This window comes from Mesorhizobium sp. M4B.F.Ca.ET.143.01.1.1, assembly GCF_004792275.1.
Lineage (GTDB): Bacteria > Pseudomonadota > Alphaproteobacteria > Rhizobiales > Rhizobiaceae > Mesorhizobium > Mesorhizobium abyssinicae.
The window spans coordinates 191,672-303,673 of the sequence record NZ_SRSR01000006.1 but is presented as its reverse complement, the minus strand read 5'-3'; the positions used below and the strand labels follow the sequence as shown (position 1 = coordinate 303,673).

General features: G+C 65.1%; 106 protein-coding genes and 2 pseudogenes (2 of these 108 only partly in view). 67 read left to right on the top strand and 41 right to left on the bottom strand.

Annotated features, from left to right (window positions below):
• The 7 genes from EN786_RS17415 to lpdA all read left to right on the top strand — a co-directional run.
• A protein-coding gene (locus tag EN786_RS17415; RefSeq protein WP_127282095.1) for a DUF1579 family protein crosses the window boundary here: on the top strand, positions 1-175 show its 3' portion. 320 nt of this gene lie to the left of the window's left edge; 175 of the gene's 495 nt are visible here — the last part of the coding sequence; its start codon lies off the left edge, out of view; its stop codon occupies positions 173-175.
• Between the two features lie 12 nt (positions 176-187).
• Positions 188-1,090, top strand: coding sequence for a succinate--CoA ligase subunit alpha (sucD, locus tag EN786_RS17410; RefSeq protein ID WP_127282094.1), 903 nt, complete (start codon positions 188-190; stop codon positions 1,088-1,090).
• Between the two features lie 125 nt (positions 1,091-1,215).
• Positions 1,216-4,203, top strand: a complete 2,988-nt coding sequence (locus tag EN786_RS17405; protein ID WP_127282093.1) for a 2-oxoglutarate dehydrogenase E1 component — start codon at positions 1,216-1,218, stop codon at positions 4,201-4,203.
• 31 nt (positions 4,204-4,234) lie between these two features.
• On the top strand, positions 4,235-5,509 hold the full coding sequence (gene odhB, locus EN786_RS17400; protein ID WP_127309316.1) for a 2-oxoglutarate dehydrogenase complex dihydrolipoyllysine-residue succinyltransferase: 1,275 nt from the start codon (positions 4,235-4,237) through the stop codon (positions 5,507-5,509).
• A 41-nt stretch (positions 5,510-5,550) separates the two neighbouring features.
• The gene (locus EN786_RS17395; protein WP_189340302.1) at positions 5,551-6,066 is read left to right on the top strand and encodes a hypothetical protein; all 516 of its coding nucleotides are present in this window, start codon (positions 5,551-5,553) and stop codon (positions 6,064-6,066) included.
• The gene (locus tag EN786_RS17390) at positions 6,063-6,818 is read left to right on the top strand and encodes an SDR family oxidoreductase (protein ID WP_127282088.1); all 756 of its coding nucleotides are present in this window, start codon (positions 6,063-6,065) and stop codon (positions 6,816-6,818) included. Before EN786_RS17395 ends, EN786_RS17390 begins: the two co-directional genes overlap by 4 nt.
• A gap of 23 nt (positions 6,819-6,841) precedes the next feature.
• Positions 6,842-8,248 carry a dihydrolipoyl dehydrogenase gene (lpdA, locus tag EN786_RS17385; RefSeq protein WP_127282087.1) on the top strand — a complete coding sequence of 469 codons (1,407 nt, stop codon included), beginning with the start codon at positions 6,842-6,844 and terminating at the stop codon, positions 8,246-8,248.
• 778 nt (positions 8,249-9,026) lie between these two features.
• Here the strand turns inward: lpdA and EN786_RS17375 are convergent.
• Together EN786_RS17375 and EN786_RS17370 are read right to left on the bottom strand one after the other, a co-directional pair.
• A complete protein-coding gene (locus tag EN786_RS17375) occupies positions 9,027-10,091 on the bottom strand; it encodes a TraB/GumN family protein (RefSeq protein ID WP_135908688.1) in 1,065 nt (354 codons plus the stop codon).
• Between the two features lie 62 nt (positions 10,092-10,153).
• Positions 10,154-11,092, bottom strand: coding sequence for a tyrosine recombinase XerC (locus EN786_RS17370; RefSeq protein WP_127282108.1), 939 nt, complete (start codon positions 11,090-11,092; stop codon positions 10,154-10,156).
• A gap of 98 nt (positions 11,093-11,190) precedes the next feature.
• Here EN786_RS17370 and rimM point away from each other — a divergent pair, with 98 nt between their 5' ends.
• Positions 11,191-11,793, top strand: coding sequence for a ribosome maturation factor RimM (gene rimM, locus EN786_RS17365; protein WP_127309320.1), 603 nt, complete (start codon positions 11,191-11,193; stop codon positions 11,791-11,793).
• Positions 11,790-12,485, top strand: a complete 696-nt coding sequence (trmD, locus tag EN786_RS17360) for a tRNA (guanosine(37)-N1)-methyltransferase TrmD (protein WP_127282084.1) — start codon at positions 11,790-11,792, stop codon at positions 12,483-12,485. Before rimM ends, trmD begins: the two co-directional genes overlap by 4 nt.
• A gap of 100 nt (positions 12,486-12,585) precedes the next feature.
• On the opposite strand, the gene EN786_RS17355 is transcribed toward trmD, so the two are convergent.
• Complete coding sequence (locus tag EN786_RS17355) at positions 12,586-13,338, bottom strand: sulfite exporter TauE/SafE family protein (RefSeq protein ID WP_127309321.1); 753 nt, start codon at positions 13,336-13,338, stop codon at positions 12,586-12,588.
• 313 nt (positions 13,339-13,651) lie between these two features.
• Between EN786_RS17355 and rplS the strand changes: the two genes are divergently transcribed.
• From rplS to EN786_RS17305, 9 genes and pseudogenes are all read left to right on the top strand, one after another.
• Positions 13,652-14,188, top strand: coding sequence for a 50S ribosomal protein L19 (gene rplS, locus EN786_RS17350; RefSeq protein ID WP_127282082.1), 537 nt, complete (start codon positions 13,652-13,654; stop codon positions 14,186-14,188).
• Positions 14,189-14,361: 173 nt separating this feature from the next.
• On the top strand, positions 14,362-14,796 hold the full coding sequence (locus EN786_RS17345; protein WP_127309322.1) for an organic hydroperoxide resistance protein: 435 nt from the start codon (positions 14,362-14,364) through the stop codon (positions 14,794-14,796).
• On the top strand, positions 14,793-15,284 hold the full coding sequence (locus EN786_RS17340) for a MarR family transcriptional regulator (RefSeq protein ID WP_127309323.1): 492 nt from the start codon (positions 14,793-14,795) through the stop codon (positions 15,282-15,284). The genes EN786_RS17345 and EN786_RS17340 overlap by 4 nt, the downstream gene beginning before the upstream one ends.
• Before the next feature lie 169 nt (positions 15,285-15,453).
• A complete protein-coding gene (locus EN786_RS17335; RefSeq protein ID WP_127282079.1) occupies positions 15,454-16,251 on the top strand; it encodes a transporter substrate-binding domain-containing protein in 798 nt (265 codons plus the stop codon).
• Positions 16,252-16,512: 261 nt separating this feature from the next.
• Positions 16,513-17,322: an amino acid ABC transporter permease gene (locus tag EN786_RS17330; protein WP_127309324.1), complete on the top strand. Its 810-nt coding sequence runs from the start codon at positions 16,513-16,515 to the stop codon at positions 17,320-17,322.
• A gap of 59 nt (positions 17,323-17,381) precedes the next feature.
• Positions 17,382-18,017, top strand: coding sequence for a class I SAM-dependent methyltransferase (locus tag EN786_RS17325; RefSeq protein ID WP_127309325.1), 636 nt, complete (start codon positions 17,382-17,384; stop codon positions 18,015-18,017).
• Positions 18,018-18,488: 471 nt separating this feature from the next.
• Positions 18,489-19,898, top strand: coding sequence for a 3-isopropylmalate dehydratase large subunit (leuC, locus tag EN786_RS17315; protein ID WP_127309326.1), 1,410 nt, complete (start codon positions 18,489-18,491; stop codon positions 19,896-19,898).
• Positions 19,899-20,070: 172 nt separating this feature from the next.
• A complete protein-coding gene (locus EN786_RS17310) occupies positions 20,071-21,267 on the top strand; it encodes a GGDEF domain-containing protein (protein WP_127309327.1) in 1,197 nt (398 codons plus the stop codon).
• 81 nt (positions 21,268-21,348) lie between these two features.
• Positions 21,349-22,538, top strand: a pseudogene (locus EN786_RS17305) (GGDEF domain-containing protein).
• Here the strand turns inward: EN786_RS17305 and EN786_RS17300 are convergent.
• Entirely contained in the window at positions 22,522-22,881 is a 360-nt protein-coding gene (locus EN786_RS17300; RefSeq protein WP_127309329.1) for a hypothetical protein, read from the bottom strand. The pseudogene EN786_RS17305 and the gene EN786_RS17300 overlap by 17 nt on opposite strands.
• A gap of 258 nt (positions 22,882-23,139) precedes the next feature.
• On the opposite strand from EN786_RS17300, the gene EN786_RS17295 reads away from it, so the two are divergent.
• The 8 genes from EN786_RS17295 (at position 23,140) to EN786_RS17260 (ending at position 29,139) form a co-directional block, all read left to right on the top strand.
• On the top strand, positions 23,140-23,580 hold the full coding sequence (locus EN786_RS17295; protein WP_127309330.1) for a hypothetical protein: 441 nt from the start codon (positions 23,140-23,142) through the stop codon (positions 23,578-23,580).
• A 235-nt stretch (positions 23,581-23,815) separates the two neighbouring features.
• A complete protein-coding gene (sdhC, locus tag EN786_RS17290) occupies positions 23,816-24,235 on the top strand; it encodes a succinate dehydrogenase, cytochrome b556 subunit (protein WP_127282071.1) in 420 nt (139 codons plus the stop codon).
• 2 nt (positions 24,236-24,237) lie between these two features.
• Positions 24,238-24,633 carry a succinate dehydrogenase, hydrophobic membrane anchor protein gene (gene sdhD, locus EN786_RS17285; RefSeq protein ID WP_127282070.1) on the top strand — a complete coding sequence of 132 codons (396 nt, stop codon included), beginning with the start codon at positions 24,238-24,240 and terminating at the stop codon, positions 24,631-24,633.
• A 4-nt stretch (positions 24,634-24,637) separates the two neighbouring features.
• Positions 24,638-26,470 carry a succinate dehydrogenase flavoprotein subunit gene (gene sdhA / locus EN786_RS17280; protein ID WP_127282069.1) on the top strand — a complete coding sequence of 611 codons (1,833 nt, stop codon included), beginning with the start codon at positions 24,638-24,640 and terminating at the stop codon, positions 26,468-26,470.
• Between the two features lie 2 nt (positions 26,471-26,472).
• A complete protein-coding gene (locus tag EN786_RS17275; RefSeq protein ID WP_127282068.1) occupies positions 26,473-26,907 on the top strand; it encodes a DUF3052 family protein in 435 nt (144 codons plus the stop codon).
• The gene (locus EN786_RS17270; protein WP_127282067.1) at positions 26,908-27,687 is read left to right on the top strand and encodes a succinate dehydrogenase iron-sulfur subunit; all 780 of its coding nucleotides are present in this window, start codon (positions 26,908-26,910) and stop codon (positions 27,685-27,687) included. It abuts the gene before it with no gap.
• A 7-nt stretch (positions 27,688-27,694) separates the two neighbouring features.
• Positions 27,695-28,507 carry a nucleotidyltransferase domain-containing protein gene (locus EN786_RS17265; protein WP_127282066.1) on the top strand — a complete coding sequence of 271 codons (813 nt, stop codon included), beginning with the start codon at positions 27,695-27,697 and terminating at the stop codon, positions 28,505-28,507.
• A complete protein-coding gene (locus EN786_RS17260; protein ID WP_127282065.1) occupies positions 28,504-29,139 on the top strand; it encodes a DUF480 domain-containing protein in 636 nt (211 codons plus the stop codon). The genes EN786_RS17265 and EN786_RS17260 overlap by 4 nt, the downstream gene beginning before the upstream one ends.
• Before the next feature lie 92 nt (positions 29,140-29,231).
• On the opposite strand, the gene EN786_RS17255 is transcribed toward EN786_RS17260, so the two are convergent.
• Positions 29,232-29,657 carry an OsmC family protein gene (locus EN786_RS17255; protein ID WP_127282064.1) on the bottom strand — a complete coding sequence of 142 codons (426 nt, stop codon included), beginning with the start codon at positions 29,655-29,657 and terminating at the stop codon, positions 29,232-29,234.
• A 208-nt stretch (positions 29,658-29,865) separates the two neighbouring features.
• On the opposite strand from EN786_RS17255, the gene EN786_RS17250 reads away from it, so the two are divergent.
• Positions 29,866-30,093, top strand: a complete 228-nt coding sequence (locus EN786_RS17250; RefSeq protein ID WP_127282063.1) for a hypothetical protein — start codon at positions 29,866-29,868, stop codon at positions 30,091-30,093.
• Positions 30,090-30,446 (top strand): YciI family protein, encoded by a 357-nt coding sequence (locus EN786_RS17245; protein ID WP_127282062.1) that lies wholly within the window; start codon positions 30,090-30,092, stop codon positions 30,444-30,446. The genes EN786_RS17250 and EN786_RS17245 overlap by 4 nt, the downstream gene beginning before the upstream one ends.
• A gap of 15 nt (positions 30,447-30,461) precedes the next feature.
• On the opposite strand, the gene EN786_RS17240 is transcribed toward EN786_RS17245, so the two are convergent.
• The 9 genes and pseudogenes from EN786_RS17240 to EN786_RS17200 all read right to left on the bottom strand — a co-directional run bounded on the left by EN786_RS17240 (position 30,462) and on the right by EN786_RS17200 (position 41,756).
• Positions 30,462-32,069: a GMC family oxidoreductase N-terminal domain-containing protein gene (locus tag EN786_RS17240; protein ID WP_127282061.1), complete on the bottom strand. Its 1,608-nt coding sequence runs from the start codon at positions 32,067-32,069 to the stop codon at positions 30,462-30,464.
• A complete protein-coding gene (locus EN786_RS17235; protein ID WP_127282060.1) occupies positions 32,066-33,589 on the bottom strand; it encodes an FGGY-family carbohydrate kinase in 1,524 nt (507 codons plus the stop codon). The genes EN786_RS17240 and EN786_RS17235 overlap by 4 nt, the downstream gene beginning before the upstream one ends.
• Positions 33,582-34,424, bottom strand: a complete 843-nt coding sequence (locus EN786_RS17230) for a class I fructose-bisphosphate aldolase (RefSeq protein ID WP_127282059.1) — start codon at positions 34,422-34,424, stop codon at positions 33,582-33,584. The genes EN786_RS17235 and EN786_RS17230 overlap by 8 nt, the downstream gene beginning before the upstream one ends.
• Entirely contained in the window at positions 34,336-36,144 is a 1,809-nt protein-coding gene (locus EN786_RS17225) for a glycerol-3-phosphate dehydrogenase/oxidase (protein ID WP_127282058.1), read from the bottom strand. Before EN786_RS17225 ends, EN786_RS17230 begins: the two co-directional genes overlap by 89 nt.
• A 63-nt stretch (positions 36,145-36,207) precedes the next feature.
• Positions 36,208-37,203 carry an aldo/keto reductase gene (locus tag EN786_RS17220; RefSeq protein WP_127282057.1) on the bottom strand — a complete coding sequence of 332 codons (996 nt, stop codon included), beginning with the start codon at positions 37,201-37,203 and terminating at the stop codon, positions 36,208-36,210.
• Complete coding sequence (locus tag EN786_RS17215) at positions 37,193-38,173, bottom strand: sugar-binding transcriptional regulator (protein WP_127310224.1); 981 nt, start codon at positions 38,171-38,173, stop codon at positions 37,193-37,195. Before EN786_RS17215 ends, EN786_RS17220 begins: the two co-directional genes overlap by 11 nt.
• Position 38,174: 1 nt before the next feature.
• Positions 38,175-39,134, bottom strand: coding sequence for an ABC transporter permease (locus tag EN786_RS17210; protein WP_245478257.1), 960 nt, complete (start codon positions 39,132-39,134; stop codon positions 38,175-38,177).
• 44 nt (positions 39,135-39,178) lie between these two features.
• Positions 39,179-40,706 (bottom strand): annotated as a pseudogene (locus EN786_RS17205) (sugar ABC transporter ATP-binding protein).
• A gap of 69 nt (positions 40,707-40,775) precedes the next feature.
• Positions 40,776-41,756, bottom strand: coding sequence for a substrate-binding domain-containing protein (locus EN786_RS17200; RefSeq protein ID WP_245455752.1), 981 nt, complete (start codon positions 41,754-41,756; stop codon positions 40,776-40,778).
• A 62-nt stretch (positions 41,757-41,818) separates the two neighbouring features.
• On the opposite strand from EN786_RS17200, the gene EN786_RS38660 reads away from it, so the two are divergent.
• The gene (locus tag EN786_RS38660; RefSeq protein WP_245478256.1) at positions 41,819-42,685 is read left to right on the top strand and encodes a hypothetical protein; all 867 of its coding nucleotides are present in this window, start codon (positions 41,819-41,821) and stop codon (positions 42,683-42,685) included.
• Between the two features lie 27 nt (positions 42,686-42,712).
• On the opposite strand, the gene EN786_RS17190 is transcribed toward EN786_RS38660, so the two are convergent.
• Together EN786_RS17190 and EN786_RS17185 are read right to left on the bottom strand one after the other, a co-directional pair.
• On the bottom strand, positions 42,713-43,585 hold the full coding sequence (locus EN786_RS17190) for an MBL fold metallo-hydrolase (RefSeq protein ID WP_127310223.1): 873 nt from the start codon (positions 43,583-43,585) through the stop codon (positions 42,713-42,715).
• Between the two features lie 188 nt (positions 43,586-43,773).
• Positions 43,774-45,036, bottom strand: a complete 1,263-nt coding sequence (locus tag EN786_RS17185) for a ubiquinone biosynthesis hydroxylase (protein WP_128345964.1) — start codon at positions 45,034-45,036, stop codon at positions 43,774-43,776.
• Between the two features lie 98 nt (positions 45,037-45,134).
• Here EN786_RS17185 and tesB point away from each other — a divergent pair, with 98 nt between their 5' ends.
• From tesB to EN786_RS17150, 7 genes are all read left to right on the top strand, one after another.
• Positions 45,135-45,998 carry an acyl-CoA thioesterase II gene (gene tesB / locus EN786_RS17180; protein WP_127309649.1) on the top strand — a complete coding sequence of 288 codons (864 nt, stop codon included), beginning with the start codon at positions 45,135-45,137 and terminating at the stop codon, positions 45,996-45,998.
• Positions 45,999-46,253: 255 nt separating this feature from the next.
• Complete coding sequence (locus EN786_RS17175; protein ID WP_127283490.1) at positions 46,254-46,592, top strand: P-II family nitrogen regulator; 339 nt, start codon at positions 46,254-46,256, stop codon at positions 46,590-46,592.
• 31 nt (positions 46,593-46,623) lie between these two features.
• A complete protein-coding gene (locus EN786_RS17170; protein WP_127283491.1) occupies positions 46,624-47,979 on the top strand; it encodes an ammonium transporter in 1,356 nt (451 codons plus the stop codon).
• 279 nt (positions 47,980-48,258) lie between these two features.
• Positions 48,259-48,534, top strand: coding sequence for a hypothetical protein (locus EN786_RS17165; protein WP_127309647.1), 276 nt, complete (start codon positions 48,259-48,261; stop codon positions 48,532-48,534).
• Between the two features lie 494 nt (positions 48,535-49,028).
• Complete coding sequence (locus tag EN786_RS17160; protein ID WP_127309646.1) at positions 49,029-51,689, top strand: DNA translocase FtsK; 2,661 nt, start codon at positions 49,029-49,031, stop codon at positions 51,687-51,689.
• 142 nt (positions 51,690-51,831) lie between these two features.
• Positions 51,832-52,497 carry an outer membrane lipoprotein carrier protein LolA gene (locus tag EN786_RS17155; RefSeq protein WP_127283494.1) on the top strand — a complete coding sequence of 222 codons (666 nt, stop codon included), beginning with the start codon at positions 51,832-51,834 and terminating at the stop codon, positions 52,495-52,497.
• 116 nt (positions 52,498-52,613) lie between these two features.
• On the top strand, positions 52,614-53,420 hold the full coding sequence (locus EN786_RS17150) for an exodeoxyribonuclease III (protein ID WP_127309645.1): 807 nt from the start codon (positions 52,614-52,616) through the stop codon (positions 53,418-53,420).
• Here EN786_RS17150 and EN786_RS17145 read toward each other — a convergent pair.
• The 3 genes from EN786_RS17145 to EN786_RS17135 all read right to left on the bottom strand — a co-directional run bounded on the left by EN786_RS17145 (position 53,417) and on the right by EN786_RS17135 (position 56,005).
• Positions 53,417-54,508 (bottom strand): glycosyltransferase family 9 protein, encoded by a 1,092-nt coding sequence (locus EN786_RS17145; RefSeq protein WP_127309644.1) that lies wholly within the window; start codon positions 54,506-54,508, stop codon positions 53,417-53,419. The two genes, EN786_RS17150 and EN786_RS17145, sit on opposite strands and share 4 nt — an antisense overlap.
• A gap of 135 nt (positions 54,509-54,643) precedes the next feature.
• The gene (locus EN786_RS17140) at positions 54,644-55,099 is read right to left on the bottom strand and encodes a Crp/Fnr family transcriptional regulator (protein ID WP_127283497.1); all 456 of its coding nucleotides are present in this window, start codon (positions 55,097-55,099) and stop codon (positions 54,644-54,646) included.
• Between the two features lie 222 nt (positions 55,100-55,321).
• Complete coding sequence (locus EN786_RS17135) at positions 55,322-56,005, bottom strand: response regulator transcription factor (protein ID WP_126057506.1); 684 nt, start codon at positions 56,003-56,005, stop codon at positions 55,322-55,324.
• A 144-nt stretch (positions 56,006-56,149) separates the two neighbouring features.
• Between EN786_RS17135 and EN786_RS17130 the strand changes: the two genes are divergently transcribed.
• Complete coding sequence (locus EN786_RS17130; protein ID WP_189340367.1) at positions 56,150-56,686, top strand: L,D-transpeptidase; 537 nt, start codon at positions 56,150-56,152, stop codon at positions 56,684-56,686.
• Between the two features lie 119 nt (positions 56,687-56,805).
• Here the strand turns inward: EN786_RS17130 and EN786_RS17125 are convergent, their stop codons facing one another.
• On the bottom strand, positions 56,806-57,051 hold the full coding sequence (locus EN786_RS17125; protein ID WP_127283499.1) for a hypothetical protein: 246 nt from the start codon (positions 57,049-57,051) through the stop codon (positions 56,806-56,808).
• Between the two features lie 130 nt (positions 57,052-57,181).
• Between EN786_RS17125 and gcvA the strand changes: the two genes are divergently transcribed.
• The gene (gcvA, locus tag EN786_RS17120) at positions 57,182-58,102 is read left to right on the top strand and encodes a transcriptional regulator GcvA (RefSeq protein WP_127283500.1); all 921 of its coding nucleotides are present in this window, start codon (positions 57,182-57,184) and stop codon (positions 58,100-58,102) included.
• A gap of 7 nt (positions 58,103-58,109) precedes the next feature.
• Here gcvA and EN786_RS17115 read toward each other — a convergent pair whose 3' ends face one another.
• The 6 genes from EN786_RS17115 to tsaD all read right to left on the bottom strand — a co-directional run bounded on the left by EN786_RS17115 (position 58,110) and on the right by tsaD (position 62,215).
• A complete protein-coding gene (locus EN786_RS17115) occupies positions 58,110-58,523 on the bottom strand; it encodes a DUF1761 domain-containing protein (protein ID WP_135908686.1) in 414 nt (137 codons plus the stop codon).
• An 86-nt stretch (positions 58,524-58,609) separates the two neighbouring features.
• Positions 58,610-59,266, bottom strand: a complete 657-nt coding sequence (locus tag EN786_RS17110; RefSeq protein WP_127309651.1) for a methyltransferase — start codon at positions 59,264-59,266, stop codon at positions 58,610-58,612.
• Positions 59,263-59,688, bottom strand: coding sequence for an EVE domain-containing protein (locus tag EN786_RS17105; RefSeq protein WP_127309641.1), 426 nt, complete (start codon positions 59,686-59,688; stop codon positions 59,263-59,265). The genes EN786_RS17110 and EN786_RS17105 overlap by 4 nt, the downstream gene beginning before the upstream one ends.
• A gap of 109 nt (positions 59,689-59,797) precedes the next feature.
• A complete protein-coding gene (locus EN786_RS17100; RefSeq protein WP_127309640.1) occupies positions 59,798-60,094 on the bottom strand; it encodes a YciI-like protein in 297 nt (98 codons plus the stop codon).
• Between the two features lie 19 nt (positions 60,095-60,113).
• A complete protein-coding gene (locus tag EN786_RS17095; RefSeq protein ID WP_127309639.1) occupies positions 60,114-61,133 on the bottom strand; it encodes an NAD(P)H-dependent glycerol-3-phosphate dehydrogenase in 1,020 nt (339 codons plus the stop codon).
• Entirely contained in the window at positions 61,130-62,215 is a 1,086-nt protein-coding gene (gene tsaD, locus EN786_RS17090; RefSeq protein ID WP_189340365.1) for a tRNA (adenosine(37)-N6)-threonylcarbamoyltransferase complex transferase subunit TsaD, read from the bottom strand. The genes EN786_RS17095 and tsaD overlap by 4 nt, the downstream gene beginning before the upstream one ends.
• A 101-nt stretch (positions 62,216-62,316) precedes the next feature.
• On the opposite strand from tsaD, the gene hemC reads away from it, so the two are divergent.
• The 6 genes from hemC (at position 62,317) to EN786_RS17060 (ending at position 68,420) form a co-directional block, all read left to right on the top strand.
• Entirely contained in the window at positions 62,317-63,243 is a 927-nt protein-coding gene (gene hemC, locus EN786_RS17085; RefSeq protein WP_127283506.1) for a hydroxymethylbilane synthase, read from the top strand.
• Between the two features lies 1 nt (position 63,244).
• Positions 63,245-63,961, top strand: coding sequence for a uroporphyrinogen-III synthase (locus EN786_RS17080; RefSeq protein ID WP_127283507.1), 717 nt, complete (start codon positions 63,245-63,247; stop codon positions 63,959-63,961).
• 139 nt (positions 63,962-64,100) lie between these two features.
• Complete coding sequence (locus EN786_RS17075; RefSeq protein WP_127283508.1) at positions 64,101-65,558, top strand: COG4223 family protein; 1,458 nt, start codon at positions 64,101-64,103, stop codon at positions 65,556-65,558.
• A gap of 10 nt (positions 65,559-65,568) precedes the next feature.
• Complete coding sequence (locus EN786_RS17070) at positions 65,569-67,155, top strand: heme biosynthesis protein HemY (protein ID WP_127283509.1); 1,587 nt, start codon at positions 65,569-65,571, stop codon at positions 67,153-67,155.
• 36 nt (positions 67,156-67,191) lie between these two features.
• Complete coding sequence (locus EN786_RS17065; protein WP_127311882.1) at positions 67,192-67,668, top strand: TerB family tellurite resistance protein; 477 nt, start codon at positions 67,192-67,194, stop codon at positions 67,666-67,668.
• Between the two features lie 35 nt (positions 67,669-67,703).
• Positions 67,704-68,420 (top strand): glutamine amidotransferase, encoded by a 717-nt coding sequence (locus tag EN786_RS17060; protein ID WP_127287384.1) that lies wholly within the window; start codon positions 67,704-67,706, stop codon positions 68,418-68,420.
• A 32-nt stretch (positions 68,421-68,452) separates the two neighbouring features.
• On the opposite strand, the gene EN786_RS17055 is transcribed toward EN786_RS17060, so the two are convergent.
• A complete protein-coding gene (locus tag EN786_RS17055; protein ID WP_135908684.1) occupies positions 68,453-69,124 on the bottom strand; it encodes a peroxiredoxin-like family protein in 672 nt (223 codons plus the stop codon).
• Between the two features lie 264 nt (positions 69,125-69,388).
• On the opposite strand from EN786_RS17055, the gene EN786_RS17050 reads away from it, so the two are divergent.
• From EN786_RS17050 to EN786_RS17020, 6 genes are all read left to right on the top strand, one after another.
• Complete coding sequence (locus EN786_RS17050) at positions 69,389-69,619, top strand: hypothetical protein (RefSeq protein ID WP_127283060.1); 231 nt, start codon at positions 69,389-69,391, stop codon at positions 69,617-69,619.
• Positions 69,620-69,929: 310 nt separating this feature from the next.
• Entirely contained in the window at positions 69,930-70,592 is a 663-nt protein-coding gene (locus tag EN786_RS17045; RefSeq protein WP_127283061.1) for a hypothetical protein, read from the top strand.
• A 579-nt stretch (positions 70,593-71,171) separates the two neighbouring features.
• Positions 71,172-72,035 carry a hypothetical protein gene (locus tag EN786_RS17035; RefSeq protein WP_127283063.1) on the top strand — a complete coding sequence of 288 codons (864 nt, stop codon included), beginning with the start codon at positions 71,172-71,174 and terminating at the stop codon, positions 72,033-72,035.
• Positions 72,036-72,302: 267 nt separating this feature from the next.
• The gene (locus EN786_RS17030; protein ID WP_127311510.1) at positions 72,303-74,387 is read left to right on the top strand and encodes an adenylate/guanylate cyclase domain-containing protein; all 2,085 of its coding nucleotides are present in this window, start codon (positions 72,303-72,305) and stop codon (positions 74,385-74,387) included.
• Positions 74,388-74,641: 254 nt separating this feature from the next.
• Positions 74,642-75,301, top strand: coding sequence for a L,D-transpeptidase (locus tag EN786_RS17025; protein WP_135908682.1), 660 nt, complete (start codon positions 74,642-74,644; stop codon positions 75,299-75,301).
• A 9-nt stretch (positions 75,302-75,310) separates the two neighbouring features.
• Positions 75,311-75,823: an OmpA family protein gene (locus tag EN786_RS17020; protein ID WP_127309194.1), complete on the top strand. Its 513-nt coding sequence runs from the start codon at positions 75,311-75,313 to the stop codon at positions 75,821-75,823.
• A gap of 76 nt (positions 75,824-75,899) precedes the next feature.
• Here the strand turns inward: EN786_RS17020 and EN786_RS17015 are convergent, their stop codons facing one another.
• The 4 genes from EN786_RS17015 to EN786_RS17000 form a co-directional block, all read right to left on the bottom strand.
• Positions 75,900-76,646 carry a DUF4239 domain-containing protein gene (locus EN786_RS17015; RefSeq protein ID WP_245478147.1) on the bottom strand — a complete coding sequence of 249 codons (747 nt, stop codon included), beginning with the start codon at positions 76,644-76,646 and terminating at the stop codon, positions 75,900-75,902.
• Positions 76,647-77,013: 367 nt separating this feature from the next.
• The gene (locus tag EN786_RS17010; RefSeq protein WP_127309192.1) at positions 77,014-78,732 is read right to left on the bottom strand and encodes an adenylate/guanylate cyclase domain-containing protein; all 1,719 of its coding nucleotides are present in this window, start codon (positions 78,730-78,732) and stop codon (positions 77,014-77,016) included.
• Positions 78,733-79,236: 504 nt separating this feature from the next.
• Positions 79,237-80,424, bottom strand: coding sequence for an MFS transporter (locus tag EN786_RS17005; RefSeq protein WP_245478146.1), 1,188 nt, complete (start codon positions 80,422-80,424; stop codon positions 79,237-79,239).
• Positions 80,425-80,434: 10 nt separating this feature from the next.
• Positions 80,435-81,829 carry an FAD-binding oxidoreductase gene (locus EN786_RS17000; protein WP_127309191.1) on the bottom strand — a complete coding sequence of 465 codons (1,395 nt, stop codon included), beginning with the start codon at positions 81,827-81,829 and terminating at the stop codon, positions 80,435-80,437.
• Between the two features lie 134 nt (positions 81,830-81,963).
• Between EN786_RS17000 and EN786_RS16995 the strand changes: the two genes are divergently transcribed.
• Together EN786_RS16995 and EN786_RS16990 are read left to right on the top strand one after the other, a co-directional pair.
• Positions 81,964-82,842, top strand: a complete 879-nt coding sequence (locus EN786_RS16995; protein ID WP_245478145.1) for a LysR substrate-binding domain-containing protein — start codon at positions 81,964-81,966, stop codon at positions 82,840-82,842.
• A 483-nt stretch (positions 82,843-83,325) separates the two neighbouring features.
• Positions 83,326-83,949, top strand: a complete 624-nt coding sequence (locus EN786_RS16990; RefSeq protein ID WP_127309190.1) for an NAD(P)-dependent oxidoreductase — start codon at positions 83,326-83,328, stop codon at positions 83,947-83,949.
• Between the two features lie 227 nt (positions 83,950-84,176).
• Here the strand turns inward: EN786_RS16990 and EN786_RS16985 are convergent, their stop codons facing one another.
• The 7 genes from EN786_RS16985 to EN786_RS16955 all read right to left on the bottom strand — a co-directional run bounded on the left by EN786_RS16985 (position 84,177) and on the right by EN786_RS16955 (position 93,003).
• Positions 84,177-85,415, bottom strand: coding sequence for an MFS transporter (locus tag EN786_RS16985; RefSeq protein ID WP_127309189.1), 1,239 nt, complete (start codon positions 85,413-85,415; stop codon positions 84,177-84,179).
• 160 nt (positions 85,416-85,575) lie between these two features.
• Positions 85,576-86,676, bottom strand: coding sequence for an aminotransferase class I/II-fold pyridoxal phosphate-dependent enzyme (locus tag EN786_RS16980; RefSeq protein WP_127309188.1), 1,101 nt, complete (start codon positions 86,674-86,676; stop codon positions 85,576-85,578).
• Positions 86,677-86,795: 119 nt separating this feature from the next.
• Positions 86,796-87,251, bottom strand: coding sequence for a MucR family transcriptional regulator (locus tag EN786_RS16975; RefSeq protein WP_127283072.1), 456 nt, complete (start codon positions 87,249-87,251; stop codon positions 86,796-86,798).
• A 116-nt stretch (positions 87,252-87,367) separates the two neighbouring features.
• Entirely contained in the window at positions 87,368-88,072 is a 705-nt protein-coding gene (locus EN786_RS16970) for an ROK family protein (protein ID WP_127283073.1), read from the bottom strand.
• A 17-nt stretch (positions 88,073-88,089) separates the two neighbouring features.
• The gene (gene zwf / locus EN786_RS16965; protein ID WP_127309186.1) at positions 88,090-89,466 is read right to left on the bottom strand and encodes a glucose-6-phosphate dehydrogenase; all 1,377 of its coding nucleotides are present in this window, start codon (positions 89,464-89,466) and stop codon (positions 88,090-88,092) included.
• 20 nt (positions 89,467-89,486) lie between these two features.
• Positions 89,487-90,500, bottom strand: a complete 1,014-nt coding sequence (gene gnd, locus EN786_RS16960; RefSeq protein WP_127309185.1) for a phosphogluconate dehydrogenase (NAD(+)-dependent, decarboxylating) — start codon at positions 90,498-90,500, stop codon at positions 89,487-89,489.
• 97 nt (positions 90,501-90,597) lie between these two features.
• A complete protein-coding gene (locus EN786_RS16955) occupies positions 90,598-93,003 on the bottom strand; it encodes a glucan 1,4-alpha-glucosidase (RefSeq protein ID WP_127309184.1) in 2,406 nt (801 codons plus the stop codon).
• A 227-nt stretch (positions 93,004-93,230) separates the two neighbouring features.
• Between EN786_RS16955 and EN786_RS16950 the strand changes: the two genes are divergently transcribed.
• From EN786_RS16950 to EN786_RS16915, 8 genes are all read left to right on the top strand, one after another.
• The gene (locus tag EN786_RS16950; RefSeq protein WP_127283077.1) at positions 93,231-94,496 is read left to right on the top strand and encodes a histidine kinase; all 1,266 of its coding nucleotides are present in this window, start codon (positions 93,231-93,233) and stop codon (positions 94,494-94,496) included.
• Complete coding sequence (locus EN786_RS16945) at positions 94,496-95,236, top strand: response regulator transcription factor (protein WP_127283078.1); 741 nt, start codon at positions 94,496-94,498, stop codon at positions 95,234-95,236. The genes EN786_RS16950 and EN786_RS16945 overlap by 1 nt, the downstream gene beginning before the upstream one ends.
• A gap of 126 nt (positions 95,237-95,362) precedes the next feature.
• Positions 95,363-95,557 (top strand): 4-oxalocrotonate tautomerase family protein, encoded by a 195-nt coding sequence (locus tag EN786_RS16940; protein WP_127283079.1) that lies wholly within the window; start codon positions 95,363-95,365, stop codon positions 95,555-95,557.
• Positions 95,557-96,444 carry an SMP-30/gluconolactonase/LRE family protein gene (locus EN786_RS16935; protein ID WP_127309183.1) on the top strand — a complete coding sequence of 296 codons (888 nt, stop codon included), beginning with the start codon at positions 95,557-95,559 and terminating at the stop codon, positions 96,442-96,444. Before EN786_RS16940 ends, EN786_RS16935 begins: the two co-directional genes overlap by 1 nt.
• Positions 96,445-96,539: 95 nt before the next feature.
• The gene (locus EN786_RS16930) at positions 96,540-97,553 is read left to right on the top strand and encodes an ABC transporter substrate-binding protein (RefSeq protein ID WP_127309182.1); all 1,014 of its coding nucleotides are present in this window, start codon (positions 96,540-96,542) and stop codon (positions 97,551-97,553) included.
• Positions 97,554-97,597: 44 nt separating this feature from the next.
• On the top strand, positions 97,598-99,109 hold the full coding sequence (locus EN786_RS16925; protein WP_245478144.1) for a sugar ABC transporter ATP-binding protein: 1,512 nt from the start codon (positions 97,598-97,600) through the stop codon (positions 99,107-99,109).
• 1 nt (position 99,110) lies between these two features.
• Positions 99,111-100,094 carry an ABC transporter permease gene (locus EN786_RS16920; protein WP_127309181.1) on the top strand — a complete coding sequence of 328 codons (984 nt, stop codon included), beginning with the start codon at positions 99,111-99,113 and terminating at the stop codon, positions 100,092-100,094.
• A 2-nt stretch (positions 100,095-100,096) separates the two neighbouring features.
• Positions 100,097-101,044, top strand: a complete 948-nt coding sequence (locus tag EN786_RS16915; RefSeq protein WP_127309180.1) for an ABC transporter permease — start codon at positions 100,097-100,099, stop codon at positions 101,042-101,044.
• A gap of 15 nt (positions 101,045-101,059) precedes the next feature.
• Here EN786_RS16915 and EN786_RS16910 read toward each other — a convergent pair whose 3' ends face one another.
• Positions 101,060-101,659: a TetR/AcrR family transcriptional regulator gene (locus EN786_RS16910; protein ID WP_189340259.1), complete on the bottom strand. Its 600-nt coding sequence runs from the start codon at positions 101,657-101,659 to the stop codon at positions 101,060-101,062.
• Between the two features lie 242 nt (positions 101,660-101,901).
• On the opposite strand from EN786_RS16910, the gene EN786_RS16905 reads away from it, so the two are divergent.
• From EN786_RS16905 to EN786_RS16880, 5 genes are all read left to right on the top strand, one after another.
• The gene (locus EN786_RS16905; protein WP_135908680.1) at positions 101,902-103,971 is read left to right on the top strand and encodes a 3-hydroxyacyl-CoA dehydrogenase NAD-binding domain-containing protein; all 2,070 of its coding nucleotides are present in this window, start codon (positions 101,902-101,904) and stop codon (positions 103,969-103,971) included.
• A gap of 333 nt (positions 103,972-104,304) precedes the next feature.
• Positions 104,305-105,330: a BMP family protein gene (locus EN786_RS16900; protein ID WP_127286418.1), complete on the top strand. Its 1,026-nt coding sequence runs from the start codon at positions 104,305-104,307 to the stop codon at positions 105,328-105,330.
• Positions 105,331-105,501: 171 nt separating this feature from the next.
• Positions 105,502-107,013, top strand: a complete 1,512-nt coding sequence (locus EN786_RS16895) for an ABC transporter ATP-binding protein (RefSeq protein WP_127286419.1) — start codon at positions 105,502-105,504, stop codon at positions 107,011-107,013.
• 242 nt (positions 107,014-107,255) lie between these two features.
• Positions 107,256-108,305: an ABC transporter permease gene (locus EN786_RS16885; protein WP_127286420.1), complete on the top strand. Its 1,050-nt coding sequence runs from the start codon at positions 107,256-107,258 to the stop codon at positions 108,303-108,305.
• A complete protein-coding gene (locus tag EN786_RS16880; protein WP_127286421.1) occupies positions 108,302-109,246 on the top strand; it encodes an ABC transporter permease in 945 nt (314 codons plus the stop codon). Before EN786_RS16885 ends, EN786_RS16880 begins: the two co-directional genes overlap by 4 nt.
• 212 nt (positions 109,247-109,458) lie before the next feature.
• On the opposite strand, the gene EN786_RS16875 is transcribed toward EN786_RS16880, so the two are convergent.
• Positions 109,459-110,226, bottom strand: a complete 768-nt coding sequence (locus EN786_RS16875) for an SDR family oxidoreductase (RefSeq protein ID WP_127286892.1) — start codon at positions 110,224-110,226, stop codon at positions 109,459-109,461.
• Between the two features lie 291 nt (positions 110,227-110,517).
• Between EN786_RS16875 and EN786_RS16870 the strand changes: the two genes are divergently transcribed.
• Positions 110,518-110,667, top strand: coding sequence for a hypothetical protein (locus EN786_RS16870; protein ID WP_127311725.1), 150 nt, complete (start codon positions 110,518-110,520; stop codon positions 110,665-110,667).
• A 130-nt stretch (positions 110,668-110,797) separates the two neighbouring features.
• On the top strand, positions 110,798-111,739 hold the full coding sequence (locus tag EN786_RS16865; RefSeq protein WP_127311724.1) for an LLM class flavin-dependent oxidoreductase: 942 nt from the start codon (positions 110,798-110,800) through the stop codon (positions 111,737-111,739).
• Between the two features lie 8 nt (positions 111,740-111,747).
• Here EN786_RS16865 and EN786_RS16860 read toward each other — a convergent pair whose 3' ends face one another.
• A protein-coding gene (locus EN786_RS16860; protein ID WP_127311723.1) for an isochorismatase family cysteine hydrolase crosses the window boundary here: on the bottom strand, positions 111,748-112,002 show its 3' end. It continues 420 nt past the right edge of the window; 255 of the gene's 675 nt are visible here — the last part of the coding sequence; its start codon lies off the right edge, out of view — the gene reads right to left on this strand; the stop codon is at positions 111,748-111,750.

The window sequence follows — 112,002 nt, the reverse complement described above, 5'->3', positions numbered from 1 at the left end:
CGAGCTGGTGCTGGAGCGGTCGTCACCGCGCGGCGCTGCACGGGTGACCTACAGTTTCGACGGCGACGATGCCTACCGCATGCGACTGAACTTCAAACCTGCCGGCAGCGATGGCTGGCAAGACATGGTGAGCGGGCTCTACCGGCGCGTCTCGCCTTCCTCGATCAACGTTTAGAAAAGGGCTCCGATGTCCATTCTCATCGACAAGAACACCAAGGTGCTGGTTCAGGGCCTGACCGGCAAGACCGGCACGTTCCACACCGAGCAGGCGCTGGCCTATCACGGCACCAAGATGGTTGGCGGCATCCATCCCAAGAAGGGCGGCGAGACCTGGACCGGCGCCAAGGGCGAGAGCCTGCCGATCTTCGCTTCCGTCGCCGAGGGCAAGGCCAAGACCGGCGCCAACGCCTCCGTCGTCTACGTGCCGCCGGCGGGCGCCGCCGAAGCCATCATCGAGGCGATCGAGGCCGAGATCCCGCTGATCGTCTGCATCACCGAGGGCATCCCGGTGATGGACATGGTCAAGGTCAAGGCGCGGCTCGATCGCTCGACGTCACGGCTGATCGGACCGAACTGCCCGGGCGTGCTGACCCCCGACGAATGCAAGATCGGCATCATGCCCGGCAACATCTTCCGCAAGGGTTCGGTCGGCGTTGTTTCGCGCTCGGGAACGCTTACCTATGAGGCAGTGTTCCAGACCACCAATGTCGGCCTCGGCCAGACCACCGCCGTCGGCATTGGCGGCGATCCGGTCAAAGGCACCGAGTTCATCGACGTGCTGGAGATGTTCCTCGCCGACGACGAGACCAAGTCGATCATCATGATCGGCGAGATCGGCGGCTCGGCCGAGGAAGACGCCGCGCAGTTCCTCAAGGACGAAGCCAGGCGTGGCCGCAAGAAGCCGATGGCCGGCTTCATCGCCGGGCGCACGGCGCCGGCCGGCCGCACCATGGGCCATGCCGGCGCGGTCATCTCCGGCGGCAAGGGCGGCGCCGAGGACAAGATCGCGGCGATGGAATCGGCCGGGATAAAAGTTTCGCCGTCGCCGGCACGGCTGGGCACGACGCTGGTCGAGGCGATCAAGGGTTAAGAGCGTAGGGGAGTAAGGCAGAAGGGAATAGGGAAAGACAGGCGCTGGACAGCCCTATTCCCTTACTCCCCTATTCCCCTACTCCCTCCAAACTAAGGAGACGGAGCCAGGCTCCGACAAGTGACATGGCACGACAAGATCAGGCCAACGACCAATTTTCGCTCACCTCTTTCCTCTATGGCGGCAATGCCGACTATATCGACGCGCTCTACGCCGCCTATGAGGACGATCCCGGCTCGGTCGATCCGCAGTGGCAGGATTTCTTCGCGGCGCTGAAGGACGACGCCGCGGACGTCCGCAAGAACGCCAACGGCGCTTCCTGGGCCAGGCCCTCCTGGCCGCTCTCGGCCAATGGCGAACTGGTCTCGGCGCTCGACGGCAATTGGGGCCTGGTCGAAAAGACGATCGAGAAGAAGGTCAAAGAAAAGGCGGTCACCAACGGCGTCGTCCTGTCCGATGCCGACGTGCACCAGGCGACGCGCGATTCCGTGCGTGCCATCATGATGATCCGCGCCTACCGCATGCGCGGCCATCTGCATGCCAATCTCGACCCGCTCGGCATCGCCAAGCCGCTCGAGGACTACAACGAGCTGTCGCCGGAGAATTACGGCTTCACGTCAGCAGATTACGACCGGCCGATCTTCCTCGACAATGTGCTGGGGCTCGAGTTCGGCACGATCCGGCAGATGCTGGACATTCTGACCCGCACCTACTGCTCGACGCTCGGCGTCGAGTTCATGCACATCTCCGACCCCGAGGAGAAGGCCTGGATTCAGGCGCGCATCGAGGGCGCCGACAAGGAGATCACCTTCACCGCGACCGGCAAGAAGGCGATCCTGCAGAAGCTGATCGAATCGGAAGGCTTCGAGCAGTTCGCCGACGTCAAGTACAAGGGCACCAAGCGCTTCGGCCTCGACGGCGGCGAGGCGCTGATCCCGGCGCTGGAGCAGATCCTCAAGCGCGGCGGCCAGCTCGGCCTGAAAGAGGTCGTGCTCGGCATGGCGCATCGCGGCCGCCTCAACGTGCTCTCCCAGGTGATGGCCAAGCCGCACCGCGCCATCTTCCATGAGTTCAAGGGCGGCTCGGCGGCACCCGACGAGGTCGAGGGCTCGGGCGACGTTAAGTACCATCTCGGCGCCTCGTCGGACCGCGAGTTCGACGGCAACAAGGTGCACCTGTCGCTGACCGCCAATCCTTCGCATCTGGAAATCGTCGACCCGGTGGTGATGGGCAAGGCGCGCGCCAAGCAGGACCAGTTCGCCGGCCGCGAGCGCGGCGAGATCGTGCCGCTGTCGGAACGCGCCAAGGTGATGCCGCTGCTGTTGCACGGCGACGCCGCCTTTGCCGGCCAGGGCGTGATCGCCGAGATCCTCGGCCTATCCGGCCTGCGCGGCCATCGCGTCGCCGGCACGCTGCATGTCATCATCAACAACCAGATCGGCTTCACCACCAATCCGCGCTTCTCGCGCTCCTCGCCCTATCCGTCGGATGTCGCCAAGATGATCGAGGCGCCGATCTTCCACGTCAATGGCGACGACCCGGAAGCGGTGGTGCACGCCGCCAAGGTGGCGACCGAGTTCCGCATGAAGTTCCACAAGCCGGTGGTGGTGGACATGTTCTGCTACCGCCGCTTCGGCCACAATGAGGGCGACGAACCGGCCTTCACCCAGCCGATCATGTACCGCGCCATCCGCACCCACAAGACGACGGTGCAGATCTATGCCGACCGGCTGATGGCCGAGGGCCACATCACCCAGGCCGAGTTCGACAAGATGAAGGCCGACTGGCGGGCGCATCTGGAAGCCGAGTGGGAAGTCGGCCAGAGCTACAAGCCGAACAAGGCCGACTGGCTGGACGGCGCCTGGTCGGGCCTGCGCACGGCCGACAACCAGGACGAACAGCGGCGCGGCAAGACCGCCGTGCCGGTCAAGACGCTGAAGGAGATCGGCAAGAAGCTGACCGAGGTGCCGAAGGGCTTCGAGGCGCACAAGACGATCGTCCGCTTCCTCGAGAACCGCCGCCAGTCGATCGACTCCGGCGAAGGCATCGACTGGTCGACGGCCGAGGCGCTGGCCTTCGGCGCCATCCTGCTCGACGGCAACCCGATCCGGCTCTCCGGCCAGGATTCCGAGCGCGGCACCTTCTCGCAGCGCCATTCGGTGCTCTACGACCAGCGCGACGAGACGCGCTACATCCCGCTCAACAACCTGTCGGCGGCGCAGGCCGGCTATGAAGTCATCAACTCGATGCTTTCGGAAGAGGCGGTGCTCGGCTTCGAATATGGCTACAGCCTGGCCGAGCCGAAGGCGCTGACGCTGTGGGAAGCACAGTTCGGCGACTTCGCCAACGGCGCCCAGGTGGTGTTCGACCAGTTCATCTCGTCGGGCGAGCGCAAGTGGCTGAGAATGTCGGGCCTCGTCTGCCTGTTGCCGCATGGCTATGAGGGCCAGGGGCCGGAGCATTCCTCGGCCAGGCTCGAGCGCTTCCTGCAGCTCTGCGCCGAGGACAACATGCAGGTGGCCAACGTCACCACGCCGGCCAACTACTTCCACATATTGCGCCGGCAATTGAAGCGCGATTTCCGCAAGCCGCTGATCCTGATGACGCCGAAGTCGCTGCTGCGCCACAAGCGGGCGGTGTCGACGCTGTCGGAGATTTCGGGCGAAAGCTCGTTCCACCGGCTGCTGTGGGACGACGCGCAGCTGTTGCCGAACCAGGCGATCAAGCTGACCAAGGATTCCAAGATCCGTCGCGTCGTGCTGTGCTCGGGCAAGGTCTATTACGACCTCTACGAGGAGCGCGAGAAGCGCGGCATCAACGACATCTACCTGTTGCGCGTCGAGCAGCTCTATCCGTTCCCGGCCAAGGCGCTGATCACCGAGCTGTCACGCTTCCGCAATGCCGAGATGGTGTGGTGCCAGGAGGAGCCCAAGAACATGGGCGCCTGGTCGTTCATCGATCCCTATCTGGAATGGGTGCTGGCGCATATCGACGCCAAGCATCAGCGGGTCCGCTACACCGGCCGGCCGGCGTCCGCCTCGCCGGCGACCGGATTGATGTCGAAGCATCTCAGCCAGCTCGCCGCCTTGCTCGACGACGCGCTCGGCGAATAGAACTCAAGAAGAGACAGAACGGACAGGCACAATGGCTACCGAAATCCGCGTCCCCACCCTCGGCGAATCCGTCACCGAAGCGACCATCGGCAAATGGTTCAAGAAGGTCGGCGATGCGATCGCCGCCGACGAGCCGCTGGTGGAGCTCGAGACCGACAAGGTGACGGTGGAAGTGCCGTCGCCGAGCGCCGGAACGCTCGGCGAGATCGCCGCCAAGGAAGGCGAGACGGTCGGCGTCGGCGCGCTCCTCGGCTCGATCTCGGCCGGCGGCGAGGCCGCGGCTCCGGCGACCAAGCCTCAAGCCGTCTCGCAGGCCTCGAGCCCGGACGCGGCCTCCACCGTCAAGCAGGCGGCGGCCGAGACCGCCAAGATCGCCGGCGATGCCGGCGCGATCGAGCAGCGCACCATGCCGCCGGCGCCGGCGGCTGCGAAGCTCATCGCCGAGGCCAACCTCGCGGTCGACCAGATCACCGGCACCGGCAAGCGCGGCCAGGTGCTGAAGGGCGACGTGCTTGACGCCATCGCCAAGGGCGCGCCGTCGCAGCCGGCCGAGACGCCGAGATCGGCCCCGGTCGCCGTGCGCGCGCCGTCGCCGGCCGAAGACGCTCCGCGCGAGGAGCGCGTGCGCATGACCAAGCTGCGCCAGACCATCGCGCGCCGGCTCAAGGAAGCGCAGTCGACCGCCGCCATGCTGACCACCTTCAACGAGGTCGACATGAGCGCGGTGATGGCGCTGCGGGCCAAGTACAAGGACGTATTCGAGAAGAAGCACGGCGTGAAGCTCGGCTTCATGGGCTTCTTCACCAAGGCGGTGACGCATGCGCTGAAGGAGATCCCGGCGGTCAACGCCGAGATCGACGGCACCGACATCATCTACAAGAACTTCGCCCATGTCGGCGTCGCCGTCGGCACCGACAAGGGCCTGGTGGTGCCGGTGGTGCGCGACGCCGACCAGATGTCCATCGCCGAGATCGAGAAGGAGATCGGCCGGCTGGGTCTCGCCGCGCGCGACGGCAAGCTCTCCGTCGCCGACATGCAGGGCGGCACCTTCACCATCTCCAATGGCGGCGTCTACGGCTCGCTGATGTCGACGCCGATCCTGAATGCGCCGCAGTCCGGCATCCTCGGCATGCACAAGATCCAGGACCGGCCGGTCGTGGTCGGCGGCCAGATCGTGATTAGGCCGATGATGTACCTGGCGCTCAGCTACGACCACCGCATCGTCGACGGCAAGGAAGCGGTGACCTTCCTGGTGCGCGTCAAGGAAAGCCTGGAGGATCCGGAACGGCTGGTGCTCGATCTCTGAGGTCCGTCAAGGTGGGCCGGAGAGACGATCTGCGCCAGCGGATGACGACCGGTTCCTCTGGCTTTCGATCCGGAGCGGTCTTCGCGGTATTTTGTTCGGCGACGCTGACTGCGTCGCCGTCCCACGCCGCCTGCCCGCTGGAACTCGCCGTCTATGGCGATGCCGAAAGCGAGGCCGGCATCGATTTCAGGCCGACCATGGACTCGGCCACCGTCACAAACAGCTTCAAGATGGTGCTCGACAAGGGCCTGGTGCTGGACGGCATCGTCATGTGGACCGACGGCGTGGCGCGGCCTCACGGCTCGCTGATGTACAAATGCCCGACCGGCGACGTCACCGGCGATGAGCTCGCCGCCTGCACGGTGTGGGAGGGCGTCGTTTACAGCGCCGACGACAAGGGCAACATCGCGCTGCTGCCGGCCGAAGGCGCGGAGGCGCCGAAAAGCCTGATCTTTCCGGATCTAGGTGCCTCGCTGCAGATGTCGGCCGCTTATGGCCCAGACGGCTTTTCCAAGGTGCCGTGGGATGTCTTCCTGCTGAAAGGCTGCCAGGAATGAGCGCGGACAAGAAGACGCTGCTGGTCACCGGCGGCAGCCGCGGCATCGGCGCCGCCATCTGCCGGCAGGCCAGCCAGGCCGGCTATCGTGTCGCTGTCAATTTTGTCTCCAACCAGGCAGTCGCCGAGGCGCTGGTCGCCGAACTCAAGGCCGCGGGCGGCGAGGCCATTGCCGTCAAGGGCGATGTCGGCAACGAGGCCGATGTGCTGGCGATGTTCGAGGCGGTGGACAAGGGTTTCGGCCGGCTCGATGCTTTCGTCAACAATGCCGGCATCGTCGACGCCAAGACGCGCGTCGACGAGATGAGCGCCGCGCGGGTCGAGCGCATGATGCGCGTCAATGTCGTCGGCTCCTTCCTCTGCGCGCGCGAGGCGGTCAAGCGCATGTCGACCCGGCATGGCGGCAAGGGCGGCGGCATCGTCAACATCTCTTCCGCCGCGGCGAGGCTGGGTTCGCCCGGCGAATATGTCGACTACGCCGCCTCCAAGGGCGCGATCGACACGCTGACCATCGGCCTGGCACGCGAGGTGGTGCTCGAAGGCATCCGCGTCAACGCCGTCAGCCCCGGCATCACCGACACCGAGATCCATGCCTCCGGCGGCCAGCCGGACCGCGTGGCGCGAATGCGGGACATGCTGCCGATGAAAAGGCCGGGCACCGCGGATGAAGTCGCGAGCGCGGTTCTCTATCTTCTGTCGGACGCGGCCTCCTATATAACGGGCGCGATCCTGAATGTGAGCGGCGGCCGCTAGGCGCCAGAGCAAAGGACAAGACCATGGCCTATGACGTCGTAATCATCGGATCGGGACCGGGCGGCTATGTCTGCGCCATCAAGGCGGCGCAGCTCGGGCTGAAGACGGCGGTGGTCGAGAAGAACGCCACCTTCGGCGGCACCTGCCTCAACATCGGCTGCATTCCGTCGAAGGCGCTGCTCCACGCCTCCGAGATGTTCGCCGAGGCCGGCCATTCCTTCGACACGCTCGGCGTCGAAATCGGCGCGCCGCAGCTCAACCTGAAGAAGATGCTGGCGCACAAGGACGCGACGGTTTCGGCCAACGTCAACGGCGTCGCCTTCCTGTTCAAGAAGAACAAGATCGACAGCTTCCGCGGCACCGGCAAGGTGGTTGGTGCCGGCAAGGTGTCGGTCACCGGCGAGGACGGCAAGGTCGAGGAGATCGAGACCAGGAACATCGTGATTGCCACCGGCTCGGATGTCGCGGGCATTCCCGGCGTCAAGGTCGATTTCGACGAGAAGGTGATCGTGTCCTCGACCGGCGCGCTGTCGCTGGACAAGGTGCCGGGCCATCTGGTGGTGGTCGGCGGCGGCGTCATCGGGCTGGAGCTCGGCTCGGTGTGGGCCAGGCTCGGCGCCAAGGTGACGGTGGTCGAATTCCTCGACACCATCCTCGGCGGCATGGACGGCGAGGTTTCCAAGCAGTTCCAGCGGCTGCTCTCCAAGCAAGGCTTCGAGTTCAAGCTCGGCGCCAAGGTCACCGGGGTCGCCAAGGCCAAGAAGGGCGCCAGCGTCACCTTCGAGCCGGTGAAGGGGGGCGCCGCCGAAACGATCGCCGCCGATGTGGTGCTGGTCGCCACCGGCCGCCGCCCTTATGCCGACAGCCTCGGGCTGAAGGATGCGGGCGTCGAGATGGACGAGCGCGGCCGGGTCAAGACCGACGGGCATCTCAGGACCAACGTTCCCGGCATCTATGCCATCGGCGACGTCATCGCCGGCCCGATGCTGGCGCACAAGGCGGAGGACGAAGGCGTGGCGGTGGCCGAGATCATTGCCGGCCAGGCAGGCCATGTGAACTACGACGTGATCCCGAGCGTCGTCTACACCAGCCCGGAAATCGCCTCGGTCGGCAAGACCGAGGAAGAATTGAAGAAGGCCGGCGTCGACTACAAGGTAGGAAAATTCCCGTTCACGGCCAATGGCCGGGCGCGCGCCATGCTGCACACCGATGGCTTCGTCAAGATCCTGGCCGACAAGCAAAGCGACCGCGTGCTTGGCGTCCATATCGTTGGCTTCGGCGCCGGCGAGATGATCCACGAGGCGGCGGTGTTGATGGAATTCGGCGGCTCGTCGGAAGACCTCGCCCGCACCTGCCACGCGCACCCGACCATGTCGGAGGCGGTGAAGGAAGCGGCGCTGGCCACCTTCTTCAAGCCGATCCACATCTGAAAGGCTCGTATAAACTCTACTCCGGCGGCCATCTGGAGCGGTTCTCTGCGCTTCCGGTGCTCACATACTTTAGTACGCTCCGCTCCGGTTCTCGAAAACCACTCCAGCTGACTCACCGGAGCGAGTTTCTAAGGGCCTTTCTCGCGCCTGCCACCAAACAAAACGGCCCGCCTTTCGGCGGGCCGTTCGTCGTTGAGGTAAGCCCGATTACGGAGACGGCGCAGGTGCCGGAGCGGGCGCCGGGGCCGGTGCTGGCGCGGGAGCCGGCTCTGGTGCCGGAGCGGGCGCTGGCGCAGGTGCCGGGGCAGGTTCGGCAGGCTTCATCGGCTCCGGAGCGGGCGCCGGTGTGCTCGCGGCCGGCGGCTCGGCGGGCGCCGGAGCTTCGCCGCTTCTTCCGAAAACATAGTAGGCAACAATGGCCAGGATAATGACCACCAGGGCAATCAGCCAGCCACTGCCGCCGCCGCCCGATCTGGGAGTGTCGTTAGGGTTCGCCATAAAAGTGTCCTCCGTGGATGAAAAGTATCAAATAACACCCGTCAACGCGCGACCGTTGAACGGGTTTCATACTAGGCCCGGAAAATGCTGAAAGCAGGGCAATTCTGACCTGGAATCCCCTGCCGGCATGCATTTCCACCACAAAATGGGTCGGGATCGAGCCGAACCCGGTCTTTCGAGACCATCCGGCACGAAACCGGGGGAGGTTTGCGCCGCCAAGTCACGAATCAGCCCGGCGCCGGCGCTCCCGCCCTATCGAGGCGCAACCCGGCCGTGCGGATCAGTCGACGGCGGTCACCGTGTAGCCGGCCTTGCGCAAATCCTCGACCAGGCCCTGCGGGCCCGGAAGATGCATGGCGCCGACCGCCATGAAGGCATTGCCCCGGGCCAGGAGCGGTCCGGCATGATCGGCCATCACCTTGTTGCGGCTGGTGATCATGGTCTCCTCGAACGCGGCATAGCCGGCCGGATCATCCTCGTCGCCGGGCAGGACGACGCGAAACAGCGGCCAGAACATGCCGGTCTCGCCGCTCTGGTAGAGAACGATCATGGTTTCGTTGACGTCGTTCACCTTGTCGCCGAGCTTGAGCGCGTCGACCAGACCCTTCATATGGAAGGCCAGCGGCAGCGAGGCCATGGCATGAAGCTGATCGGCGACAGTCTCCAGCCCCTCGACGGATTTGCCTGAAGCCTTGGCGTCCTCGGCGAGCTTGACGTCAAGCACCGGCGCGCCGCCGGCCTTGCGCGCCAGCTCGCAGGCCGGCAGCGCAACCATGGCCGACCGCAGCCAGGGCTTCATCTTGGCGACGGTGGCCGGCGGTATGCCGCGCGCGTCGAGCGCCTTGTTCATGGCGGCAGCGTCGTCGGGCGACAAAAGCGAGGACAGCGTGGTGCTGTCGGTGAACATCATCAGGTCCGGCTCCTTGAGCAGGGCGGCCATCATCTTCTGCTGGTCGAGCACTTCCGTGGTCTCGATGACGACCGTATCGGCGGCGTCGAAAGCCTTCTGCGCAGCCGGCGGCAGCGTGGTGACGCGCGGATCGGTCATGTGCATGGTGCCGAACAGGAAGGAGGGCTTTTCGCCGGGCTTTTCCAGTTTCCACAGCAGGCCCTTGCCGTTGGGCGTGGCCGCTGCTTCGGCTTCTATCTTGCTGTAGACGGCCGGATTGTCCTTGCGCAGCGCGCTCAGCATGTCGGTGCCGCCGCAGGCCGGGGTCTCGGCATGCGCCCGACCGGCAAGCAGCGCGACGATCAGGAAAGACAGGAAAAACAGGACGTTGAGCGCGACAAGTAGCTTCAGCGACACGAGGGCCGCGCGGTCAGCGATGGCGATGACGCGTTTCATAAGTCGCTTCTTACGATCAAAAAGCGGCAAAACGGTTAATCGGCGCAGCCAATTTGAAGGGTTCACGCCCTTGGGTGAGCGGATTCGTAAATCTCGAGCAGCCTTGCGGTGTCGACGCCGGTATAGACCTGTGTGGTCGACAGGCTGGCGTGGCCGAGCAGTTCCTGGATGGTGCGCAGGTCGCCGCCGCGGCCGAGCAGATGCGTGGCGAAGGAGTGGCGCAAGGCGTGCGGAGTCGCGGTGTCGGGCAGGTTGAGCGCCGAGCGCAGCCTCGCCATGTCGCGCTGGACGATCGCCGGATTGAGCGGACCGCCGCGCGCGCCGCGAAACAGCAGGCCCTTCGGATCGATATGGAAGGGGCAGAGCCGGCGGTATTCGGCGACCGCGCGCAAGGCCACCGGCAGCACCGGCACCAGCCTGGTCTTGCCGCCCTTGCCGGTGACGCGCAGCACGGTGTCCGTTTCCGACGACAGCTCGGCGCCGGCGAGGCCGAGCGCCTCGGAAATGCGCAGGCCCGAGCCGTAGAGCAGCGTCAGCACGGCGGCGTTGCGGGCGGCGATCCAGGGTTCTTCCGCGAGCTGGCCCTGCACGGAAACGACCTCTTTTGCATCGCTCGCCGTCAGCGGCTTGGGCAGCGACTTCGGCTGGCGTGGCGCGCGCAGCGCCGCCGCACCCGCGGCATTGGCGAGGCCGCGCCGTTCGAGGAAGCGCAGCAGCGAGCGGATGCCCGCCAGCCCGCGCCCGAGCGTGCGGGCGCCGGCGCCGGCGTTGCGGCGGGCGGCGAGGAAGCCGCGCAAATCGGCCGGGCGCAGCTCGGCGATGTCGGAGATGCCGGGCGGACCACCGCAATGGCCGGTCAGGAAATGCAGGAACTGGCGGGTGTCGCGCTCATAGGCTTCCACCGTTTCCGGCGACAGCCGGCGCTCGCGCGCCAGCATCTTCAGCCAGTTCTCGCGCGCCGCCTGGAGGTCGGGCTTTGCCGGGATGAGGAATTCCTGCATGCGCTGCATTTTCGGCCAGCCAGGTTAGGAAGCGGTGAAGAGCGCGTCATTGAAATGACGGCTGGGGAGGGTTAGAGCAGGGCAAAGGATGTCGCGCCATGACCAAGCCCCAGTACCCCGTCCAGTTGGCCGTGATCGGCGCCGCGCATGGCATCAAGGGCGAGCTGCGGGTGAAGACCTTCACCGGTGATCCGCTGGCGCTGGCCGACTACGGGCCGCTCTACGCCAAGGATGGCCGCGCCTTCCAGATCATCGACATCCGGCCCGCCAATACCGTCGTGGTGGTGCGCTTCAAGGGTGTCAGCGACCGCAACGCCGCCGAGGCGCTTTCCGGCACCGAGCTGTTCGTCGACCGCTCGGTGCTGCCCGACGACGGTGAGGAAGACGAGTTCTACCACGCCGACCTGATCGGGCTGGAGGTCCGGGACGAGACAGGTGCTGCCATCGGCAAGGTGGTCGCCGTGCATAATTTCGGGGGCGGCGACATCCTCGACGTCACGCTCGCCGGCCGCAAGGGCGTGCTGATCCCGTTCACGCAGGCCGCCGTTCCGCAGGTTTCGGTCGTCGAAGGGTTCGTCCGCGTCGATCCGCTGGCCGCCGGCCTGGTCGAGGACGAGGACGGCGAGGCCGCGCCCGGCCGCGACGGCTTCGATCCGAAGGGCCGGCCGCGCGGGCCGAAGGATGCCGGGGGCAACCGGTGAGTTTTGCCGCCTCGGTGCTGACGCTCTATCCAGAGATGTTTCCCGGCCCCCTCGGCCTGTCGCTGGCCGGCCGGGCGCTGGAAGTCGGCACATGGTCGCTTGAGGCGATCCAGATCCGCGATTTCGCCACCGACAGGCATCGCACCGTCGACGACACGCCGGCCGGCGGCGGCGCCGGCATGGTGATGCGCGCCGACGTGCTGGCAAAAGCCATCGACCATGCTTCGCCTCCCGGCGATGCGCGGCCAAGGCTGCTGATGAGCCCGCGCGGCAAGCCGCTGACGCAGGCCCGGGTGCGCGAACTTGCCGCCGGACCGGGCGCGGTCATCCTGTGCGGCCGCTTCGAAGGCGTCGACCAGCGGCTGATCGACGCGCGGGGATTAGAGGAGGTTTCCGTCGGCGACTTCATCCTGTCGGGAGGTGAGCCGGCGGCCCTGGTCCTGCTCGACGCGGTGGTGCGGCTGTTGCCAGGCGTCATGGGCAATGCCGTCTCGGGCGAGGAGGAAAGCTTCGAGAATGGTCTGCTCGAGCATCCGCACTATACGCGGCCGCAGGAGTTCGAGGGCCGGCCGATCCCGGATGTGCTGATCTCGGGCAACCACAGGAAGATCGCCGAATGGCGGCGGGCCGAGGCCGAGAAGCTCACCAGGGAGCGGCGGCCGGATTTGCTGGCGGACGATCCGCCCCGATAGCTCGGGGCGGATCGTCCTTCTCTTTATCTGACCATGATCTTTTCCGAAAACCGGGTCCCGCTTTTCGCTTACGCGGTCCTGCGGTTCGGGATCATGGTTCTCAGCCCTTGGCGAAATAGTAGAAGGCCAGGAACAGGCCGACGGCGACGACGAAGCCGCGCACGACGTTCTGCGGCACGCGCTTGGCGATCCAGACGCCGGCATAGCCACCGAGGGCGCCGCCGGGGATCATGACGATCGCCTGCGGCCAGGCGACGACGCCGCCGGAGACGAAGACCAGGATGGCGATGGCGGCGATGACCACCGCCAGCATGTTCTTCATCGCGTTCAGCCGGTGGTAGTCGCCGGCCTGGGTGAGGCCCAGCGTGGCCAGCATCATGACGCCCATGCCGGCGCCGAAGAAGCCGCCATAGATCGAGGTCAGGAACTGGACGAGCGAACCGGCGAACGAGCCGACGGCCGGCTGGTGTCCGGGCTTCGGCGCCGGCTTCAGCCAGGGGCCGGCGGCGAAAAGGGCGGTCGCCGCCAGAAGCAGCCAGGGCACCAGCGCGCGAAAAGAGGGATTGTCGAGCGCCAGCAGGATAAGCGCGCCGGCCAGCGCGCCGAGGGCCGAGATCAAGCAGAGCAGCAATGCCTCGCGCCAGAAATGCCGGATGTCGGACGCGTAGGCGAGCGTCGAGGTTATGTAGCCCGGAAACTGCGTCACCGAGGAGGTGGCATTGGCGACGATCGGCGGCACGCCGACCAGCGTCATGGCGCCGAAGGTGATGAAGGTTCCGCCACCGGCCACCGCATTGGCGGCGCCGGAGACAAAACCCGCCAGAAAGAGCAGGATCGCGTCGAATGGAGACATCAGCACGTCGTCGGAGTAGGTTGTCCAGCCCGGATTAGGAAGCTTGACGGGCGCGCGCAACCCCGCGGCTGGCAATTGCGTGATGGCATGCGGCCAAAAAAGACAGGGCCAAGGCGTGACAAAGCGTCAAAATAGCTGTATGTGCCCGCCCGAACCGGAAGAACAATCTTTCGGAACCCGTCAACAATGACGGTGTAGCCGTCCCTGCCCGATGTCCTATGTTGGACAAAGGGCATAGCCGAGCGGTCATTGGAACTGCAAGGCGAGTCGAGGACGCTCTGACTGTCGGAAGAACAAGAAGTGGATATTTGAGATGGATCTCATCCGCCAGCTCGAGGCCGAACAGGCCGCCAAGATCGAAGCCAAGCGCAAGCTTCCCGAATTCCAGCCCGGCGACACCGTGCGCGTCCAGGTCCGCGTGACCGAAGGCAGCCGCACCCGCGTCCAGGCCTATGAGGGCGTCGTCATTGCCCGTTCCGGCTCGGGCTTCCAGGAGAATTTCACCGTCCGCAAGATTTCCTACGGCGAAGGCGTGGAGCGCGTGTTCCCGGTCTACTCGCCGATGGTCGAGGGCGTCGAGATCGTGCGCCGCGGCAAGGTGCGCCGCGCCAAGCTCTATTACCTTCGCGACCGTCGCGGCAAGTCGGCCCGCATCTCGGAGAACACCGGCGTGCGCGCCCGCAAGCTCAACGACGAGGAGCGTGATGCGCTGAACGCCGAGAAGGCGCGCATCGAGGCCGAGAAGGTCGCCGCCGCCGAGGCGCTGGCCGTCGAGAAGGCCGCGCAGGACGCCGCCGAGAAGAAGGCCGCCGCCGAGGCTGCCAAGGCCGCGGAAGCCGCCGCCGAATAAGCTTCTCGACAATTCGTTTATGGAAAAGGCGGCTTCGGCCGCCTTTTTTCGTTTGGTGGTGTCGAAAGCGTTTGGATTTGGCCGAGGCTCCGCCCGTGGATGACGACGTCGGGGTTGACATTCAAATATCTTGTACACTAGGTAATCGTGCACAAGATAACAGGAGACCACCTATGTCAGCACTCTACACCACCCAGGCCCGCGTCAGCGGCGGCCGCGCCGGCCACGCCGAGACCAGCGACGGGCTGCTCAAGGTCGATCTGGCAATGCCGAAGGAACTGGGCGGGCAGGGCGGCGCCACCAATCCCGAGCAGCTTTTCGCCGCCGGCTACGCGGCCTGCTTCGAAAGCGCGATCCGCTTCGTCGCGCGCAAGGAGAAGCTGCCGCTCGAAGACGCCGCGGTGACCGCCAGCGTCAGCCTCCACCCCAACGGCCAGGGCGGGTTCCGGCTCGGTGTGTCGCTGGCGGCGGAAACGAAAGGCCTTGATCACACGGCGGCGGAAGCGCTTGTATCGGCGGCGCACCAGATTTGCCCCTATTCCAACGCCATCAGGGGCAACATAGATGTTGCGCTTTCGACCGTGGCGCTTCCGGCAAAGGCAGCATGACAACAAGAACCACAGAGACCGTCAGCGACGTCCCGGCGGATAGCGCCGGGGCGATTGCCGTTCCGCGGCTGGACCAGCAGCTCTGCTTTGCGCTCTATTCGGCGAGCGGGCTGATGACCAAGCTCTACCGGCCGCTGCTCGATCCGCTGGGCCTCACCTATCCGCAATATCTGGCCATGCTGGTGTTGTGGGAGCGCGCGCCGAGCACGGTCGGCGCGCTTGGCGAAGCGCTGGGCCTGGATTCGGCGACGCTGACGCCGTTGATCAAGCGGATGGAAGCGGGTGGTCTCGTTACGCGCAGGCGCGACAGCGCCGACGAGCGCAGGGTGCTGGTCGAGCCGACGGCCAAGGGGCAGGCGCTGCGCGCCCGCGTGAAGGATGTGCAGGCGGGCCTCGACTGCGCCATGCCGATGGAGCGCGCCGAGCTCAAGGCCCTGCATGGAACGCTCACCCGTCTCGTCGCCGGCTTGCGCGAGGCAATGGAATAGACACCCGCCGAAGATGCTGCAAATCCGCTTCGTCGTGAGCATGGGATCAGCTTCAGCCCCGTGGCGTTGCGGATCGACTTGCAAGGCGCTTGCGGAAAGCTAAAGTCGGCGCCGGATTTTCCTGCAAGCCCCGCACTTTCGTGGGGCGTTTCAAGTTCTGGAGCGTGTCATGACAAAATCGAAACTGCTGCTGGCGGCCGTGCTGGCCTGCCTTCTCGCGCCTGTCGCCGCGTTGGCCGAGACGCTGCCCGACCTCGGCGGCAAGAAGGTGGTGGTGGTGACGGAGAACGCCTATCCGCCGCTGCAGTTCATCGATTCCAAAACCGGCAAGCAGATCGGCTGGGAATATGACGCGATGGACGAGATCGCCAAGCGGCTGAACTTCAAGGTCGAGTACCAGAACACCTCCTGGGACGCGATGATCCAGGCGGTTTCCGACAACCAGTACAACATCGGCATGACCGGCATCACCATCAAGGACGACCGCAAGGAGAAGGTCGACTTCTCCGACCCCTATATGCGTTCGGAGCAGTTCATGCTGGTGCGCGGCGATGAAAGCCGCTTCACCGACGCCAAGACCTTCGGCGCCTTCAAGGACGGGCTGATCGGCGCGCAGGCCGGCACCACGCCCTTCTACACCGCCGTCTACAGCGTGCTCGACGGCAACGAGCAGAACCCGCGCATAAAGCTGTTCGAGACGTTCGGCGCCACGGTGCAGGCGCTGAAGTCGGGCGACGTCGACGTGGTGCTGACCGACGGCACCGCCGGCAAGGGCTATGTCGACGCTTCGGAAGGTAAGCTGAAGCTGATCGGCGGGCCGCTCGGCACCGAGGATTTCGGCTTCATCTTCCCCAAGGGATCGGATTTGGTGAAACCAGTCAACGCCGCGATCGCCTCGCTCAAGGCCGACGGCACGCTCGATGCGCTGAACAAGAAGTGGTTCCTTGATTACAAGATGGGGCAGTGAGCTCGTCTTGGTGCGCGCAGTGGGTTTGCAGGAAATTGCGCTGACATTGCGCCCAGGCCCCCCTCTCTGCCCTGCCGGGCATCTCCCCCTCAAGGGGGGAGATTGGCAGCTCCGCCGACGGTGCTCTTCATTCAACGTTGGTGATTGGCGAAAGCAAACGCGAAGTTCGATCTCCCCCCTTGAGGGGGAGATGGCCGGCAGGCCAGAGAGGGGTTCCTTGGCGCAGTCCTCTCGGGACTACCTCTCAAGCGCCGCCGCCTGATGCCCGCATCGTCCTCCGCCAAAGCCGAATTCCCCTGGTGGCTGGCCGCCGCCCTGGCGCTGGCGCTGGCGGCGGCGCTGTTCATTGCGTCGAGCGACCTCTACGCCCAGGTCTTCGCCACCGTCGCCAAGGGCATCGGCATCACTGTCTTCGTCACCGTGGTCGCGTTCGCGCTGGCCTCGGCGATCGGGCTCGGCGTCGCGCTGATGGGGCTGTCGAGCTCGCGGGTGCTTCGCCAGATCGCCCGCTTCTATGTCGAGATCATCCGCGGCGTGCCGATCCTGGTGCTCTTGTTCTGGATCGCGTTCGCCGGCGCGCCGGCCGTCGTGGCTGCGTGGAACGCGCTGACCGCGCCGCTGCAAAGCGCCGGCTATCTCGGCGAACTGCTGGTGCGCGACGTCTCGCTTTTGTGGCGCGCCATCATGGCGCTGACCATCGGCTATTCCGCCTTCATCTCGGAAGTGTTCCGCGCCGGCATCCAGTCGGTCGAGAAGGGCCAGATCGAGGCGGCCAAGGCGCTCGGACTGACGCGCGCGCAGCGCTTCCGGCTGATCGTCTTCCCGCAGGCGATCCGCACCATCCTGCCGCCGCTCGGCAACGACTTCGTCGCCATGGTCAAGGATTCCTCGCTGGTCTCGGTGCTCGGCGTCGCCGACATCACCCAGATGGGCAAGGTCTATGCCGCCGGTTCGTTCCGCTTCTTCGAGACCTATTCGATCGTCGCCTATATCTATCTGATCCTCACCGTCGGCCTGTCGCTGGCGCTCAGGGCGCTGGAGCAGCGGCTGCGCCGCCAGCACCAGGAATAGAAGTCCAACAAAGACCGCGCTACGATCCGTCCCGCGCGCCAGCGGAGGAGGACAATTTGGTGGATTTCGACAAGGCCAATGCGGCGCTGGATTCCGTCTATACGGCCGACACGCCGGAGGCGCTCGCCAAGGCCTATGCCGAATGGGCCGCGACCTATGACAGCGAAACCGCCTCGCTCGGCTATCTGCTGCCGTTCCTGATCACCGCCTGGGTGGCGCGCCATGTGCCTGTCGGCGAAGGCCCGCTGCTCGACGCCGGCTGCGGCACCGGCCTCTCCGGCCAGTCGCTGAAGGCGCTTGGCTATGCCGACATTGCCGGGCTCGATCTCTCCGACGACATGCTGAAGATCGCCGGCAGCCGCAACGCCTACAGCGAGCTGAAGAAGGCGATGCTCGGCGGGCCGCTGCCTTGGCCGGACGGCCATTTCCGCGCCTTCTTCTCGACCGGCGTGTTCACCATCGGCCATGCGCCGGCATCTGGCCTGCATGAGCTGGTGCGCATCACCCGACGCGGCGGCCACGCCATCTTCACGGTGCGAGACCAAGTGTTCGAGAGCGGCGGATTTCAAGATGTCTTCGACAGCCTTGAGCGGGAGGAGAAATGGCGGCTGGTAGAGCAAAGTCCCTGGTTCCGCTGCTACGCGATCGGCGATCCGGAGGCGCTGGTGAAGACGTTCGTGTTTGAGGTGGTGTGAGCGCCAATCACCGATGTCGGCGCCGCCCCTCATCGCCCTGCCGGGCACTTCTCCCCGTATAGTGACGGGGAGAAGGGGCTGGCCGCAACGCCGGCTCTCTTCATCCAAACTTAGCAATTGGCGAAATCGCCGATGAGAGCGTTCCTCTCCCCGTCACTATACGGGGAGAGGGTGCCGGCAGGCAGGTGAGGGGCAGCGCTGACGTTCGGTGTCTAAGCCGCAAATGCCAGCCGATTGCCGAAATCGGCAAACATTGATATGAGCAGCGCCATGGAAGAGCTTTTCGGCGATCCGGCCTACAAGGGTTTCGTGCTGCAGGACAGAAAGCGCCTGCCGTCGCGATTTGCCGCGCGCGTTTGCGGCGCGCTCACCAGCCGACTTAGCTAGGCCGTCTTCGCCTCGTCGCCCTTGCCGGGCTTGCATGGCCCGGCACCGGCTTCTTCCCTTTTTCATATCGACGGATTTACGCACATGAGCGCACCGCGCACCCTCTACGACAAGATCTTCGACGACCATCTGGTCGACCGCCAGGACGACGGCACCTGCCTGCTCTACATCGACCGCCATCTCGTTCACGAGGTGACCAGCCCGCAGGCCTTCGAGGGCCTGCGCATGAGCGGCAGAAAAGTCCGGCATCCGGAAAAGACGCTGGCCGTGGTCGACCACAATGTGCCGACCTCGCCCGAGCGCAAGTTCGGCATCAAGAACGAGGAAAGCCGGATCCAGGTCGAGGCGCTGGCCAGGAACGCCAAGGATTTCGGCATCGACTATTATTCCGAGAACGACATCCGCCAGGGCATCGTCCACATCATCGGCCCGGAGCAGGGCTTCACCCTGCCCGGCATGACCATCGTCTGCGGCGACAGCCACACCTCCACGCACGGCGCCTTCGGGGCGCTGGCGCATGGCATCGGCACGTCGGAAGTCGAGCATGTGCTGGCGACGCAGACGCTGATCCAGCGCAAGGCCAAGAACATGCTGGTGCGCGTGGACGGCACGCTGCCGGAAGGCGTCACCGCCAAGGACATCATCCTCGCCATCATCGGCGAGATCGGCACCGCCGGCGGCACCGGCTACGTCATTGAATATGCCGGTGAGGCGATCCGCGCGCTGTCGATGGAAGGCCGCATGACGATCTGCAACATGTCGATCGAGGGCGGCGCGCGCGCCGGCCTGATCGCGCCGGACGAGACGACCTTCGCCTATGTCAAGGACAAGCCGCGCGCGCCGAAGGGCGCGGCCTGGGATGCCGCACTTGCCTATTGGAAGACGCTGCATTCGGATGAAGGCGCGCATTTCGACAAGGTGGTCGTGCTCGACGCGCAGAAGCTGCCGCCGATCGTCTCCTGGGGCTCCTCGCCCGAGGATGTGGTCTCGGTGCAGGGCTTCGTGCCCAATCCGGAAGAGATCACCGACGAGAACAAGCGCTCGTCGAAGCTGCGCGCGCTCGACTATATGGGGCTGACGCCCGGCACCAAGATCACCGACATCGAACTCGATCGCGTATTCATCGGCTCCTGCACCAATGGCCGCATCGAGGATCTGCGCGCCGCCGCCAAGGTGGTCGAGGGCAAAAAGGTCAATCCGCGCGTCAACGCCATGATCGTGCCGGGCTCTGGCCTGGTCAAGGAACAGGCGGAGGCCGAGGGGCTGGACAAGATCTTCCTCGCCGCCGGCTTCGACTGGCGCGAGCCGGGCTGCTCGATGTGTCTCGCCATGAACGACGACCGGCTGAAGCCGCATGAGCGCTGCGCCTCGACCTCGAACCGCAATTTCGAGGGCCGGCAAGGCTTCAAGGGCCGCACCCATCTGGTGTCGCCGGCCATGGCCGCGGCGGCCGCGATCGCCGGCCATTTCGTCGACATCCGCGACTGGAAATAGCAGCCGCGGCATTCGCATACGGACAAGATCAAAACCCCGAACCATCCAGGTGGCTCGGGGTTTTTCTTTGCCGCGCCTCCGGCTTTTTTCGGAAAGGCGGCCTTCGCTTAACCGCTTGTTTGGGCTTGCGCTTTAGCATCTTCCCTCACGTAAGCGGGGAAATCACAGTCGTTTGGACACGGGTCTGCTCATAGCGCTGCTCAACCCGACGATCGCGCTGGCGCTTGGCGCCGCGTTCCTCGTCCTGTGGTTCCATCAGCGCCATCGCCCCTACCTGGCGGTGCTGGCCACGAGCTACTGCCTGTCGGCCCCCGGCTTCCTGTTCCAGTATTTCACCCTTCCTGTCGGGATGGTGCTGACCAAGCTTGTCTCCAACATATGCTTCACGGCGGCCGGCTGTTGCCTCTCCAGCGCGATCGTTGCGCGCTACGGGCGACGCGTCCCCTATGTCGGCATCGCGCTCACCACCGGCGGCGGGCTCGCCGCCTTTTCATGGTTCATGTTCGTGCAGCCGGATCTCACCTGGCGCATCCTGTCGATGAATTTCGGTTTCGGCGCCCTTAGCCTGCTGGTCGCCGCGGAACTGCGCACGGTGCGCGGCAACGGCCCGACCGAGAAGATCCTGTTCGTGCTGTCGCTGCTTTCGGGGTTGAACTTCGTCGTCCGAACCCTGATCGTCGTCATCGCGCACGGGCCGTTCCCGAGCTATGACGGATTCTACGGCTCGTCCTACTGGACGACGGCGCTGCTCTCGCATGCGCTGCTGTCGCTGCTGATCGCGCTTTCCCTGTTCACAGCGGCCGCGCTCGACGTCTTGAAGGCGCTGAAGGCCGAGACCCATACCGATCCGCTGTCCGGCCTGCTCAACCGCCGCGGCTTCGAGGAGCGGGCGGCGCTGCTGCTCGACCAGTGTGCCAAGGCGAAATTCCCCGTCGCCATGGTGCTTGCCGACCTCGACCACTTCAAGGCGCTCAACGACCAGCACGGGCACGCGGTCGGCGACAGGGTGATCGCCGACTTTGCCGCCAAGCTGAGCTTCGCCACCGGCACGCGCGGCGCCGCCGGCCGCATCGGCGGCGAGGAGTTCGCCGTGCTACTGCCGCTGTGCGACCTGGCTTCTGCCCGCCTGTTCGCCGAGGCGATCCGCTCGCTCTATTCGTCCGGCGGCGTCGCCAGCCTGCCGCGAGGCGTCAGGGTGACGGCGAGCTTCGGCGTCGCTGCCCGCACCGGCGACGAAGGCCTGGCGCCGCTGATGCGCCGCGCCGACGACGCGCTCTACAAGGCCAAGAAGAACGGCCGCGACAGCGTGCGCCTGTCCTATGAGCGTCCCGAAACGGTCTTCGTGCCGGAGCCCGCCAGCGTCGGGTGAGGCCAAGCGGCCCGATCATGACCCGACGTTAACGTCTTTTTCGCCCGTCGATGCTTTGCTGTCGGCGGGGGTTTTTGGACCATGGGCAGCGCGGACGTCATCCTCGTGATCAACCTGTTCGTCGCCGGACTGCTGGCGGCGGCGTTCATGACGATCGCCATCTACGACAAAGGCCGGGTGTCGGCGCGCTGGCTGGCCTTCGGCTATGTGCTGGGCATGGTCTATTTCGCGTTCGAGTTCGTCATCCCCGCCTTCGACAATGCCCGGCTTCCGGTGGTCGCGGCCTTTGCCGTCTTCCTCGGCGCCACCATCGTCTTCAATGGCGGACTTGCGCATAAATACGGCGTGGCGCCGCCCTGGTGGCCGATGCTGTTCTTCCTGGCCATCGCCTCCGTCACCGTCTATCTGGTGCAGGAATTGCCGCGCCAGTCGCTGACGGCGATGATGGCCTATCAGCTTCCCTACGCCGTCATGCAGTTCACCGCGCTCGGCATCGTCTGGTCGTCAAGGCAAAGGCGCGAGCGGCTCGATACCATACTGATGGCCGTGCTGACGGCCAGCGCGCTGCAGTTTGCCTCCAAGCCCTTCATCGCGCATGGGCTGGGCGGCCGCGGCGCCGACCCGCAATCCGCTACGCGCTGGTGTCGCAATCGCTCGGCACCGTTTTCGGCCTGGCGCTGGCGCTGCTTGCGCTGGCCATACTGGTGCGCGACGTGCTGGCCGAGGCGACCTCGAAATCGGAAACCGACGCGCTGTCCAGGCTGCTCAACCGCGGCGGCTTCGAGCGCCATGCCGAAATCACCCTCAAGGACGCGGCGCGGCGGGGCGTTCCGGTGGCGCTGGTGATCGCCGACCTCGACCATTTCAAGGGCATCAACGACAATTTCGGCCACGCCTGCGGCGACCGGGTGATCGAGACCTTCGCCGGCTTTCTGCGCGAGGCGGCGGCCGACCATCACGTCGCCGGGCGCATTGGCGGCGAGGAGTTCGCCATCATCCTGCCGGGCACCAATCTCGCAGCCGCGCGGCTGTTCGCCGAAGGCGCGCGCAGCGCTTTCGGCGCCCTGCCGATCGACAGCCTGCCCGCCGAGCATCGCTGCAGCGCCAGCTTCGGCGTCGCCGAGCTCGGCGCGGGCGAGGGTTTTTCCGATCTGTTGCGGCGCGCCGACGAGGCGCTCTATCAGGCCAAGGGCGGCGGCCGCGATTGCGTGCGCGTCTCGGCCGGGCCGGCCGGACGGCAGGCGTCCCCCGTCTTCAACGGCAGGGGCTGAGGTTCGGCATCTCGCCGTCGGACAGGCCGTACATATAGGAGCGGCCCTTGATGAAAACCGGCGGCTGATAGCAGCCGCGGCCAACGGTCTCGTCGGATTCGTTCTCGTAGATCACGTCGGGCTCGCCGGCACTGGTAAAGTTCGAGAGTTCCTTGGCGTGCCTGCCTTCGCCGACGATGATGCGCTTGTAGCCGGCGGCGCTGTCGATGACGAGGTTGCCGAAGGAATCGGCATAGACGCGGTCGTGGTGGCGCAGCCCGGCCTCGGCCGGCGCCGTGGAGCCGACGGCAAGTGCCGCCAGCGCAAGCGCCGCAAGGCGCAGTCTGCTCGAATTCGAACGCATGGCACCCTCCATTTGCTTCGACCGTTTCGGTCTGGAGCCTGTCGAATCGGAAATTAACCTTTTCTTAACCTTTGTTAAGAGCCGGGACGTTTTCTCAGCCGGACTTTAACAAACATGGTTAATTTCGGACGACGGGGCGGCCATCTTTCGGCCATGCTTGCCCGCACCATCTCGCCACCTCGACCAGCCGTTTGGGCCGGGTGAGCTTGATCAGGAACGACATCGTGGCTAGCGTGCCGCGCACGGGAGGGGCAGCACATGGCGTCACGCCGCTTGGTTCGGGGATTGCTCCTTGCTCCGTTGCTCGCTGCAGCCGCAGCCTGCGTGCCGCAGGACGGCGCGCCCAAGGCGGCATCGGCTGCGGCCTTTCCCGCTCCGGCTCAGCAGGCCACCGCGCCCGCGGCGCCGCCAGCACCTGCTCCGGCATCTGCAGCCAAGATCACCACCGACCTGACTGCGCCGCGATCGGCTATCGGCATGGCCACCTACAGATGCAATGGCTCCGTGATCTCGATCCAAAATCTCGGCACGTCGCTGCGTGTCGCGGGGCCGGATGGCTGGACCGAGGAGTTTGCGGCGTCGCCCGCCAACCAGAGCAGCCGCTACCAGGCGGCGGCGACGCATGACGCAGTTGTGATCGACGGACGCGAGGCCTTGCTGATGAAGAAAGGATCGACGCCGCTCACTTGCAGAAGGTAGCAATCTTCATCGGCATGCCGCACTGCAGCGAAACATTGCGCCGGCTTTCGGCCGCGCCCTAATCGATTGAAGCAAAGCCGGCCTTTTTGTCAGACTAAATGACGTTTCCAAAACGATTTTCCGGCTTTGACGCGGTGCAAAAAGAGCATTAGAAACCGGCTGTCCGAAGTCGCAACCGAAGGCGGCAATGCCGCCTTTCCGCTGGGGCTCCAGGGGACGCCGAACTGGGGGAGCCATGAGCAAATCACCAGCCACCCGCGAATTTGCCAGACGTGAACGGCCGCTTTCGCCGCACCTCACCGTCTATCGGCCGCCGATCACGATGACGATGTCGATCATCCATCGCATCACCGGCGGCGCGCTTTATTTCGGCACGCTGCTTGTGGCGTTCTGGCTGATGGCGGCGGCGAGTTCCGAGGCCACCTTCGATTGGGTCAACTGGGCCTTCGGCTCGTGGCTGGGGCGGCTGGTGCTGTTCGGCTACACCTGGGCGCTGATGCACCACATGCTGGGCGGCATACGCCACCTGGTCTGGGACACCGGCGCCGGGCTCGAGAAGCACACCGCCTCGAAGATCGCCTGGGCGACGCTGGCCGGCTCGATCCTGCTCACGCTGCTGATCTGGATCGCCGGCTACATGGCGCGGGGAGCCTGACCATGAGCGGCAAGAATACCGACATGCGCACGCCGCTGGCCAAGGTGCGCGGCCTCGGCTCCGCCCGGGAGGGCACCGGCCATTTCTGGCGCCAGCGGCTGACGGCGATCGCCAACATCCCGCTGATCCTGTTCTTCGTCGGCTTCCTGATCGCGCTCAACGGCCACGGCTACACGGAAGTGCGGGCGGCGCTCGCCAATCCGTTCGTGGCGCTGGTGCTGGCGCTGGTGCTGATTTCCGGCCTCTACCACATGCGGCTCGGCATGCAGGTGATCATCGAGGATTACGTGCATGGCGAAGGCATGAAGCTGGCGCTGATCGCGCTCAACACATTCTTTTCCGTAGCGGTCGGCGTCGCCTCGCTCTTCGCCCTGCTCAAACTGGCATTCGGAGGCTGACATTTTGGCCAAGGACGCGAAATCAGCCAATTCCGCCTACACTTTCGTCGACCACAAGTTCGACGTGGTGATCGTCGGCGCCGGCGGCGCCGGCCTGCGCGCCACGCTCGGCATGGCCGAGCAGGGCCTGCGCACCGCCTGCATCACCAAGGTGTTCCCGACGCGCTCGCACACGGTGGCGGCGCAAGGCGGCATCGCCGCCTCGCTCTCCAACATGGGCCCGGATTCCTGGCAGTGGCACATGTACGACACCGTCAAGGGCTCGGACTGGCTGGGCGATGTCGACGCCATGGAATACATGGTGCGCGAGGCGCCGGCCGCCGTCTACGAGCTCGAGCATTACGGCGTGCCGTTCTCGCGCACCGAGGAAGGCAAGATCTACCAGCGGCCGTTCGGCGGCCACATGATGAACTACGGCGACGGCCCGCCGGTGCAGCGCACCTGCGCCGCCGCCGACCGCACCGGCCACGCCATCCTGCACACGCTCTACGGCCAGTCGTTGAAGAACAACGCTCAGTTCTTCATCGAGTATTTCGCGCTCGACCTGATCATGGAGCCGGACGGCACCTGCACCGGCGTCGTCGCGTGGAACCTCGACGACGGCACCATCCACCGCTTCTCGGCCAAGATGGTGGTGCTTGCGACCGGCGGCTACGGCCGCGCCTATTTCTCGGCGACGTCGGCGCATACCTGCACCGGCGACGGCGGCGGCATGGCGGCCCGCGCCGGGCTGCCGCTGCAGGACATGGAGTTCGTGCAGTTCCACCCGACCGGCATCTATGGCGCCGGCTGCCTGATCACCGAGGGCGCGCGCGGCGAAGGCGGCTACCTCGTCAATTCCGAGGGCGAGCGCTTCATGGAGCGTTACGCGCCGTCGGCCAAGGACCTCGCCTCGCGCGACGTCGTCTCGCGCTGCATGACGCTGGAGATCCGCGAGGGACGCGGCGTCGGCAAGAACAAGGACCACATCTTCCTGCACCTCGACCATCTCGATCCGGCGGTGCTGCACGAGCGGCTGCCCGGCATCTCGGAGTCGGCGAAGATCTTCGCCGGCGTCGACCTCACCAAGGATCCGATCCCGGTGCTGCCGACGGTGCACTACAATATGGGCGGCGTGCCGACCAACTACTGGGGCGAGGCGCTCAACCCGACAGCCGCGAGCCCGGACAGAGTGTCGCCAGGCCTGATGGCGGTCGGCGAGGCCGGCTGCGCCTCGGTGCACGGCGCCAACCGGCTGGGTTCCAACTCGCTGATCGATCTCGTCGTGTTCGGCCGCGCCGCGGCGATCCGCGCCGGCCAGGTGATCGACCGCAAGTCGGCAATCCCGTCGCCGAACGAAGCCTCGGTCGAGAAGATCATGGACCGCTTCGACCGGCTTCGCCACGCCAACGGCTCGACGCCAACGGCGGTGCTTCGCGAAAAGATGCAGAAGGCGATGCAGGAAGACGCGGCGGTGTTCCGCACGCAGGAATCGTTGGAAAACGGCTGCAAGCGCATTTCGCAGATCTGGGGCGAGCTCAAGGACATAAAAGTGTTCGACCGCTCGATGATCTGGAATTCGGATCTGGTCGAGACGCTGGAGCTGGAAAACCTGATGGCCAACGCCATCACCACGGTCTACGGCGCCGAGGCGCGCAAGGAGAGCCGCGGCGCGCATGCGCGGGAAGATTTCTCGGCCCGCGACGACGCCGCGTGGCGCAAGCACACGCTGGCCCATCTCAGCGAGGACGGCAAGGTGACGCTGACCTATCGCCCGGTGCACACCGAGCCGCTCTTGGCCGAAAAGGACGGCGGCATCAGCCTTGCCAAGATTGCGCCGAAGGCCAGGGTGTACTGACGATGGCGCTGGCGGCAACGGGATATTCCGGCACCCCGCTTCCGGCCAAGCTCGGCCTGAAGGACGGCATGGTCGCCGCCTTCATCGCGCTGCCGCCGGAGCTGGATGATCTTGCCGGAGCCGTGGACTTTGCCGCGATCGACCGGCTGGCCGACTGGTCGGAGATTTCAGGCCGCCAGAAATACGATGCCGTGCATGCCTTCACCCGGCAGCGCGCCGAGATCGAGGACGGCCTTGCCGGCATCGAGACGGCGATCAAGCGCGATGGCATGGTCTGGGTTTCATGGCCGAAGAAGGCGTCGAAAGTGGCGACCGACGTCACCGAGGACGTCATCCGCGCCGAGGCGCTGAAGCGCGACCTGGTCGACGTCAAGGTTGCCGCCGTGAATGAAATCTGGTCCGGGCTGAAGCTCGTCATCCGAAAGGACCGCAGGTAAATGGTCGAACTCACGCTTCCCAAGAATTCGAAAGTTCAGCAGGGCAAGACCTGGCCGAAGCCGGAAGGCGCCACCAATCTTCGCGAATACCGCATCTACCGCTGGTCGCCGGACGATGACGAGAACCCGCGCATGGACACCTATTTCGTCGACATGGACGATTGCGGACCGATGGTGCTCGACGCGCTGCTCTACATCAAGAACAAGATCGACCCGACGCTGACGCTGCGCCGCTCCTGCCGCGAAGGCATTTGCGGCTCCTGCGCCATGAACATCGACGGCTCCAACACGCTCGCCTGCACCAAGGGCTGCGACGACATTTCCGGCGCGGTGAAAGTCTATCCGCTGCCGCATATGCCGGTGATCAAGGACCTGGTTCCCGACCTCACCAATTTCTATGCCCAGCACGCCTCGATCGAGCCGTGGCTGAAGACGGTGTCGCCGGAGCCGGCCAAGGAATGGCTGCAGAGCCATGAGGACCGCGAGAAGCTCGACGGGCTCTACGAATGCATCCTGTGCGCCTGCTGCTCGACGTCCTGCCCGAGCTACTGGTGGAACGGCGACCGCTATCTCGGCCCGGCGGTGCTCTTGCAGGCCTATCGCTGGCTGATCGACAGCCGCGACGAGGCCAAGGGCGAGCGGCTCGACAATCTCGAGGACCCGTTCCGGCTCTATCGCTGCCACACCATCATGAACTGCGCGCAGACCTGCCCCAAGGGGCTCAATCCCGCCAAGGCGATCGCCGAGATCAAGAAGATGATGGTGGAGCGGCGGGTTTAGGCTGCGAATGAAGCCACTGCCTGACGATTTCGCGCCGGAAGCGATTACGGCGATCCGCGCGCGGCTGGAGATGGCCCGGGCGCAAGGGGCAAATGTCCTGTTCGCCATCGAAAGCGGCAGCCGCGCCTGGGGCTTCCCGTCTCCGGACAGCGATTATGATTGCCGTTTCCTCTACCTCCGCCCGGTCGCCGACCACCTCGTGCTGGAGCAGGCGCGCGACGTGATCGAGTTCCCCATCGAGGGCGAGATCGACGCCGGCGGCTGGGATTTGCGCAAGGCGCTACTGCTGGCGCTCGGCGGCAACGCCGTCGTTGTCGAATGGGCGAAATCGCCAATCGTCTACGAGGAGGTTCCGGGCTTCCGGCAGCGTCTTCTCGACCTGCTTGCCGAGATCGTCGACCCGGTCAGGGTTTCGCGGCATTATCTCGGCCTCGCGCGTTCACATGTCGCCAGGATCGGCAGCATCGCCGGCGAGGTGAAGCTCAAGAAGCTGTTCTATTTCATCCGTCCGATCGTCGCGCTCGACTGGATGGAACAGCGCAGCTTTGCCAGCCTGCCGCCGATGAACATGCTCGACTGCCTGGCCGAGACGGTGATCCCGACACGAGCAGGCGAGGAGATCCTCCGGCTGATCGACAGGAAACGTGAGACACGCGAGCTGGGGACCGGCCCTATCCCGGTCGAGATCGCGCGCTATCTGGAAGCGCGCTATGGTCATCACGAAATGAACTTGGCCGGTTCGGTCCGGGACGAGGCTCGGCAGGCCTACAACCGCGCCTTGGCAACGGCTTTTTATCGTCGGGAGGCAGAACGGCAATGAGCGAAGACCTTCCCATCCTCTCTCCCGCCGAAGCGCGCGTGCTCGGCTGCCTGATCGAGAAGAAGGAGTTAACGCCGGATGTCTATCCGCTGACGCTCAATGCCGCGCTTGCCGCCGCCAACCAAAAGACGGCGCGCGAGCCGGTGATGGCGCTGGAACAGACCGAGGTTCACCGGGCCCTGAAGCTGCTCGAGCAGAAGGGGCTGGTGCGGCAGATGTTCGGTTCGCGCGTGGAGCGCTATGAGCATCAGATGGCGCAGCGATTCTCGCTGACCACGCCGCAGACCGCCTTGGTCGGGCTGCTCCTGTTGCGCGGGCCGCAGACCGCATATGAGCTGTTGGCGCGAAGCGAGCGCATGGCGCGGTTTTCGTCGATCGAGGATCTGCGCGGTGAACTCGACATGCTGATCGGCCGGCGACCGCCGCTCGTTCAGGAGATACCGCGCGGGCCAGGCCAGCGCGAAGATCGCTATGTGCATCTGCTCGCAGGGCCGGTGGACGTGTCGGCGGTCGCGGCGGCGCCGTGGCAGCCGGCTGCGTCAGCGTCGGATGCCGATCTAGAGGCCAGGGTGCGGGCGCTGGAAGAAGAGGTCGCGGCTTTGCGGGCGAAGATCGAGGCGCTGGGCGGGTAGCCAATCAGATACCTTGTCGCGAGGCCCCCCTCTCTGTCCTGCCGGACAGAGAGGGGGGCGAAGGATCGCTGCCCCTCAAACGAAAACCCCAATCACCCCAGTTTCGCGTCGAGCGTAACCTTGATGGCGCCGAGCGCCTTCGAGACCGGGCATTCGGCCTTGGCCTTCTCGGCCAGCTCCTTGAACTTTGCCGCGTCGATGCCCGGCACCTTGCCGACCACGGTGAGAGCGCTGCCGGTGATGCCGGTGCCGGGCACCAGCGTCACCACCGCCTTGGCGTCGAGTTCGGTGGCGGGCGTGCCGTTCTCGGCGAGGAAGTGCGAGAACTGCATGGCGTAGCAGCCGGCGTGCGCGGCGGCGATGAGCTCCTCCGGGTTGGTGCCGGATTTGCCGCTCTCGTCCTCGAAGCGCGCCTTGAACGAATAGGGCGTGCCTTTGAGCGCCCCGCTCTGGCTGTCGAGCGTGCCCTTGCCTTCCTTCAGATTGCCTTTCCAGACGGCGTTCGCGGTGCGGTCCATGAAATCCTCCTTGATCGTCGGGGTTGCGCCGGCAGAGCGCCGGCGATCCCCCGAACTATAGCGCGGGCACGCGCGAAGGCCACCGCGCTCTTGGAGCGGCGGCGTCCAAAATCCTTTTTTAAAAAAACCGCCTGCAAAAATGTCGACTTCCATCAGGCTCGACCGTCCTGCGGGCGGCCACGGATTTCGCGGCCGGATGGAGGCTCACATGGACAATCTGTTTTTCGCGCTGTGGAAATGCCCTGGGCACAAGGCCGGGCGACAGGAAGACTATTGGCTCGATCCGCCGCCCTCCGGCTTCGGCCGGCTGCTGGCGGCGGTCGCCATCATCGGCATCGCGGCATGCCTTCTCGATCATGCGGCGGCGTTCGGAGGCGCGGCTGACACCATCATCACCGCATCCTATGGTCCATCACAACACGGGAGATCGGAATGAGATATGTCTGCCTGGTCTATGGCGAAGAACAGAGCCTGTATGCGTTGACCCCAGAAGGATCGGCCAAGCTAGACGCCGATTCGCTGGCCTATGACAGATCGTTGGATCAACAAGGCAAGCTGATCATCGCGCAGGCGCTGCAATCGGTGAAGACGTCGAAGAGCGTGCGGCGGCGCAACGGGAAAAGACTGGTCACCGACGGCCCGTTCGCCGAGACCAAGGAGCAGTTGCTCGGCTTCGTCATGATCGAGGCCGAGACCCTCGACGAGGCGCTGGAGATCGCCGGCGACATTCCGCTGGCCGAACTCGGCACCATCGAGGTCAGGGCGATCTACGACATACCGGGCTCATAGCCGGTCGCCGCTGGTTCATGCAGGTCGGCGGATCATGTCCGCCGCCTTCTCGGCGATCATCACCACGGGCGAGGCGGTGTTGCCGGAGACGATGCGCGGCATGATCGAGGCGTCGATGACGCGCAGACCCTCGACACCGGTCACGCACAGGTCGGGGCCGACGACGGCGCGATCGTCGACGCCCATTCGGCAGGTGCCGACCGGATGAAAGATCGTCGTTGCGATCGAGCCGATCTCGTGCAGCAGGTCGTCGTCGGACTGGTGGGCGAGACCGGGCAGGATTTCCTCCGGATGGAAGTCGGCAAGCGCCTTTGCGGTCATGATCTTGCGCGCCTGGCGCACCGAGCGCAGCGCGATCTCGCGGTCGCGCACCGTCGAGAGGTAGTTCAGCCGGATTTCCGGCTGCACGGCCAATTCAGGTGTCGTGGCATGTACGGAGCCGATGCTGTCGGGCCGCAAATTGCAGACCGACATGGTGATCGCGGGGAACGGGTGCAGCGGGTCGCCCAGCCGGTCCGTCGACAAGGGCTGGACGTGGTATTCCAGGTCCGGCGTCTCCATCGACGGATCGGATTTGCTGAACATGCCGAACTGGCTTGGCGCCATCGACATCGGCCCCGACCGGGCAAACGCATATTGCAGCGCGATCCGCGCCTTGCCGGTCAGGCTGTTGGCAAGGGTGTTGAGCGTCAACGCCGACGACACTTTGTAGACGGTGCGGATCTGCAGGTGATCCTGCAGGTTCTCACCGACATCGGGGCTGGCGTGAACCAAATCGATGCCGAGCGAGGCGAGGCGATCCGGCTGGCCGACACCGGAAAGCTCCAGCAGTTTCGGCGTGTTGATCGCCCCGGCCGTCAGCAACACCTCTCGGCCGGCGCTGGCCTGGCGTGCCTCGCCGCCGGCGAGGTAGCTGACCCCGGCAGCCCGCTTGCCCTCGAACAGCACCTTCTCGACATGCGCCTTGGCGACCAGCCGCAGGTTGGGCCGCCGCAGCGCCGGGCGCAGGAATGCCTTGGCGGTGTTCCAGCGCACGCCCTTGCTCTGGTTCACCTCGAAGAAGCCGGAACCCTCATTGTCGCCGTCGTTGAAATCCTCGCGCGGCATGATGCCGAATTCCTTCGCCGCTTCCTGCACCGTGTTCAGGATCGGCCAGGACAGGCGCTGCCGCGCCACTTTCCATTCGCCGCCGGAACCATGCAGCCTGGTCTCGCCGCCATGATGGTCCTCGGATTTGAGGAAATAGGGCAGTACGTCGTCCCAGCCCCAGCCGACATTGCCCATCTGCCGCCAGCCATCATAGTCCGCGGCCTGGCCACGCATGTAGATCATGCCATTGACCGAGGTGCAGCCGCCCAGCACCTTGCCCCTGGGATAGACCAGCGAGCGGCCGTTCAGGCCGGCTTCCGGCGCCGTCTTCATCATCCAGTCGGTGCGCGGATTGCCGATGCAATAGAGATAGCCGACAGGAATGTGCACCCAGTGGTAATTGTCGCTGCCGCCGGCCTCGAGCAGCAGCACGCGCGTCGCCGGATCTTCGCTCAGGCGGTTGGCCAGCACGCAGCCGGCGGTACCCGCGCCGACGATGATGTAGTCGTAGTCGCCGTCCAGCCTTGGGGTCATTCTGCTGCTCTGCCTGGTCCTGCGGCCTGTTCGGTCCAGAACGATCGCAGCGTATCGGCGAGGCCGCAATAGGCGCGATAACGCCTGGCATAGTGACGCTGCATGGCCGGATCCGGACGGTAGGCGGCGCGCGGACGGGTCATGGCGTCGACGCCGGACTCATAGTCGGCGAACAGTCCGACCGCCACGCCGGCGCCAATCGCCGCGCCAAGCGCGCCGGTCTCGCGGGCTTCAGGAACGGTGATCGGCACGCCGAGCCCGTCGGCGAAGATTTGCGGCCAGTGCTCGCTGCGTGAGCCGCCGCCGGACAGCACCGCCTTGTCGAAGCCGACGCCGGCGTCTTTCAACACATCGATGTGGCGCCGGTGCTCGAACATCACGCCTTCGAACAGCGCGCGCAGCAGATGGCCTTCGCTGTGCCAGCCGGCCAGCCCGTAGAAGCCGGCGCGGAACTCGGCGCTCTGGCCCGAGCCGTAGAGGAACGGGTGGAAAATCGGGTCGTCCCAGGCCGGCGTTACTTCGCCGACAGCCGCGTTGCAATGGCCGAACGGGTCGCCGAGGTGGCTGCCGCGCTCGACGAATTCACGCACGTACCATTCAAGATTGGCGGCCGATGTCGCGCTGGATTCGATGTTGACGAAGCGTCCGGGGCCGAACCGCGCCACCATGAAAACATCGGGATCGACAACCGGCGCGGTGGAGAAAACCTGGTTGACCGACCACGTGCCGGCAATGATCGAGGCTTCGCCGGGGCGCACGACGCCGGCCCCCATGGCGCTGGCGACGACATCGAAATAGCCGGCGATGACCGGCGTGCCTTCTGCCAGCCCGGTCTCTTCGGCCGCGCTGGCGGTGACCGCGCCGGCAATGTCGGCACTGTCGAGTAGCCGCGGCAGTTTTTCCTGCGCGTCCTCGATGCCGTAGAGCGCCAGAAGCTCGGCATCATAGACGCCTTCGGGCATGCGGACGAGGCCGCAGCCGGACATGTCGGAGACATCGCTCACCTGCTCTCCGGTGAGGCAAAAGGCGATGAAATCCTTGCACAGCATCGCCGTGCCGGTCGCGGCATAAAGGTCGGGGTCATGCTGCTTGACCCAGGCCAGCAAGGTTGGCGTCTGCGCCGGCCAGGGCTTTTGCAGGCAGATCGCGTGCAGGGCGCCGGCATTGCGCGAAGCCAGCTCCTTCGCCATGCCGGCGGCGCGGGTGTCGAGCGACTGGATGCCGATCAGCGGGGCGCCGGCGCGGTCGATCAGATAGAGGCCGTTGCCATGGCCGGCGCAGCCGACAGCGGCGATCTGGCGCGCGTCGATACCAGCCTGCGCAATGCAGCGGCGGATGGCGTCGCGAGCAACGGCCCACATATCGCCGAGGTCGCGTTCGACATAGCCGGGCTGCGGCGTGTGCGAGCCCCCGGCGACGGTGTGCATGGCGACCTGCCGCCCGGCGAGGTCGAACAGCACTGCCTTGATGATGGTGTTGCCGGCGTCGAGACCGAGCAGATATGCGGCCTGATCAGCCATTGTTGTAGATATCCCAGGCCTCTTCGCCGCCGGCGTCCTTGTGGATCATCGCCATCAGCGCGTTGACCACCGCCTTCGGGTTGGCATGCTGATAGATGTTGCGGCCATAGACCAGCCCCTTGGCGCCTTGTCTGAGCAGGGCCGACGATTTTGCCAGCACCGTCCTGAGGTCGTCCTTGCCGCCGCCGCGCACCAGCACCGGCACGCGCGCGGCCTCGACGACGCGGTGGAAATCCTCAGGCCGGTCGGTCGGATCGGCCTTGATGATGTCGGCGCCCATTTCGGCGGCGAGCCGCACCAGGGTGACGATCTTCTCGGCGTCGCCGTCGACCTGATAGCCGCCGCGCACATCGTTGGGCAGCATCACCAGCGGCTCGATCATCAAGGGCATGCCGTATCTGTGGCAGGCGGCGCGGACCTTGCTGATGTTTTCGACGCATTGGCGAAACAGCTCCGGCTCGTCAGGCAGCATGAACAGGTTGACGACGACGCAGGCCGCATCCATCTCCAGCGCGCCGATGATCGGCTCGTCATGGTTCTGCAGCATCGACCACATCACGCGGTGGCGCTGGACATTGTAGGGATTGCCCATATCGATGCGCATGACCAGCGCCGGCTTGTTCTTGTCCGGCCGCGATTGCAGCAGATCGGCCTGCCCGTAGGCGAGCTGCAGCGCGTCCGGTCCTGCCGCGACCAGCGTGTCGATGACGCGCGGCATGTCCTCCAGGCCGACGAGAAAACCCGGCTCATTGCAGACGCCGTGATCGAGCGCCACGTCGAGGCAATTGCCGTTGGTGAACATCCGGTTCATGCGGGCCTTGGCGCTGACCTTCATCTTCTGCTCCTGAAATCGTGCGTTGGTCGAGCATCTCCTGCGAGACGCCGTGATAGGTGTCGAGTTCGGCAACCAGGCTTTGCACCTCGCCGTCGCGCTGTCGATCGCTCCAGCCGCGCTCGGCGGCCACTGCCTCGGCGATGCGTTCGATGGCCGCCATCGAGATGTCGCCGCGAATGGCAAGCGATGTGCGGCGCAGGACAAGATCGGACAGGCAGGTCACGAACTCATGCCGGGTCAGGTAGACGATTTCGGCTGCCGTCGTTTCGGTCCTGCCGTCCAGCCTGATATCGTCGGGACGCCCGACGCAAAACAGGGCGATGTCGCGCGCACCGCTGCCGTAGCGGTCGACAAGATAGGCGGCGCGGTCGCCGCTGAGCGTGAACTCGCCAGCCAGATCGGCCGCCAGCGCCGCCGGATCCCCGGGAAAGCCGAGGCCGCCGCCGATCGGCATGGTCAGCGTGCCGCAAAGGCGTTCGCGGCCAAGCTCGGCCAGCACTGCATCGGCCGCCTGTTCGGCGAAGGCGCGGAAGGTTGTCCATTTGCCGCCGATCATGCAGAACTGCGGGATGTCGCCGGCAATGCGATGCACGGAATGGCCGCGCGAAATCCTGCCGGTGAAGGCATGGTCGCTCTTCGGCAGCGGCCGGATGCCGCTATAGGTGAATACGACGTCGGAGGCGTGAACCGGAATAGCCGGAAAGACCAGCCGCGCCGCCGCCAGTATGTAATCGGCTTCCGCCGGTTCGCAGCGCACGCGGCTGGCCTCGCTGACGCGAATATCGGTCGAGCCGACCAGCACCTTGCCGAGATAGGGAAACATGATGCAGATCCGGCCGTCGGCGTTCTCGAAGAAAATCATGTGGCCGCCAAGGGCCTGGTAAAGCGGCTCGTTGTCGAGGATGAGGTGCGAGCCCTTGGTGCCCTCGACGAGCGGTGCCGCGGGCTTTCCGGATGCGTCGAGCCGGGCGATCGCCGAATCGAGCCATGCGCCCGTCGCGTTGACGATTGCCTTGGCGCTGACAGGGAAGCGCTCGTCGGTAGTCATGTCGGTAAGTTCGAAGGCCGAACCGGCGCGCGTGATCTGGGCGCGGTTGAGCGCGAGGCTGTCGGGCGCGAGGCGTCCGGCATCGAGCAGCAGTTCGATGCCAAGCCGTTCCGGATAGCTGATCCAGGCGTCGTAGTAGGTGGCGGAAAAGCGCAGTTTCGGGTCGAGCGCCGGCCATTGCGCGAATGTCGTCCTGGCGCCGCGGAACTTGTGGCGCGGCAGCACCCGGCGCTTGCGCGTCGTCCAGTCGTAGAGCGCGAGCCCCGCCTTGATCGCCAGCGCGCCGCGGCTGGAAGGCGCCTCGGAAAGCCCGAGAAAACCGGCCGCGCCGTTCATCAGACCGGAGAAGACGGTGCGGATCGGAATCGTCGTCGGCAATGGCCGCACCATGTGCGGCGCATTGGCCAGCAGCGCATCGCGCTCGCGCAACGATTCCTGCACCAGGCCGAACTCGCCATTCTCGAGATAGCGCAGACCGCCGTGGATCATGCGCGAAGGGGCCGCGCTGCAGCCCGAGCAGAAATCGCTGCGCTCGACCAGCAGCACCTTGAGGCCCTGCAGCGCCAGTTCGCGGAAAACGCCGATGCCGTTGATGCCGCCGCCCACGACGACGACATCGAACGCGCCATTGTGGCGGATCTTGTCGAGGATGAGGCTTCTCTGGTCAGGCATGGCTTCGCCGTTCGGCCGTCCGGCGGACGGCAGCTCGATTTGTTTCGGATTCACAGGTGGCGATCAGGCGTCGAGATTTGTCAGATGGCGGCTGGCGGCCTCGCTGATCTGGCTGATCTCCTGTCCGGACAATCTGATGCGGCCGGCCTGCGCGTTCTCCCTGGCCTGCTGCGGGCTGCGGGCGCCGCAAAGCGAGAAGGTGATGCCCGGCTGCTGCAGCGTCCAGGCGATGACGATCTGCGCCTCGCTCGCGCCGTGTGCCTCGGCAATCGGCCGTATCTCTTCCATCAGCGTCGCGACCTTGCGGCGGTTGGCCTGCGAGAACCACGGATTGTCCTTGCGCTGGTCATCGCCGGTAAAGACGCGGTCCGGACCGATCCTGCCCGACAACAGGCCGAGCGCCAGCGAGGAGTAGCTGAGCACGGACACATTGTTGTCCGCGCAGAAAGGCAACAGGTCGCGCTCCATGTCGCGCACCACCATGCTGTATTGCTGCTGGACCGCGTCGAGCTGGCCGGCGGCGAGATAGGCTTCGACATCCGCAACCCCGACATTGCTGGCGCCGATGGAGCGGATCTTGCCCTGGGTCTTGAGGCGATCGAGCGCTTCCATGGTCTCGGCGACCGGCGTCGTCGAATCCTGCCAGTGGGTAATATAGTGGTCGATGTGGTCGGTGCCGAGACGGCGCAGGCTCTGCTCCACTTCGTAGACCACGGAGTCGGCGCCGAGATAGCGATGCACCGGCGCGCCGTCATAGTCGAAGAAGTGATTGCCCTTTTTTGCGTGCCAGATCAGTCCGAGCTTGGTGGCCAGCACGACCTCGCCGCGGCGTCCCTTGATCGCCTTGCCGACGATTTCCTCCGACAGGCCCTGGCCGTAGGCCGGCGCGGTGTCGATCAGCGAAACGCCTTCGTCGATCGAGGCGCGGATGGTGTCGATGGACTGCGCCTCGTCGGTGCCGCCCCACATCCAGCCGCCGATGGCCCAGGTGCCGAGACCGATCGCGGAGGCGGAGATTCCCGACGCGCCAATGGTGCGCGTCAACATTTCAGGCGACATTGCGTAGGCTCCCCGCATTGTTCAGGACTGCGTTGGCCGTTTCTTCGTCGACGACCAGAGACTTGAGATAATTGCCGCGCAGCGCGGCGCGGATCGGCCCGACCTTTTCGGCGCCGCTGGCGACGCCCATCACCGTCCGGCAGCGACCGAGCTCCGAAGGCGCCAGCGCCACCAGGCGGTCGTTGGGCGGGTAATCCGCCAGCGTGCCGTCATCGCGGATCAGATGCGCAAGGAACTCGCCGACCGCGCCGCTGGCGGCCAGCTTTTCGCGGTCGGGGTCGAGGCCTGGGCGAAGGTCGTAGTAGCTCGACCCAGGCGTCTGGATCGAGCCGATGCCGACCAGCGCGATCGCGGCCTTGCGCGCCAGGTCGAAGATCTCGCGCACCGACGCCATCTCCAGAAGCAGGTCGCGCTGCTCCCGGCTCTCGGCGAACAGCGGCGCATGCAGGAGCATGCTGGAACCGCCGAGCCGCTCGGCGAGGCGCGTCGCCAGATGGTTGACGTCGGTATAGTGCTTGCCCTGGACGCCGCCGGTCAGCGGCACGACGGTGACGTCGAAGGCGCGCTCCGGCTGCAGGTTCTCGGCGAGAGCGCTGATCGCCTTGCCGCCGGTAATGGCGATGACGTCGCCGTCGCGCAAGGTCTCGAGCAACTGGTTGGCCGCCGCGCGCCCCACCTGCTGCAGCGTGCTTTCGGGACTGCCGGCCACGGTCGGCGTCACGATCGCTCCTGCCAGGCGGGCAATTTCGATCAGCTGCTTTTCGATATCGACCAGGGCCTGGAACGGGCTCTCGACGGCGATCCTCAGCATGCCGAGCTTGCGCCCCTGGGCGATCAGCCGATTGACCTTGGACGCCGACAGGTTGAGCGCTGCGGCGATGTCGTTCTGCTTTATGCCGTCGACGAAATGCAGCACCAGCACAGTGTGGATCTGCCGGATCGTCTCGAAATCTTCCCTGCTGTCCGCCATCTCAGCCCCGCCGCTTGTTGAAGTAATAGTCGGCGGTGACCGCCGTCAGCAGAATGGACCCGCGGATGATGTCCTGCCAATAGACGGACACGTCGAGCAGGGCGAGCGAGCTTGAAACGACGGACAAAAGGACGGTGCCGAGGATGGCGCCGAGAATGGTGCCGATGCCGCCGGTCAGGCTGGCGCCGCCGATCACCGCGGCGGCGATGACGTTCAGCTCCATGCCGGCGCCGAATGTCGGCTGGGCCGAGCCGAAGCGGGCCATGTAGATGACGCCGGCAAAGCCGCACAATGTCGAGCACAGCGTCGTGGTCAGGAACACGACTTTCCTGGTGCGGATGCCGGAGTAGGCCGCCGCCTTCTCGTTGCTGCCGGTGTAGAAGACTTTGCGGAACATCGTCGTGCGGCGCAGCATGAAGTCGGACAGGATGACGAAGACGATGAAGATGATGATGACGACCGGAATGCCGCCGACCGCGCCCTGGCCGATGAACTTGAACTCAGGCGGCAGAGTGTAGAGCCCGAGCGGGCGGCCGCCGGTGCCGAGCAGGCAGAGCCCGCGTGCAATCACCATCACCGCCAGCGAGACGATGAAATGATGCAGCCCCACTCTGGTGACGAAGAATCCCATGAAGGCGCCGATGGCAGTGCACGCCGCTATCGCGACCAGCGACGCCAGCCAAGGGTCCATCCCGTTGAGGAAAAGCAGGCCGGCGACCACCATGGCGAGCGCGGTGACCGAACCGACCGACAGGTCGATGCCGCCGGAAATCAGCAGGATCGTCATGCCGACCACGACGATGCCTTCCACGGCGAAGGCCATCGCCATCGCCCGCATATTGTCCCAGGTCAGGAAATAGGGCGATGCGAACGACATGACGCCAAACAGCACGGCGATGATGAGGATCAGGCCGGTCTCACGCATCCTGATCAGGCCGCCGAACCTTGCGCCGAGCCCCATCCGGGCAGCTTGCGTCGTGCTATCCATACTGTCCCCCACGATGCTCATGCCGCGCTCCGTTGCCGGCCTTCATCGGCAAGCGATGCCAGGACCATGATGTTTTCTTCCGTCATCTCAGCCCCCGCGACTTCGCCGGTGATGCGTCCCTCGCGCACGATCAGCACCCGGTCGCAGATACCGATCAGTTCCGGCAGCTCGGAGGAGATGACCACGATGCCGACGCCATCGCGCGCCAGCCTGCGCAGGATGCGATGAATTTCGGCCTTGGCGCCGACGTCGACGCCGCGCGTCGGTTCGTCGAGGAAGATCACCTTCGGGTCGACCGACAGCATCTTGGCGATCGCCACCTTCTGCTGGTTGCCGCCCGACAGCGTCGAAACCGGCTGACCGACATGGCCGCATTTCAGCGACAGCTGCTTGCCGATCGTTTCCGCTCGCTGCTTCTCGCGCCGCTCGTTGATGAGGCCGGAGCGCGTGGCGATCCTGTCGACCGCGAGCGCGGAGATGTTGGCGGCGATCGACATGTCGAGGAATAGCCCGTCACCCTTGCGGTCCTCTGACAGGTAGACGATGCCCGCGGCGATGCTGTCGCCGTAATGGGTCAGCGACAGGCGCTTGCCGCGCAGGATGACATCGCCGGTCACCTCGCCTTCGAGCCGGCAGATGCCCTTGACGATCTCGCTGCGGCCGGCGCCGATCAGGCCGCCAATGCCCAGGATCTCGCCCTTGCGCAATTGAAAGCTGATGTCGCGGAAGGCAGTCGCCTCGCAGAGACCCGGCGATCTCGAGCAGTATGTCTTCGGACCTTTCGTCGTCGCGCAACTTCTCGGGATAGAGGCTGTCGATGACGCGGCCGACCATGGAGGCGACCACTTGTTCGGGAGTCGTCCCTGCAATGTCGAGCGTGGTGATGTAGCGGCCGTCGCGCAGCACCGTGACGCGGTCGCAATTGTCGAAGATCTCGGCCATGCGGTGCGAGATGTAGATGATGCCGATGCCTTCGCCGGCAAGCTGGTGAATGATCTCGAACAGTTTTTGCGCCTCGCGCTCGGTTAGCGCCGCCGTCGGTTCGTCGAAGATGAGGATGCGGCAATCGAGCGTCAGCGCCTTGGCGATCTCGACCAGCTGCTGCTGGGAAATGGACAGATTACGCACCGTCGCGGCCGGATCGATGTTGCCAAGCCGCGCCAGGATCGCCGTCGCGCGCTTCTCGAGGTCGCGGTAGTTCATCAGCAGCGCCTTGCTGGCGTTGGTGATCGACATGAAGATGTTCTCGGCCACCGAGATATCGGGGCACAGCGCGATCTCCTGGTGCACAAAGCCGATGCCAAGCTTCTGCGCCGCCAGCGGCGAAGGGATGGAGACAGAGCGGCCATCGACCTGGATGTCGCCGCTGTCCGGCGCCAAGATGCCGTCGATCACCTTCATCAGCGTCGACTTGCCGGCGCCGTTCTCGCCGGCAATGGCGTGGATTTCACCGGCGCGCAGCTCGAATCCGACATCGCGCAAGGCACGGACAGGGCCGAACGATTTGCTGAGGCCGGATATTTTGAGGAGGACCGGGGTTTCCACTGAGGTTCTCGCCTGCTCAGGAATGGTTGAGGCAACCGCGCCGGACGGCGCGGCTGCCCGCGGGACGGATCAGCTTGGATCGCGGCCTTGCATGTATTTGTTCAGGTCGAACGAGTCGGCGTTCTCCTTGGTGATGACGGCGAAGCCGTTATCGGCGAAGGGGATGCTCATCGGATTGTAGCCCGACGTCTTGTAGTCGTTGAACGGGTCGATCAGCTCCGGATGCGCCGCCATGAAGGTGGCGACGAAGCCGAGATAACCCTGCATGCCCTGGTTGGGGCTCAGCGCCATGTGGATGTTGCCGGCCTTGATCTGCTCCAGCGTCGCCGGGGTGATGTCGGCATGCATGATCAGCACCTTGGCCTTGGCCTCGAGGACGGCGGCGACCGCGCCCTCGGCCGAGCCGGCTTCGGGAATCCACAGCGCCTTCAGGTTCGGATTGGCCTGCAGCATCGAGGCCACCGCCTTGTTGGCGACATTGGCGTCCTGGTTGGAGGCCTGGCGGCCCACCAGCTTCATCTTCGGATAGTTCTTGGCGAGATAGTCGATGAAGGCGGTGACGCGCAGGTCGTGGTTGCTCTGGCCGGGGTTCTCCAGCACGCCATATTCGGCGTCGTCGCCGACCTGCTTGACGATCTCCTCGGCGGCGAATTTGGCTTCCGCCAGATTGTCCGAGGTGATGTAGGAGACGCGCTTGGATTTCGGCGAGTCGGCGGCGAAAGTGACGACGGTGGTGCCGTTCTCGACGGCGCGGTTGATCGGCTCGATGAACGGGTCGGCCTGCATCGGGTGCAGCAGCACGCCGGCCGGCTTCTTGATCAGATCCTGTTCGAATGAGGCGATCTGCTTGGCGATGTCGTAGTCAGGCGTGCCCGAAAACACGGTCTTGCAGCCCATCGCCTGGGCCGCCTGCTTGAAGCCCTGATAGACCGGCACCCAATAGGGATGCGCGGACACCATGACGTTCATCACATAGGTCTCGTCCGGCTTGCACTGAAACTTGCTCTCTGCCGACGCCGCGCCTGGCATAGCCAAGGTCAGCGTCATCATGGCGGCGCTCAATGCACCCGCCAGCCCAATCCTGTTCATTCTCTCCTCCGGGTTCCCCGACGATGAAAGCCTCGTCGTATCAGCTTTGCAAGAAATTTCAGCACTTGAAATCTCTGGCAACGTTGAATACGGCGGGATTTGTTGCGTGTCAACGATATTGCACGAAATATCACGGTGTGAAATTTCTTGCAGGCGCGCGATGTCAGCCAAACTGCAGTGTCATCGGCGCGGCTGCGTCGTTTGCCTTGCGGGTGAGCGACCAAAAGCCAGGACATTCGATCGGTGTGCGGATGCTTGCAGGGAACACCTCTCACCTCTGCACCGGTCGCAATTCTTGCGTGTTGAAGCAACGGCGCAGTTCTCTTATTGTCGCCGGAGTTTTCCGGGGGGATTTCGACATGCCTTTCCTGCTTGCTATCCTTGGCGTGTTGGGAGCGGCCGCGTTCTGGTGGTACCGGATGAAGGCCATGAACGAGGCCGCGCGCGAGGTCGCCGACGTCGTCGGCCGCGTTCAGGGCAACATCCGCCGCAAGAAGCTGCGCAAGCAGGCTGCGCTGTCGCCGCTGACGGCGATCGACAATCCGGTGGTGGCGGCGGCGACGCTGATCACCGCCATCGTGTCGGAACAGGGCCCCATCCTGCCGCAGCGCGAAGCCGTCATCCGCGAAGTGATTTCGGGGATTTCGGATGGCCAGAAGAAGACCGACGAGGCCGTCGTCTACGCCAAGTGGGCAGCGGCGCAGATTGATGACACCACGATCGTCATCGACAAGCTGGCGCCGTTCCTGCGCGAGCGCCTCGACCCGCACGAGCGGGAAGATCTGCTGCAGATGCTCAATCGTGTCGCAAAGGGCGGCGAGCAGAGCCTGAAGATACCGGACCAGCGAATTTTGCGGCTGCGGCAGAAGCTCGGCTTCGAGGTCAATTGACGCCAGCTGGCCGGCCGTTCCTTGTCGTCACCGCGGCAAATGCTGCTCGAACCAGAACGATGAGTGGCGTCGCGAGATGGTTCCCACCGACGGCAAGGGAAAATGCGATGTCATGACGATGCGTCCGCTTTCCGAGCAAGCCTCCAGGAATGCCCAGCGCGTCCGGCGCGCCTGGTCGGGGTCTGCGTCGTACCGAAAGTTCCAGTCGGGGTATATGCACTGCATCGGCCAGTGCATGAGATCGCCGGAGAACACCGCCCCTATGCCGAGAGATCTCAGTCCGATGGCAACGTGTCCCAGGGTGTGGCCGGGCGTCGGCTCCAGCCGCACTTCCTTGTCGAGTTCATGGTCCATGTCGACAAACACCGCCCGACCAGCCTCGACGATTGGCAGCACATTGTCCTCATAGGTCCGTGTGGCATCGCCAGAGGCCGCCTGTGCGGCCTCGAACTCACGCCGCGCCATGATGTAGCGGGCGTTGGGGAATGTCGGTATCCAGCGACCGTCCACCAATCGAGTGTTCCAGCCGCAATGATCGACATGAAGATGGGTGCACAGCACAAAGTCGATCTGCTCGGGAGCGACACCTGCATTCGCCAACCGCTGCAAGAACGTGCCGTCATTGCGGCGGTGCCAATGCGGGAAATCCGCGATTGTCTTGTCGTTGCCAACGCAACCGTCGACCAGGATGGTGTGGCGCCCGGTACGAACCAGAAAACTCTGGATGGGAAGAATAATCCGCCCGGTTGCCGGCGATATCGATCGAGGCGTGAGCCAATGAAGATGCGGTTCGAGTGCTTCGTCGGTGCAGTCGGGGAACCATTCCGACGGCGTCCGCAGTGGGTCGCACATCTCCAGAATTCTGGTTACCCGGATATTTCCGATTCTCCAGTCGTCCAATGAAGCGCCCCTGCTTCGGTCGAGGATGGATCGACCAAGGATATCATATGTAGCCGGCCGGTGTCAGACGCGCGCTGGAAAGGAGCGCCGGCGATCGACGCCATTTGGCACCAGCAATGCATTCCGCCATGGTGTGCAGCCGCTTGGGCAAGGGCATGGGCCAAGACAAAGACACAGCGCGGTTCGCTTCAGATCGCCTCGCCCTTCAACAGCCTCGGCGTGTCGCCGGACAGGCCCGAGGCCTGGCGGATGAAGAAGTCCTTCAGCTTCGGCATGCGCTCGACGAGGCCGAGGCCGATGTCGCGTGCCGCACGCAGCGGGCCGACGTCGTTGGAGAACAGCCGGTTCAGCACGTCGGTGGTGACGCCCATCTGGACGGTGTCGAAGCGGCGCCATTGCTGGTAGCGCTCGAGCACGTCGAGCGCGCCGATATCCTGGCCGAGCCGGTCGGCCTCGACCACCACCTCGGCCAGTGCCGCCACATCCTTGAAGCCGAGGTTGAGGCCCTGGCCGGCAATCGGATGGATGCCGTGGGCGGCGTCGCCGGCAAGCGCGATGCGAGATGCGACGAAGGCGCGGGCAAGGGTCAGCCCGAGCGGCCAGGCGCGCGGCTTGTCGGCGACGTGGATCTCGCCGAGCTTGAGGCTGAAACGCAGCTCCAGCTCGTGCTCGAAAACGAGGTCGTCGCCCTCGACCAGCTTTTGCGCATCCTCCGAGCGTTCGACCCAGACGATCGAGGAGCGGTTGCGGCCGTCCTTGTCGGGCTTCAGCGGCAGCGTGGCGAAGGGGCCGGCGGGCAGGAAATGCTCTTCGGCGCGGCCATTGTGCGGCCGCTCATGCGCCACCGTGCAGACGATGCCGGATTGGCCATATTCCCACTTCACCGTCTTGATGCCGGCCATCTCGCGCAGCTTCGAGTTGACGCCGTCGGCGGCGATCAGCAGCCGCGCCTTCAGCGTCGCCCCGTCGGCCAGATGCACGGTGATGCCGGCGCCGTCGGTCTCGAAGGCGCTGACGGCGAGGCCCTCGATGATGTCGATGCCGAGTTTTTCGGCGCGCCGGCGCAACGCGCCGTTCAGGTCCCGGTTGGCGACCATATGGGCAAAGGGCTCGCCAGGCGCCACTTCGCCGTCGAAGGTCAGGAATACCGGCCGCACCGGATCGGCGGCGCGCGAATCGGTGATGATCATCTCGGTGATCGCCTGCGCCTGCGGCGCGATCTCGCTCCAGACGCCGAGCTGCTCCAGCATGCGGCAGGCAGCGGCGGCAATCGCCGAGGCGCGGCCATCCTTTTGCCAGACGCCGGCGGGCGCGGCATCGACGACGGCGACGGCGAGGCTTGGACGCGCCTGTTTCAGCGAAACCGCGCTGGCCAGGCCGACATAGCCGGCGCCGGCGACGAGCACGTCGAGCGAGGCCCTCGATCCCGCATCTGCCTTACGGTCAACCATTGGCAAGTTCCTTTCGCGGCTCTGGAGCGCCTGGCCTTGACTGCCCGCCCTTCCTGTCCGAAACCGCCATAACATCTTTTGCGGCTGGAGCGCGAAACATGACGGCGGCCATGGACGAGCTTCTCGACATTCTCGACCTCGAGCAGCTCGAACACAATCTGTACCGTGGTCGCAGCCCCAAGCTCGACTGGCAGCGCGTCTTCGGCGGCCAGACCATCGCGCAGGCGCTGGTCGCCGCCCAGCGCACGGTCGAGCCCGAGCGCCACGTGCACTCGCTGCATGGCTATTTCATGCGGCCGGGCGACACCAAGGTGCCGATCATCTACGAGGTCGACCGCATCCGCGACGGCGGCTCCTTCACCACCCGCCGCGTCGTGGCGATCCAGCACGGCCAGGCGATCTTCTCGCTGGAGGCCTCCTTCCAGCAGGACGAGATCGGCCTCGAGCACCAGGTGCCGATGCCGCAGGACGTGCCGGCGCCTGACAATCTGCTGAGCCAGCGCGAACTGCTCGGCAAGTTCGGCGAGGCGGTCCCCGACGGCATCAAGCGCTACTGGGAGCGCGACCGGCCGATCGAGATGAAGCCGGTGATGCTGAAGCACTATACCAGCCGGGAAAAGCTGGAGCCGAAGCAGAACATCTGGATCCGCACCACCGGCCCGGTGCCGGCCGATCGCGCAAGCCAGGCCGCGGTGCTCGCCTATCTTTCCGACATGACGCTGCTCGACACCTCGACTTTCGCGCATGGCCGCGCCATTTTCGACCGCGACATCCAGGCGGCGAGCCTCGACCACGCCATGTGGTTCCATCGCAGCCACGCGCTCGACGACTGGATCCTCTACACGCAGGACAGCCCCTCCACGCAAGGCTCGCGCGGCTTCACGCGCGGCTCGCTGTTTGCCCGCGACGGCACGCTGATCGCCTCGGTCGCCCAGGAAGGGCTGATCCGGCTGAAACGTTGAGCAATAGCCGGCTTCCGGTTCAAGCCTGCCGAATGGGCATTTTTGAAAATTTGCCTATTTTTTAATCATCTGTCTTGCCGCGCCGCTCGACAGCTGACGTCGCCGGCCTCTCCAATCTCTTTGTTTGCAACAGGTTAACGGGCTGCTTCGGCAATTGGCACGGAGCTTGAATCCTTGTGGGCACTTACCGGCTCTCATTGGGATCGGTGAAGGTGTGCAAACGCGGGGGACCGCAACAGCAAAGGGTGAAACCTTATGAAAATCGTGATGGCAATCATCAAGCCGTTCAAGCTCGATGAGGTGCGCGAAGCGCTCACCGCAGTCGGCATCCAGGGCCTGACCGTCACCGAAGTCAAAGGCTACGGGCGTCAGAAGGGACATACGGAAATCTATCGCGGCGCGGAATACGCGGTCAGCTTCCTGCCCAAGATCAAGATCGAGGTCGCGGTCGGTGCCGACACGGTCGACAAGGCCGTCGAAGCCATCACGTCGGCAGCCAAGACCGGTCAGATCGGCGATGGCAAGATCTTCGTCTTCGGCATCGACCAGGCGGTGCGCATCCGCACCGGCGAAACAGACACCGACGCGCTCTGAGCGGCGATCACCCATTCCAACGGAGAGTTCAATGAATATTCCTTCCACCTTGAAGACGACGGGGCGCGCGGCCGCGCTCGGCGCGCTCGCCCTGACAGCCCTGGGCACGGTTGCCGCCTTCGCGCAGGAAGCGGCTCCGGCAGCCGCCGCCGCAGCGCCGGCAGCTGCGCCGACGCCGGTGCTCGATACCGGCAACACCGCCTGGATGCTGACCTCGACGGCGCTGGTGCTGATGATGACCATTCCGGGCCTGGCGCTGTTCTACGGCGGCATGGTGCGCAAGAAGAACGTGCTCGCCACCATCATGCAGAGCTTCGCCATCACCTGCCTGGTGACGGTGCTGTGGTTCATGTTCGGCTACTCGCTGGCCTTCTCCGACGGCGGCAGCACGAACGCCTATGTCGGCGGCTTCTCCAAGTTCTTCCACCACGGCATCACCACCTCGACACTGTGGCTGCCCGGCGTGGCGAACATCCCTGAATTCGTCTTCTCGATGTTCCAGCTGACCTTCGCCATCATCACCCCGGCGCTGATCGCCGGCGCCTTCGCCGAACGCATGAAATTCTCGGCGCTGCTCATTTTCATGGGCCTGTGGCTGGTGTTCGTCTATGCGCCGATCGCGCACTGGGTGTGGGGCGGCGGCTTCCTTGGCACGGCAGGCGTTCTCGACTTCGCTGGCGGCACGGTCGTCCACATCAACGCCGGTGTCGCGGGTCTCGTCTGCGCGTTGGTGCTCGGCAAGCGCGAGGGCTACGGCACCGCCAACATGGCGCCGCACAACCTCGTCTACTCGGTCATCGGCGCTTCGCTGCTGTGGGTCGGCTGGTTCGGCTTCAACGCCGGTTCGGAACTGGCTGCCGACGGCCTCGCCGGCGCGGCGATGCTGAACACCCAGGTCGCCACCGCGGCTGCGGCGCTCGCCTGGATGTTCGCCGAATGGATCATCGCCAAGAAGCCCAGCGTGCTCGGCATCATCTCGGGCGCCGTCGCCGGCCTCGTCGCGGTGACGCCGGCTTCCGGCTTCGTCAATCCGACCGGCGCCTTCATCATCGGCATCGTCGCCGGCGTCGTCTGCTACATCTCGGCGGTCAAGGTGAAGCACATGCTCGGCTATGACGACTCGCTCGATGCCTTCGGCGTGCACGGCGTCGGCGGCATCGTCGGCGCGCTGCTCACCGGCGCGCTGGCCGATCCGGAGATCAACGCGCTCGGCAAGGGCGCCTCGGTCGGCACCCAGATCTACGGTATCGTCTTCACCATCCTGTGGACGGCGATCGCGACCTTCGTGATCCTCTACATCGTCAAGGCGCTGGTTGGCCTGCGTCCGAGCACCCAGGAAGAGATCGAAGGCCTCGACATCAGCCAGCACGGCGAAGTGGTGCCGTAAGGCTATCGACATCCGGCGCCGGCATCCTCCCGCCGGCGCTTCAGAAGAATCCCGTCGTGACGCTCCGAAAGGTGCTCACGCATTGAGGCCCGGAAACATCTTCCGGGCCTCCTTTTTTGGAGAATCGTGCGCCTCGGAGAGGCAAGAGAGGAATCGTTTTTGACGCGATCACGGTCGCGTGATGTGCCAGCGGGAAGAAACATAGGGCCTTCCGGCTCCGTACTGGGGGTAGCGACCGCCGTTCCGGCGCTCGTTAAACATCAGGGAAGGAACCAACCGATGAACATCAAGACCATCTTCCTCGGGGCACTCGCTCTCTCCATGGTCAGCGGCGCCGCGTTGGCCGGTGCTCTCGACGAACCGGACAACATGGCGCCGTTGTTCACCGATGCCGGCATGAAAACCATGAAGCCGGAGGCCGATTTCAAGGCGGCCTGGGCTGCGATGGCCAAAGACAAGCAAGACATGATGATGAAGGAGTGCCAAGACGCGGCGATGAGCAAGCCTCACGCCGAATTCTGCGCCAACCTGATGATGTATGCCGGTCACAAGTGATTGCGAAAGAGATAGGCCCGGACGGGCCCGTCGACTCGCCATCCCAATGAGCAATGGCGGGCCGAACGGCCCGCCATTGTCGCCCGACCGATAAAGCCGGCTTCAATCCCCGCGCGCTGCATCCATAGCGAACGACCCGTCGAGTCTTGCGGGAGCATCAAGCGAACGTGATTCAGAGTGATTGAGTTCGGCTCCGTTCATCGGCTAGTCTTTGCCCGATCCAAAACCCCGGATCATGGAAGGTGAAATCACACTTTCGCTCTCCTCAACGAAAGGCCTCGCTGGCTCCGCTCGCGAGGCTTTTTTGCATCCGCGGGCCAGACTGCCGAAGGGCCGCGAGACCGGGAGTCGCAATTCAACCGCCGGTAAAGCGCCGGAGTCGTCTCAACTTCTTATAGTTAATGCGCCCTTAACCTTCCCACCGATAGTCTGTCATCCGAATCTGCCGGCCTGCGTCATGCGTCCGGCCAGGCACCTACAGACGGGGAAGAGGCATGCGTTCAGGGGCTTCAGCACCGCTCGCGCTGACCGATACGGGGCACGGCATCCAGGCATTCGCGCGGCGCCAGCTCGGTCGGCTGGTCGGCGCCGGCCTGTTCGTGCTCGTCGCCTTCGGCGTCGCCGGCCTCGCCACCTGGAACGTCGCCGATCCGAGCTTCTCGCATGCCACCGACAACATCGTCACCAACGCGATGGGCTATGCCGGTGCGGTGTTCTCCGACCTCGCCATGCAGTTCTTCGGGCTTGCCGCCGTCGCGGCCCTGGTGCCGGCAGTGATCTGGGGTTTCCTGCTGTTTTCGGCGCGCGGCGTCGACCGGCTGCCGAAACGCGGGCTCGCCTGGTTCGGCTTCGCGCTAATGGCGGCCGCGATCGCCGGCTGCGTGACGCCGCCCAAGACCTGGCCACTGCCGACCGGCCTCGGCGGCGTGTTCGGCGACATGGTGCTGAAGATCCCAGGCATCGCCGTCGGCGGATATCCCAAAGGTCTCTTTGCCAGCATTATCGCGGTTATCCTTGCTGCGCCGGCGCTCTGGCTGTTCGCCTATGGCTCGGCGCTGATCGCCCGCAAGAACGGTTTTGCCGTCATGGAGCGCGCCGCCGAGCCCGACCCGCGCGAGCAGGACAACTTGCTCTTCGACGAGGATGAGGACGAGGGCGACGAAGGCATACTGGCGCTCGGCGCCATCACCCATTGGTGGTTGTCGTTCAGGGCCTGGATGCATCGCCGCGCCGCGCGCCGCCAGCAGGAGCGCGACGAGTACGAGCCGGAGATGGAGCCGCGCGCCAGCGCCTGGCGCCGCGCCGCCGAGCGTGTCGAATCGGCCGAGTTCGCCGAGGCGCGGATGAGTCCGGGCGGCCGCGCCCGCGTCGAGCCTGAATTTTTCGCCGCCATGGTCAACGACCGCAGCGTCTCGGTCGATCCCGACGATGATGACGTCTTCGACAATGACGAGGACGAGGACATGGATTTCGCCGACGAGGCGCCGGCCCCACGCCGCGCCGCGCCGAAGGTGCAGAATTTCCGCTCCGATGCCGCCACCCGCGTCGAGGCGCCGGCGGCGCGCCCGGTGCCGGGCGCGCGTGTCCAGCGCGAGGCGCAGACCTCGCTGATCGGCTCGGACATGTTCGAGATGCCGTCGCTGCATTTCCTGTCGGAGCCGAAGAACGTCGTGCGCGACGCCAGCCTCTCCAAGGACGCGCTGGAGCAGAATGCGCGGCTGCTCGAGGGCGTGCTCGAGGATTTCGGCGTCAAGGGCGAGATCATCCATGTGCGGCCGGGGCCGGTCGTCACGCTGTATGAACTCGAGCCGGCGCCCGGCATCAAGTCGTCGCGCGTCATAGGCCTGTCCGACGACATCGCGCGCTCGATGAGCGCGATCGCCTGCCGCGTCGCGGTGGTGCCCGGGCGCAACGCCATCGGCATCGAGCTGCCCAACGCCAAGCGCGAGACGGTCTATCTCAGGGAGATCATGGCGAGCCGCGATTTCGAGACCACCAAGGCGAAGCTGGCGCTGGCGCTTGGCAAGACCATCAATGGCGAGGCGGTCATCGTCGACATCGCCAAAATGCCGCACGTGCTGGTCGCCGGCACCACCGGCTCGGGCAAGTCGGTCGCCATCAACACCATGATCCTGTCGCTGCTCTACCGGCTGACGCCGCAGGAGTGCCGGCTGATCATGATCGACCCGAAGATGCTCGAACTCTCCGTCTATGACGGCATCCCGCACCTTCTGACGCCGGTCGTCACCGATCCGAAGAAGGCGGTGGTGGCGCTGAAATGGACCGTGCGCGAGATGGAGGACCGCTACCGCAAGATGTCGAAGGTCGGCGTGCGCAACATCGACGGCTTCAACGCGCGCGTCCAGCAAGCCGAGAAGAAGGGCGAGAAGATCTCGCGCACCGTGCAGACCGGCTTCGACCGCCAGACCGGCGAGGCGATCTACGAGACCGAGGATCTCGATCTCGAGCCGATGCCCTACATCGTCGTCATCATCGACGAGATGGCCGACCTGATGATGGTTGCTGGCAAGGACATCGAAGGCGCGGTGCAGCGCCTGGCGCAGATGGCGCGCGCCGCCGGCATCCACGTCATCATGGCCACGCAGCGCCCCTCGGTCGACGTCATCACCGGCACGATCAAGGCCAATTTCCCGACTCGCATCTCCTTCCAGGTGACGTCGAAGATCGACAGCCGCACCATCCTTGGCGAACAGGGCGCCGAACAGCTGCTCGGCATGGGCGACATGCTCTACATGGCCGGCGGCGGCCGCATCCAGCGCGTGCACGGACCGTTTGTCTCCGACGACGAGGTCGAGCGCGTCGTTGCGCATCTTAAGCTGCAGGGCGTGCCGGAATATCTCGACGCCATCACCGAGGATGACGACGAGGACGAGGAGGAGGCGTCCGGCAAGGGCGGTTCAGGCGGCGGTGGCGGCGGCAATTTCGACGATTCCGACGACCCCTACGACCAGGCGGTGGCAGTGGTGCTGCGCGACGGCAAGGCCTCGACCAGCTACATCCAGCGGCGGCTCGGCATCGGCTATAACCGCGCCGCCTCGATCATCGAGAAGATGGAGAAGGAAGGCATTGTCGGTCCGGCCAATCACGCGGGAAAACGCGAGATACTGGTGCCGACCGAGGACGACAAGTTCTAGGGTTCCGGCGCCCATCGACCCGGTACCGGCAACCTTGAACCTTTCGGCGCGTTGAAGCGACGGAGCGTCACTGGAAGCGCCAAACTTAAGCCTAACTGGGGGCCCAGAGACTGCGACACCATCGAATCAGAGAGTGACCGGCATGAAAAACGCACCTTTCGCCCCGAATCGCCGCCAAGTGCTTGGCCTCGGCCTCGTGCTCGCCGGCGCGGCAAGCGTCAATGTCATACCTGGGTTCCAGCTTCTGGCGTCGGCGCAGGCGGCGATTCCGCCGGCGGCGCAGAAGATCGCCGACCACTTCTCGTCGGTCAAATCGATGAGCGGCGAGTTTGTGCAGTTCGGGCCGAAGGGCGAACAGACCGGCGGCAAGTTCTTCCTCGAACGGCCGGGCAAGATCCGTTTCAACTATGACGGATCGTCGAATTTCCGGGTCATCTCCGACGGCAAGTCGGTAGTCATCCTCAACAAGAAGCTCAACACCTCCGACCTCTACCCGCTGTCGAAGACGCCGCTGAAGCTTCTGCTCGACGACCGGATCGATCTCTCGGGCGGACGGGTGAAAAGCGTCAAGGAAGAGGACGACCTGACCACGATCCAGCTCTCCGACAAATCGGTGTTCGGCAATGCCAGGATCACCATGATGTTCGATCCGAAATCCTATGAACTGCGCCAGTGGACCATCACCGACGCGCAGGGCAAGGACACGACGGTGATGATCTTCAACGTCAAGGAAGGCGTCAGCTTCGCGCCCGATACGTTCGCCATCGACTATACGGCGAACCGCGAGTTGAATACCAAGACAAGATAACTTCCTTCGTCTTAGTGCTCTTGCGAGCGGCGGCGCCAGCCTCGGTGGTTGTCGCCGGCTTGTTTTTATGGCTGGCGGCTGGCAGTAGTTCGGCGACCTCTTGCCGGACCCGCCGCATGCCCTTTTCCATCGCCACCTGGAACATCAACTCGGTACGCCTGCGCATGCCGATCGTCGAGCGCCTGCTCGTGGAGCATGCGCCGGACGTGCTCTGCCTGCAGGAGACGAAGGTCCCGGACGAGCTGTTTCCCGAAAAGGCCTTCCGCAAGCTCGGCTACGAGCACATCGCCTTCCACGGCCAGAAGGGCTATCACGGGGTGGCCACGGTGGCGCGGCGGCCGATCGAGCTGGTCGAGAAGCGCCGCTTCTGCGAGATCGACGACAGCCGGCACCTGTCGGTCAGGGTAAGCGCCGGCGGCAAGTCGATCCTGCTGCACAATTTCTATGTGCCGGCCGGCGGCGACGAGCCCGACCCGGAGATCAACCGCAAGTTCAGGCACAAGCTCGACTTCGTCGCCGAGATGAACGGCGTGCGGGCCGAGCATGACGCGCTGTCCGGCTCGGTCCTGGTCGGTGATCTCAACATCGCGCCGCTGGAGCACGATGTCTGGTCGCACAAGCAGCTGCTCAAGGTGGTCAGCCACACGCCGGTGGAGACCGAGAGCTTCGAAGCGATGCGGCGCGCCGGCGACTGGGTCGACCTGATGCGGCTCAACGTGCCTGCCGAGCAGAAACTTTACACCTGGTGGAGCTACCGCGCGCAGGACTGGGAAGCGTCGGACCGCGGCCGGCGGCTCGACCATGTGTGGTCGTCGCCGAACCTGGTGGACCACTTCACCGGTTATGAGATCCTGCGCCCGGCGCGCGGCTGGGAGCGGCCGTCGGACCATGTGCCGGTGATTGCCAGGTTCGACCTGGACTAAAGGCCGCCGGCGGACGGGTAAACGCGAGGCGCGTCGAGCCGTTGGGCGGACAGATATTCCGTCGTGTCGACATGACCCAGCAGACTGGGATGATCGCGCCGGCGCGTCGCCAACATCCGGCGGGCAGCCTCGATGATCTTCGGCGGCGGGACATTGGCGACCAGGCCGGTTGGACTTGCCTGGCGTGCCTCGACCATGTCCACACTGTTCGAAAGCGGCCTCCAGCGCGCCATGTTGGCACCGCTGTTGACCATGACCATCGGCGTCATCACCGTGGCCATCAGATGCGCAGTACCGCCCTCGGCGCCAATGTAAAGATCGGCAAGCTCCCCGAGCGCGAGCAGGATGTCGCTGACGGCGATATCCGGCGCGGTGCCGGAATCGACAAGCTGCAATTTCGGCACGCGTCGAACCAGTTCGGCACTATCGGGGCCGACACCTGGCGTTTTCACATAGATAAGGTTGGCGCCATCGCTGATCATGGCGTCGGATATCGCGACGACCTGATCCGCTGTCATTCGCTTGTTGCCATCGCCATGGGCCGCGACAATGATCAATGGCGCCTGGCTGCCGCCCGCCAGGCTCCTGGCCGCCGCACGCGCGGCCGGCGTCGGCTCCAGGCGATGATCGAAAGGCAGCCGCTTCCCGGCAAGACGTTCGACAAGGCGGTGGTAGCGCCATGCATTGTGCTCGGGTCGTGCCTCGGGTCTATGGCCGGGGGGCAAGGAAAGGGCGAAAGCCGGAAAGTTTGCTTCATAGACGATGCCGCGGCCGATCAGCGACGCCCAGGTTTGAACCAGCCAAGGCGCCACGATACGGAAATCGACAACGGCCACTCGCTGCTGGGCCTTGCGGTGGCCGGCGACCAGATGCGCCAGCGGCGTCTCTACACTAATCGCGTCGACCAGGTGGCGGACATGGCCGTTGAGAGCATCCGCGAGAGTGGATGTCTCGGTGCTTCCGTATACGAGCAAACTGTCGGGAAATGCCGTTCTCGCGGCCCGCAAGGCCGGGATTCTAAGCAAGCCGTCGCCGAACGCATCCTTGCGTGAATACAAGATAATCGTCTCGTACCGCGCTGGCAGCATGCCTCGCTCCCCCCAGGAGCTTGGTGGTGGCGGTGCCCACGCGGCCCGCCCTACAGGTCCTGTAGGATTTCACCTTTTGCCTGTCAACGGAACCTCGCCTCTCGGGTCCAGGTGATCAACGCCGGCGCTATTGGCCTACTCGGTGAACCGCGGGCCGAGCTTTTCGATGCGGCTGATCATCTGCTGGAATTCCTCGAGGATGCGCTCGTGCAACAGCACCGCAATCTCCGGATATTCTTCCAGGATGCGGCGGAACATCTTGCGGCTGAGCCGGATCACCTCCGAATCGACCGCGGCCGATGCGCTAGTCAGCCGGTTGGTGTCGGCAATCAGCGCCAGCTCGCTCAGCATGGTGCCCGGACCAGCCGTGCCGATCGGGATGCGCTCGCCGCTCTGCTCGCGATAGAGGACGATGCGGCCGCTGACCACGATATAGGCGGAGTCGGCCACGTCATCCTCGCGGTAGAGCTTGTGGTCCGCCTGCAGCAGGGTGGTTTCGGCGCCGAAGGCGAGCAGGCGCAACTGCTCCTGCGTGAAGCCCTCGAAGAGCGTCACGGCGGACAGGATGCGGATGTCGTCATCCAGCGCCATCTAGCTATGTCCCCGAGCGGTCAGTCCAGTCCCTCCCTTGGAGCGCCGCGTCCTCCAGAACGCGCAAGGACGCTCCAACATCCTTGAGTCTACGCATCGTGCTCGCCAAAAATCGATTCCGATTTTTGGCCGATGCGCTTCGGAGCCGATCCAACCACCCTCCAGCACCAGGATCGCTTCCGAAGCGGTCCCGCCCTGACCGCTCATCGGATCATGAAAAGTTTAAGGAACCAGCTTGTAGCCGCCGCTTTCTGTCACAAGAATTTCGGCATTGGAAGGATCGCGCTCGATCTTCTGGCGCAGCCGGTAGACATGGGTTTCCAGCGTGTGCGTGGTGACGCCTGAATTGTAGCCCCAGACTTCTTCCAGAAGCACGTCGCGCGTCACCACCTTCTGTTCGGCGCGATAGAGGTACTTGATGATCGAGGCCTCCTTTTCGGTCAGCCGCACCTTGGCGCCGCGCTGGTCGATCAGCAGCTTCTGGCTTGGCTTGAAGGTATAGGGACCGACCGAGAAGGTGGCGTCCTCGCTCTGCTCATGCTGGCGCAGTTGCGCGCGGATGCGGGCAAGCAGCACCGCGAAGCGGAACGGCTTGGTCACATAGTCGTTGGCGCCGGCCTCGAGACCGAGAATGGTGTCGGAATCGGTGTCGTGTCCGGTCAGCATGATGATCGGCGCCTTGTAGCCGCCCTTGCGCAGGATCTTCACCGCCTCGCGCCCATCCATATCGGGCAGGCCGACATCCATGATCAGGAGGTCGACGAGGCCGCCGCGGGCCGCGGCGACGCCTTTTGCCGCCGTCGCTTCCTGCTGGACGTCGAACTCTTCGTAGAGGGCCAGTTGCTCGACGAGCGTGCCGCGCAGGTCGTCATCGTCGTCGACGATCAGTATGGTGCGTGAGGTCATGGATCAATCCGTTGTTTTAAAAAGAATATTCAGTTGACCGTCCCCCATTTATGCTGAAGCTGACCGGCACAACAGCCGATCACAGTGATTTGTTCCGTGACACGATCATACAAGAAAAAACGCCCATGCAATGCAGACGGCGCAATTTTGCCAAAAGGCCTCACCGTGCTCAGCGTGCGCGCCAGACCCGGCCATCCCAGCCAGGGCCTGCTGCAGGCCGGCAGCCTGGTGTTTGCCTGCGCCCTGGGACGCGGCGGCATTTCGGCGAACAAGCGTGAAGGCGACGGCGCGACGCCGCTAGGCGCCATGCGCCTGTTGTCGGGCTATTTCCGCGACGATCAATTTTCCGGCGGCCGCCGGACGCGGCTGGTGATGACCCCGATCGGGCCGGATCTCGGCTGGTGCGAGGTGCCGGACGACCGCAACTACAATCGCCCGGTGAAGATCCCCTATGGCGCCAGCCATGAGCGGATGCGGCGCGCCGATCGGCTCTACGATGCCTGCCTTGTGATGGACTGGAACATCGCGCCGCGCCGGCGCGGCCGCGGCAGCGCCATCTTCTTCCATCTGGCGCGGCCCGGCTTCACGCCGACCCAAGGCTGCGTGGCGGTGACGGCGCGCACCATGGCGCGTCTGCTGCCGCTGCTGTCGGATCGGACGGTGGTGAGGGTGGTGAGGTGAGGCAGTAGGTAATAGGGAATAGGCAGTAGGGAATAGGCAGTAGGCAGTAGGCAGTAGGCAGTAGGCAGTAGAGAGAAATGCTCTGTTCCCCTACTGCCTAATCCCTACCGCCCACTGCCTCACTTCTGCCAGCCGGTGCCGAGCAGGCCGATTTCGCGGATCTGCCGGTCCACAGCCTTTGCCACGTCCCGGCGCTCGGCGCCGATGTCACGCAACAGCTCGTCGGAGAGATCCTCGATGGATTCGTGGGGAAGCTGGGCAGCGACCCGCGCCTGGCGCAGCCAATCGAGGGTGGCGCGCAGCCAGACTGCGATGCCGGAGCGGGAATTGAGGGCGGTGTGGGACTTCAGAACGATCTCGGTCATGGCTCTATCCGGTTTCTCCGGATGTCAAATCCGGTTTGATAGTGTTTCGATTCTGCAATCATGCCGGATTGAAAAATAAACAGGAAACGAGTAGTTCTTGTTTGATCATCAAGTTTTATTTGGAGATCGTATGGCCCGCCTGCTGCCCGGAACGCGTGCCCTGAGGACGTTCGAAGCGGCGGCCAGGCACCTCAATTTCACCCGCGCGGCCGACGAGCTCGGCCTGACGCCGGCGGCGGTCAGCCACCAGATCAAGGAGATCGAGGACCAGCTCGACCTTGCGCTGTTCACCCGCACCAGCCGAACCATCCGGCTGACGGAGGCCGGAAACGTCCTGTTCGAGGCGTCGATCGACGCGCTCGACTTGCTCAACCGGGCGGTGTCGCGGGCCCGCAAGATGACGCGCGGCACGGCGCTGCTGAAGGTGACGCTCGACGCCCAGTTCGCGACAAAGTGGCTGATGCGTCGCGTGGACGATTTCCGCCAGCAGAAGCCGGGCATCGAGCTGCGTTTCGACATCACCTACGATGTCAGGGACTTCGAGCGCGACGATGTCGATATCGGCATTCGCTTCGGCACCGGCAAATATCCCGGGCTTGCCGCGCATCGCCTGTTCGACAACATCATCATCCCGGTGTGCAGCCCGGCGCTGCTGGCGTCCGGCCCACCGCTCAACGAGCCGCGCGACCTCTTTCGCCACACGCTCGCGCATATCGACTGGTCGCGCCAGGGCGTGACGTGGCCGAACTGGAGCATGTGGATGCACGCGGCCGGCGTCGACGATTTCGACGACAGCCGCACGCTTGTCTTCGGATCCTCGACCGATGCCACGCAGGCGGCGCTCGACGGCAATGCGGTGGCGCTGGCCGACTTCGCCATGGTCGCCAACGACCTTTCGCAAGGGCGTCTGGTCCGACCCTTCGAGCTCGGCATCAAGGTGGCGCCGGAGTTCGCCTATTTCCTGGTCTATCCGGAAGCCGTGAAGGACGACGCGCGCGTCGCCGCCTTTCGCGAATGGCTTATCGAGGAAGCGGCGAAGACGCCGACATGATGGCGCCCTAGCCGGCCGGCGCGCCGAACCACCCGATCACCGCGCCGATGAGCAGCAGCACGCCCAGCCAGTGGCCGGCGTCGATCAGCGTCAGGTCCCAGCCGAAGCCTTCATAGCGGTGGTTGACCGACAGCGTGGTGGCGACGAAGCCCAGCCAGAGCACGAAGGCGAAGATCAGCCCGGCGATGGGGCTCGGCTCGCCGCCGGTCATCGCGCCGACGACCAGGCTCAGCACGAATGCCATGACCAGCTCGGCGATGAAGGTGATGAAAGGCAGCGGCGACCGTTTCATCGTCGCCGGATCGAGCTTGGCCGCCTTGAGCCACGGCTTGCTGAGCGTCGTGTACCAGGCGGCGCCGAACAGCCACGCCACCACGGCGGCAACGACCACCGCCAGCCAGTTCACCGCTGAAAAATCCATGCGTCCTTCCCCCTCCCGATGCATGTCGTTGCAAACATGCACCCTCTTTGAAATCGCGGCGATGGAACGCCTGTTCGGCGCTGCCGTCAAGCAAGGCGCCAGACGGTCGTGCGCTTGACCTCGGCATCCTCCAGCACGCGCGTCACCGGCACCTGGTAGACGGCCAGCGACCGCAGGCCGTCCTTGGGCAGGTAGGCGCGGCCGGGATCGCCGACGAGGATGTCGGCGCCACGCGCCGTCAGCGCCTGGAACCAGGGCAGCAGCCTGTCGGCGAAGGACCTGTCGTAGAAGACGTCGCCGGCCAGCACGACATCCCAGCCCATGTCGGCGCCGACGCAGTCCTGGCCGAGGAATTCCGCCTCGGCCAGGTTGGCCTCGAGGTTGAGGGCGATCGCCGTCTCGCAGAACGGATCGATGTCGGCGGCGGTCACCGCCGCGGCGCCCGCCTTGGCGGCGGCGATGGCGACCAGGCCGGAGCCGGAGGCGAAGTCGAGCACCCGCTTGCCGCGAACGGTTTCGGGATGGTCGAGCACGTAGCGGGCAAGGCCCTGGCCGCCAGCCCAGGCGAACGCCCAGAACGGCGGTGGCAGGCCGATCGCCGCCAGTTCCTCTTCCGTGCGCAGCCAAAGGTCATGCGCCTCGTCGGCGAGATGCAGGAGCACTTCCGGCACATGCGGCGGCGCCATCAGCGCCGTGTTGTCGAGAATGAACTTCTTCGCGCTTTTCGGCGTCAGCCGCGTCACGGCGCCGGCGAGAGATCGGCCATGCGGCAGACCTCTTTCCATTCGGCCGGCGTCACCGGCTGCACGGAAAGCCGCCCGAGCCGCACCAGCGCCATGTCGGCGAGCTTGGGATTGGCCTTGACCTGCTCCAGCGTCACCGGGGTCGGCACCTCCTTGAAGGCGCGGATGTCGACGCATTCCCAGCGCGGATCGTCGCTCGTGGTGTCGGGATGGGCGAGCGCGCAGACTTCGGCGATGCCGACGATGTTGAGCCCTTCATTGGAATGGTAGAAGAAGCCGAGATCGCCGATCTGCATCGCCTTCATGTTGTTGCGCGCCGCATAGTTGCGCACGCCGTCCCATTGCGTGCCGGCCTTGCCCTTGGCCTTGAGCGCCTCGAAGGAGAAGACCGAGGGTTCGGACTTGAACAGCCAGTAGTTCATCTCAGTTGTCCCCTTGCCATTGCCGGTTGGCTACAATGAAGCGTTCGCGCTCCAACTACCCTTACCCTTTCCCCGTTCTCGCTGGGAGAGGGGGGCGCCAAGCGATCGATCAAGCACCGGCGGGCTTCTGGAAGACCCAGTTCCACGGGCGGATTTCGACGCTTTCGAACAGGCCGGCTTTGGCATAGGGATCGCTGGCCGCCAGGGCTTGCGCCGCCGTCATATCCGCTGCCTCGATCATGACCAGACTGCCGTCCGGCTTGCCGTCAGCGTCGAGGAAGGGCCCGGCAAAGGCAAGTTTTCCTTCGCTGATCAGGCCTTCCAGGAACGCCGCATGCGCCGGCCGCGTGTCGATCCGCAACTGCAGGTTGCCGGGCTTGTCCTTGCAAATCAACGCAAACAGCATGGTCTAAAACTCCGATGGTTCAGATGTCGGTTTCGGTCTTGAGCGGCCGCGTCATCAGCGCCGTCACGGCCTGGCCGATGGTCACGGTGCCGTCGAGGATCGCGGCGACGGCGGTGATGATCGGCGCATCGATGCCGCGCTCGGCGGCGAGGCGGGCGGCGATCGCCGCCGTCGGCACGCCCTCGGCGAGCGGCAGTCCGGCAAGCGGCTTGCCCTGGCCGAGTGCCAGCCCATAGGCGAAATTGCGCGACTGCGCCGAGGAGCAGGTGAGCACGAGGTCGCCGAGCCCGGAAAGCCCCATAAGCGTCTCCGGCCTGGCGCCAAAGGCGGCGCCGATGCGGCGCAGTTCGACGAAGCCGCGCGTCACCATGGCGGCCTGGGCGCTGGCGCCGAGCCTCGCGCCGGTGACGGCGCCGGCGGCGATGGCGAAGACGTTCTTCAGCGCGCCCCCGATCTCGACGCCGACGAGGTCGTCGCTGGAATAGCAGCGCAGGTTTTCGGCCGAGAAGCGGGCGGCAAGGTCTGCGGCGAGCTCCGCGTCGCGGGCGGCCACCACCACCGCCGTCGGCAGGCCGCGGGCGACATCGGTGGCGAAGCTCGGGCCGGACAGGGCGGCAACCGGATTGTTCGGCAAGGCCTCCTCGACGATCGCCGACAGCAGCGCGCCGGTGTCGCGCTCGATGCCCTTGGCGCAAAGAACCAGCGGAACGCCCGACGGCACATGGTGCCTGGCGCCAGCCAGCATGGCACGCAGCGCCTGCGCCGGCGCCACTGCCAGCACGCAGTCGGCGCCGTCGAGCGCGGCCGCGATGTCGGTCGTCGCGACGATGCCGGGCTGCAGCGCGATGCCCGGCAGGTAGCGCGGGTTCTCGCCGCGATCGATCGCGGCGACGGTTTCGGGGTCGCGCGCATAGAGGCGCACGAAATGGCCAGCGCGCAGCATGGCCAGCGCCAGCGCCGTGCCCCAGGCGCCGCCGCCAAGCACTGCGACGCGCCAGCCGCTCGGCGCCTCGTGCCCGCTGGTAACCAGCTCGGTCATGCCTTGGCACCGCGCCGGCCGGAGCCGACCATCGGGGCGGAGACGCTGTCCAGCGGCCAGCGCGAGCGCGGCACGAAATCGGCGTCGTTCGCGCGCGCCATCCCGGCGCGCAGGCGCTCGATGCCGGCCCAGGCGATCATCGCCGCATTGTCGGTGCAGAGCTTTTGCGGCGGCGCTATGAAGTCGAAGCCGGCCTCGGCGCAGAGCGCCTCCAGCGTCGCCTTGATTGTCCGGTTGGCGGCGACCCCGCCGGCGACGACCAGCGCCGGCTTGGCCTTATCAGGAAATTCCTGGCGGAAACGGTTGAGCGCGCGCGAAACACGGTCGCCCAGCGCATCCGCCACCGCCGCCTGGAACGAGGCGCAGATGTCGGCGACGTCCTGGTCGCTCAAGGGCGCAATGGCGGTCGCGGCCTGGCGCACCGCCGTCTTCAGGCCGGAGAAGGAGAAATCCGGCTGCGCCGAACCCTTCATCGGGCGCGGCAAGGCAAAGCGGCCCGGATCGCCCGTGGCTGCCGCCTTCTCGACATTCGGACCGCCGGGATAGGGCAGGCCGAGCATCTTGGCCGTCTTGTCGAAGGCTTCGCCGAGCGCGTCGTCGATGGTGGTCGCCCAGCGCTGATAGTCGCCGACGCCGCGCACGGCGACGATCTGGGTGTGGCCGCCGGACACCAGAAGCAGCAAATAGGGGAAGTCGAGCCCGTCGGTCAGCCTTGCGGTCAGCGCATGGCCTTCGAGATGGTTGATGGCGAGCAACGGCTTGTCGGCGGCCGCGGCAATCGCCTTCGCCGTCATCAGCCCGACGATCAGCCCGCCGACAAGGCCGGGACCGGCGGTCGCGGCGATCGCGTCGACCTCGTCCAGCGCCACGCCCGAATCGGCAAGGGCCGCCTCGACGATGCCGTCGAGCGCCTCGACATGGGCGCGCGCGGCGATCTCCGGCACGACGCCGCCGAACGCGGCATGCTCCTCGATCTGGCTGAGCACGATGTTGGAGAGGATTTTGGGCGCGGCGCGGCCATCCAGCGCCACCACGCTGGCCGCGGTCTCGTCGCAACTCGTCTCAATGCCCAGAACGCGGATCAATTGGTCGCTGTCCTCGAAGATTGTATCGCCAGCCTTTCCTAGATAGGACATGTGCCGGCAAGACCTCGTGTGCCGGGGGTTATCACGGACAGCGCGCCATGCAAACAAGCTTGAAAATCGGAACACGCGGCAGCCCGCTGGCACTTGCCCAGGCGCATGAGACGCGGACGCGGCTGATGGCGGCGCACGGGCTGCCGGAACAGGCATTCGAGATCGTCGTCATCTCGACCAGCGGCGACCGCATCCAGGACCGGCCGCTGTCGGAAGCCGGCGGCAAGGGCCTGTTCACCAAGGAGATCGAGGAGGCGATGCTGGCCGGCAGGATCGACATCGCCGTGCATTCCTCGAAGGACATGCCGACGCTGTTGCCGGAGGGGCTCGAACTCTCCGCTTTCCTGCCGCGCGAGGACGCTCGCGACGCCTTCATCGGCAAGGCTGCGAAGACGATCGCCGAATTGCCTCAGGGCGCCAGGGTCGGGTCGTCCTCGCTCAGGCGCCAGGCGCTGATCCGGCGCATGCGCCCGGATCTCGAGGTGGTGATGTTCCGCGGCAATGTGCAGACCAGGCTGCGCAAGCTGGATGAAGGTGTCGCCGACGGCACCATCCTCGCCTATGCCGGGCTGAAGCGGCTCGGGCTCGGCGATGTCGTCACCGACCTGATGTCGCTGGAACAGTTTCCGCCAGCGCCGGGGCAAGGCGCGATCTGCATCGAAAGCCGCATCGGCGACGCTGATGTCGAGCGCATGCTGGCCGCGATCCACGACGCGCCGACCGGCCAGGCGCTGGCCTGCGAGCGCGCCTTCCTGGCGGCGCTCGACGGTTCCTGCCGCACGCCGATCGCCGGTCACGCGACGATAGCTGGCGACAAGCTCTCCTTCGCCGGGTTGATCATCTCGCCCGATGGCGGACAGTCGCATGAGGTCAGGCTGGACGGGCCGGCGCCGGATGCCGCCCGGATCGGCGCGGAAGCCGCCAAGGCGGTGCGGGCCAAGGCCGGCGAATCCTTCTTCGACGGCTGGGCCTGACATGCTCCGCGTTTTGGTGACGCGGCCGGAACCGGGCGCCTCGCGAACCGCGCATCGGCTCGAGCAGATGGGCTTTCAGCCGATCCTGCTGCCGCTGACCGAAACGGTGGCGCTGCCGGCCAAGGCAAGCGAAGCGCCGAAGGATGCCATGGCGGTCGCGGTTACCAGCGCCAACGCGGTGCGCCACGCGTCGCGCGAGCTCATCGCCGCACTGGCTGCCTTGCCTTGCCATGCTGTTGGCAAAAGGACAGCGGAAGCGGCGCGCAAGGCAGGATTTTCCACGGTCAACGAAGGCCCGGGCGATGCCATGGCGCTGGCCGATGCCATCGTAGAAGGGCCTCCGACGGGCACGGTCGTCTATCTTTGCGGACGCGTGCGCTTTCCTGCCTTCGAGCAGCGCCTCTCGGCGGCCGGCATTCCGGTCCGCGCCGTCGAAACCTATGACACGATCGGGCTCGACCATTCCGACGCGGACGTGGCAGCGACCCTGTCCGGCGGGCCGGTCGATCGGGTCCTGCTCTATTCGGCCAAGGCGGCCGTGGCGATGCAGGCCCTGATCCGGCGGCCGGCGCTCGGCGGTTATTTTGAAAAGACGGGATTTTTCGCGCTGTCGGGACGTATCGCCGCAGCGCTCGACGGCGTCGCTCCCGAACGGGTCCGCGTCGCCGCCGAACCGCAGGAAGACGCGCTGATCAGGCTAGTGCTGGCCGGGCGCTAGGCAGAATCTGCGACATGACAGGATGCCTGCTCAGGTCTGTGTCATCACGCCGCCCCTTTTCACCGCTTGGTGATGTGCTAGAGCATCCTTCAGCTCTAGACCCGTTGAACCATCCCAAGCCAATTTGCGGAGCCCAAGCATGGTCAAGACGCCGAAGATGCGACATTCGAAGAGCCGCCGCGAGCCGGTGACGATCGAACTCGAGCCCGGCGCCGTCTCGCGTATTGTCGAGGAGGATGGGGCGAAGACCGTGGAGGCCGAGGCGGAGGAAGCCGCGAGCGCTTCGCAACCCGAGGCTCCGGCGGAGCCGGTGCATGCCGACCAGGTCGATCATGAGCCCTGGGAGCACAGCGACGCTGCCGCGCAGGCCGGAACGGAAGACACCGGCGCCAAGGGTTCGGATGAGGCGGAGCGCCCCTATCCGGCAGGTTCCGAGGCGTCGCCTGATCAGACGCATGGCTCCGACTACAATTTCGAGGATGCCTCGACCAAGGCGGCCGCCGCCGGAGACGCGCCGAAAACAAACCTCGGGAGGGAGGACTATGTGGCACCGCAGCCGAAACGCGGCGGCCTCAATGGCATTGCCGCCGGCGTGATCGGCGGCGTCATCGCGCTGGCCGCAGCCGGCGGCCTGCAGTTCGCCGGCCTCATCGGCGCGCCGGGGTCGGGCGGCGCTTCGCTCGACGGCGTCAATGGCGAGATCGCCGCGCTGAAGAGCGAGATCGCGGGCCTGAAGCAGGCCGGCGGCAATGGCGATGCCTCGGCCAAGGTCGACGGGCTGTCGTCGGCGCTGGACCAGGTCAAGAGCGATGTCGCGGCGCTGAAATCGGCGGTCGAGCAAGGCGGCGCCGGCGACGCCGCCGGCGTTGCGGCACTTGGCGACAAGCTCAAGCAGATCGAGACGGCGATCGCCGACTTGCAGAAGGCCGGAACTGCCGCGCCTGTCGATCTCGGGCCGCTCAATGAAAAGCTCGCCGGGCTCGACGCGCTGGTGAAATCCGCCGGCGAGGCGGCGAAGGCTGAGGACGGCCGGCTGGCGGCGCTGGAGCAGTCGGTGTCGCAGCTCTCCGGCAAGGTCGAGGCGCAGGCCTCGCAGCCGAAGATCGCGATGGCCATCGCGGCATCGGCGCTGAAGTCGGCGCTCGACCGAGGCGCGCCGTTCGCCGCCGAGCTCGAGACCTTCGCGGCGATTTCGCCTGACGCGCCGGAGATCGCGACGCTGCGCGCCTATGCCGAGAAGGGCGTTTCGACCCGGACGGACATCGCCGCCGAGGTCGATGCCGCTGCCAACGCGATGGTCGCGGCCGCCACGCCCGTCGATGAGAATGCAGGCTTCCTGCAGAACCTGATGTCGAGCGCCGAATCGCTGGTCAAGGTCCGGCCGATCGGCGCCGTCGAGGGCAAGGGCGCGCCGGAAACCGTGGCGCGCATGGAGGTGGCGGTCAACCAGGGCGACTACGCCAAGGCGCTCAGCGAGTACGACACGCTGCCGGAAGCGGTGAAGGCCGCCGGCGCGGATTTTGCCGGCAAGCTGAAGGCGCGACTGGAGGTCGAAAAGCTGATCGATTCGTTGATTGCCGGCGCGATGAAGGCGTGAGGGAGACCAGATGATCCGCATCCTCATCTTCCTCGCCGTCGTCTTCGCGCTCGGGCTCGGCTTCGCCTGGCTGGCCGATCGTCCCGGCGACATGGTCGTCACCTTCAACGGCTATCAGTATCAGGTCAGCCTGATGGTGGCGGCGGTGGCGGTGGTCGCGGTCGTCGCCGCGGTGATGATCCTGTGGTGGCTGGTGAAGTCGCTGTGGAACAGCCCCTATACCATCTCGCGCTATTTCCGGGTGCGCCGCCGCGACCGCGGCTACCAGGCGCTGTCGACCGGCATGATCGCGGCCGGCGCTGGCGACGGGGCGCTGGCGCGCAAGAAGACCAAGGAAGCGGCCAAGCTGATCCGCTCCGACCAGGAGCCGCTGATCCATCTCCTGGAGGCGCAGGCCTCGCTGCTCGAAGGCGATCATGAAGGCGCGCGCGAGAAGTTCGAGGCGATGCTCGACGATCCCGAGATGCGGCTGCTCGGCCTGCGCGGCCTCTATCTGGAGGCCGAGCGCCTCGGCGACCGCAACGCCGCCAGGCACTATGCCGGCCGCGCCGCAGCGGTGGCGCCGCAACTTGCCTGGGCCGCCGAATCGACGCTGGAGGAACTGACCGGTCGCGGCGACTGGGACGGCGCGCTGAAGCTGGTCGAGGCGCAGAAGTCGACGCGGCAGATCGAGCGCGATGCCGCCAACCGCCGCCGCGCCGTGCTGCTCACCGCCAAGGCGCAGGCGCTGATCGACAGTGACGCCAACGCGGCAAGGGCCGCGGCGCTCGAAGCCAACAAGCTCGTGCCCGAATTCGCGCCGGCGGCGGTCGCCGCCGCCAGGCTGCTGTTTCGGCAAAACGATGTGCGCAAGGGCTCCAAGATCCTCGAAGCGGCGTGGCGGGCCGAGCCGCGTCCGGAAATCGCCGAGCTCTATACCCATGCCCGCCCCGGCGATGCCGTCGGCGACCGGCTGAACCGGGCGAAGAAGCTGCAGGATCTGAAGAAGAACCATGCCGAGTCGTCGATGGCGGTTGCCCGCGCGGCGCTCGACGCGCAGGATTTCGCCACCGCCCGGCGCGAGGCGGACGCTGCGATCCGCATGGATCGGCGCGAAGGCGCCTATCTGCTCCTGGCCGACATCGAGGAGGCCGAGACCGGTGACCAGGGCAAGGTGAGGCAATTGCTGTCCAAGGCGGTCCGGGCGCCGCGCGATCCGGCCTGGGTCGCCGACGGCGTCGTCTCCGAGCATTGGGCGCCGGTGTCGCCAGTCACCGGCAAACTCGACGCCTTCGAATGGCGGGCGCCGATGGAGCGGCTCGGGCACCTGATCGACAGCCATGAGGACGGCCCGGAGACAGTCGTGCCGGCGATCACCGTGGCGCCGGCGGCGGAGAAGGAAAAGACGATAGAGGCCGTTGCGCCGGACGGCTCGGTCGCGACCCCGGCCTCAGACGAGGACCAGGTGAAGCCGGTCACCGCCGCTGCCTTTGCCGCCGTGCCCGACGATGCCGAAGGGGTGGAGCCGGCGGAGGAACTGGCGAGGCTGCCCGACGATCCCGGTGTCGACCCGGACGATGAGGCGGAAAAATCGCCGCGCCGGTTTCGTTTGTTTTGAGGCCGGGATCGATCCGGGCCGTATGGGAATGATGTGATGTTCGAACGTGTCCTGTCTTTCCTGAGGGATCTGCCGGCGGGTGCTGCCCGCGCCAACGCGGACGATCCGCGCGTCGCCGCGTCGGCGCTGCTCTACCACGTGATGAGCGCCGACGGCGTGCGCCAGGATGTCGAGTGGGAGCGGTTCAAGGCTGTGTTGGCGCAGACCTATTCGATCAGCGGCGAAGAGCTCGACGCGCTGGCCGCCGCCGGCGAGCGGGCCGACAATGAGGCGATAGACCTCTATGCCTTCACCAGCGTGCTGAAGCGCCATCTCGACGCCGAGGCGCGCAAGGCGTTCGTCGGCCTGATGTGGGAGATCGTCTATGCCGACGGCGAACTGCACGAGCTGGAGGACAACACGGTGTGGCGCGTCGCCGAGCTGATCGGCGTCGAGCGGCGCGACCGCGTCGAGGCGCGCCAGAAGGCCGCCGCGCAGGCGCCCGGCGCTCGCGGAACCCCAAGTGACGAATAGACTGGGCGACGAATAGACAGGGGTTCCGCCTTCCGATGCCGCCGAGACCGCGTTCGAAACCAAAGATCCTGATCGTGCTGCATCAGGAGAGTTCGAGCCCCGGTCGCGTCGGCCACATGCTTCTGGAAGAAGGCTTCGATCTCGACATCCGCCGGCCGCCGCTCGGCGATGAATTGCCGGGCACGCTGGACGGCCATGCCGGAGCGGTGGTGTTCGGCGGGCCAATGAGCGCCAATGACGAGGACGATTTCGTCCGCCGCGAGACCAACTGGCTCAACATTCCGCTGAAGGAGAACCGGCCATTGCTCGGCATCTGCCTGGGCGCGCAGATGCTGGTCAACCATCTCGGCGGCAAGGTCGAGGGCCACGGCGAGGGGCTGGTCGAGATCGGCTGGTATCCGCTGAAGGCGACCGAGGCCGGCAAGAAGCTGATGCACTGGCCGGAGATGGTCTACCAGTTCCATCGCGAGGGTTTTTCGCTGCCGAAGGATGCGACGCTCTTGGCGACGGCCGAGACCTATCCCAACCAGGCCTTCCGCTATGGCGACAATGCCTGGGGCATCCAGTTCCATGGCGAACTGACCCGGGTGATGATGCAGCGCTGGGTGGTGCGCGGCGCGCACCGCTTCGAACTGCCCGGCGCGCAGCCCGGCCGCGACCATCTCGGCGGCCGGCTGATCTGGGACATGCATCTGAAACGCTGGCTGGGCGAATTCCTGGGGCTGATCTTCGGCAAGCCGGCGGTGGGGTAAAGACCAATTGCTTTGAGCAGCGGAGCTTGACCTTAGCTTCCGATTTGTGACGCTGCCGACATCAGCTCCCGAGTGTTCGGGGCGCCGAACAGGCCGCCATCGAGGACCTCGTTGGAGGCCCAGCGAACGACGCCATCGCGGTCCAGCAGGAACTGGCCGACGAGCTGCCCTATGCCGGTTGCCATCATCTGTTGATCCGCTTCAGTGATGTCGTAGCCGTCTTTCTTGTTCAGATATTCGAGCGCCGCAAACGGGTCCATCGGTTCCGGCATCTCGTCCGGCAATTCGACCCGTATCGACTTCACATCGCTCATCGAAACCTTTTGCGGCCATGCGCTCTCGTCTTCGGTGATCTGCATATTCGGCAACCCAAAGGCGCGGTGTGAAGTCCGCTCCGGATCGGATGCCGCGAGGCCTAGCATCGGATGGTAGCGGAGATAAAGGCGCGCCCGCTCGACAGGGGTGTTTACCACCGTCAGGCTTTCGATGCCCTTCGCATTGAGGGCTGGGGTGAGTTGCGAAAGTATGGCGATATGGCGCCTGCAAAAGGGGCAATGCAAGCCTCTATACAGTCCGACCAGCACTGGTTTCTCGCCTCGGAAATCGTCGATGGCGATCTTGCCCTCGCGGGTAATGGCGTCGAGCACGAAATTGGGCGCCGTTTCGCCAAGTTGCAGCGGGCCTATGTTGAGACGTTCTGGCATGCTGATCCCTCCTCCCGGGTCAATTCACGACGGATGTGCGGGCGGGCGGCTTGAGCTCATGTGCGGCACATACGTCCTTGGGCATGCTGAAATCGCGGTCGGCCTTAGTCAGGTCGGCGTCGATAGTCCAATTATAGCACGGAGTGGGCGGACGCTAAGGCGTTCTTAAGGAGGGCCACGCTTACCAGATGGCGCTGGTGTCGCTCTCGGCGGCGCCGCGAATCTGTGCTAAGCGCCGCTCAAATCAATCAAAGGACGACAGCTGTGAACGAACTCACTGTGGCCGAGGCGACCGAGAACATCTACGCCTCACTCCGAGCGGACAATGCCGACATCGATGCACATATCGCGACACTCAAGGCGGCGCTGGCACGAGAGGGGAAAAAACAGGCGGTGTTCGATCCGGCCAAATTGGCGCAGAGCAACCGCTCCGGTCGCAAGTTGATGCAGGCCTATTTTCGGCAGCGCGGCGTGAGCGTGAGCTTTTCGGAGTAAGTCTGCTCGCGCCTCTATCTCGTTCATCGACGGCGCAGCCTGATTGGCCGAAGTGAACGACAGTTCTGCACCTCATATCGTCATTCCGGAGGTGGGTCCGCTCTCTGACGCCGGACATTGGCGCGGTTGAGACCGGCACGCCTTTCGCGCAAGCAGGCACTGTTCCCCACCCGATCCACCGCGAACTGCTTGCCATGAAAAGAAATGGTTAAGTTCGGGCCCTGCTTGCTTCGCCCCTACATTGTTTTCAGATCAGTTCGTCTTTAGGTTTGCTGCTTAAGATGGCTGCGTTCGCGGAAAGGGCGTCGAAGTGCGTTTCATCCTTCTGTTGTCGTTTCTCGCTTCTCTCGCGTCGTCGACCGTTTTGGCGAAGGAGGTCTATCACAACGTGGCCAGCCGAGATTCGTTGTATCGCGCCAACATACTCGGCCGCATGATGAACGCTCTGACGCTACACAAAGAATTTGACGATAAATGCGATTTGGTTCCACTGATAGATATTAAGGCATTGGAAAATTACTACAAAAGGCTGACTTGGAGTCTTAGCCCTTCAGATATCACACTGGTACAAAAAATCTACTTCGACGCCCAAAGCACTTGGAGCGTGAAAGACGGCGGGATACCCGGAGAAGAGTGTGATGACCTGGGCGCTGAAATTCTTGATTTCGATATTGGAACCTCGAATCCCCGCGAAGAGATGCTAAGTCTACTCGATGCGACGCCGCGTGGCAGTTCACAGTATAAAATCCACGCAGCAGCGGTGGCATGGGGTGGATATCTCGGGGCTTCCATTACCTGTCCAGACTACTCTGTCAGTTCGGTCGCCGTGAATAAGATCCAAGAAAGCAATAGGGACGAGTTCCGAATTCCGTACCTATTGGCACTGATGGCCGCCGTTAAAGCTCCTCCTGATTGTCGAGATGTAGAGCCTTTAGCACGTGATGGCGGTGTGTATCGCGCTAGAAAGAAGTGAGAAGACCTGAGCCTACGCGTTCGTCCCATGGCAGCCCGGCCGCAGTCTATGAGCTGTTGGAGCTGGCGAGAGGTGGAGTCAAGCTGGGTGCAGTGAGGCGCAGGCGCGGCCTTCAGGACCGCGCGGCTTCCTCCGAAACCCATTTGCGGAACGCAGCGATAGGACCAGTTCCCCGGTGGTGATCTCCTCGTGGAGCACGGAGAGGTCTCCGATCGCGACGCCCTGGCTCATGGCCGCGGCGCGATAGGCCATATCGGCGCTGGGAAAGGCCTCACCCGAGTTCAAATCGAGAAGATTAGGCGCGAATTGCCCAGCCCAAACATTCCAATCGTGCCGATCAGGCGTTTCATGCAGCAGGTTATGGTGAACCAGGTCGGCAGGACAGGTTAGTGGCACGCGATGACCCACCTGGCCGGTCCGGCGGTTCGCCGTGCTGACGTCACGTGCAGGCAATCTTAGGTACTATGTGGCAAGATTGGCTTCCCACTACCGGCAAGCCGATCCCGAGACCCAATGCACCCATCTGAACGGCTCAGATTCTGGAGCGAGCGACTTGCGGACGATGTTTCGCCTCGCGCCATGCTGGCCAGCATCTCCGACGATGCGAGCAAGCGCCTGGTCGCATTGCGAGCGGCGATGCGCGCCTTCCCTGGAATTGCACGCATTGGCGATGGGCCCTGGGGATTGGGGCGCGAAATAGAGCTTCCCATTCGCTTGCATTCAATCCGGGCAATCTTCGTCACCTGGAGCGAATTCGTATTCGATGGTGTTCGCAACGATGCGCGGCGTGAGGCCTTCGAGGCCCTTGCGACGCCGCTGGCCAAACTCGACGAGGCGCTTCCCGACTTCTACCAGCGCAATATAATAAGCAGCGACTATGCCGTTGCTGCCTGGCAGGACGCGACCGAAGCTGCTCGAAGGGGAGTTTCGCTTGTCGAAGCGATTGCGGCGCTGGAATTTCGCCACCTCGCATTCGATCGGGACCGCTCCTATCGGGATTTGCTCGACACGCTCAGCATATACGGTCCGACCGGACGCGATGACATGGCCAGGTGGCGGGCGGCGCAACGCGTCGCCATAGCGGCGGATTGCGCTGTCCTGCGAGAAGGCGAGATGACAAGATCGGAACTTGCGCTTGCTCCGCTTTGGCCTGATGCGACCACAGCCGCCCTGGAAACCAATCTCACGATGAGCCTGAGTTTCAAATACGCGCAAGATCTGGGACATGGCATTGAGAAGTGGCTACGCGAGCGCAAGGACGGTTCCCTGATCCTCGGCATGGGCGTTGAGCAAGCGCGAGAGCGCGTCGTGCGGACGGCGAATCTCGCCTGTTCATTCTGGGAAACCCGGCCCGCTACCGACGCGTGCCATGCTTTCGACTATTGCCTGCACGGAGATTTGCAGAACCCGACCTGGGGCAGCGAGACAAGCCGCCGACCCTGACTGCCGCAGTGCGATGAGTGATAGAACAAGCGGACGGTGTCCGTGCGACCGCGACGCTTCTGCCGTGCGGTCCCACTGGCAAATCGACAACGCATTCCCGCACACGTCTCGCAGCAAATTTGCTATGCATATGCGAGGGAGAAGGGGGAAACAGATGAAACACGATTCTGGCTTGCCGTCAGACGCGACGCCCCTAACGCAAAAGCAAAGTAAGATCTCGTGTCGTCTTCAGATGTAACGGGCTCATCCAGCCACGCGGGCTGGGGATTGGCTGCAAAGCTGTTTACAACCCTCGTCCTTCTTGGCGCCATCGCGGTCATGGTCAGCGGGGCGCTCGGTTACTTCCGCGCCCGCGACGCTCTCGAAAAAGCAGTCTTTGACCAACTCACGGCCGCTCGCCAGACCAAGACGCGCCAGGTTGAAAACTACTTCCGCACGATCCAGGCGGAACTGCGACTGCTTGCGACTTCCAAGATGGTGGTCGATGCGACACGCGAGTTCCGGACCGCGGTCGAGCAACTCGACCGGGCAGGCGCGCCGCCTGAGCTGCGGCAGAGGGTTGGCGATTGGTACGCTGAGAACTTCATCCCCGGAATGACGCGCACCCTGGGCAGGGAACCGGCCCTGTCGGACTACCTGCCGGTCGATGGTGCCCCCTACGATCTGCAGTATCACTACATTGTGGAAAATCCGAACCCCGCGGAGCGGCGCAAGCTTCTCGACGACGCCGGCGACGGAAGCGAATACTCCAGGCTGCATGCCATATATCACCCATTGATGCGCGCTGCGGCTACCACGGTGGGCTTTTTCGATCTCATGATTGCCGACCCCAAATCAGGTCGCCTGATCTATACGGTCGAGAAGGAGGTGGATTTCACCACGTCTCTTCAGTTGGGTCCGTATCGCAGCGCCAACGTCGCGGCTGCCGTCGCTCGCTGCTCGCAGATCGCAGACCCGTCAGCCATCTGCCTCGTGGATTTCGCCTCTTATGCGCCGTCAGGCGGCGCGCCGATCGCCTTCATGGCAGCACCGGTGATTGCCCAGGGCGCCGTCATCGGCGTGCTGGTCGCGAAACTGTCGAATGATGAGATCGACAGCGTTGTCACCGGTAACCGCCGCTGGCGGCAGGAAGGGTTCGGCGACACAGGTGGGGCCTATCTCGTCGGACCCGATTATCTGGCGCGTTCTGGCCCGCGGGCATTCTACGAGAACCGGGATAGCTTCTTCGCCGACCTCAGGTCCGTCGGCGCCTCGGAAGAGGAGATCGCCGCCATTCAGCGTTACGGGACACCAGTACTGCATCAGCGCATTGACACCGAGGCCTCCCGTGCCGCGCTCGCCGGTGTCGAGGGCACGGGCGAGATCATCGGATACCGTGGCGTCCCAACGCTCGCTTCATGGGGACCGCTCGCGATTTCCGACCTCAAGTGGGCTCTCGTCGCCAAGGTCGACAGCGCCGAGGCCTTCGCACCGATCGCCGAACTCCGCCGGGATCTGTTGCTCGTCGGAGGACTGGCGATGCTTGTGGTCGCGGCCACCGCCGCCTGGCTTTCGCGCGCGCTGCTCGGACCGCTCCGCGATCTCACTGCCGGGGTGAAACGCTTCTCTGCCGGCGACTATGCGACCAGCGTGCCGGTCCGCACGCGCGACGAGATTGGCGAACTCTGCTCGGCCTTCAATGGCATGGTTGAGGATCTGCGCCAGAAGAATGTCGTGATCGAGAACAAGAACCGCGAGAATGAGCAGCTGCTGCTCAACGTCCTGCCGGCACCGATCGCCAATCGGCTGCGCGCTGGCGAGGAGAGGATCGCCGACGGCTTCGCCGAGGTCACGGTCGCCTTCGCAGACCTGGTCGGGTTCACGGCACTGACATCGGAAATGCCGCCGCACGATGTCGTGATGTTTCTCAACGGACTCTTTACGCGCTTCGACGTTGCCGCCAACGATCTTGGCATCGAGAAGATCAAGACGGTGGGCGACTCCTATATGGCGGTGTGCGGCCTGCCCGTGCCGATGGCCAACCACGCCGAGCGCATGGTCCGCATGGCCATCCGCATGGTCCACATTACCCGTGAGCATGCGATGGAACACAACGTCTCGATGAAGCTCAGGGTTGGCGTCAACAGCGGGCCAGTGGTCGCCGGAGTCATTGGGAAGAGTAAGTACATCTATGATTTATGGGGTGACACGGTGAACCTGGCGAGCCGCATGGAGTCTGGCGGAGTTCCCGATTCTGTTCAGGTCACGCGCCCCGTCTACGAACAGCTCAAGCACCAATTCGTCTTCGAGCCGCGGGGCGCCATCGAAGTCAAAGGCAAGGGAAAAGTGGAAGCCTGGGTGTTGAGGTTCTAGTCGCGGGGGCAGCTCCGCTGGTGTTCATGCGTTCAATGAGCGATCCAAGATCAAGCCACAAATGGCAAAGTGGCTGCTTTGGGGACGGCGGAAATGTTGCCGACGACCGGGATGAGCTCCGAAGTCGAAATGCCTTGTCGCGCTCACCCCCCAAAAGCGGACGGACGGCTTCCGGCTAACTGCGGCATTTTCCACTTTGAGGCGAAATAGTTCTCAACTATGGTTTGCCAGCCTAAAGGCATGGGGGATTGCCGATGGTTTTATCACGCAGGGGTGTCGTGACCGGCGGCCTGGCACTGGTCGCGGTCGGTGCAACCGGCAATACTGTTCGAGCCGCGGCGGCAAAATCCTTTTTCGCCGGTACCGCCACCGACAACAATTTTGTCTATCGCAAGACCAACTTCGCCAAGATCGACAAGCGATGGCATCGCCAGATCGTCAAGTATTTCAGCAGTGAGTCGGTCGGCACCGTCGTGGTCGATACCCGCCACCACTTTCTCTACCTCATCATGGAAAACAAGACCGCCATCCGCTACGGCGTCGGCGTCGGCAAGGAGGGCTTCAAATGGTACGGCCGCGCGACGATCGACCGCCGGGCGCTGTGGCCGCAATGGGTCCCGCCCCCCGAAATGCTTAAGCGCAGGCCGGAGCTACCGCCCATGATCGCAGGCGGCGCGCCCAACAATCCGCTCGGGCCGCGCGCGCTCTATCTGTACCGCGACGGCGCCGACATCGGCTACCGCCTGCATGGCACGCTGGAGCCATGGAGCATCGGCACCGACGCTTCCAGCGGCTGCATCCGCATGTTCCCGGAAGACATCATCGACCTCTACCAGCGGTGCCCGATCGGCACTGCGGTGGAGGTCCTGCCGCACATCGCCGACCAGGCGCCCGCTTCCACCACTGTCGAATGATGGCGCACCATGGACCGGATGATTGAAAACACGCGTCGGCTGCTCGCCGCCGGCCTGCTGGTGGTGGCCGCATCCTGCTCGACCAGCAACACGCTGGCCCCGCCCACGCCCGACGTCACCAACGCCGAGATTGCTGGCTTCCAAAACGTGCAGCCGGGTAGCGAGGAGGATTTTATCCTCAATGTCGGCCGCCGCACCTTTTTCACGAAAGGTTCGGCGGAGCTCGATTCTGTCGCCAAGACCACCCTCGACACCCAGATCGCCTGGTTGGCAAAGTATCCGCGCTGGCTGCTCAAGCTGCAGGGTTTCGCCGACGATCCCGGCGCAAGCGAAACGGCGCTGTCGCAGCAGCGCGCCGATGCCGTGATGAACTACCTCGCCGCCGGCGGTATAGACCGCAACCGCATGTGGGCCAAGGGCTACGGCAAGGACAGGCTGGTCCGCGACTGTCCCGACACCGCCTGCAGGTCGCAGAACCGCCGCGTTGTGTCCAATCTGCGCGACGAGAGGGACGACTCGTAGGGGGCAGTTTTACCTGTCACCAAATCAGAGCCTCACAACGCGACGGAATTTGCCCGTCGTGGCACTCCTGCCTGTATCATCCACCGCCGCCCGCATTGGCTTCCGGCATGACCTGCAGCAACGGTTGCGGTGATACTGCGATCTCTCCCGTGAAGGGCCGGTCGTGGGCGAGAATTAGCAGAACGGATGCCGCCACGCCGGTCGCAAAACTTCCAAGAGCGATCGCCGATGCCATTCGGTTGTCACTATGGACGACCGCGATCGCGAGAAGAGCACAGAAGGCTTGCAGGATCAGGCAGGCCCACTTCGTGGGGTTGACCTGTGCCGAGCTGACGAGAACCCGTTGGCGACGCGCCTCGAAGGCGTCTTCAAGCGCCCTCGTCATCTCGCGCTGCGCGATCTCCTGGCCGGGATTGCCTGGCGCCAAAGCCAGCGTCGTCCGCAGCGCCTGGTGAAGCGGCGGCGGGATTATGGTGAGGGTCGCCGCGCTCTCGGCCATCAGCGGCCACTCCTGGCTCGTCGTTTCCTCGATATAGCTGCGCACCAGCGCCCGTAGGCGCGCCTCGGGCTGCCCTGGAAAGCTGCTCGCCAGAACCACGACCGACCGCAACGCACTGGCCTCACGATTGACTGCCGCATTGGCGCGATCGTTGTCGCTCCAGACCTGAGCCGCGGTGAACGCCACAAATAGGCCAAAGATGATCCCGAGCGGCGGCAACATGCCAGGCGAAAGCGCCTTGAATGACCGCGCCGTGGAGCCCGCAGACAGAGCGGCGATGACTTGGTGCAAGATCAAGGCGACGATATAGGTGGCCCCGAACACTACGACAGCCATCCAAGCGAGTGGAAGAGTATGCAACCAGCCACTCATAGTAGCCCCTGCCCTATCCTGAGAATTCGTCGTCAGGCGTTTGTAAGGCCGTCATTCCGCTCGTGGCAATGCCACTGTGTTCCTTCGTGTCGACAATCTCTACGCATGGCAGCGAGTGTCAGCTTTGCGCCTAATCTCGGTCGTCGCACGGATCCTGCCCGCACCCCAATAGCAGACATCTGAGTGAACAGGGCGAAGGTGAGGGGCGTTTGCGCCCTCAACGGACATTGATCGATGAAACCCACGGGCATTGCCCTCATAGTCAAAAGACGAGCCTATATCTGACGAGAGCAAGCCGGCGATCCAAAGGATGCGCCCTTTAGTCGGGAAGGCCAGCCTTGCGGTAGCCTTCGACGAAGCGCTGGAGCACTTCCTCGTCGTCGAATGGCTGTGATGTTGCCCAGTGCCCGATGCTGAAATGGGGATCGCTCATCAGGAAGAATTCCGCCTCTTGACGAGCTTCATCAAGGCGCCCGAGCTGCGCAAGGGCTGCCGCTAAGATGCGCCGCGACGTGGTGCGGTAGGTTTCCGGCCTGCGTAAGGCCTCGACCGCAGATTGATAGTCGCCGAGCGCATAATAGGCTTGACCGGCCATCCAGTAGTACCATCCCGGAGGGTGCGGATTGAGCCGCAACGCCCGCTTCACAAATTCGACGCCCTTGACGGCGTCGCCCCTTAAGGTGATGAGATCCGAGCGCATCGCCCAGGCATCGGCATGATTGGGATCGAGCTTGAAGGTCGCTTCGAACTCAGCATCCGATTCCGGGAAGCGCCGTTCGTGACTAAGTATGATACCCAGCAACCAGCGGTTCCCGGCATCGTTAGGGTCGAGCGCCACTGCCCGCTGAGCTTCCGCGAGGGCGCGAGGCTGGTTGGTTTCCCTCGGCTCGTTCCAGAACAGCCAGCCGAGCCAAAGATTGAGGGCCAGCAAGCTATGTGCTTCGGCATAGTCGGGATCGAGTCCGATCGCCTTTTCCAGGAGGGTGCGCGCTTCCCGCGCGCCTAACCCGGTCTGAAAACTGACACCGCGGGCTCGCACACAGAGGTCATACGCTTCGAGACTCGTCGGCCGTTTGCGCGCCGGCTGTCCGGCCAATCGACCGACGAGGGCTTCGACGATCTTGGCCGTGACCTCATCCTGCACTGCAAAGATATCCTCGAGGCTGCTGTCGTAACGCTCGGCCCAGATATGATCGCCGCCGACCGCGTCGATCAGCTGCGCATTGATGCGCACGCGCCCCGCGGCGCGCCGGGCGCTGCCTTCAATCACATAGCGCACCCCAAGATCACGCGCGGCCAAACGCACATCGACCGACCGCCCCTTGTAAGCAAAGGTCGAGTTGCGCGCGATGACGAAGAGGCCGGCTGAGCGAGACAGGTCGGTGATCAAGTCTTCGGTCAAGCCGTCGACAAAGGTTTCCTGCTCCGGATCGTTGCTCATGTTGGTAAAAGGCAAGACCGCGATCGAGGGCCTGTCGGGCAGTTCCAGCGATGCCAGTCGCCCTACCGGAGCCGCTCTCGGAAGCTGCAGGTTCACGCGATAGCAGTATACCGGCTCGGCTATGTTCTTCACCCGCTGCTCGCCCATGGGCTCGAACGCAAACGCTAGCTTCTGCCTAACCTCCTTGGACACCTTCTCCGAAACGCAGATGCCACCGGGCTCGGCGAGTTGTTGGAGGCGCGACGCCACATTCACACCCTCGCCATAGCGATCGTCCCCTTCGACGATCACTTCCCCAAGGTTGATTCCGATCCGGACTTCGAAGCGCTGGTCTTCGGCGACGCTCGCGTTACGTTCCGCCATGCCGCGCTGAAGCGTGACCGCGCATTCGACTGCATCTACCACGCTGCCGAACTCCGCCAGCAGGCCGTCTCCCATCAGCTTGAAGATTCGCCCGTGTCGCGTCTCGATTTCCGGCTCGAACAGCTCTTTGCGGCCACGTTTCAGCCGATCGAAGGTGCCCGCTTCATCCGCCTCCATGAGCGCCGAGTACCCTACGACATCGATGGCAAGGATGGCAGCGAGCTTCCGCTCCATGTTGAGCCCCAGTCAAGATTCGCGACACGCAAGCCGCGGGCCCGAGGGACCGGCGCCTCCAGCGTGCCCTCACCGGTCTATCATACCACAGATCACGCTTCTTGAGGCTATGACTCGCGCGACGCCTTGGCGATCCCTGCCGCAGCGCCACTGACGAGCGGGTCCCACCTTACCTGCTGCTTGTTCGCGGCAGTTGCCCCGCAATCGGACAGTGACGGCTTCGGGTCCAATTCAGGACCTTAGCTCCATCGGTTAAAATGTCCGCTATTCGCTTCGCATACAAACGCCAGAACGGCCTTTCCGCGTCTCGATAATCGCACGTTTAGGGTCGCCTTTGACGCGGATCCGTTCAGTTTCGCATGCCGAAGGAACCGCGGCTTTGCGCTGCATGTCGGCCGTATAGTTCACCTTTGCATTTCCTGAAAGCTGATGTGCAGCGACTGCACTCGCGACCTGGTGATGCCAAGTGAAGGTCTAACCGACGAACGGAAATGCAGAGCCGTCTTACCCGATTGGATCCACCATCGCCTGTGACAGGCGGGTGAACCGGTGGAATGGCCACAGAAGAAAAGGGCAAATGAGGAGGGCGGCAGCGCCCAGGTCGAGCGCGGCCGTCGCGGTGCCAGCCCAAACGGCAAGCCTGCCGCCGATCGCTGGCGCGGCCAGCATGCCGGCATAGTAGACGGTGTAGAACACTCCCATCCCGATCGATCGCGTCCTTTGATCGAGCACGCGCGTGGGCAAGCTCATGATCGCGCCGGCCGGCAGGCCGCATACGATCCCCGTGGCGATGATGAGGGGCAGCAATGGTCCGTTCCGCGACAGAAGGAGCATCAGCATTGCGAAACCCGCACAGCCTAGAGTGAGAATCGCACCGCCCCGTCTGGTGCGATCGACCAGCAAGCCACCCAGCGGGACTGAAAGCATAGCCAGCCAAAGCACGACACTGATCGCCGAGCCTGCCGCCGCGTTGGACCATCCGCGATCGACAAGCATCTCGGGACCGAAGCTGAAGACCATTGCGAAGCCGACATTGTAGAGGCACCAGATCAGGCCGGCGGTGACCAGCGCATAGCTTGTACCGGCTGAAATGGCCAAGCGCGCTATTCTCCCGGCATGTGACGCCTCCGGGGCGCGATAGACGAAGGCCATGAGGCCGATGCCAACCATAATCAGAACCGAAACGGCAAGGCCGACTGCGGCCATCCCGAACGTCGTCCCGATTGCCGGCAGCAGCATGAGAGCGATGGCGATACCCGCTGGCCACGAGTTGATGTAGATAGCCATCGCGGTTGCGATCTCCCGGCCGGCAAACCAGTCGGCGACCATCTTGGTCATCAGGACATTCAGGAGGACACCGCCTGTGCCGCCGATCAGTCGGCCACCGATCTGCAGGCTCCAGGATGTCGAAGCCGTCGTCAGCATTTCACCCGCCAGCATCATCAGCAGGCCGGCGAGAACGGTCGACTTGTCGCCATGGCGCTGGCCGATCGTCGCGCCGGGCAGGGCCAGTGCGACCCCCGGCGCCAGATAAAGGCCGATCAGAATCCCGATGTCGGCCAGGCTCGCCCCGAGGCTGTCGCCGACAAGGGGCGCGACAGCGGCAATGCTCTGAAATTGAAAGGCCATTGCGGTGCGGGCGACGAACAGGACCGCAAGGATTGTCCAGCGACTGCGCACGGTTCCCCCCACGGAGCCCGAACTAGCCAGGCCGTATGTTTTGGTTCAACCGGAAGAAATTGGTCGGGTCGTATTGCTTCTTGATGGCGACGAGGCGCGCATAATTTCCGCCGTAAGCATCCCGCACGCGCTCGTCGCCCTCATCGCCGAGATTGTTGGCATAGACACCGCCGGTGGAGAATGGTCTGACCGCGTTCCACAACTCGCGCGCCCAGCGGATGTTCGCCTCGTCATCGGCCGGATTGTCCCAGATGGCGATCGGGAAGCAGTCAAGGGCCGCGTCGCGGTTGGCATAGGGCGAGTGTGACGCGGGCACGCGAGCGATCGCGCCGCCGACCTGCTGGAAAACCAGCAGGGACGAATGATTGGGAGCCCTCGCGTAACTGCCGAGCAGCGCCTCGATCGCACCATCGCTGATCTCGCGCAGGAACTGCGCCTTCCAGTAATAGCGCCGCCCGCGCGGAAAGAGGCTGTCGCCCGCCGATTGAATCTGGAGATAAGGAACGGCCTGAAGGCGGCTGTCGATGGGCGATCCGAATTGCATCAGCGGCGCGATGACGGATTCGCCCGCTTCGGGCGACCCGACATAGCAAGCCGAGATATTGAAGGCGCGGTCACCCGAGGGCAGCGTGACGAGCGCGGCGTCGACGCTCACCTCGTCCGGGGCGCCGCGGGAGAATCTGTCGTAGAACCGCATGGCCTCGCGCGCATGATCGTAAGCATGAAGCACCGAGCCCACGAGAAGCGACGGGCCGATCGGGTGCAGCCGGTATTCGAACCTCGTCACGATGCCGAAATTACCGCCGCCGCCGCGTAAGGCCCAGAACAGGTCGGGATGCTCAGTGGCGCTTGTTCGCAACAGCTGTCCATCGGCCGTGACAATTTCGGCCGCGATCAGATTATCGCAGCTCAGGCCGTGCTTTCGTCCGAGCTTGCCGAAGCCTCCACCGAGCGTGAGGCCGGCAATACCGGTGTCGCCATTGACGCCCATGGTCGTCGCAAGACCATACGCTTGTGTGGCAGCGTCGAGCTCGCCGAGGGTCAGACCAGCCTCGGCCCTGGCGATGCGACGCTCAGCATCGACCGCGATCGTCTTCATGCGGGACAGATCGATCACCATCCCATCGTCGCAGACGGACAGACCGGCGACGTTGTGGCCGCCGCTGCGAACCGCCACGAGGCAGCCTTGCGACCTGGCATAGGTCACGGCATGGACGACGTCATCGGGATCGGCGCAAAAGACGATTGCGGCGGGACGTTTGTCGATCGTCCCGTTCCAGACCCTGCGCGCTTTGTCGTAGGCAGCGTCCTTCGGCAATACCAGTTCGCCCCGTAAGCCTTGGCGGAACTGTTCGATCGCCGTGATCGAGGAATCGGATCGGCCCGATGGCACGTCGGTCTGTCGCGGAAGCTCCATCCTTGCTGTCCTCGGTTCCAACAGGACCACGGTCTCATAGCGTCCGGCCTTCTGCAAAAGCGAAATTCTTAGCTACTAGGTGAGAGGAATTCATCTACACTGGCAGCATGAGGAACACTCCGCCGCTCCGCGCCTTGCATGCCTTTGAGGCCGCTGCCCGGCACGGCAGCTTCAAGGCCGCGGCGGTGGAGCTCGGCGTGACCCCGACGGCGATCAGTCACCAGGTCCGCCTGCTGGAAGAGATATGCGGCCTGAAGCTGTTCCAGCGCCGACCGCGCCCGCTCGCGCTGACGAGCGCGGGAGCGCGCCTGTTCCCGATCCTGCGCAACGGCTTTGATATTCTCGCTGGTTCCCTTGCCGCGGTCGCCGACTCGGATGTTCAAACGCCGTTGCGGGTGACAAGCCCGAACGCTTTCGCGAGCCGCTGGCTCGTGCCCCGGTTGCCGAAATGGCGAGAGGTCAACCCGGCCGTGCCCCTGGAGATCATCGGCACGGACGCGCTGCTCGATCTGCGCGCCGGCGCCGCCGATGTGGCGGTCCGCTACACACGGCGCCCGCCTTTGGGATTTGCCGCGCAAGAGCTGTGCCGCGATTCCTTCTTTCCGATTTGCAGTCCGCGATTGCTGGCAGGCGATGGGCGGCCGGTCGAGCGTGCCGCCGACCTACTGCGCTATCCGTTGATCCATTTTGACTGGATGAACCGGGATCCGGACGCTCCCACCTGGCGCCGATGGCTGGCAACGGCGCGTTCAATCGATCCGGACCTGATCCCGGACAAAGCCTGGGATTTGAGCTTTCGCGAAGAGCTGCATGCGATCGATGCAGTTGTCGCCGGGCAAGGCATTGCAATCTTAAGTGACGTCGTGGTTGGCCGTGAACTGGAAACTGGCACGCTCGTCAAAGCCCATCCATTGTCCTTGCCGGGCTACAGCTTCTATGTCGTATGGATAAACCACAGTCAGCGATCCGCGGTGATGGAGTCTTTCCTGGCGTGGATGAGAACCGTGATCTAACGGCTGGCGCATGCGGTTGCATGGATGGGTGAGCTTCAGATCTACTTAGGCGATCCGCAAGCGGCACTGATAGCTTGTGGCGCGGCCCTCCGTATAAATCCTCGTCCACCCGGTTGGTATTTCTGGATCATGGGAATAGCGCAGATTTCCTCCGGTCACTATGAAGAAGCTGTTGCTTCGTTGAGCCGGGAAGAAACGTACGGGACGGGTTCGAGGGAGCACTTGGTTCCCGCGCTTGCCCTTGCCGGTCGCGTTCCTGAGGCAGAGGAGGAAGCCCGCCTATTTCTTGCGGGCAATCCAAATTGGAGGGTCGGTGATTTGGTGGCGAACTCACCTTTTAAGAGGCCGAGTGATGCGCAGCCGTTCGTTGATGGCTGGCGTCTGGCGGGCTTGCGGGACTAGATGGCGCTTGAAGCGGATTGAAATCGGTAAGAAGTTTTCCGTCTGGACAATTCGAAGGTTTTTGAGGAGATCGCCACCATCATGAGCGCTCAAGGCTTGCCCAGCGTTCTCGCATTTGAACGCTACGACCCGACTGACGCCTCGCTGGACTGGCTGCGCGAGCGTGGAGTCAACGTCATTTTCGGAAATGCGCTCTGGGAAATGCCGTTCGAGCGCTTCACCGAGGATGAGCTGATTGCCAAGGCACACGGCTGTGTCGCCTTGATGGGGGCAGGCGGCACCCGCATCACCCGGCGTGTCATGCAGGCGCTTCCGGATCTGCGCTACATCTCCAAATATGGCATTGGTGTCGACAGCATCGACATCGACGCCGCCACCGAGCACGGCATTCTGGTTTCCAGCACGCCGAACGATTTTCAGATCTTCACGGTCAGCGAGCACGCGGTCGCTCTGATGCTGGCAGTCCGCTGTGCGGCGCTCGACGTGTTCGACCAGGAGCCGCCGAAGACCGACGATCCGCTGTTTTCGCTACCCAACGTCTTGTGCACGCCGCATGTCGCGGCCTGGACGACTGAAGGAACTCAGGCCATCGGCTGGCATGCGGCCAAGAACCTCTGGGCGATGATGAGCGGCGAAGGACATGCCGATATCGTCAACCCGCAAGCCAAGCAGCGCAGGAGTGCGCCCTTGCTCAGCGACGTGTGATTCCAGGAGGCTGCGTGAATGCCCAACCCCTCCTCTCTCGATTGTGGCCACCTGCTTCCATGTTTCGGCATCGGGTCATGTCTCGACGATACCCACCTAACCTGAATGTCAGCTCTCGAGGATTCGCAGTCCGAACCCGCCGGTCTTCTCTCGGCTCCATCTCAGCATTATCGGCGCAAGCTTGATTGGCCCGAGCGTCGGATCCGGCGGCTTGGATACGGCGCCAATCAATTCCGGCCGTTGAGGTGCCGTACCCGCCGCAGTGCCGGGAACAGCCAGGCCCACAGGCCTGCGACCGCGACGGCGCCGATTCCGCCGATCACCACCGCCGGCACGGTGCCGATCAGCGCCGCCATGGTGCCGGCGCGGAATTCGCCGACCTCGTTGGAGGCGCCGACGAAGACCTGGTTCACCGCATTGACGCGGCCGCGCACCTCGTCAGGCGTCCACAGCTGGATCAGCGTCTCGCGGATATAGACGCTGAACATGTCGGTGGCGCCGAGCAGGGCAAGGGCCAGGATCGACAGCCAGGTGATGGTTGAAACGCCGAACAGAACCGTGACAGCGCCGAACAGACCGACGAAGCCCAGCATGATCTTGCCGGCATGGTCGCGGATCGGGTGGCCGGCCAGCCAGACTGCGACGCAGATGGCGCCGATGCCCGGTGCCGAGCGCAGCAGGCCGAGGCCCCAGGGTCCAAGCTCAAGGATGTCGCGCGCATAGACCGGCAGCAGCGCCGAGGCGCCCGACAGGAGCACGGCAAACAGATCGAGCGAGATGGCGCCGAGCACGATCTTCTCGCCCCAGATGTAGCGGAAGCCGGCAAACAGCGTTTCCATCGTCGGCTTGTCGGTGGCGGTCTGCTGGGCGGGTTTCGGAATGGTGAAAACGAGCAGTGCCGCAACCAGCATCAGGACGGCGGCGGTGATGTAGGCCGTCTCAGCCGAAAGCCCGTAAAGCAGGCCGCCGGCGACGGGCCCGACAATGGTTGCCGTCTGCCAGGCCGACGAATTCCAGGCGATCGCATTGGCGAAGTCCTCCGGCGGCACCAGATTGGCGAACAGCGAGGATGAGGCCGGTCCATAGAAGGCGCGCGCTATGCCGAACATCGCAAGCACCACAAAGATCGGCAGCGGGCCGGCGAGGCCGCGCAACGTAAGCAGCAAGAGCGCAACCGCACAGCTCGCTTCGATCAGCGACGACAAGGTCATGATCAGGCGGCGGCCGAAGCGGTCGGCGACGACGCCGGTGACCAACACCAGGAGCAGCGACGGCAGGAACTGGACGATGCCGACGATGCCGAGGTCGAAGGGATCGCGGGTCAGATCGTAGACCTGCCAGCCGACGGCGACGGAGACGATCATGGTGGCGAAGGTGGTGAGGAAGCGCGCCGCCCAGTAGCTGAGGAAGGGCGTGTGCCGGAAGGCGGCATAGCGCTGGTCCGGCGATGTCTGTTCGGCAGTCATGGAGAGAAAGGCCCCGTTGCGAAAAAAGGCCGGCGGGGCAACTTCCACGATGGGCGCTGGTCCGGCCAGATGACCTTCTAGCAAAGTTCGCGGCGGGATGTGTGGCAGAATCGGCGCTGGATCAAGAAATTTCCGGCTGGCGGCAAAGCGGGACGGAAAGTCAGTCCCTTAGCGCGGCGGAGATGGCCTCCAGCCCGCCGCGCAATTCGGCCTCCTTCGGCCAGCCGAAGCCGATACGGAAGAAACGCTTCGGCATCTCGAACCAATGGCCGGGGCCAACATAGGTGCCATGGTCTTCCAGCAGCCTTGCGTAGAAGCGGTCGAGGTCGAAATCGGCGCCGACATTCAGGCGAGGGAAGCCGACGACGCCGCCTTCCGGCCGCACCCAGCCGACCAGCGGCTCGCGGTCTATCCAGGCCTGGACGATGTCGCGGCGCTTGGCCATGTCGGGCAGCAGTGTCGCCAAAAAGGCGTCGCGCCGCTGGAGCATGCCGCGCGCGATGGCTTCGTCGATGACGCTGCCGCAGATGCCGATCTGCTCCTTGGCGGCGAGGAACCTTTCCTGGAGCGCGGTGTCGCGCGTGACCAGCCAGCCGATGCGGACGCCGGGAATGCCGAAAGCCTTTGACAGCGACGAGACGCTGATCGCCGAGCGGCTCAGCGATGCCGCCGCCGGCAGGCGCCGCCCGTAGGAAAGGTCGCGATAGGTCTCGTCGGCCAGCAAATGGCATTGCCGGCTTTCGGCCAGCGCCACCAGCGCGTCGAGATCGGCCCGGCCCATCATCGTGCCTGTCGGATTGTGCGGGCAGGTGACGCTGATCAGGCGGGTGTTAGGCCGCATCGCCGCGGCGAGACGATCGACATCGACGGCGAAGTCGTCGTCGAAGTCGAGGTCGACATAGGAGATGGCGCAGCCGATCGCCCGGGGCGTCTCGATGTTGGTGGCGTAGTTGGGCCTGACGACGACGAGGTGGTCGCGCTCGGACAGCAGCGCGGTCGAGATGATGAACAGCGCGCCGGCGGCACCCGCGGTGACCAGCACGTCATCCGGCGAAAGCCCGTCGTCCTGTGCCGCGACCAGGGCGCGCAATTCCCGGTCGCCGCGATGTTCGCCGTAGAACAGCGTCAGATCTGGCAGCGACAGACCCATGTCGGAGAGCTTCTGGTCGGCGATCGAGCTTTCGGAGAGATTGAAGCGGATGCGGTCGTAGCCGTATTCCTCCGGCGCCTCCTTCTCGATCACCATCCGTGCGTAGTTCATGGCTGCCCCCGACACTGTCGGGGTTATCCAAGCCCAAAAGCATGAAGCCTGCCAAGGCGGATTCGCCGGCAGGCTTCTGTTCCAGTCGTTGAAACTATTGGCTCAGCGCCGTGGGTAGCTCAGGCCGAAACCTTTTTCCTGCCCCTGGTCTTGACCGGCTCGGCGGCCTTGCGGCCAAGGCCGATCGACTTCGCCAGCTCGGAACGCGAGGCGGCATAGTTGGGGGCGACCATCGGGTAGTCGGCCGGCAGGCCCCACTTGGTGCGGTAGGCTTCCGGCGTCAGCCCGAAATGGACGCCAAGATGGCGCTTCAGCGATTTGAACTTCTTGCCGTCCTCGAGGCAGATGATGTAGTCCGGCGTCACCGAACGCCTGGGATTGACCGCGGGGACGAGCGGCGCGGCGACCGGTTCGGGCGGCTGGCCGAGGCTGCTGATCGAGGCGCTGACGCTGGCGATGAGCTCGCTGAGGCCGGAAGCAGGCAGACGGTTCTTCTCGACGTAGGCGGAAACGATGTGGGCGGTAAGCTCGAGCAGGTCGATTTCCTTGCGAGCGTCATTGCTGTCGTCGGCCAATTTATTTCTCCGTCGGTAGGGGGTGGCGCGACTCCTAGTCGGCAAATCTGCTCAACGCAATGAGTTCGCGCCGCGAAACACGTTATTTTGAATAACTATACTGAGATGTAATACTATCAGACGATCAGCGCCTTGTCGCGCCACAGTCGAAAACCGCCTTCGAAAGCACGCGTATTGTCGCCGCGCCTGGAATCGGCGGGCATTTGATCAAGCTTGTCGACGTTGCCGCCGCCGATGACGACGTAGTCGGGCTGCAGGGCGGCGCGAAGCCTGTCGACGACGTCGAACACGGATTTGCGCCATTTCCTCTTGCCGCGCTTCTCCAGCCCGCGCTCGCCGACATAGTCCTCGAAGCTGCCGCCCTTCTTGTAGGGAAGGTGGGCGAGTTCCATCGGCTGGGCGACATTGTCGACGATCATAGCGGCGCCGAGGCCGGTGCCGAGGCCGAGGAACAGCATGCGCCCGCCCTCATAGCTGCCGATGGCCTGCATCAGCGCGTCGTTGATCACCTTCACCGGCTTGCCGAAGGCGGCGGCGAAGTCGTGGCCCGCCCAACCCTTGCCGAGATTGGCGGGGTCGGCGAAAGGCCGGTTGTGGGCGACCGGGCCGGGGTAGCCCATCGAGATCACGTCATAGGAGAGGCCCTCGGCCAGCGTCTTCACCGAGGCGATCATCTGCTGCGGCGTCAGGCCGGGGCCGGACTCGGCGCGGCGCATCTCGCCGCCGGCGCTGGTCAGGATCTTGACGTGCGAGCCGCCGATGTCGATCGTCAGCACGATCGGTTCCGCGTCCGCCGCCGCCGGCTTTGCCGCCTTGGCCATGTCGTTGCCTCCCGCGCTTATTTCGATGGGTTGATCCAACCGTTCGGCGGGCCGAAGCCGTTCATGGCATCGGCCGGTCCCCAGCTCTTCGGCGCGTAGACGTGCGGCGCCGTCGTGTCGCCAAGCACCGGGCCGACAATGCGCCAGGCAAGCTCGGCCGCATCCTGGCGGGTGAACAGCTGGCCGTTGCCGTTCATGGCGTCGCCGATCAGCCGCTCATAGGGCGGCATGTCGCCCTTCGAGTCGTCGAGCGCCGTCAGTTCCACCTGCTCGCCGACCATGTCGTCGCCGGCCACCTTGCGCTGGGCGCCGATCGAGATCGCCACCTGCGGGTCGATGCGGAAGCGGACATAGTTGGCGTCGTCCGGCTTGATCGGGTCGAAGACATCGAGCGGCGGCCGCTTCAGCCGCACGATCACCTCGGTGGCATGCACCGGCATGTTCTTGCCGGCGCGGATGAAGAAGGGCACGTCCTGCCAGCGCCAGGTGTCGACGAAGAAGCGCACCGCGGCGAAGGTCTCGACCGGGGAGTTGGGCTTGACACCCGGCTCCGCCAGATAGCCGTCGAACTGACCGCGCACGACATCTTCCTTGGTCAGCGTGCGGATGGCGCGGAGCACCTGCACCTTCTCGTCGATCAGGTCGTCGGCCGAGCGGCCGACCGGCGGCTCCATGGCGAGCAGCAACAGGATGTTGAGCAGGTGGTTCTCGATGACATCGCGGATGCAGCCGACATCGTCATAGAATTTGCCGCGACCGTCGATGCCGAAATCCTCGGCCATGGTGATCTGCACGCTCTCGACGAAATTGCGGTTCCAGATCGGCTCGAGGAAAGCATTGGCGAAGCGGAAATAGAGCAGGTTCTGGATCGCTTCCTTGCCGAGATAGTGGTCGATGCGGAAGATCGACTGCTCGTCGAACACCAGGTGCAGCACCCGGTTCAGCCAGCGCGCAGACTGCAAATCGTGGCCGAAGGGCTTTTCCACCATCAGCCGCGCGCCGCGCGCGGTGCCGGACTGCTCCAGCCCCTGGACCACAGTCTCGAACATGGTCGGCGGCACCGCCATGTAGTGCAGCGGGTGCTGGGCGGAGCCGAGCGCTGTCTTCAGTTTCTCGAAGGTCGCGCCGTCGCGGTAGTCGCCGCTGACATAGCGCAGTTGCGAGGCCAGCCTGGCGAACACCGTCTCGTCGACGCTGCCCAGCGCGTTGGCGATGCCGTCGTGGGCGCGCGCCTGCAATTTGCCGATGTCCCAGGGGTCGAAGGCGACGCCGATCACCGGCTCGGTCAGCGTCCCCTTGGCGACCATCTGGTAAAGTGCCGGGAATATCTTCTTGTGGGCGAGGTCGCCGGTCGCTCCGAAGAGCACCAGCGTGTCGGACCGTTCCTGGCTCATCAATGTCTTCCCCCGCACACTCAGGCGCCGGTCTTCGGCTTCTCGACATGGCCGCCGAAGGCGTAGCGCATGGCGGAGAGCAGCTTGTCGGCGAATTCGGATTCGCCTTGCGAGGAGAAGCGATCGAACAGCGCCGAGGACAGCACCGGCGCCGGCACGCCGGTGTCGATCGCCGCCTTAAGCGTCCAGCGGCCTTCGCCGGAATCCGAAACGCGACCGCCGAACTGCGTCAGCGCCGGGTCGTTCTTCAGCGCGCCGGCGGTGAGATCGAGCAGCCAGGAGCCGATGACGCTGCCGTGACGCCAGACCTCGGCGACCTGCGGCAGGTCGATGTCGAACTGGTAGTATTGCGGGTTTTCCAGCGGGCTGGTCTCGGCGTCGGCGGTGCGCGCGCGCTTGCCGGCATTCGCCGACTTCAGGATGTTGATGCCTTCGGCATAGGCGGCCATGACGCCGTATTCGATGCCGTTGTGGACCATCTTGACGAAATGGCCGGCGCCGCTCGGCCCGCAATGCAGATAGCCGTAGGGCGCGGTGCCGGCGTCCTTGGCCGGCGTGCTGCCGGCGTCGGCGCCGGGCGCCAGCGTGGCGAAGATCGGATCGAGATGGCGAACCGCCTCGTCCGGGCCGCCGATCATCAGGCAGTAGCCGCGATCCAGGCCCCAGACGCCGCCGCTGGTGCCGACATCGACATAGTTGATGCCCTTGGCTGCCAGCTCGGCGGCCTGGTCGACGGCGTCGTGATAGTAGGAATTGCCGCCGTCGATGATGATGTCGCCGGGCTCCATCAGCGCCGCCACCTGGTCGGCGATCTTGCCGGTGATCGCCGCCGGCAGCATCAGCCAGGCGCTGCGCGGCTTGGAAAGCTTGCCGACGAACTCCTCCATCGAGGCCGCGCCGATGGCGCCGTCTTTGACCAAAGCGGCGACGCTTGCCGGGTTGATGTCGTAGACGACGCATTCATGGCCGTCGCGCATGAGGCGGCGCACCATGTTGGCGCCCATCCTGCCCAGTCCCATCATTCCGATCTGCATGGTCTTATCCCAGTCGCTCGAGGAAAATAGAATCTACTGGCCGTGCTGTCTTGATCGATCATGATCTTTTCCGAAAACCGGTATCCACTTTTCGGGATCATGACTGGGCATCGACGCCGACGGTGAAGTCAACATTCTCCCAACGGCCGGTGTCGGGCCAGAAAAAAGTGAAGACGATCGTGCTTCCCTGCGGCAGGCGGTCAACGGGCAGATCCACCAGATGGACGCCGAACGCGTTCTCGGCGGTCCTGTCGTCGCGCACCGTCAGCCACTTGTCGCTGCTCCAGTGCACCACGCCTTTGGCCGCAAGCTCGACGCGCAGCATCTTGCCGGCGGGGATGGCGCGGATCTTGTTGTTGAAGCGCCATATCCTCGTGGGCGAGGTGGTCCTTGCCTTGATGTAGCGCTCGACGCCTTGCGGCGGCAGGTCGAAGACGGCGCCGTCACGGAGCGAGCGCAACAGCTTGATGTGCTCGGAATGCGCCCAGACCAGCGGCATGGCGCTGCCCGAGGGCGCGCCGAGGCGCAACTCGCGCTGCGGCAGGTTTGGTCCGTCCCAGACCTGCTCCGGCAGCAGGCCGCCGACACCGGCGGACGCCTCGAGCGTCGCAAGCAGGCTTTCCGCTCTGTCGCTGTGGCCCGCGGCGAGCTCGTAGTGGGCGCGCTCGCCCGCCAGCAAGGGCCACGCACGGCCCAGGCCGGTGCCGTCGAAGGGTGAGCCGTCCTCGTGCTCGCCATAGCCGTCGCCGGAGTAGCGGTACCAGAGCGGTCCTTGCGGCAGGTCGCGGCGCAGCCTGGCGTCGATGACCTTCAAAGTGTCGAGGATGCGCGGATCATCTGCTGCCCTGAGCCCAAAGCGCACCAGCGCCAGCGCATCCGGGCTGATGATGGCCTCGGCCGGCCTGTCGGTCTCGGTCGGCGGCCGGTTCTTGATCGGCACATAGCCGTCCTTCGGCGACGCTGCATCCGATGCATCCGGCGGGGCGATGCGGACATAGTAGCCGTTGACGCCCACTTCGGCGCATAGCGGCGTACCCGCGACATAGGTCCAACGTTCGATCTGGTCGTTCCAGCAATCGGCGGTCTCGCGCAGATAGTTTGCCGGCTCTGGTTTTCCCATGATGTCGAGCATGTCGGCGGCAGCCAGCAAGGCGGCAATTTCGACGGCCAGCGTGAACAGGCTGTAGCCGGCATCCTCTTCCCAGCGGTCCTCGCCGGTGACCGGACCGTTGCGCACCACATAGGCCGCGGCACTTTCGATCATCGGCAGGAAGTCGGCGAGCTTGGCGTGCGGCAGATGGCCGGCACGGCGCAGGGCGTCGGCGAGCAGCAGCGGAAAGGCGCATTCGTCCATCTGGATGCCCGGCCAATAGGCGGTGCCGTCGGACCAGGCATTTTGCGGCCAGTGGCCGTCCGGCTGCTGGATCGAGCGCAGATAGGTCAGGATCTGCAGCGCCTGGCTGCCGTCACCGGCGGCGAGGAAGCCGCCGGCCGTCTCGACCAGATCGCGCGGCCAGATAAGGTGATAGCCGCCGAGATCGTCGTCGCCCTTGTTGAAGCCCCAGGGGATCGACAGGCTGGCGACGGCGGCTCCCGGCCTGGCGATCGACAGATGCGAGGCCAGCACCGCCGTGCTGGCGCGGTAGGTGTTCAATCCCGTCACTGCCTGCCGGTCGAGCTTCAGCAGCCCGGCCTGCCATTCGCGCCAGTTTTCGACATAGGTCCTGGCAGCGGCATCGAAGCCCTGCTCCAGGGTGGCCGAAGCCATCTCGGCTGCCTCTTCCGGCGAGCTGCCGAAACCGAGCGCCAGCAGGGCCGTGCCGTTGCCGGCGGAAAAGCCGATCTCGCCGGTCAGCGCGACATTGCCGTCCTCGGCCCGCTGGCAGGCCGGATCGAGCGCGCCGCCATGCTGGAGCTGCTGCCAGCCGTCGGAGAAGCCGACATAGCCGGCCGAGCAGGCGCCCCAGGGCAGCGACGAGGCAAGCGCCAGGCAGGTGCCGCGTCCCGAAGCGAACAGCACAGGCCTGCCGTGGTGCTCGCCGACCCAGGCGGTGTTGCCCATGCCGGCATTGACGAGATGGGGCGCCAGAAGCGCGTAGACTCGGTAGTCGGCAGGCCGGCCCTTGAGTGCCGTAAAGGCGATCTCCTGCAGCAGGACAGGGCGTTTCGGGTCCGTAACGATCCGTTTCTCGATCTTGTATGACCCGTCCGTCGCGGTGTTGGTCAGCCTGTAGCCGGGCACGCCGTCCTCGAAAGGCGCGACCGTATGCACGGCATCGCGCTTCTCTTCCGAAAAAGCGCCGGCGGGGCCGGTGACGATCAGCCCCATATCGCGCGTGCAGGCCTTGTCGAGGCGCGGATAGTAGATTTCGTTGAGGATGCCGTGGCTGATCGTGAACCAGACCCGGCTGGCCTCAGAAAGCGCCGTGCCGACGCCGTTCTTGGCGCTTGACGTCCAGCGCGCCGGTATTCCCGGGGCGCCCTGAGCAACGGTCGCTGCCATGCATCATCTCTCCTGCCGTCGTTCCTAAACCAGGAGCAGAAGGCTTTTCAATCGTCGCACCTGAAGTTGATCGCCAGTCGCAAGAGCAGGCGTCGTTGACAGCGGCAGCGGCAAGCGTTCACTATTTCAGCGCAGGGAGGACTGCAGGCAAACCCGGTTTCGGCCGCGCCGGCGAACGAGGCGTCGTGGCGTGTCGCTTGGTTAGCCGAGATGGCAAGGGAGGAGACATGTCGGACGTATCTCCCCAGCTGATCGACAGGCTGCTCGCCATTTCGCGGGCGCTGGCAGGCCATATCGATCCGGGCTCCGCATTCCGGGCAACGGCGATCGAGATCGGCACGCTCATCCCGCACGATCATATCGACCTGGCGGTGCTGTCGCAGGACGGACGCATGCATGCCTGCTACGAGGCGGGCTTCCACACCAGCTGGAGCGAGCTGGCGCAGCATCCGGTGGAAGGCAGCCCGATCCGCTACGTGCTGTGGGGCAAGACGCCCTACCTGTTGTCGGACAACGCGCTTGTCGACGACCGCTTCCACTTTGCCGGCGCCTTCGATGGGCCGATTTTCGCCGCCAAGCTGCGCAGCCGCATCATCGTGCCGCTGAGGGCGCGCGGCAGCGTCATCGGCGCGCTCAACATCAGCCGCCACGAGATCGGCTGCTACACGCTGGCGGATGTCGCGGTCGCCCAGCAGTGCGCCGATCTGATCGCGCCCTATATTTTCGCGCTGATCCAGACCGAGGAGGCGCGGCGCGCCATGCTTGCCGAAAGCGAGACGCGCAACCGGGCGGAGCTGCTCAGGGTCGGCGCCTCGCAACTGACGGAAGGCATGGAGCGCGAGCGCCGCCGCATGGCGATGGACCTGCACGACCAGACGCTTGGCGACCTTGCCCGCATCGCGCGCCAGGTCTCGGCCTTCCGCAGCCGGGGCATGGCGCGAACGGCGCAGCTCGCCGACCTCGAGCAGGAGATCGCCGGCTGCCTGGCGGAGCTGCGCCACATCGTCGACGACATGCGGCCGAGCGTGCTCGAGCTGTTCGGCCTGCGCGACGCCGTCGAAGCGCATCTGAACCGCAGCGTCGCGCGGGCGAAACCGCCGATCGCGGTGCGCATCGCCGACACCAGCGACGGCAGCGCCGACAGCCTGTCGGAGACGATGCGCACGGCGCTCTACCGGATCGTCCAGGAAGCGATCAACAATGCCGTGCGGCACGCAGCGCCCGGCCGCATCGAGGTGCTGCTGACGTCGACCGACAGCGTGTTCAGTGTCGTCGTCACCGATGACGGCCATGGCTGCGGCACGATCGACCCGGCGGCGCAGGGCGGCATCGGCCACATGCACACGCGGGCAGCGCTCGTCGGCGCGAGGCTGCGCTTCGAGCCGGCCGGCCGCAAGGGCGGCACCAGGGTTCTGATCGAGATCGATCGCGCGCCAGCGGACGGCAAGCCGGCCACGGCTGGCGAGCAGCAGGCGGTATCGGAGGTGGCGTAGTGCTGATCATGATTGCCGAGAATGACGGGCTGCATCGCACCTTCGCGCGCCGGACGGTGGAACAGCTGTGGCCGGGCGATGTCGAGGTGATCGAGGCCGGCGACGGCGAGGATGCCATCAACCTGGCGGCCGAGCGCGAGCCGCCGCATGTCGTGCTCGACCTGCAACTGCCCAAGGCGACGGGCATCGAGGTGGCGCGCGCGATCTGGAGCCGACGCGCCGGCACGCACATCCTGTTCTGGTCGAACTTCGCCGACGAGGCCTATGTGCGGGGCGTGGCGCGCATCGTGCCGCCCGGCTCGGTCTATGGCTATGTGCTGAAATCGGCGACCGAGGAAGGCATGCGCTCGGCGCTGCGCGGCGTCTTCCGCGAAGGTCACTGCATCATCGACCGCGAGATCCGTGGTATCCAGCACCGCGTCCAGGACCGCTTCGAGGGCATCACCGACGGCGAGTATGAGAGCCTGATTGACATCGCCTTGGGCCTGACCGACAGGGCGATCGCGGCGCGCCGCGGCCTGTCGATCCGCGGCGCCCAAAGCCGCATCAAGCATGTCTACGACAAGCTGGGCATCGTGCCGCCGGAGGAGGGCGCCGGAGAGGCTTCGGTCTTCAACTCGCGCACGCGAGCGATCTACCTCGCCCTGGCGCGGGGCCTGGTCAACATCGATGCGCTGCGCCGCGAGCAGGACAGGCTCGACGCCTGGCTGGCACAGGCGGCGCCGCTGCAGGATCAATGATCCTTGTCACCGGCTTGCAACCGACTGTGCAAAACCACAGTCGGCGCTGCGCGTTGACCCGTATCGCCCGGCCCGGGGCCTGACTAGGCTCGCTCCCCACAACAAGAAAATGCCCGGGAGGCGCCGATGCCGTTCGTCAACATACGGATACTCGAGGGCCATTCGCAAAAGCGCAAGGACGAGATCTCGCGCCGCGTCACCGAAGCCATCAGCGAGGTCGCCGAACTGCCCAAGGAGGCGATCTGGGTGGTGTTCGAGGACGTGGCCGGCAGCGACTGGTTCGTCGGCGGCGCGGCTGTCCGCAAGCCGAAGGACCAGTGATGTCGATTTCGGCGCGGGCCCGCCATTCCGGCTTCGACGACGTTGTCGGCAACGCGTCGATCGAACGGCTGGCCACGGGCTACTCCTTCATCGAAGGGCCGGTGTGGCATCCTTACGAGAAATGGCTGGTGTTTTCCGACATTCCCGAAAGCCGCATGTACAGGCGCAGCCCATCGGGCGAGATCGAGCTGTTCCGGGAGCCCAGCCATAAAGCCAATGGCAACACGCTCGACCGCCGCGGGCGGCTGGTCACTTGCGAGCACGCGACGAGCCGCGTCACCCGCGCCGAGCCGGACGGAACCGTGACCGTGCTCGCCACCCATTACGGCGACAAGGAGCTGAACAGCCCGAACGACGTCGTCGTCGCTACCGGCGGCTCCATCTACTTCACCGACCCCGGCTTTGGCCGGGTGGAATTCTACGGCGTGCCGCGACAGCAGGAGCTTTCGTTCCAGGGTGTCTACCGGATCGACGGCGACGGCGCCCTGACCTTGCTTGCCGACGATTTCGCGCAGCCCAACGGGCTCTGCTTCTCGCTCGACGAATCGCGCCTGTTCATCAACGACACCGAGCGCGGGCATATCAGGGTGTTCCGCGTCGAGACCAATGGCGACCTCAATGGCGGCGCGGTCTGGGCGGTGATCGAAGGCACGGAGCCGGGATCGACCGACGGCATGAAGATCGACAGCCGCGGCAATCTCTATTGCACCGGCCCGGGCGGCATCCACGTCTTGGATGCCTCCGGCGAGCTTCTCGGCGTCATCGCGACGCCGGAAGACTGTGCCAATTTCACCTTCGGCGACGAGGATCTGAGGAGCCTCTACATCGCCGCGTCGACGTCGCTCTACCGGCTCAGAGTCCGCGTGCCGGGGCTGAGGCTGTTTTGAGCGCGGGATCGTCCGGGCTCAAATCGGATTGGAAGTGAGGCCGGCCTTAAAAGCCGGCTGGAGTGCAGCAGTCAACACATCTGGGAGGATACGACATGAAGAAACTACTCGTCCTGAGCGCTCTGGCGGCGATGCTCGCCTCGGGCACCGCGCTTGCCGATACCAGCGGCAAGAAGATCGCCTTCTCCAACAACTACGCAGGCAATTCGTGGCGCCAGGCGATGCTGGACAGCTACGGCATCGTCACCAAGAAGGCGGTCGAGGACAAGGTGGTCGCGGCCGCCGACGTCTTCACCACCGCCGACAAGGAAGTGCCGACCCAGGCCGCCCAGGTGCAGAACCTGATCCTGCAGGGCTACGACGCCATCGTCATCAACGCCGCCTCGCCGGATGCGCTCAACGGCGCCATCAAGCAGGCCTGCGATGCCGGCATCGTCGTCGTCTCCTTCGACGGCACCGTCACCGAGCCCTGCGCCTACCGGGTCGTCGTCGACTTCAAGGACATGGGCAAGCAGGAAGTCGAGCAGATGGCCAAGTTCCAGCCCAAGGGCGGCAATCTGCTGGAAATCCGCGGCCTGGCCGGAACCTCGATCGACGACGCCATCCATGCCGGCATCCTCGAAGGCGTCGCCGCCCATCCCGAGTTCAAGATCGTCGGCTCGGTGACCGGCGACTGGGACCAGACCACGGCGCAGAAGGCGGTGGCGACCATCCTGCCGTCGCTGCCGGATGTCGTCGGCATCGTCGACCAGGGCGGTGACGGCTACGGCGCCGCGCAGGCCTTCGCCGCCGCCGGCAAGCCGCGCCCGACCATCATCATGGGCAACCGCCAGGACGAGCTGAAGTGGTGGAAAGAGCAGAAGGAGAAGGACGGCTACGAGACATGGTCGGCGTCGATCGCGCCGGGCGTCTCGACGCTGGCCTTCTGGGTGGCGCAGCAGGTGCTCGACGGCCGCACCGACATTCCGCACGACCTTCTGGTGCCGTACCTCGCCTTCACCCAGGACGATTTCGAAGCCGCCCTGCCGAAGATCAAGGAAGGCGGCGTCGCCACGCACGAATATACGCAGGAAGACGCCATCGGGGCCATCAAAGCCAACATCAAGTGATGGCTACTGTTGCCGCCGGCATCGCCAACCGGATATCGTTGAGCATGCCCAAGGCAAACACCGACACCAGGCTGGACGGCGCCGCGAAGCATTTCGGCGCCGCCAATATCGACATCATCAGGCTGGACGGTGCCGAAAAGCATTTCGGCGCCGTCCGGGCGCTTGGCGGCGTCGACTTCCATGTCGGCGCCGGCGAATGCGTCGGCCTCGTCGGCCATAACGGCGCCGGCAAGTCGACGCTGATGCATATGGTGGCAGGCACGCTTGTCCCCGACAGCGGCGCGATCACGGTGCGCGGCAGCGCCGAGCGGGACTATTCGGTGCCGCGGGCGCTTGAGCTCGGCATACGCTGCGTGTTCCAGGAGCTGTCGCTCTGCCCGAACCTCAGCGTCGCCGAGAACACGCGCATCAACCATCCTTCGCTCACCGGTTTCGGCTGGCGCCGCAAGGCCGCCGAGCTGATCGCCGCCAAGCTGGACGAAATCTTCCCCGACCATGGCATCTCCGCTTCCGACATCGCCGGCGACCTGTCGATCGGCCGGCGGCAGATGGTGGAAGTGGCGCGCGCCTTCACGCTGACCGAGGATCCGCTGGCGCTGGTCATCCTCGACGAGCCGACCTCGTCGCTCGACGCGCACACGGCCGGCCAGCTGCTAGCCTTCGTGCGCCGCTTCGTCGCTTCCGGCGGCAGCTGCATCCTGATCTCGCATGTGCTGGGCGAAGTGCTGCAGAACGCCGACCGCATCGTGGTGATGCGCGACGGCAAGGTCGTCGCCGCCGACGCCGCAAGCGCATTCGACCGCGACCGGCTGGTCGCCACCATGGGCGGCGCCGAGGGGCATCAGAGAACGGCCGCGGAGACAAGGAAGGCCGAAGCCGGGCCGCTGCGGGTCAAGGCGCGTCCGGCGCGGCAGCAGGACGGCAAGGAGCTCGTCGCCCGCGCGGGCGAGATCATCGGGCTCGCCGGGCTCGCCGGCCACGGGCAGACCGACCTGTTGCTGGCGATCTTTGCCGCTGCCCAGCGCGCCAGGACCGGCATCGAGGTGACCGCGCCGGTGGCGCTGGTGGCCGGGGACCGTCAGTCGGACGGCATCTTCCCGCAGTGGTCGATCGCTGAGAATATCGGCATCCGCTCGCTGGCGCGGCTGCGCACCGGGTTGCTGATCTCGCCGCAGCGCGAGGCCGAGCTTGCCGACTTCTGGAAGAACAAGATCGGCATCCGCACGCCGGACATGAACAACAACATCTACTCGCTGTCCGGGGGCAACCAGCAGAAGGCGCTGTTTGCGCGTGCGCTGGGCTCGGATGCCGGGATCGTGCTGATGGACGATCCGATGCGCGGCGTCGACATCGGCACCAAGCTCGAAGTCTACGACCTGGTGCGCGAGGAGGCTGGCCGCGGCCGCACCTTCCTCTGGTACACGACCGAAACCGAAGAGCTCGACAATTGCGACCACGTCTATGTCTTCAAGAACGGCCGCATCGTCGCCAATCTCGGACGCGACGAGCTGACCGAGGAAAAGATCATCCAGTCCTCGTTCGGCGACGCGGCCTGAGATGACGGCGGCCTCGCTCGAAACCAGATTGAAGGCGTCGCCGGCTGGCGGCGGCGCGGCGGCGCGGGCGCGCATGCTGCGCAGCCTGCTGCCGGCGCTGTCGCTGGCGCTGGTGCTTTTCGCGATCGCCTGGCTCAACCCGCGCGCCATCTCCTATTTCGGCTTCACCCTGATGCTCAACCTGGCGATCCCGATCGCGCTGGCTACGATCGCGCAGATGTTCGTCATCGCCGGCAACGAGCTCGACCTCTCGATCGGCACCTTCGTCGGCTTCGTCGGCTGCGTCACCGCGACCTGGCTGAAGGATGCGCCGCTCGTCGGCATCGCGGTGCTGCTCGGCTCAATCGGCGTCTACGCGCTGCTTGGCGCGCTGATCCACCTGCGCAACCTGCCGTCGATCGTGGTGACGCTCGGCATGAGCTTCGTCTGGCAAGGCCTTGCCATCCTCGTCCTGCCGAAGCCAGGCGGCAAGGCGCCCGACTGGCTGCTGTCGCTGATGGCCTTCAAACCGCCCCTCATTCCGTTCCCGATCATCGCCGCGCTGGTGATCGCGGCGGTGGTGCATATCGGGCTGATGCGCACCTCCTACGGCGTCATACTGCGCGGCTCCGGCGGCAATGCGGCGGCGCTTAGGCGCGCCGGCTGGTCGCTGCTTCGGACGAAGATCGTGCTGTTCGCGCTGACCGGCCTGTTCGGCGTGCTCTCCGGCATGGCGCTGATCGGCATCACAACCTCGGCCGACGCCAATATCGGCAATGGCTACACGCTGCTGTCGATCGCGGGCGTCATCCTCGGCGGCGGCGAGTTCGTCGGCGGCCGGGTGTCGCCGATCGGCGCTGTCATCGGCGCGCTGACGCTGGCGCTCGCCGCCTCGCCGCTCTTGACCTTCATGCACATCCCGCCCGACTGGCAGGTGGCTGCCAATGGCGCCATCCTGATCATCGTGCTGGCGGCGCGGGTGCTGATCAGCCGCAAGGAGAGGTGAGGATGGCCTCGCTGCGGACGATGCTCGCCAAACCCTGGATCTGGTCCTTCATCGGCGCTTTCGTCGTGTGGCTGGCGACCATCGCCTTCACTGGCGGCTACGGCGCCGGCGGCATGATCACGGCGGCACTGTCGCTGGCCGTCTTCACCGTCATCGTCGGCGTCGGTCAGATGTTCGTCATCACGCTCGGCCCCGGCAATGTCGATTTGTCGCTGCCGGCCAATATCGGGCTGGCCAGCGCCGTGGCGATGAAGGTGATGGACGGCAATGATGCGATGATCGCCGTCGGGCTGATTGCCGCGCTTGGCTGCGGCGCGGCGATCGGCGCGGCCAACTATCTGCTGATCTGGGCGCTGAGGATCCCGCCGATCATCGCGACGCTGTCGGCGAGCTTCATCATCCAGTCGATCGATATCAGCTATGGGCGCGGGCTCCAGATCAAGCCGCCGCCGGGCTTCGCCGACTTCACCAATTGGCAAATCCTCGGCATACCGGTGCTGGCGCTGCTGACGGTGGTCTTCACCGTCGGCGCGGCAACGGCGCTGCAGCGCATGATCTATGGCCGCTCGGTGCTGGCGATCGGCCAGAACATCCGCGCCGCCTGGCTCGCCGGCGTCAATGTCGGCCGCGTCCGTTTCCTCACCTATACGCTCTGTGGCGCGCTGGGCGGCATAGACGGCGCGCTGCTCGCCGGCTATTTCCGCGGCGCCAATGTCGACATCGGCAACGAATACCTGCTCGCCTCGATCGCGGTCGTGGTCATCGGCGGCACGTCGGTGGCAGGCGGCAAGGCCAATGTGCCGGGCGTCTGGGGCGCCGGCCTGTTCCTGGTGCTGCTGCTCACCATGCTCAACACCTTCGGCGTCAGCGCCGGCGTGCGGCTGGTGCTGACCGGACTGATCATCGTCGGGGTGATCACGGCGGCGGGCGGCGAGAAGGCGGTTCGCTGAGCGCACCTCGTCGCGTTAGCCCTCACCTGCCTCCAGATGCCTGTTCAGCATCAGTCGCAATTCGTCCAGCACGTCGTCGCGCATGCGCGTCTCGCCGGCCAGGCTCAGCGGGATGCGCATCAACTGCGGCACGATCACCGCCAGCCGCTCCGCCTGCTCGGTCGGCAAGGGCGGATAGGCCTGAGCAAACAGGGCGGCGATCTGCTCCCGGCGGTGGGCGCGCAACGTGCGCCGCCATTGATCGTCACCCGGCAGGTCGAGCAGCGCCGAATAGGCGGGGTGCGTAGCCATGAACGTACCCAACAATGCGAACAGCTGGTCGGCGATCGTCGCCGCATGCATCGCCTCGGTCTGCTCGCGCAAGGCGTCGAGCTCGGCCGACAGCTCTTCCGCATGCGCCTCCAGGATGGCCTGCGCCATCGCCTGCTTGGTCGGGAAAAACAAATAGAGCGTGCCGATGGCCGCGCCCGCGTTGGCGGCGATCTCGGTCATCGTGGCGGCGTCAAAACCCCTTTCGACGAACAGTTCCGCCGCCGCCGTCATCAGCGCCGCGACGCGGTCGTGCCCTCTTTTCTGTTGCGGCGCGCGCGGTTGCGGCGCCTTTTCCGAGGCCATCGTCATATTTCCAGCTGAGACTATCCTCATATATAACCGAGGCTGCCCTCATGTAACAGCGCTGGCGGCGCGCATGCCAGCGTTGCCGGACGGCATCGCGCCTGCCAATCTGGCGGGCGGGGCCGGCGACACGGGCTTGCGGCCGGCAACGATTGGGCCAGGGGCCGGATCGGGTTCTCATCGGCTGGCTGGCCCTGTAAACCGCGACCCGCGGTGAATAGCGATCTTCGGGAGGGTCCAGCTTGTCCAGTTTCGTCAGCGTCACCAGGGACAACAGCGTCGCGGTGGTCGCGATCGACAACCCGCCGGTCAACGCGCTGAGCTTCCATGTCCGCCAGCCGCTGTTCGAGGCGCTGGCCGCCCTGCGCGACGATGCTTCCGTCACGGCGATCGTCCTCGCCTGCGCCGGGCGCACCTTCGTCGCCGGCGCGGACATCACCGAATTCGGCAAGCCGGTGCAGCAGCCGGAGCTGCGCGCCATCGTGGCGCTGCTCGAGACCATCGCCAAGCCGACGGTCGCCGCCATCCATGGCACGGCGCTGGGCGGCGGGTTGGAACTGGCGCTCGGCTGCCATTTCCGTGTCGCCGACCAAGCCGCCAGGCTCGGCCTGCCCGAGGTAAAGCTCGGCCTGCTGCCGGGCGGCGGCGGCACGGTGCGCCTGCCGCGCCTGGTCGGCGCGGCGAAGGCGCTCGGCATGATCGTTTCGGGAACGCCGATTTCGGCCGGCGAGGCCAAAGCGGCGGGTCTTGTCGACGCGGTCTTCGAGGAAGAACTCCTTGCGGCGACCATTCGTTTCGCTGGCGAAATGGTTGCGGACGGCGGGCCATTCCTGCCGGTTCGCGACCGCAGTGAGCGCCTTGCCGAAACCGATCTTTCGGCTTTCGACGCCCAGGCCACCGAGCTGGCCAGGAAGGCGCGCGGCCTGGAGGCTCCGCTTGCCTGCGCGCAGGCAGTACGCAACGCGATCACGCTGCCATTCGATGAAGCGCTGGCGGCCGAGCGCCAGCTCTTTCTCAAGCTGGTGTCCGGCGACCAGTCGCGGGCGCAGCGGCATCTGTTTTTCGCCGAACGCGAAGCGGCAAAGATACAAGGCAAGGACGTCACGCGGCGCAAGATCGCCCGCGTCGGCATCATCGGCGCCGGCACGATGGGGGGCGGCATCGCGATGGCCTTTGCCAATGGCGGCTTTCCGGTGACCTTGCTCGAAACCGGCGAGGAGGCGCTGCAACGGGGCCTCGCAATGATCGAGAAGAACTACGCCGTCTCGGTCGGGCGTGGCTCGCTAACGGAAGAGGCCAGGCAGCAACGGCTTGGCCTGTTCAAGGGCAGCACCGACTATGCCGACCTTGCCGATTGCGACCTGGTCATAGAGGCCGTGTTCGAGGACATGGCGGTCAAGAAGGAGGTGTTCGGCAAACTCGACGCGGTGGCCAGGCCGGGCGCGATCCTTGCCACCAACACCTCCTATCTCGATGTCGACGAGATCGCCGCCTCGACGTCGCGGCCGCAAGATGTGCTCGGCATGCATTTCTTCTCGCCGGCCAATGTCATGAAGCTCCTGGAAATCGTGCGCGCCGATATGACCGCGCCCGACGCGCTGGCGACGGTTGCGGAGCTGGCGCGGCGCATCGGCAAGGTGCCGGTCGTCGTCGGCGTCTGCCACGGCTTCGTCGGCAATCGCATGCTGTCCGCGCGCGGCACGGAGAACGAAGCGCTGTTGCTGGAAGGGGCGACGCCCGGCCAGGTCGACAAGGCGTTCATCGATTTCGGCTGGCCGATGGGGCCGTTCCAGATGGGCGACCTCGCCGGCCTCGACATCGGCTGGCGCAATCGCAAGGCGCGCGGCCAGATAGCTGTCATCGCCGACACGCTCTGCGCGCAGGGCCGTTTCGGCCAGAAGACCGGCAGGGGCTGGTATCGCTATGAAAGCGGCTCGCGCGAGCCCGTCCCTGATCCCGAGGTCGAGGAATTGATCCGCGCCAAGGCGGCCGAGCTCGGCATCGCGCGGCGCGAGATCGGCGCGGACGAGATCATCGAGCGCACGCTCTATCCCCTCGTCAGCGAGGGCGCGAAGATCCTGGAGGAAGGCATTGCCGCCCGCGCGTCGGACATCGACGTCGTTTGGACGAACGGCTACGGCTTTCCCATCGGCAAGGGTGGGCCGATGTTCTGGGCCGGCCTCGAAGGGGCTGCGAAGATCGTCGAGCGGCTGGAGCATTGGCACCGGCTAACCGGTCGGGTGATCTTCGAGCCGGTGCCGATGCTGAGAAGGTTCGCGGAGACGGGGTCGTGGGACGGTGCTGGCGGCTAGTACGGTCATCGACCATCTAGAATGAACGCCGCGTTCCTTCACGCCCCCCTCTGTCCTGCCGGACGTCTCCCCCACAAGGGGGGAGATTAGCGGTTTTGGCGCCTCGCTCTTCTAGCCACGCTGGTAAAGCCGGCGTGACATCCGATCTCCCCCCAAGTGGGGGAGATGTCCGGCAGGACAGAGGGGGGCGCTGTCCCGCCACCCTTCCGGCATCCAAGCGACCACATCAAATTTGACCATGTGGACAAAACTCAGACACCGTTCCATAGTCCAGCGTCTGACATTCCTGAGAACGGCCGGCTCGACACGGCTGTCAACCAGAGGGGCACTTCCATGAAAGACGATCATAGCAAGACGCAACGCGCCGGCCTGTCGCGGCGCACCGTGCTGGAACTCGGCGCGCTCGGCCTTGCGGCGGCGGTGCTGCCGAATGCCGCCTTCGCCAAGGACAAGAAGCTGAAGGTGGCGGCGATCTTCGCCACGCCGATCGAGGAGCCGTGGGACAACCAAATCCACGTCGCCCTGCAGAAGGCCGAGAAGGAGCTGGGCATCGAATACAAATGGTCGGAGAAGGTGCAGACGGCCGACTTCAGCCGCGTCATGCGCGAATATGCGCAGGGCGGCTACCAGCTGGTGCTGGGCGATGCCTTCGCCGCCGAGCGCGAGTCGCGCCGCACGGCAAAACAGTTCCCGAAGACCGCATGGCTGTTCGGCTCCGGCGCCGGGCCGGCCGAGCCCAATTTCGGCGTCTTCGACAACTGGATCCATGAGCCGGCCTATCTCTCCGGCCTGATCGCCGGCAAGATGTCGAAGTCCGGCACGGTCGGCGCGGTCGCGGCGATGGGCATTCCGGAAGTGAACCGGCTGGTCAACGCCTTCTTCGCCGGCGCCAAGGAGGTCAACCCGAACGTCAAGAAGAAGGTCGCCTTCATCGGCTCCTTCTTCGATCCGCCGAAGGCCAAGGAAGCAGCCGTGGCGCAGATCGATGCCGGCGTCGACGTCATCTATGCCGAGCGCTTCGGCGTCATCGAAGCGGCGGTGGAGAAGAAGATCCTCGCCATCTCCAACATGTCCGACCAGTCGAGCCTCGGCCCGGATACGGTGATCACCGGGCCGGTGTGGGACATGTACCCGACGGTCGAGCAGGCGATCAAACTGGTCAAGGCGGGTGTCTTCACCGCGCAGGACTATGGCGACTTCTCGCGCATGGCCAAGGGCGGCTCGTTCCTGGCGCCGTATCACAAGTTCGACAAGACGCTGCCGGCCGAGGTCAAGGAGCTGGTCGAGAAGAAGAAAGCCGAGATCCTCGAAGGAAATTTCCGCGTCGACGTCGACGAGAACACGCCGGTTTCGGATTAGAGCCGGCGTTCCCCTCCCCCTTGAGGGGAGGGCGGCCCGCAGGGCCGGGAGGGGTCGCCCGCGACGCGCTCCAGCTTGCTAAGTCATAGGTCGAGGCGGTTGAGGTGACCCCTCCCGCCTCGCTTCGCTCGGCACCCTCCCCTCAAGGGGGAGGGATACCAGGAGTATCCCTTGTCCGCCCCTTTGATCGAAATGCGCGGCATCACCAAGAGCTTCGGCGCCGTCAAGGCGAACGAGGCCGTGAATCTCAGCGTCGCACCTGGCGAGATCCTTGGGCTGCTTGGCGAGAACGGCGCCGGCAAGACAACGTTGATGAACGTGCTGTTCGGCGCCTATGCACCTGACGCCGGCGAGATACTGGTCGAGGGCCGGCCGGTCGCCATCCACAGTTCGGCAGACGCGCTCGCCGCCGGCATCGGCATGGTGCACCAGCATTTTCATCTGGCGCCGCGGCTGACGGTGCTGGAGAACCTCCTGATCGGCATTCCGGGCAAGTCAGGCCGCATCGACCGCGCTGGCGGGCTGGCGCGGCTGAAGGAGATCGGCCGCCAGCACGGCTTGAGCCTCGATCCCGCCCTGCCGGTCTCGGCGCTGTCGGTCGGCGAGCAGCAGCGGCTGGAGATCATCAAGGCGCTGTTTCGCGGCGCCAAGCTTTTGATCCTCGACGAACCAACGGCGGTGCTGGCGCCAAGCGAGGTCGACGGCCTGTTCGCCGCCTTGCGCTCGATGGCGGGCCAGGGACTCGGCATCATTTTCATCTCGCACAAGCTCAACGAGGTGAGAGCGCTGACCCACCGTTGCGTGGTGCTGCGGCACGGCAAGGTCGCCGGCCGCGTCGACGACCCCGCCAACACGACGTCGTCCGAGATGGCGCGATTGATGTGCGGTCATGAGATCGTGCCGCCGACCAAAGAGGCTTCGACACCGGGCGGCTCCGTGCTGCTGCTCGATCGCATCTCGACCTCGGGCCATGCCGGCACGCCGCTGCGCGAGGTGTCGCTCTTCGTCCGCTCCGGCGAGATCCTCGGCATCGCCGGCGTCTCCGGCAATGGCCAGCGGGCGCTGGCCGATGTCATCTCCGGCATGCTGCCACCGAAAACCGGCACGATGACAATGGCCGGCAAGGCAGTTGCGCAATTCTCGCCGCGCGTGGTGCAGGCACTCGGCCTTGGCCGCATCCCCGAGGACCGGATGACGACCGGCCTGGTCACCAACCTGCCGCTTGCCGATTCCATGGTGCTGCCGCGCATCGGCACCGAGGCGTTCAGCCGCAAGGGTCTGCTCAATCCGTCCGCCATCCGCGCTTTCGCCGAAACCCAGATCAAGGCCTATGACATACGCTGTCCCGGACCGATGGTGCGCGCTGGCGCGCTCTCCGGCGGCAATCTGCAGAAGGCACTGCTGGCGCGCGAGCTCGCCTTCGATCCGAAGGTGCTGATCGTCTCGCAGCCGACGCGCGGCCTCGATATCGGCGCCGCCCGCTTCATCCACGAAAAGTTCCTCGCCATGCGCGCCAAAGGCTGCGGCATCGTCGTCATCGGCGAGGATCTGGAAGAGCTGCTGATGCTCTCGGACCGCATCGCGGTCATGTATGAGGGCCGCATCGCCGGCACGCTGGCCGGCGCGGAGGCCACCGTCGCAAGGCTCGGCCTGATGATGACCGGCGCGGAGGGGAGGGCGTAGAGCGTGGGTTTGCCTCTGATTTCGAACGTCGGCGCCGCCCCTCACCTGCCTGCCGGCATCCTCTCCCCGTATAGTGAGGGGGAGAGGGGCGCTTTCATCGATGATTTCGCCAATCGCGAGCGTTGCAAGAAGGGTGTGACGGCTGCGGCCAGCCCCCTTCTCCCTGTCACTATACGGGGAGAAGGTGCCGGCAGGCGGATGAGGGGCCGCGCCGACATCTGGCGAGCGGAGGGCCACGCCTGATGTTTCGCCTGGAAGCCCGCACCAGCACTCCGGCCTGGTTCAATCTGGCGCTGCCGCTGCTTGCGATCGGCGCCGCGCTCGTCCTTTGCAGCGGGCTGATAGCGGTGGCCGGCGCCGGCGTGATCGAGGCTTATGGCGTGATGCTGTCGGCCTCGCTCGGCGACAGCTACGCCATCACCGAGACGCTGGTGCGCGCCGCGCCGATGATCTTAACCGGCCTGGCGGTGGCGGTCGCCTTCCGGGCAAAATTCTGGAACATCGGTGCCGAGGGCCAGTTGCTGGCGGGCGCCGTGGCGAGTTGCTTCGTCGGCGCCATCCCGATGCCGGGCACTCTCGCCATGCTCCTGATGGCGCTGGCGGGTGCCGCGGCCGGCGCCGCCGTGGCGCTGGTGCCGGCGACGCTGCGCGTCAAATTCAAGGTCGACGACGTGGTCAGTTCGCTGCTGCTCAACTCGGTCATCTATTACGCGCTGATGGCGCTGATCGAGGGGCCGTGGAAGGATAGCTTCAGCGGCTATCCGATCTCGCCGCCTATCGAGGATTCGGCCAATTTCCCGGTGCTGGTCGAGGGTACGCGGCTGCATCTCGGCGTCGTGGCGGCGCTGGTCGCGGCGCCCTTGATCTGGTTCCTGATCGCACGCACGACGCTCGGCTTCCGCATCCGTGTCACCGGCGAGAATCCGGAAGCCGCCCGCTACGGCGGCATCAACGTGCAGCGCGTGCTCATCTCGACCGCGCTGCTCTCCGGCGCGCTGGCGGGCCTGGCCGGCGTCGGCGAGGTCGGCGGCGTGCATTTCCAGGTGATGAGCGACATTTCGCCCGGCTACGGCTATTCCGGCATTGTCGTTGCCATGCTGGCCAGGCTTAGTCCGCTCGGCGTGGTGCCGGCGGCGCTCTTCCTTGCCGCGGTGATGACCGGGGCCGAGGCGATGTCGCGGGCGACCGGCGTGCCGGCTTTCCTCAGCGACGTCATCCAGGGCACGGCGCTGCTTGCCATGCTGGTGGCGCTGCTGTTCACCGCCTATCGAATTCGGCGGGTAGCGACATGAGCGCGGTGTTCGAGCAGATTTTCCAGGTCGGCTTCCTCGCCGCCATCATCCGCATCGCCACGCCGCTCGCCTTCGCCACGCTCGGCGAAATGTTTTCCGAGCGTGCCGGCGTGCTCAATCTCGGCATCGAAGGCATCATGCTGTTGTCGGCAATGGCCGGCTTCACCGCCACCAGCCTCAGCGGCAGCCTGTGGCTCGGCGTGCTGGTGGCCGTGGCGACTGGGGCGCTGATGGGCGCGGTGCATGCGCTGTTCACGGTGGCGCTGGGCTTAAGCCAGCATGTCTGCGGCATCGGCGTGACGCTGTTCTGCTCAGGGCTCGCGTATTTCCTCTACCGGCTGATCTTCGGCCAGCAGTCGGTGCCACCGAGCATCAAGGGTTTCCAGCCCGAGCCGATCCCGCTGCTTTCGGACATTCCGATCCTCGGCCCGGCGGTGTTCAACCAGTTCACGCTTGTCTATCTGGCGATCATCGCCGTTCCGCTCGCCGCCTTCGTGCTCTACCGCACGCCATGGGGGCTCTCCGTGCGGATGGTCGGCGAGAACCCGCGCGCCGCTGACTCGGCCGGCGTCAGCGTGATTGGCACGCGCTTCCAGGCGGTGATCCTTGGCGGCGCGCTGATGGGCCTTGCCGGCGCATTCCTCACCATGGCGCAGTTCAACGCCTTCACCTTCGGCGTGGTGTCCGGGCGCGGCTGGGTGGCGATCGCGCTGGTCGTGTTCGGCCGCTGGGACCCGTGGCGCTCGGCGGGGGCGGCGCTGCTGTTCGCCTTCGTCGACGCGCTGCAGCTCAGGATGCAGGCGAGCGGGCTCGGCCACATCCCCTACGAAGCCTTCCTGATGCTGCCCTTCATCTTCACCATCGTCGCTATGGCCTTCATGTCGCGCAACGCGGTCGCGCCCTCGGCGCTGCTCAAGCCGTTCCGCAGGGAGGAGCGTTAGAGGACTTGGCGCCCTTTCCTCTCCCTCCGGAGCGGGAGAGGTGGCGCTGCGAAGCAGCGGCGGAGCGGGGGAACCACCTCGCAACCGTCGCCAACCGATGCGCAGGAAACTCCCTGCACCGCGCCGAGGGTCGACCCCCACTCCGTCGAGCTGCGCTCGACACCTCTCCCCCGATCGACGGGGGAGAGGAAGGGCGCCAAGCTTGGGACGCTTCACATCGCCGTAAAGGCGTTGTCGACGAAGAGATGCGCGCCGTTGACGAAGCTGGATTCGTCGCTGGCCAGAAACAGCGCGGCCTTCGCCACTTCTTCCGGCTCGCCGATGCGGCCCTGCTGGGCGGCGAGTGCCGCGTCGGAGACGTCGACGCCAAGTTTCCCTAGGTCGGCCACCTCGCGCAGCCCGTGCGGGGTGCGGATGAAGCCGGGGCAGACGGCGTTGCAGCGAATGTTGCGGTCGCGGAACTCGACCGCGATGGCGCGGGCGAACATGTGGCAGGCGCCCTTGGTGGTGTCGTAGAGCACCTCGTTCGGCGTCGCCGCCACCGCCGAGATCGACGAGGTGCAGACGATCGAACCGCCGCCGGCCGCGATCATGCCGGGCAGCACCGCGCGCGTCATCAGGAACATCGAGCGGACATTGACGGCATGCAGCCAGTCCCATTCCGTGAGCGTCGTCTCCAGGAACGGCTTTATGACGATGGTGCCGGCATGATTGAACAGCACGGTGACCGGACCAAGCTTTGCCGCCGCCGCCTTCGCCGCGGCTTCGACCTGCGCCTCGTCGGAAACATCGGCCACAAAATGCTCGGCGACATGGCCGTGGGCGCGGATCGCCGCCGCGGTCGCCGCCGCTGCCTCACCGTTGCGGTCGATGATCGCCACCTTGGCGCCTTCCGCCGCGAACAGTTCGGAAGCCGCCCCGCCCATGCCCGTCGCGCCGCCCGAGATGATGGCAACCTTGCCCGCCAGCCTTCCGCCCATTGTTTCCTCCGTCCTGTTGATGCTTCACGCGTGAACCGGCAACGATGCTAACCCGCGCGTGTCGGATGGCCAAGCTCGCCTGGCCGCACCGCCGTCACGCCGGCTCCGGCACGACTGCGGAAACCCAAGGCGGCGTCATCGTCTCCGCAGCGGTTTCCCCTGGATAGGGCAGACGCAGCAAGCCAAACCAATGTCCAGCGCGATATGAGAAATTCGTTCTGCGGATCGCGCAAAAATAGCAATCGACAAAGTCTACTAACTTTATAGATTAAGGGTGAGACGGAGGCCGACATGTCCTATTACCAAAACACCCAGACAGACCGCAGAGGCCAAACCATCGGCCAGAACTGGCGGCCGGCCTATGGCGGGGCCTTCGCCTATCTCGTTTTCACCCTTGCGTTCGTGTTCACCGGGGCAGTCGTTCTGGGCCTCATTCCCTGAGGCGCGGGAACCACGGGGTGGCGGCCTAACGCTTTCAGGCAACCGGAGTTTAGTGAGCCGCGTCAGCGGCGCGTTTTCACGCGCCCTGTGGTTTCGATATGCGATTCCAAACGTGATGGAGGAGATGGCAATGCCGATCGAGTTCACGCATGTTCCGGGCAAGTCTGCCAATGGCAGCTTCTTCTATGATTTCGCCGAGACCGCGACGAAACTGTCGCTGATCGAGGATGTCGGCTTCCAGCAGATCGTCGTCGACGATCCGGCCGGCCTGCTCACCAATATGGACATTGCCGCGCAGGCACTGAAGCGCACCGCATTGCTGGAGGTGGTGCTGACCCACTGGGCCGGCGTGGTCGAGCCGACGGTGGCGGCCAGGCAGCTTGCGGCGCTCGCTGCCAGGAGCGGTGGCCGGCTGTCGCTGAGGATGCTCAGCGAGCCGCTCAGCGACGAGGATGCCGAGGCGCGGCCGGTCGGGCACACCGTGGTGTGGCAGCGCATCGATGAATATCTGGTGCTTCTGAAGCGCCTGTGGTCGAACGACAGGCCGTTCGACCATGAAGGCGCCTTCTACAGCGTCAAAGGCGGTTATGTGCCGCGCAAGGGCCCGCACGGCGCCGACGTGACGATCCGGCTTGGCGGCCAGTCGGGAACGGCGCTCAGGGTCGCCGGCCGGCACGCGGATGTGTTCGAATTGTCGGCCGGTTCGCCGGACGAGGTCGGCCAGTTGATCGAGCGCGTGCGCGCCGCCGCGGCCGAGCATGGAAGGGTCGGCAAACTGCGCTTCGCGCTGCCCGTGCGCATCCGTTCGCAAAAGGATGAAGGCATCGCCGAGCACAAGGCGGTCGCGGTTTCCGGGTCGCCGGCCGAGATCGCGCTGTCGCTGCTGCCCTATGCGGCGCTCGGCATCCATGAATTCATGGTCGGCGGCATCGACCGTTCGCGGGAGATCGCGACGACGGGCCGCGAAACGGTCACGCTCGTCGCCAATTCACTGGCGCGTCTCGAGAACAGCGTGACGCAGCCCGGCGCATTCGTGCCGCGCCTGCCATCGCAATCCCGCGCCCCGGCCTGACCGGGTCGTCAGCGCGGCCCGCCGGCAAGCCGGGCCAGCGCTTCGATAACGGCGTCCGAATCCGCCAGCGCGCCGAAGACGCCGTCCTCGACCGTCACCATGTGAAGCGCGGCTTCATGCGCCTGCCTGTCGCCGCTGGCGCAGGCGTCCGAGATCGTCAGGCACTGGAAGTTGCGGTCGCAGGCCTCGCGCAGCGTGGTGTGGACGCAGACGTCGGTCGTGCATCCCGTGAACAGGAGATGCGTGATGCCGCGTGCGCGCAG

What these genes read in the sequence shown, in the direction of transcription:
- EN786_RS17000 (WP_127309191.1), bottom strand. Translation starts at nt 81,829, where the DNA reads ATGGAGCTTCCGCGACAGACCGACGTGCCATCGGGCCGATCCGATTCC.
- EN786_RS16940 (WP_127283079.1), top strand. Translation starts at nt 95,363, where the DNA reads ATGCCGTTCGTCAACATACGGATACTCGAGGGCCATTCGCAAAAGCGC.
- EN786_RS17060 (WP_127287384.1), top strand. Translation starts at nt 67,704, where the DNA reads ATGCCGCCGAGACCGCGTTCGAAACCAAAGATCCTGATCGTGCTGCAT.
- EN786_RS17140 (WP_127283497.1), bottom strand. Translation starts at nt 55,099, where the DNA reads ATGGCGCTGGATGACGACATCCGCATCCTGTCCGCCGTGACGCTCTTC.
- EN786_RS16925 (WP_245478144.1), top strand. Translation starts at nt 97,598, where the DNA reads ATGCCCAAGGCAAACACCGACACCAGGCTGGACGGCGCCGCGAAGCAT.
- EN786_RS17160 (WP_127309646.1), top strand. Translation starts at nt 49,029, where the DNA reads ATGCGTTCAGGGGCTTCAGCACCGCTCGCGCTGACCGATACGGGGCAC.
- lpdA (WP_127282087.1), top strand. Translation starts at nt 6,842, where the DNA reads ATGGCCTATGACGTCGTAATCATCGGATCGGGACCGGGCGGCTATGTC.
- EN786_RS17250 (WP_127282063.1), top strand. Translation starts at nt 29,866, where the DNA reads ATGGACAATCTGTTTTTCGCGCTGTGGAAATGCCCTGGGCACAAGGCC.
- EN786_RS17185 (WP_128345964.1), bottom strand. Translation starts at nt 45,036, where the DNA reads ATGGTTGACCGTAAGGCAGATGCGGGATCGAGGGCCTCGCTCGACGTG.
- EN786_RS17275 (WP_127282068.1), top strand. Translation starts at nt 26,473, where the DNA reads ATGGCGCTGGCGGCAACGGGATATTCCGGCACCCCGCTTCCGGCCAAG.
- EN786_RS16880 (WP_127286421.1), top strand. Translation starts at nt 108,302, where the DNA reads ATGAGCGCGGTGTTCGAGCAGATTTTCCAGGTCGGCTTCCTCGCCGCC.
- EN786_RS17260 (WP_127282065.1), top strand. Translation starts at nt 28,504, where the DNA reads ATGAGCGAAGACCTTCCCATCCTCTCTCCCGCCGAAGCGCGCGTGCTC.
- EN786_RS17225 (WP_127282058.1), bottom strand. Translation starts at nt 36,144, where the DNA reads ATGCCTGACCAGAGAAGCCTCATCCTCGACAAGATCCGCCACAATGGC.
- EN786_RS17390 (WP_127282088.1), top strand. Translation starts at nt 6,063, where the DNA reads ATGAGCGCGGACAAGAAGACGCTGCTGGTCACCGGCGGCAGCCGCGGC.
- EN786_RS17100 (WP_127309640.1), bottom strand. Translation starts at nt 60,094, where the DNA reads ATGCTGTTTGCGTTGATTTGCAAGGACAAGCCCGGCAACCTGCAGTTG.
- EN786_RS16970 (WP_127283073.1), bottom strand. Translation starts at nt 88,072, where the DNA reads ATGGCCAAGGCGGCAAAGCCGGCGGCGGCGGACGCGGAACCGATCGTG.
- EN786_RS17145 (WP_127309644.1), bottom strand. Translation starts at nt 54,508, where the DNA reads ATGCTGCCAGCGCGGTACGAGACGATTATCTTGTATTCACGCAAGGAT.
- EN786_RS17035 (WP_127283063.1), top strand. Translation starts at nt 71,172, where the DNA reads ATGCTGGCCAGCATCTCCGACGATGCGAGCAAGCGCCTGGTCGCATTG.
- sdhD (WP_127282070.1), top strand. Translation starts at nt 24,238, where the DNA reads ATGAGCGGCAAGAATACCGACATGCGCACGCCGCTGGCCAAGGTGCGC.
- rplS (WP_127282082.1), top strand. Translation starts at nt 13,652, where the DNA reads ATGGATCTCATCCGCCAGCTCGAGGCCGAACAGGCCGCCAAGATCGAA.
- EN786_RS17165 (WP_127309647.1), top strand. Translation starts at nt 48,259, where the DNA reads ATGAACATCAAGACCATCTTCCTCGGGGCACTCGCTCTCTCCATGGTC.
- EN786_RS16915 (WP_127309180.1), top strand. Translation starts at nt 100,097, where the DNA reads ATGGCCTCGCTGCGGACGATGCTCGCCAAACCCTGGATCTGGTCCTTC.
- EN786_RS17295 (WP_127309330.1), top strand. Translation starts at nt 23,140, where the DNA reads ATGGCGTCACGCCGCTTGGTTCGGGGATTGCTCCTTGCTCCGTTGCTC.
- EN786_RS17080 (WP_127283507.1), top strand. Translation starts at nt 63,245, where the DNA reads ATGCTCCGCGTTTTGGTGACGCGGCCGGAACCGGGCGCCTCGCGAACC.
- EN786_RS17175 (WP_127283490.1), top strand. Translation starts at nt 46,254, where the DNA reads ATGAAAATCGTGATGGCAATCATCAAGCCGTTCAAGCTCGATGAGGTG.
- EN786_RS16865 (WP_127311724.1), top strand. Translation starts at nt 110,798, where the DNA reads ATGCCGATCGAGTTCACGCATGTTCCGGGCAAGTCTGCCAATGGCAGC.
- EN786_RS17115 (WP_135908686.1), bottom strand. Translation starts at nt 58,523, where the DNA reads ATGGATTTTTCAGCGGTGAACTGGCTGGCGGTGGTCGTTGCCGCCGTG.
- odhB (WP_127309316.1), top strand. Translation starts at nt 4,235, where the DNA reads ATGGCTACCGAAATCCGCGTCCCCACCCTCGGCGAATCCGTCACCGAA.
- EN786_RS17010 (WP_127309192.1), bottom strand. Translation starts at nt 78,732, where the DNA reads ATGGAGCGGAAGCTCGCTGCCATCCTTGCCATCGATGTCGTAGGGTAC.
- EN786_RS17335 (WP_127282079.1), top strand. Translation starts at nt 15,454, where the DNA reads ATGACAAAATCGAAACTGCTGCTGGCGGCCGTGCTGGCCTGCCTTCTC.
- EN786_RS17075 (WP_127283508.1), top strand. Translation starts at nt 64,101, where the DNA reads ATGGTCAAGACGCCGAAGATGCGACATTCGAAGAGCCGCCGCGAGCCG.
- gcvA (WP_127283500.1), top strand. Translation starts at nt 57,182, where the DNA reads ATGGCCCGCCTGCTGCCCGGAACGCGTGCCCTGAGGACGTTCGAAGCG.
- EN786_RS17020 (WP_127309194.1), top strand. Translation starts at nt 75,311, where the DNA reads ATGGACCGGATGATTGAAAACACGCGTCGGCTGCTCGCCGCCGGCCTG.
- rimM (WP_127309320.1), top strand. Translation starts at nt 11,191, where the DNA reads ATGACCAAGCCCCAGTACCCCGTCCAGTTGGCCGTGATCGGCGCCGCG.
- EN786_RS17135 (WP_126057506.1), bottom strand. Translation starts at nt 56,005, where the DNA reads ATGACCTCACGCACCATACTGATCGTCGACGACGATGACGACCTGCGC.
- EN786_RS17125 (WP_127283499.1), bottom strand. Translation starts at nt 57,051, where the DNA reads ATGACCGAGATCGTTCTGAAGTCCCACACCGCCCTCAATTCCCGCTCC.
- sdhC (WP_127282071.1), top strand. Translation starts at nt 23,816, where the DNA reads ATGAGCAAATCACCAGCCACCCGCGAATTTGCCAGACGTGAACGGCCG.
- EN786_RS17240 (WP_127282061.1), bottom strand. Translation starts at nt 32,069, where the DNA reads ATGACCCCAAGGCTGGACGGCGACTACGACTACATCATCGTCGGCGCG.
- EN786_RS16870 (WP_127311725.1), top strand. Translation starts at nt 110,518, where the DNA reads ATGTCCTATTACCAAAACACCCAGACAGACCGCAGAGGCCAAACCATC.
- EN786_RS16875 (WP_127286892.1), bottom strand. Translation starts at nt 110,226, where the DNA reads ATGGGCGGAAGGCTGGCGGGCAAGGTTGCCATCATCTCGGGCGGCGCG.
- EN786_RS17255 (WP_127282064.1), bottom strand. Translation starts at nt 29,657, where the DNA reads ATGGACCGCACCGCGAACGCCGTCTGGAAAGGCAATCTGAAGGAAGGC.
- EN786_RS17330 (WP_127309324.1), top strand. Translation starts at nt 16,513, where the DNA reads ATGCCCGCATCGTCCTCCGCCAAAGCCGAATTCCCCTGGTGGCTGGCC.
- EN786_RS17025 (WP_135908682.1), top strand. Translation starts at nt 74,642, where the DNA reads ATGGTTTTATCACGCAGGGGTGTCGTGACCGGCGGCCTGGCACTGGTC.
- EN786_RS16910 (WP_189340259.1), bottom strand. Translation starts at nt 101,659, where the DNA reads ATGGCCTCGGAAAAGGCGCCGCAACCGCGCGCGCCGCAACAGAAAAGA.
- EN786_RS16935 (WP_127309183.1), top strand. Translation starts at nt 95,557, where the DNA reads ATGTCGATTTCGGCGCGGGCCCGCCATTCCGGCTTCGACGACGTTGTC.
- EN786_RS17220 (WP_127282057.1), bottom strand. Translation starts at nt 37,203, where the DNA reads ATGTCGCCTGAAATGTTGACGCGCACCATTGGCGCGTCGGGAATCTCC.
- EN786_RS17215 (WP_127310224.1), bottom strand. Translation starts at nt 38,173, where the DNA reads ATGGCGGACAGCAGGGAAGATTTCGAGACGATCCGGCAGATCCACACT.
- EN786_RS17230 (WP_127282059.1), bottom strand. Translation starts at nt 34,424, where the DNA reads ATGAAGGTCAGCGCCAAGGCCCGCATGAACCGGATGTTCACCAACGGC.
- EN786_RS17300 (WP_127309329.1), bottom strand. Translation starts at nt 22,881, where the DNA reads ATGCGTTCGAATTCGAGCAGACTGCGCCTTGCGGCGCTTGCGCTGGCG.
- EN786_RS16885 (WP_127286420.1), top strand. Translation starts at nt 107,256, where the DNA reads ATGTTTCGCCTGGAAGCCCGCACCAGCACTCCGGCCTGGTTCAATCTG.
- EN786_RS17155 (WP_127283494.1), top strand. Translation starts at nt 51,832, where the DNA reads ATGAAAAACGCACCTTTCGCCCCGAATCGCCGCCAAGTGCTTGGCCTC.
- EN786_RS16980 (WP_127309188.1), bottom strand. Translation starts at nt 86,676, where the DNA reads ATGAACTACGCACGGATGGTGATCGAGAAGGAGGCGCCGGAGGAATAC.
- EN786_RS17345 (WP_127309322.1), top strand. Translation starts at nt 14,362, where the DNA reads ATGTCAGCACTCTACACCACCCAGGCCCGCGTCAGCGGCGGCCGCGCC.
- EN786_RS38660 (WP_245478256.1), top strand. Translation starts at nt 41,819, where the DNA reads ATGAAAGCCTCGTCGTATCAGCTTTGCAAGAAATTTCAGCACTTGAAA.
- EN786_RS17270 (WP_127282067.1), top strand. Translation starts at nt 26,908, where the DNA reads ATGGTCGAACTCACGCTTCCCAAGAATTCGAAAGTTCAGCAGGGCAAG.
- leuC (WP_127309326.1), top strand. Translation starts at nt 18,489, where the DNA reads ATGAGCGCACCGCGCACCCTCTACGACAAGATCTTCGACGACCATCTG.
- EN786_RS17105 (WP_127309641.1), bottom strand. Translation starts at nt 59,688, where the DNA reads ATGAACTACTGGCTGTTCAAGTCCGAACCCTCGGTCTTCTCCTTCGAG.
- EN786_RS17405 (WP_127282093.1), top strand. Translation starts at nt 1,216, where the DNA reads ATGGCACGACAAGATCAGGCCAACGACCAATTTTCGCTCACCTCTTTC.
- EN786_RS16950 (WP_127283077.1), top strand. Translation starts at nt 93,231, where the DNA reads ATGTCGGACGTATCTCCCCAGCTGATCGACAGGCTGCTCGCCATTTCG.
- EN786_RS17200 (WP_245455752.1), bottom strand. Translation starts at nt 41,756, where the DNA reads ATGATGACGCTGACCTTGGCTATGCCAGGCGCGGCGTCGGCAGAGAGC.
- EN786_RS17245 (WP_127282062.1), top strand. Translation starts at nt 30,090, where the DNA reads ATGAGATATGTCTGCCTGGTCTATGGCGAAGAACAGAGCCTGTATGCG.
- EN786_RS17055 (WP_135908684.1), bottom strand. Translation starts at nt 69,124, where the DNA reads ATGCCAGAACGTCTCAACATAGGCCCGCTGCAACTTGGCGAAACGGCG.
- EN786_RS16990 (WP_127309190.1), top strand. Translation starts at nt 83,326, where the DNA reads ATGAGCGCTCAAGGCTTGCCCAGCGTTCTCGCATTTGAACGCTACGAC.
- EN786_RS17375 (WP_135908688.1), bottom strand. Translation starts at nt 10,091, where the DNA reads ATGAAACGCGTCATCGCCATCGCTGACCGCGCGGCCCTCGTGTCGCTG.
- hemC (WP_127283506.1), top strand. Translation starts at nt 62,317, where the DNA reads ATGCAAACAAGCTTGAAAATCGGAACACGCGGCAGCCCGCTGGCACTT.
- EN786_RS17265 (WP_127282066.1), top strand. Translation starts at nt 27,695, where the DNA reads ATGAAGCCACTGCCTGACGATTTCGCGCCGGAAGCGATTACGGCGATC.
- tesB (WP_127309649.1), top strand. Translation starts at nt 45,135, where the DNA reads ATGACGGCGGCCATGGACGAGCTTCTCGACATTCTCGACCTCGAGCAG.
- EN786_RS16985 (WP_127309189.1), bottom strand. Translation starts at nt 85,415, where the DNA reads ATGACTGCCGAACAGACATCGCCGGACCAGCGCTATGCCGCCTTCCGG.
- EN786_RS17150 (WP_127309645.1), top strand. Translation starts at nt 52,614, where the DNA reads ATGCCCTTTTCCATCGCCACCTGGAACATCAACTCGGTACGCCTGCGC.
- gnd (WP_127309185.1), bottom strand. Translation starts at nt 90,500, where the DNA reads ATGCAGATCGGAATGATGGGACTGGGCAGGATGGGCGCCAACATGGTG.
- EN786_RS17095 (WP_127309639.1), bottom strand. Translation starts at nt 61,133, where the DNA reads ATGACCGAGCTGGTTACCAGCGGGCACGAGGCGCCGAGCGGCTGGCGC.
- EN786_RS16955 (WP_127309184.1), bottom strand. Translation starts at nt 93,003, where the DNA reads ATGGCAGCGACCGTTGCTCAGGGCGCCCCGGGAATACCGGCGCGCTGG.
- EN786_RS17170 (WP_127283491.1), top strand. Translation starts at nt 46,624, where the DNA reads ATGAATATTCCTTCCACCTTGAAGACGACGGGGCGCGCGGCCGCGCTC.
- EN786_RS16920 (WP_127309181.1), top strand. Translation starts at nt 99,111, where the DNA reads ATGACGGCGGCCTCGCTCGAAACCAGATTGAAGGCGTCGCCGGCTGGC.
- zwf (WP_127309186.1), bottom strand. Translation starts at nt 89,466, where the DNA reads ATGAGCCAGGAACGGTCCGACACGCTGGTGCTCTTCGGAGCGACCGGC.
- EN786_RS17395 (WP_189340302.1), top strand. Translation starts at nt 5,551, where the DNA reads ATGACGACCGGTTCCTCTGGCTTTCGATCCGGAGCGGTCTTCGCGGTA.
- EN786_RS17370 (WP_127282108.1), bottom strand. Translation starts at nt 11,092, where the DNA reads ATGCAGGAATTCCTCATCCCGGCAAAGCCCGACCTCCAGGCGGCGCGC.
- EN786_RS17355 (WP_127309321.1), bottom strand. Translation starts at nt 13,338, where the DNA reads ATGTCTCCATTCGACGCGATCCTGCTCTTTCTGGCGGGTTTTGTCTCC.
- EN786_RS17065 (WP_127311882.1), top strand. Translation starts at nt 67,192, where the DNA reads ATGTTCGAACGTGTCCTGTCTTTCCTGAGGGATCTGCCGGCGGGTGCT.
- EN786_RS16930 (WP_127309182.1), top strand. Translation starts at nt 96,540, where the DNA reads ATGAAGAAACTACTCGTCCTGAGCGCTCTGGCGGCGATGCTCGCCTCG.
- EN786_RS17070 (WP_127283509.1), top strand. Translation starts at nt 65,569, where the DNA reads ATGATCCGCATCCTCATCTTCCTCGCCGTCGTCTTCGCGCTCGGGCTC.
- sucD (WP_127282094.1), top strand. Translation starts at nt 188, where the DNA reads ATGTCCATTCTCATCGACAAGAACACCAAGGTGCTGGTTCAGGGCCTG.
- EN786_RS17235 (WP_127282060.1), bottom strand. Translation starts at nt 33,589, where the DNA reads ATGGCTGATCAGGCCGCATATCTGCTCGGTCTCGACGCCGGCAACACC.
- EN786_RS16900 (WP_127286418.1), top strand. Translation starts at nt 104,305, where the DNA reads ATGAAAGACGATCATAGCAAGACGCAACGCGCCGGCCTGTCGCGGCGC.
- EN786_RS17210 (WP_245478257.1), bottom strand. Translation starts at nt 39,134, where the DNA reads ATGGGGCTCGGCGCAAGGTTCGGCGGCCTGATCAGGATGCGTGAGACC.
- EN786_RS17340 (WP_127309323.1), top strand. Translation starts at nt 14,793, where the DNA reads ATGACAACAAGAACCACAGAGACCGTCAGCGACGTCCCGGCGGATAGC.